The organism is Ferrimonas sp. YIN67, from assembly GCF_057219095.1.
Map to the genome: position 1 here is coordinate 1 of NZ_JBXVVJ010000001.1, position 115,343 is coordinate 115,343.

A 115,343-nucleotide genomic window follows, 5' to 3' on the forward strand; every position below is an offset into this window, starting at 1 on the left:
GATAGCTGATAGCTGATAGCTGATAGCTGATAGCTGATAGCTGATAGCTGATAGCTGATAGCTGATAGCTGATAGCTGATAGCTGATAGCTGATAGCCAAAAAAAACGGACGCCGAAGCGTCCGTTTTTTAATGGGTACAAGGAGAGCCTTAGTCGGCGATCTTGGCCCAGGAGTCCCGCAGGCCCACAGTGCGGTTAAACACAGGGCGCTCCTCGGTGGAGTCCTTAGGATCGGCACAGAAGTAACCGGTACGCTCAAACTGGTAGGCCTTTTCCCCCTCGGCATTGGCCAGGGAGGGCTCCACCACCGCGTTCTCGATAACCACCAGAGAGTCGGGATTCAGGGTCTCTTCCAGCTCACCCACATTTGGGTTAGGCACGTTAAACAGACGGTCGTACAAACGAACCTCTGCCTTCACGGCGCGGGAGGCCGATACCCACTGGATCACGCCCTTGGGCTTGACGCCATCGGCGGGATCCACACCCAGGCTGTCCAGATCGACGGAGCAGTAGATGGCGGTAACTTTACCGTCCGCATCCTTCTCGACTCGCTCGGCCATCACCACGTAGGCGTTACGCAGGCGCACCTTCTTGCCCAGCACCAGGCGCTTGAACTTCTTGTTCGCCTCTTCGCGGAAATCATCGGCTTCGATGTAGATCTCACGGGAGAACGGCAGTTCACGGTTGCCCATGGACTCATCGGATGGATGGTTCGGTGCGGTGAGGATCTCCACCTTGTCTTCCGGGTAGTTCTCCAACACCAGCTTAACCGGATCCAGCACGGCCATGGCGCGGGGGGCATTCTGGTTCAGATCTTCACGGATACAGGCTTCCAGCATCCCCATCTCGACGGTGTTTTCCATCTTGGTCACGCCGATCCGCTTACAGAACTCGACGATGGAGCCCGGCGTGTAACCGCGGCGACGCAGACCGGAGATGGTCGGCATGCGCGGATCGTCCCAACCGGAGACGTGACCGTCCACCACCAGCTGCTGCAGCTTACGCTTGGACATCATGGTGTATTCCAGATTCAAGCGGCTGAATTCGTACTGACGCGGCTGGCAATCGATGGTGATATTTTCCAGCACCCAGTCGTACAGACGGCGGTTGTCCATAAACTCCAGGGTACACAGAGAGTGAGTGATCCCCTCCAGCGCATCACTGATACAGTGGGTAAAGTCGTACATCGGGTAGATGCACCACTTATCACCGGTCTGGTGGTGATGGGCAAACTTGATGCGGTAGATCACCGGATCGCGCATCACCATAAAGGAGGACGCCATGTCGATCTTGGCGCGCAGACAGGCCTTGCCCTCTTGGATCTCGCCGTTTTTCATCTGCTCGAACAGCGCCAGGCTCTCGGCGATGGGGCGATCCCGGTAGGGGCTGTTTTTGCCCGGCTCCTTCAGGGTGCCACGGTATTCACGGATCTCATCCGGGCTGAGTTCATCAACGTAGGCCAGGCCCTTGTTGATCAGTTCAATGGCATAGCCGTGCAGCTTGTCGAAATAGTTGGAGGAGTAGCAGATCTCACCATCCCACTGGAAACCCAGCCAATGGACATCACGCTTGATGGATTCCACGTACTCGATGTCTTCTTTCACCGGGTTGGTATCGTCAAAGCGCAGGTTGCACTTACCCTGGTAGTCGTGGGCAATGCCAAAGTTCAGACAGATGGATTTGGCGTGACCGATGTGCAGGTAGCCGTTCGGCTCCGGTGGGAACCGGGTATGAACGCTGGTGTGCTTACCGGAAGCCAGATCCCCGTCAATGATGTTACGAATAAAGTTGCTGGGACGTACTTCGGTGTCCGGCTGGCTCATGCGCATCCTCCGATGGGAAACTTTCAAATGCAAAACGGCTATATTCCTACAAGTCGGGGGATCCCGCAACCGCTGGACCCCCCGTTTTTAAGGCGTTTGCGCCGGATCGTGAACTCTTGCTCAGTTCTTCGCCAGCGCACCCGGCAAGCGGTGCGCGATCCCCTTGTGACAATCGATACAGGTCACGCCTTCCTCCTCGAGAGCCTCATGGTACTGGGCCGCCATCTTCGACTGGGCCGCCGGATCCACCCGCTGACTGTTGTGGCAACTGCGGCACTCACGAGAGTCCGTTTTTTCCATCACTTTCCACACCCGTTGTGCCAGCTCAAGGCGATGGATTTCCAGGTCGTCCCGAGTTTCGTATTTGCCCATCAGTTGGGTGGTGACATGGGACACGGCGCTGGTCCCCTTGACCCATACCTTGGCGAAAAAGGATTTGGGAATATGGCAATCGTGGCAGGTGACCACCACGCCAGTACGACTGTTGAAATGGGCCGACTCATTGTGCCACTCCTCCTCCACCCATTGAGAGGGTGAGTTATGGCATGCGGTGCAGAATTCGTCGGTACTGGTCAATGTCATGGAGGTTTCAAACCCTACCCAGGCCAGGATCCCAAGGCCAATGGCCAACAGGCCGCCCAATGGGATCCCTAAACGCCACCAGGCTCCGGGAACCCGCCACATTCCGTTATTATTCTTGCTCATGCTCACTCCTTATTCGCAGCAGGTTGGGCCTGAGGCTTGTTATGGGCCAAATACTTATGGCAGTCGATACAGGTCCGCTCCATCTGCTCCATGCGAGAGTGCATGTTGGAAGCCATCTTGCTCTGTTTATTCGGATCCATCCGCTCCACCTTATGGCAACTGCGGCACTCGCGGGAATCATTGCTGCGCATATCGCTCCAAACACTCTCCACCATCTCATGCCGCGCCGCTTCAAACTTTTCCCGAGTATTGAAGTCACCCTTAACTGTGTAGAACACCTCTTTCATCGCCGTGATCTTGCGCCACATCTTGGGCACAAAGGCCTTGGCAACGTGACAATCGGCACAGGTTACCGTGACTCCGGAGGCCGTATTATAGTGGGTGTGCTCAGGCCACTCCTCGGCGGCAAATTTTGACGGCCCATGACACTGGACACAAAAGGCATCGGAGCTGGTTTCATGGATCACCACATTAAACCCCACGGTGCCCAGAATACCCGCCACAAATAACAGCAACCCCCCGATGGGGATCCCCAGTCGCCAACGAGCGCTCGGCCGTTGCCACAGCCGACGCCATCCATTTTGCTCATTGTTCATATTGCTCACCTATCCTACCGCAGTGTCAGCAAGGCCCGTTTCGTTTCACCTTGTCCATAAACGAAAAAAGCAGCCTATCAGGCTGCCTTTGTTAACTAACTTAGTCGTTTCCGATTCTGGATACCAGCCCTACGACTGGATCACCACGGGAATATCACCCACCCCGCGTCGACGCTGCCGACTGGCATAACGCAGCGCCAGTACCAGCAAGGCAAAGACCAGCAGCACCAGCAGCACCATGGGGACACCGGCGACCCCGTAGGCGGCGAGTTGGTAGAAACTCACGGCCGTGCCATACGCCAGGGCAAAGGTCCAGAATGCGGCAAACCCGGCCCAACGACTGCCCAGCTCACCGGAGATCGCCCCCAGCACCGCCGCACAAGGGGTATAGAGCAGGATAAACAGCAGGTAGGCCATGGCTGCAGCCTGGCTGGAGAACGCCTTTTCCAGGTTACCCAGGCTCGAAGTTTCAAAGCCATGCTCTTCACCCAGGGTATCAATGTCTTGCAGATCGCCGATGTTGACACCGAGGGGATCGGCCAGATCAATGCCAAGCATCGCCTCAGGGACAGTCACCAGGGCCTCGATAAAACGCTCGCCAAGGCTCCACTGATCATCGCCCCCCTCATCGCCGCCATACAGGCTGCTCAAGGTGCCAACCACGGCCTCCTTGGCAAAGATCCCGGTAATGATCCCCACGGTGGCCGGCCAGTTATCCTGTTCAATACCCATGGGCTTAAACACAGGTGTCAGGGTCTGTGCCGCGACCGACAACAGGGAGTTATCCGTATCTTCGTTGCCGATGGAGCCGTCGGTTCCCAGGGTGTTGACGAAGCTGAGCAGGGTCACCACCACCACGATCACCTTACCGGCCCCCAGGACAAACTGACGGGTACGCATCCAGGTTCGGGTCAGCAACATATTAAGAGTTGGGATCTCATAATCCGGCAGTTCCATCACTGAGTGGCCGCTTTGCCCCGGCAGCAGAGTCCAGCGCAACACCAGCCCGGTCAATACCGCAGCGAAGATCCCGATCAGGTAGAGAACAAATACCAGGTTCTGCCCGTTGTCCTGGAAAAACGCGGCGGCAAACAGGGCATACACGGGTAACCGTGCCCCGCAGGACATAAAGGGGGCCATCATCGCCGTCATGATCCGCTGGCGACGGAACTCCAAGGTACGGGTCGCGGTTACTGCAGGCACATTACAGCCAAAACCGACGATCAAGGGGACAAACGCCTTGCCCGGCAATCCCAACTTGTTCATGGCGCCCTCCACCACAAAGGCGGCGCGAGCCAGGTAACCGGAGGTTTCCAGCAATCCCAAAGCGAAGAAGAGGAAGGCGACCACAGGAATAAAGGTGGCAACGGTCTGGATCCCCATCCCCAATCCATTGGCCAGCAGACCCACCAGCCAGTCAGGGAAGCCTGCCGACTCATAGAGCTGTGCCGCACCATCGACAAAGAGGGTGCCCGCCATGATATCGAAGAAGTCGATAAAGGCGGCCCCCATATGGATGGCAAACAGGAAAGTGAGATACATCATCGCAAAGAAGATGGGGATCCCGGCAATGGGGTGCAAGACCCAGCGATCCAGCCTTTCGGTCAAGGAGGGTACATCCCGGTGCGGCAGCACGCCATGGCTAAGCCACTGCTCAATGATCTGGTGTCGATGAGCCGAGATCCCTTGCAACAGCTCCGGTTGAGTCTTGACCCGCTGGCGCAGTGCAACCAGAGGGGTCTCCTCTCCGAGGATCAGATCACTGCCATAATCCAGACGCAGAGGGGCGATCTCGGCATGAGCCTCGCTATTCGCCAACGCGGCCAGCTTCTCCAATCCTTCACCACTGCGGGCACAGATCGGCAGAACCGGACACCCCAACTGCTTGGCCAAGCTCTGTAGATCCAGCGGGGACGCCTGCTTCTGTGCCACATCCCACTTGTTGAGCAGCACCACCATAGGCACGCCCAGTTCCCGCAGTTGTACTGTCAGGTACAGGTGCCGCTCCAACTGGGTCGCATCCACCACATTGAGAACCAGATCGTAGCCTTTCTCCATCAGGTAGCGATGGGCAATGGCTTCATCCTCGGGCCCGGACTGGCCCGTCAGATCATACAGACCAGGAAGATCGGTCAACACCGTTTGAAACTGGTCAAGATTAGCGGCTTTCTGACTGGCGCCGACCGTGACACCAGCCCAGTTACCGACTTTGGCATTGCCGCCACTCAGGCGGTTAAACAGGGTGGACTTACCCGAATTTGGGTTGCCCACCAGCACAAGATTCAACGGCTTGGTCATCATTGAGCTTCAACTTGAATGGTACGGGCGAGAGAGGGTGTCAGACAGAACTGGCTGCCCTTGAGCTTCAGGTGCAAAGAACGACCCAAAGGCGCACGGCGAACGACCTCCACCTGCGCACCGGGCACAAAACCCAGGGCGCTGAGCTTGGTCACCAAGGCTGATTCCAGCCCCTCGGTTTGTATCGATAACACGCTCACTCTGGTGTTATTTGCGGTCTCGGCCAGTGTCATCTGCCACTTCCTTAAATGCTAATCGCTCTCATTTAGACTGAGTATATCCTTACTCTCGAGAAAAATGCATGACCCCGATCGACTTTTCCGGCGATAAAAACACAAAAAAAAACGCCTCCGCAGTGCGGAGGCGTTTCTCAACGAAAACGAACTTACTTCGCCTTGTCGTGGGCAATCTTACCAGCGTGACAGTCGATGCAGGTACGACCCATGTCATCCATGCGCTTGTGCATGTTGGCGGCCATACGGGACTGCTTTTCGTAGTCGAACTTCTCTACGATGTGGCAGCTACGACAGGTCTTGGAATCGGTGGCACGCATGTGCTCAACGGTACGCTCCTGCATCAGTTTCTTGTGGCCGGCATAATCTTCAGGGGTGTTGTAGTCACCCTTCAGCTGCCAGAACACCTCTTCCATGGCGGTGATCTTACGCCACATCTTCGGCAGGAACTCTTTTGGCACGTGACAGTCTTTACACTGAACGTCCATGCCAGAGCGGCTCATGCCGTGAGCACTGGTCTGGAACTCTTCGGCAGCGTAGCTTGGCACGTGACAGTTCACACAGAAAGCTTCGGAGCTGGTGGCATCCATCACTACGTTGAAACCGGCAGTACCAACCACACCGGCCGCCAGGAACAGGAAAGCACCAAAAGGGATGCCCAGCAGCCATTTGGCTTTAGGAGCTTTCCACAGCTTCGCCCAGCCGCTCATATTTTCGTTACGATCTTGCATCTCATATCCCCTACATGGATTTGAAACCACGCTTTTCACATTGCGCGATTTCCAAATTTAGCTGGCGCAGATTGTACTGACCTCACTGGCTCAAATTGATGATTAGAGTCACGTTTTCGCTCTAACGAAGAAACCTTTTGCGCCTCTTTCTTGTCGCCCCGTTTTTCTGACGGACCATTAAGATCCCACCTTCCTCCCCATGCGGGACACAGCTCACAAACCACCAGAAGACCAGGTGAAAGAAATTCACTTGGAAGAACCCGCCATTGAATGTTGCTCAAAAGAGATCGACTGCTAACCTTGTGATAACACCTGCAGAAGTCACTCTACATCTCAGGTGGATAACCAAAAAAATACTGGCTGCAAAGGATGCAGGGAATGTGTGAGCAAACAACGACCTCATTGCGCCTCGTCGCGATGCTGATGCTGGCGCTTGTGTGCCTCGGTATCAGTCCGGTCATCCACGCCGCTTGGGACGAGATGCCGCAAGAGGAATATCTCTCCATCGTCACCGACAAATTCGAAAATGGCAGCTATTCGGCCAAAGGCGCCGATAACTGTCTGATGTGTCATCGCCGCAGTGACAAGGTGATGGCGCTGTTCGACGGTGTTCATGGCCGCACCGGCAATGATGCCAGTCCCATGTCTCCCAAACAGCTTCAGTGTGAGGCCTGCCACGGCCCCCAGGGCAACCATAACCGTGGGGGACGCGAACCCATGCTCACCTTCGGCCCGGACGCAAAGCTGCCTGCCGAGGCGCAAAACAGCGTCTGCATGAGCTGTCACCAGGGCGATGCCCGTTTGGCTTGGCACGGCAGTACCCACGACGTCGAATCCGTGGCCTGCAGCAGTTGCCACAACGTGCACGTCGCACACGATCCCAGCAAGGACAGCCGGGTCGCCGACGACAATTGCTTGGGCTGTCATCAACAACAAAAAGCCCAGATCCACCAACGCAGTAGCCACCCGATCCGAACCGGACAACTTCACTGTACCGATTGCCATAACCCCCATGGCAGCCTGAACCCAGCCATGCTCAGCCAGGTCAGCGTCAACGACAACTGCTACGCCTGCCACGCCGACAAGCGGGGCCCCTTCCTCTGGGAGCACGCCCCCGTGGCGGAGGATTGCAGCAGCTGTCACAGCCCCCATGGCAGCGTCAATGAAGCCATGTTGACCCAGAGGCAACCCCTGCTGTGTCAGAGCTGTCACGCCAGTGTCCACAGCGGCACACCCATCTTCCAATCAGGTCAGGATCCCTTTGGTGCCGGACGCAGTTGCCTCAACTGCCACAACATGGTGCACGGTTCCAACCATCCATCCGGCAAGCTATTGCAACGTTAGGAGCGCACGATGAAACTCAAGTTTCCAAAACTGATCAGCGCTCTGGCCATCGCCCTGGCAGGACCGACAGTGGCCATGGACTTTTCGCTGAATCGAGCCAACACCCAGGGCGTCAAGTGGGAAGCGTGGGAGTGTAAGAACTGCCAACCCACCCAGGGACTGGACGGCAGTTTCAGCGTTGGCATGGTCAATACCGAGCTTGATGATCCCCATGCCGCCAATGCCCTGGGTACAGATCAAGACGGCCTGTCTGTCCAACTGGGGGCCGATCTCACCCACTGGGACGATCAGGATACCCAATGGCAGCTCAGCGCGCAGGATCTCGGCCTGGATGTGGCGACCCTGCTGGCCAGCGCCAACCGGGCCGGTGATTACCGGGCGGCCCTGCACTACCGGGCACTGGCCCGCTGGGACGCCCTGGCCCGCACGCCCTTCCGGGCCAATGGCAATCGCTTTACGCTACCGGATAATTGGGAACGTGGCGCAACCACAGCACAGATGCCCCAACTGGACGCCTCCCTGCAAGGCGTCAGTCTGAAGATCAAACGCCAGCACCTGGGGCTGGAGCTCGACAAGCATTTTGATCGCATTCGTACCTACGCCGGATTGAGCCAGCAAGATCGGCGGGGCCGAAAACGCTCATCCAGCAACCTGTTGACCAACTCGGTCGCACTCACCGAGCGGGTGGAGGATCGTACCTTGGGGATCGAAGCCGGGCTGACCGCCCATGGTGGCCCCTGGCAGGTCGCCTTTGGTTACCAGGGCAGTCGCTATCGAAATGATGCCGCTGCCTTATATTGGCAAAACCCCTATACCCCGACCTTCGGCAGCGCCTTCGAAGCCCAGCAATCCACCGCCCCGGATAATGACGCCCACCAGTTCCATGGCCAGGCCAACTGGTCTGAGGGGATCCACTCGGTCACAGGACAACTGGTCTGGGGCAGGCATTCACAGGATGCCCAACTGCTGCCCGCGACCATCAACGGCCCCTCCCCACAACTGCCCGGCACCGATGCCGATCTCAAGCTCGATAAGATCGATGCCGATCTACGCTATCGCGTCCGCTTGGGCCAAAAAGCCTCCCTGGCACTGAGCTATGACTACCAGGACAGGGACTATCGCACCCCGCTGCGAGAGTATCCTCAAGTCGTCACCGACAGCTTCAACGCTGGCAAACGCCTGCCCTACTACCCGGATAAGACCCAACAAGGCCTCGGTGCCAAGTTCAACTACCGCTTCACACCAGGCTTCAGCACGGAACTGGGCTACCGCTACAGCAACGAAGAGTGGGACAACCAGCGGATCGAGAGCGCCGACACACACCGAACCTGGGCCAAGCTTCGCATCCATCGCTGGCAGCCCCTGCAGATCTGGTTGGAAGTCGCCGCAGAGCAACGGGATGGTGACACACCCCGTCCTGCGGTCGATCCCAACGGCACCAGCGACGAAGCGCTACGCCAATATCACCTGGCGGACCGTGACAGGAACGACGTCAAGCTCGTTCTCCAATACCAGCCACTGGATCGCCTGAGCCTCAGTGCCACCCTTGATGGTTTCGAGGAAGACTACGACAGCAGCCAGGTTGGCCTGGATGAGGTTGAGCGCTACGGCTTCGATCTTCATGCCGCCTGGAGCGACGAAGACTATCACCTCTATACCTTCTACAACGATTACCACACCAAGACCCGACAAAGCGGCAGCAACCTCGCCTCCCGCTGGCAGGCCCTGCAGGACGATGATGCTCAAGGGTTTGGCCTCGGGGGCGAGTACTCCGGCCTCTTCGATGCCCTGACCCTGGGCCTGGATCTGGTGTATGCAGACAGTGACGGCCTGACCCAGCTGCAACAGGGAGTCACCGGTCGTTACGGTGACAATCGCAGTCGCCGTACCACGGTCGATCTCTTTGCCCGTTACCGGTTGAACGAACAGTCGGCACTGGAGCTGGATCTGCTGATGCAGAAATACGATGACCGGGACTACCTCAATTCGGGGCTTGCGGCGGACAGCATCAGCAATGTGCTGCTGTTTCCCGATCTGTCCCACGACTACAGCGATTACCGGCTGGGTGTGAGCTACCGACATGACTTCTAAGCGGCCAGCACACAGGCTTTGCCCCCGTCCAGGCAGGAGACCAGCATTATGAAGCGAGAAATGATCATGAACAGGAAAGGATGCATCAGACTGATGGCCCTGCTGGCCATCGCAAGCCTGGCTGGCTGTGGTGACAATGGCCGAGATGGTGGTGAGGGCGGGCCCGGCCCGGATGCTCCCCCCCCGGCGCAGGAGGTCAATGAGCTCAAGATCACCATCAATCGCGGGGCCATCAATGCCGATGGCCAAGCCGAGCTGGAATTTCTGGTGGTCAATGAGAATGGCGAAGGGGTGATCGGCCTGCAAAGCGCCACGGTCCTGGCGGCCCAGCTCTTTCCTGCAGGTTTTACCGGCGCGGGCAACAGCACTGAATGGCATTTCCTGAAAAGCGAAACCTACAGAGTCGATGGTGACACCCAGGGGGAGTGGACCGATCTGAAGAACGGCTTCTACACCTATGTCAGCGACTTTAGCGTCAAAGAGGATGACGCCTACTCCGCCGAGCTGCCCCAGCGCCTGGTAGTAAAGCTCGGGGGCGACAGCCTGCCGGGCGCCAGCACGACACTTCCCGTGGCCAACGCCTTCGTGGATTTCCAGCCCCAGGGCGGTGATCCCGCCTTTACCCGTCAAATGGTCGACGGCGAAGCCTGCGAAACCTGCCATATCTCCATTGCCAGTATCAAACACCGAGGCAGCTATACCGAGCTGGAGACCTGTGCCACCTGTCACAACGACAACCGAGTCAAACCGGAAAATATCCTGACCACGCTTGCCCACCAGAAACACCTCGAGAGCGGACTCGACACCTTCGTCAACTGCGAAACCTGCCATGTATCGAAAGACCCGGATGCGCCGCTGGCCAATGTCGACAACTGGACACTGAATCCCAGTATCGAAGCCTGCGGTGCCTGCCACGACGCCATCGACTTCCCCTCGGGCCAGGGCCACCCGGCCCAGGCCGACAACAGCAATTGCGCCGCCTGCCACAACCCGGATTGGACTCGGCAAGCGCACCTCCAAGGAGTCGCCAATACAGCCGCCGTGGTGGAGCAACTCACCTTCTCGGCCCAGTCCGTGGTCAATGACGACGATACCGTGACCATCGCCCTCACCTTCCAAGATCAAGGCAGTGATGTGGATGCTAACGCCATCGCAGCCAGCATCGATCTGGCCGAGTTCGTCTCCAACGTCGGGCCAAACTTCCCCGTTCTCAGCTATTTCACCAAGGACTCGGGCACCTTGCATAGCGCCGACATTCCCGCAGCCATTGTCGACGGCAAACTCAGCTACACCACCAAGGTCCTGCCCTTTGATGTGGGCGATGCCGACACGGCCCTGACCCTGGTGGGGGTGCGCGTCTGTGCCGACAGCGGGGTACTGACCCAGTGTGATGCAGCTGCCGACAAGATCGCGCTCAACGCCTTTACCGCCTTTGTGGCCAAAGAGGGTGAAGTGGCCCGACGTCACAGCGACTCCCTGGACAACGCCAACTGCCTCGGCTGCCACGGCGAAACCTTCCAACTGCATAACGGCGAGCATCACGCCGGATTTGTCCTCAATGACAATATCCAGGTGGGCGACTGTGCTTCCTGCCATACCCCCCAGGGCACCTATGCCCCCACCAATATGGGGGCCATCGAGCTCAAGCTGCATCTGGTCCATGGGCCGCAGCCGGTTGTCACCGACTGTGCTCAGTGCCACACCAGCTTCAACCTGGCTGCCTTTGCCAACAAAGGGGCACTCAATACCGGCGTCTATGATACCGGCGCTGTCGATGGCGAGGGTGAGCCCATCACTGAAGCGGCCTACAGCACCCCACGCGCCGCCACCTGTACCTCATGCCACAGCGAGCTGAACAAGGATCTGGGCAACATCACCCTGGCGGCGCACATGGAGCAGTGGGGCGGTGCCGTCCTCAACGCTGAGCGGGCCACGGCAGATGCGGCCGCCCCGGCAGAGACCTGCTTCACCTGCCACCAGCCCGGGTTGAACAACCACTCGGTGGTCTTTAATGACTAAATCCGGTCAGGATGGCGACTCTGCATGGCTATACGCCCGCGAGTCGTCATCTTCCACCGCCAGGAACAGCGCAACAGGGAGCCGAAGGCCATGATCTTTTCGGTGAAACAACAGAGCAATCTCATTAACCAACAAACGCAGCGGGACGGTCCCATGAAGACTCTCACTCAACACAAGGCATGGCGCACCCTGCTTCTGGCAGGGACTGCCACGCTTGCACTCACCGCCTGTGGTGACGGCGACGACGGCAGAGACGGCGCCGACGGCCCTCCAGGGGAGGTCAACATCAACATCAGTGCCGCCCGCGCCCTGGTGGCCGAGATCACCCAGGTCACTATCGACGAGGGTGGCAAGGTGATGGTCGACTTCGATCTCACCGACGCCAACGGCGTCGCCATCGCCGGACTGGATGCCGAAGATTCGGTGGATCGCCTCGGCATGGGGATCGCCAAACTGGCTACACTCACCAAGCGTGAACGCCCCCTCCCGGGCGAGGGCGGGGCCTCATTAAATACGTTCCAGAGAGGAACGAAATCTCTCCAATGGACCAGCTACATCAATGAGTTGGTCGAGCCCGGCACCGTCGGCGGCGATCCCGACGAGTTCCCCGAGGGCTGGGATGACAACCAAAGCCCGCAGATCCAGGCCAATATCGAGCGCAGTTGTGGCAGTGCCTGTGTCGAAGCCACCGGCAACGGCAGCTATCGCTACACCTTTGAAAAGGCCCTGGGCGATTACCCCCAGGTCGAGGGGTTGGATACCAGCTTCGATGCCACCCAGACCCATAGGGTGACCATGGAGCTGCGGCGAGTACGGGGCGACGTAAAGGAAGCCCTGGTTAACACCTATTACGACTTTATCCCCGCCACCGGTGCCGCCGCCACGGCAGATGAAACCCGCCAACTCGTCGTACTGGAGCAGGCGTGCCTGCGCTGTCACAGCAGCGACTACGACAACGACGACGCCCACCCCCTGATCCTCCACGGCGGTGCCCGCTTCGAGCTGGAAAACTGCTCGGTCTGCCACACCAGCTACTCGGGCGATCCGGAGACCGGTGCCACCATCGACTTCGGCTCCATGCTCCACCAGATCCACAAGGCCGAGTACTTTATGATCGGCCATAACGGTAACCCCCAGGATTACCGCGAACTGACCTTCCCCGCCAACGGCAACGACTGTGGCGTCTGTCACCTCGAAGGCGACGACGCCCCGGCCCAGGCCAATCATTGGAACTTCCACCGCCAGGAAGCCTGTTTAAGCTGCCACGAGAAGTTCGCTCCCGATGACTGGGATGGCACGGCCAGAGATCTGTTCCACCGCGACAGTTTTACGCCCTTTGCCGAAGGCAACTGCGCCGGCTGTCACGCCGATGACAGCAATCCCATGGGCTCAGCCATCTATCATTCCGCCAAGGCCCTAGCAACCGCCAACAGTCGGGAAGCATACGCCTACGAACTGGGCAATGGCACCTACGACGCCATAGCCGGCACGCTGAGCTTCACCTTTGATTGGGCCGCCGACTCGGCACCTGAGACCGACCCCAACGTCAGTGCTTTCTGGGTGACAGCCGCCGCCTTTGATGGCACCGAATACAGTCTGGGTGGCGCTCGGGCTGACAGTGGCAGTCCCTTTGGCCGCAACCGCTCGCGCATCGCCTTTGATCTGACCACCGCCAACCAGGAAGGCAGTCAGGTGATCTCGCAAAGTACCGAGTCCGTGGTGCGCTATACCGTCTCGGGGATCGATCCCACCTTCCAGGATCTGCTTGCACAAACCGGCCAGGGCTTCCTCAGTGGCAAGCTGTTTGTCTGCGCCGATGCGGCCGTGGTCGACATGGATACTTCGGCACTGGTACCGACCGCCTGTGACAATGCGGAAACTCGAGTGATTGAAGCGATTGTCGCCGGCAACCAGGCCAGCTTCTCGGCCGATGGCAGCGGCATCGATCTTCGCCGTATGGTGGCCATGGAAACGGGCTGTGTGAACTGCCACGCTGAGCAGCCAGATTTCTCTGCGTCTCATACGGGTACACGAGGAGACGAGAGCTATCCGCCCAACAGCGATTGCGGGGCCTGTCATTCGGGTTCACCCAATACCGCAGTAAGCCTGACTGACGGCAGTTGCGTGGCATGCCACAACCCCCACGGTTCGGCCCACGCCAACAAACCGTTTGAGCGGGGCTTTGAGTTTAAGGTGATGATCCACCAGATCCATGCCGGAACCCGTTCCGAGCGCCGCAACACGGATCTGGCGATCACCTATCCGGACAGCCCGACCAACTGCTTGACCTGTCATGCCGAGGGACTGCCGAACCTCTCAGCACTCGCCGCTGTGCCGGCCTTTATGGCCAGTGACGGCGAGTTCAGCCCCACGGTCGCGGCCTGTGCCAGCTGTCACGCCACCACGGAAGCGGGCAACCCGGCTGCCGTGGCGCACTTTAGGCAAAACGGCGGTGTCTATGCCGGCACCGAAGGGCAGTACACCGGCGGTGAATCCTGCGCCACCTGCCACGCCGCCGGTCGCAGCGTCGGATACGATGTCGCCCACGGTCTCGACTGATCCCACCTTAAACTCACAAAGGGCTCCTTCGGGAGCCCTTTTTCTCACCTCCCCACGCCTGACCAAGTCTCCGGCGACTTATTTTCATCCCTTAAAACACCACTCAACTACCGCAACCTTTCAGCCAAACCGACCCACCAAAACCAATAAAAACCACATTCACAAAACAACCCAACCAAAGCGTTAACGAGATCGCATTTATTTCCCAAACCCCATCCTAAACTATTCACGAAACTGAACATTTACAGTTTCAGTAGATGAAATTGACATCACTTCTCATTTGCAGGGAATAGAGATGACGAACAAAAATAAATACTGGAAACTACTGGCGTCTGCCGCCGTGGTTTCCATCGCACTGACAGGGTGCGGCGACAATGGTAAAGACGGCGCCGATGGGGAAGATGGTTCCTCCGGCATCATCGGAACCCCCATCGACAAAGCCAGCAGCATTGATATCGAGATCAGCAACGCCACTGTCGACAAGGGCGTACTGGCTATCGACTTCGCTTTGAGTGATGCTCTAGGTATTGCGGTAACCGGGTTAACCAAAGACCACGACCTGCGTTTTGGCATTGCTCAACTCAAGCACGTTATCGAAGCTGGCGAAGCCAATGACGGCTCAAACGATATCGATTACGGCTACCAGTGGGTCGCTTACCTGAACAAACTGGTCAACCAAAACCCCGACTGGATCCCTGATGGCGAAGAGCACATCGCGCCAGTAGAGAGTTTTCTTCAGGCCCAGGTCGAAAAAGCATCCGCTTGCGATGACTGTCTAACCGACAATGGTGACGGAACCTACAGCTATCGCTATCAGGTTAATCTGACTGAAGTGACCGAGCCTCTTGCCGTAGCCTATGACGCAGATCTGACTCACCGCGTCACCATTGAACTGGAACAGCCCGACTTTGCAGCCAATGCTCATTACAACTGGCAGCCAAGCAGCGGCCTGACCGAAGGGATCACCTCCCGGGATGTTGTAAGCATTGAGGCCTGTTACGCCTGTCACCAGCCCGACAGCCTTGAGTTCCATGGCGGACGGCGTGTTGATCTGGAAAACTGTGCCTCCTGTCATACCCAAACCTCCGGCGACCCAGAAACCGGGAACTTGGTGGATTGGACCTACATGATCCACGCCATCCACAAAGGTGGCGAACGTCACAGCACCAGCGCCGAGTCAGAAAGTGGCACTGTTGAAGCGCCTTACAAGGTGATCGGCTACGGCGGCGGCGTCCATAACTACGGCAAGGTTATGTACCCGCAAAAGCCAATGGCAAATTGCTCAGCCTGCCACGTTGACAGTGGTGCAGACAACGCGCCAGCCGATGCGGGCCTGTGGCTAGCGGACAAGAACCAGTTCGCCTGTAAAGGCTGTCATACCGATGTGCCTCATGGCTCCAAACCGGGCGAAACCTATGACAACTGTACTTCTTGCCATAAATTCGAAGGCTATGCCCGCGGCGCTGCAGAAGCTCACCGTGATGCCACCGAAGCCTACCGTCTGGCAGAGCAGTACAGCGTCAAATTCAGCAACGTCGCCGTCACCGCCGATGTTTTGGGTGATGTTCTGAGTTTTGATCTTCAGATCTTGGACGCAGCAGGTACTCCGGTTGAAAAAGATCGGATCTACAAGAAAGGCTATTCCAAGCCCTATGTAGTGGTCTCCTGGAATATCGAACAGGATTACCCTGCCTACGTCGACGGCACTAAGTACAGCGATCGTCGCCAGGACATCATGGTTCACGCCTATGACGATGCCAGCAAAACCTTCACCGTAACCGCTGATAGCATTACTCTGCCAGCAGATCTCAACGGCAAGACCATGGAGCTGTTGCCGGTCATCAAGACCTGTTTCAGCCAAGGTGGTTACGGTCGCCCTGAGATCGTCCCCATGAGCTGCTACGATGAGGCCGATCCAAGCATCAATAACCCAGCTGCATACCCAGCCTATATTCAGGATGAGCCTTACCGCTTCGTCTGGAATGACGGTGTCGATGCCGATGCAAAGGTTGCCGTTCGTCGCGCCATCGTCGATGCGCAGAAGTGTCACGACTGCCACGGCGCCGAGTTCTACCACGATTCCAATGGTGTCAACTGTCAGTCCTGTCACACCAGTGACAAGAGCGTGAAGGACTACAACGCAAACGATCCTGATGCAACAGAGCCCAGCTATGGCGGCACCAGCTTTGCCTGGAAAGGCCATAAGGCGGCCGGTCACTACCTCAAGTACGCTGGCGTGAAATCCGGAACTGTGATGAAGACCGACTGTTTGACCTGTCACACCAGTGACGGCTTCACCCTGGGCCGCTCGCCGGACCGCGTCTGGCAGTACCCCACCAGCAAAACCGACGGCACCCCAGTGTTTGTCTCCTCCGATGCTGGCGCCTGCTTAAGCTGTCACATGGGACACCTGAGTGAAGCGGCTATCAACCATATGAAGACCTATGGTGCCGTGCTCGATGGTGCAAATCAGACGGATGTTCAAACTAACGCCGCTGAAAGTTGTGCCACCTGTCATAAACCAGAGCAGATCCTGTCTTTGCATGGGAACTAAGCCAACCGGCAATCAATAACCTACCAAAGGGCGAGAAGTTCTCGCCCTTTTTCATCAACATCCCGTTTTTGTGACCCCCATCACCCGCCACCCCTGCAACAACCCAACAACCAAACCGGAACAGCCTCACCACCTCCCCCCCTCACCCCGATCACGAGCGTCGAATTTTTGGCAAGTCAGAATTCCATTTTCTGCTTTTTAATCAGTCCCTGTTGCGACTTTTTGACTGACCATCCATACCCAAACTGCCTGAACCCCATTTGCCTGCAACAGTCCGATCACAATCCGTCTTGACCACAGCCGTTATCAGGATCACGTTCCCTCACTCCCCCCTTAAATAGACTCTGCGAAGCCCATGAATTCCCATGGGTAATGAAAGAATTCTTTTCAATTTGCAGGGAAAAGAGATGATCGCAAATAACAAAAACTGGAAACTGCTGGCTGCGGCCGGTGCGGTTTCCGCCATGCTGGTCGGTTGTTCCGACGGCAAAGATGGCGCCGATGGTGCCGATGGTGCCCCTGGTCCAGTTGGCATTCACTTCAACGATGCCAAATCCATCAACGCCACAATCCAGCACGCTACCATCAGCGAAGCGGGCGTCGTTGCCATCGACTTCGCATTGGAAGACGCGCGCGGCGTGGCCATCCACAGCCTGGAGACCGTCGACGTTAACGCGCTGGGTATGGGGATTGCCAAGCTGGTACCGGTTGAAAGCGGTATCGGTGAGCTGAAAACCCCTAAATGGGTCAGCTACATCAATGGCCTCAAAGAAGAAAACCCAGCACACGTTCCACCAGGCTACGAAGACAAAGCCGGTACTCAGATTCAAGCAAACATCTACAGTGCCTGTAAAACTGACTGTGTAACCGTCCGTGACAACGGCGAGTACACCTTCACCTTCGAAACGGCACTGGCAGACTTCGACCAGATTGAAGGCCTGGACACCAGTTACGATGCCACCCTGACTCACCGAGTGACCATGGAACTGGTTCGCGCTCGCGGTGACGTAAAAGAGGCTCTGGTCAACGAGCACTACGACTTCATTCCTGAGCTGGATCGTGCTGCCTACGCAGACGAGACCCGCAACACCGTCGATCTGGAAGCCTCCTGCCTGCGTTGTCACAACGATGAATATGACCACGCCTGGGCACCGAAACTGGCGTTCCACGGTGGCAAACGCACCGACTTCGAGAACTGTGTTGTTTGTCACACCGACTACTCCGCAGACCCGGAAACCGGCGCCACCATCGAAATGGGCGCCATGCTGCACGACATCCATAAAGGCAAGTACTTTATGGTTGGCTACGGCGGCACCGTTTACGACTACTCCAACGTAACCTACCCGACTGACTGGAAGAAGTGTTCTACCTGTCACATCGAAGGTGTCGATGCACCGGCCCAGGCCGATGCCTTTAACAGCACTGCAGGTTCTACCTGCCACAGCTGTCACGCCCGCACCGACGAGCAAAAGGCGATGAGCCCGAAAGACCTGTTCCACGGTCGTGATGAAGACGGTAACCGCTTCTTCCCACGCGGCTGGGCGCAAAGCTGTGACGGCTGTCACGTTCGCAACGAAGGCGATCTGGGTGCCAACCAGTTCCACATGAGCAAGTGGACCTCAAAAGATACCGCTGCATCCGCGATTAAGATCGAACTGGCAGAAGGTCAGTTTGTGCGCCAAAGCGTAAACGGTGAAGAGAGCAATACTCTTGTATTTGGTGTTCGCCTGACTGACAACACCTCCGGTGAAGTCTTTGCTGCTCCAGCCCACCTGATTAACAGCATCAAGTCTCTGCCAGTACGCGCTATCGGTAATGGCGCCACTGATTTTAACTTTGATGTAAACGGCAACACAGATTACACCTCTCGCTACAACAGCGTATTGCTTGACTTGGTAGCTCAGGGGGCAGATCTGGTGATCATTGAAGGCGAGAACGGCTTCTTCAACTACCATGTTGACGCCTCTAACTTCAAAGTGACTAACATGGGTACCATTACCGCCTCTGCGGAGATCTGTGCTGCCCGCGGCGAAGGTGTCGTACCTTGCAACGCCGAAATGGAGTTTGAGCTGGTGACTGCCACTGCAAAAGCCAAGAGCGTTGCCTTCTCTGAGTTCAATGACGGCAAAGCTCGCCGCGTTGTGGCTTCTCAAGAGTCCTGCGTAGCCTGTCATGATGCTCAGATGGATCTGTCCGCCAGCGATCCGCTGAACAAACGTTCAGTACACTCAAACAAAGCAGATAAAGGTGCAAACTGTGCCGCCTGTCACGATCGTAGCCACTTGGCTGACGATTTCACCGACGGCTCCTGCGTAAGCTGCCACAACAGCAGCAACGCAAACTACCACAGCAGCTACAATCGTACCCTGAACAACAACCTGGACTACAAGGTGATGGTTCACACCCTGCACGCTTCCAAGCGTAACGAGTGGATCGGTGCGAAAGAAGACGGCTCTCCTGACAACATGTACAAGCGCAGCGATGAGATCCGTCGCATCACCTTTACCGAGCATTATGGTAACTGTGCCGTTTGTCACGACCAGGGCCAGCTGAAGATGACCGAACTGGGCAGCCAGAAAGCCGTCATCGCCCGCGTAGCCAATGATGATGCAACCAAGGTTGAGTACTCCCCAACTGCGGCCGCCTGTGGCGCTTGTCACACCAAGAACGAAGCCGCTTACAAGGGTCACGTTGAATCCAACGGCGGTGTATTCGGCGCTCCGGTTGGTACCTACGACGGCTCCGAGTCCTGTGCCACCTGTCACGCTGAGGGTAAATCCTACGGCGTGGACAAAGTTCACCCTGTTCGTTACTAAGACGAATTATTGAATCTCAAAGCGGCCTTTTAAGGCCGCTTTTTCTTTGACACTTACCCCATAAGCGTCTACGCATTTGCTGGCGGAATATCGCTCATTTTGGGATAAGTGCAAAAAGCGGAGATCTGAGTTGTAAAGCCCGATAAATGGCTGACCTAAATCACGGTTTCCCTTGACCTAAGTTGCTATAAAACACTGTGACCGCCCAACTTTCTGCCGCAACCGATGTCGGTGGAAATTAACGCGGTTCGGCACACCTTTAGTGCCCCATATTCTTTTGCAGGGAATAGATGATGACTATCCAAAAACAATTCTGGCGCCTGGGCGCCATTGCAGCGGTTGTGGCCACCGGCCTGACTGGCTGTAGCGACGGTAAAGACGGTAAGCCTGGCAATCCCGGCGTAACCCCTCCGGTCGCCGATGAGATCAACGAGCTGAGCCTCAAGGTTGAGAGCATCGTTAACCAAGGTGATACCACCACCGTCACCGTACTGGCCACCAACGAAAACGACGAAGTGGTCGTGGGCCTGCAGGGCTTCACCGCCCGCCGCACCCAGCTCTACCCTGTGGGTGAGCGTGGTGTTGGCGAGCGTGCCGGTTGGGAGAGCATCAATAAATCTGATGCCGTGATTACCGACGAGAAAAACGGCTACTACCAGGTTGAGTTTAACAACGACAAAGTCAACCCACACCTGACTCAGAAAGTGGGTCTGGTTGTGGTTCCCGGCACCCTGATCGACGGCGAAACCGTGGTGCCCTACACCGAAGTCTTCGACACCTTCGCTGCCGATGGCTCTGCCGCGCGTTTCGACAAGAACATGGTCGATCCGGCCAGCTGTCACGCCTGTCACAGCGATGCCGAGTCCATCTACCACGGGAACGACCGTGGTGCCGACTTCCAAACCTGTACCATGTGTCACGATGACGAGGGGACTCAGACCCGTGATCTGACCCTGATCGTACACAATAAACATGTTCTGTCCGGCTTCGATACAGCGTTCAAGGACTGCACCACCTGTCACTTCGAGACCGATGCCGAAGGTTATGGTGAGTGGGGCAACTGGATGAGCGTTCCCACCGTGGAAAGCTGTTCCGTCTGTCACAACGACGGCTTCGAAGGCAGCAAGCCTAAGCCAATCGTTAACCGCCACATGACTGAGTATGACAACAGCCAGTGTGTGGCCTGTCATACCGCCGAAGGCACCAATACGGTCATGGGCACCTTCGAAGCCCACATGGGTGGTCTCAATCAGATCTCCGCCCTGCAGGACAGCATCGAGTTTAACGTTGTCTCCGCCCGTTACACCAAAGCCGACAATGGACTGGAGACTCCAGCGACTGTCGAATTGGCCGTCGAAGTGAAACGCGACGGTGTCGCAGTTGACGTGGCTAACGCTGACTACTTCGGCTACAAAAACTACCTGGGTAACCTGACCCCAACCTTCAACATGAACCTGGGTGCCAACATCGATGCTGACGCCACTCCAGGCTCTGTTTCTGCCAACCTTATGGGTGGCGAGTTGGTTGATGGTGTGATGCACCTGACCGTGGCCAACGCAAACCTGGCTCTGACCGACGGTGAGATCACCACACTGCACGTTTACCCATCCGTGTGCACCCGTGGCCGCGAAATCGTCAAGTGTGAAGGTGACGTAGAGATCCAGTACCTGCGCAGCATCACAGCGCAATTTGATGCCGATGGGCTGGTTGAGGAGGGTCGCCGTGAGGTGGTTTCCACCGAAACCTGCATGAGCTGTCACGGCGATCGTAACGAAGCCTACCACTACGGTATGGCCTACGACCAAGGCTGTCAGACCTGTCACAACCCGAACCAGGGTCGTGGTGACAGCAAGTCTGCGGACGGTGCTTTCGATAAGAACATCGCCAACTCCATCGTTAACAGCTCTGACTACAAGTTGCTGGTGCACTCCCTGCACAGCAATGTCCGTGCCCGCGCCTATGCCGACAACAAGAACGTCGATACCTACCCGCAAAGCACTGCGGGCTGTACCGCCTGTCACGATGGTGCCACTTTCGGCATCAATCAGATCGCCGAGTCCAAGCCAGTGAAGGTCAACCTGGGTAAACGTGGTGCTGACGATGCCGATGTCGTTTACGTGTCTCCGATCGCCGCGACCTGTGCATCCTGTCACGCCGGTCAGTATGAAGAAACCGACCGCAGCGGCAACGTGACTTGGGAGAACATCGGCAATCTGGATCCTGCTGCAGCCATCCTGCACATGGAACATAATGGTGCCACTTTCGACGCTGGCAACCCAGACCTGGTTCCGTTGGAGTCCTGCTCCACCTGTCACGCTTTGGACAAGCTGATCACCAGCCACTCCGTCAAGCTGTAAAGAAGGCGTGAGCCCGACCCCGTCGGGCTCACCTTAACCTTTTCTTGATTAAGGAATTCAACACCATGCAAGCAAAAAAGCTGATCGCCACCCTACTGGGTAGTGCAGCGCTGCTGCTGGGTACTGCCACCGCCGGCACCTGGGACGCTATGCCTCAGGCCGAGATGGAGCAGATCCTCGACACCAAGTTCGCCGAAGGGAACTACTCCCGCCAAGGCGCCGATGGCTGTCTGATGTGTCACCGTCGCAGCGAGACCGTAATGGCCCTGTTTGACGGTGTCCACGGTCGTGCCGACCAGTCCAAGTCGCCGATGGCGGGCCTGCAATGTGAAGCCTGTCACGGCCCACAAGGTACCCACCGCAACAAGTCCGAGCCGATGATCACCTTCGGTGGCGACACCCCGCTGTCTGCCGAGAAGCAGAACAGTGTGTGTCTCTCCTGTCACCAGGGCGAAGAGCGCATGGCCTGGCATAACGCCACCCACAACCTGGAAGAAGTGGCCTGTGCCGACTGTCACCAGGTACACGTGGCCCAGGATCCCATCCTGGACAAGGCCACCGAAGTGGAGACCTGCACCAGCTGTCACACTCAGCAGAAGATGGACATGAACAAGCGTTCTACCCATCCGATGCAGTGGGGTGAGATGACCTGTAGCTCCTGCCACAACCCGCACGGCACCATGAGCGAAGCGGATCTGGTGAGCTTCAGCGTTAACGACACCTGTTACGCCTGTCACGCCGAAAAACGCGGTCCGTTCCTGTGGGAACACCAGCCGGTAACCGAAAACTGTGCCAGCTGCCACAACCCGCACGGCTCAGTGAACGACGCCATGCTGGACTACCGCGCACCGCAACTGTGTCTGGACTGCCACCAGGGTCACACCGCTGACCGTGACGGCAACTCCATCTATACCGGTGGCCAGAGCTGCTTGAACTGCCACAACCAAGTGCACGGGTCTAACCACCCAGACGTGCGACTTGGCAGCAAGCTGATGCGCTAAGGAGCGGCAAGATGAAAACTCGTTTGAACCTCATCACCCTGGCCCTGGCCAGCTTCTCCGGCGCCGCCATGGCCAACTACGGCCTGGCCAACGCCAATCTGGAGAAGGTGGACACCGCCAAGTGGGAATGTAAGCGCTGTGAGCCAGTGAACGGCACCCATGGCACCGTTGGTGTTTCTGCCGGTTTGGTCGAGACCAGCGATAACCACGCCGCCAATGCTCTGGGCGACACCGACGGCTTCGCCGGTGCGCTGGATGCGGACATTCGCTACCGCCGTGAAGATGGCCACAAGCTGGACATCGACGCGCGTCAACTGGGTAGCGAAAACGGCAGCCTGAGCCTGGCAGCTGGCAAGGCCGGCAGTGCTGTGGTGGCCTTTAACTACGGCACCCAGACCCGCTGGGACGTGAACGGCGCCATCAGCCCGTTCGCCCTGGAGGGCAACACCCTGGTCAAACCGGCTACCGACGTTGAACACGATCTGAAGGTGAAGCGCGAGCAGTACGGCTTTGCCCTGGATCTGGGTGGCGAGCTGTGGCAGACCTACGCCAACTTCCAGCGTGAAGACAGAACCGGCAAGCGTCGCGCCTCCCTGTACCGCATGGATGGTCAGGCAGCGAACTTCGCCGCCGACATCGACAGCACCACGGATCGCTGGGAAGCCGGCGCCAAGCTGACGGGCAAGAACTGGCACACGGGTGTGGCCTACATCGCCTCCAAGTACGGCAACAACCTGGCCGACAGCTACCAGTACAATGGTCTGTCCAACGCCTACAGCACCGCGCCAAGCAACGAAGCCTACCATGTGGTGGCCAACGGTCAGTACAGCCTGAGCCGTACCCACTTCGCGGGCCGCTTCGTGACCGGCAAGATGACCCAGGATCAGGGCATGACCCAGATCGGTGGCCTCAATCCAGCGATCAGTGGCTTCGACGGTGAAGTGAAAACCACCGACGCCAGCTTCCGGGTGGCCTCCACTCTGGCCCGTGGCCTGCGCGTCACCGCCAGCTACGACTACAGTGATCGCGACAACAACTCCACCGTGTTTACCGGCAACAGCATCGCCATCGATGCCCTGTCCGGTGACGTGACCGAGTACGCGCGCTACGACATCACCCGCAACACCGCCAAACTGGGTGCCAGCTACCGCATCGCCCAGGGCTACCGTCTCGACGGTGGCTATGAGTACAAGCAGGTGGAGCGTAGCGATCTGGAGCGGGAAGAGACCAACGACCACGCCGTTTGGGGTCGTCTGCGTGTGACCGCACTGGATAACCTGGATCTGGGCCTGAAGGCCGGCTTCAGCAGCCGCGATGGCTCCAAGTTTGAGGCCGCTCGCGCGACCTCCAGCGAAGACAATGCCCTTCTGCGTCGCTACCACCTGGCGGACCGTGACCGTACCGAAGCCGAGCTTCGCATCCGTCACACCCCGATGGACAGCCTGTCCCTGACGGCGACCCTGCGTTACGCCAACGACGACTACAGCGATACCGAGTTTGGTCTGCTGGAAGCCGACGACTATGGCTACGACGTGAACGCCAACTGGATCGCTTCCGACAAGCTGAACCTGCACGCCTTCATTGGCCAGCAGTGGATCGAGTCTGAGCAGCGCAACCAGTTTGCCGCCAATACCAGCTTCGACCGTGTGGAAGACAGCTTCCTCAACGCAGGTTTCGGCGCGGCCTACACCGGGCTGTTCGTGGATGCACTGACCGTAGGCGGTGACTACCTGTACGCGGACTCCGAAAGCGAGACCAGCGTCACCATCGCCACTGCAGGCCAGTACGGCGACTACTTCTCCACCAGCCATAGCTTCAACCTCTACGGTGACTATGCCCTGTCCGAGAAGATGGGTCTGCGCATGGACTACCGCTACGAGCGTTACCAGGACAGCGATTTTGCCAATGTGGATCACATCCAAAACGGCTCTGTCGTCAACCTGTACACTCTGGGTAACCTGAACCACAACTACAACGCCCACCTGGTGATGCTGACCTTCAGCTACGCCCTGTAAGCGTTTATTTGTGAGAACAACGCCCCGGCGCGAAAGCGCCGGGGCGTTTTTTTATCCTTTGGAATGCCACGTCCCTCCCCCTACTGCGTAGGGTGTCCCCCACCTCGTAGGGTATCCCCTCCTCGTAGGGTGAGTTGAGCGCAGCGAAGCTCACCAAGCCGCAGCAATCTCGCCACCTCGTAGGGTATCCCCACCTCGTAGGGTGAGTTGAGCGCAGCGCAGCGAAGCTCACCAAGCCGCAGCAATCTCGCCACCTCGTAGGGTATCCCCACCTCGTAGGATGAGTTGAGCGCAGCGCAGCTCACCATGACCCATTCCCTACCAAAGAAGATACCGGACGCCACGCCCACAGCCGCTTCGCTCCCCACCTCGTAGGATGAGTTGAGCGCAGCGAAGCTCACCAGACCCGTTTCCCTCAAAGGCCGAATACAGGACGCTAGGCTCACAGACGACAGAATACAGGCAGAGCAAGAACCGCGCGCCGGGCTCCCTGCTCCCTGCTCCCTGCTCCCTGCTCCCTGTTCCCAGCTCCCTGCTCCCTGCTCCCTGCTCCCTGCTCCCCCCTGTTCCCCGTTCCCTGCTTTTCCCTGTTCCCTGCTCCTTCCTGCTCCCTGCTCCCTGCTCCCTGTTCCCTGCTCCCTGCATCCTGCCGCCGACTCCGGGGGAAAAGGGTTAAAATCACCCATCACTTCACCCCCAACACAGGCGTTATTTCGCTACACTGGTCGGCCAACATGACAATAAGAAACCTGTATGTTTAGCCGAGTCCTGACGCCCGAACTGTCCCTGGAATTGATCCACCCCAGCCATGCGAGCCAATTGGCCGAAGTGGTCTCAGCCGATCGCGACTACCTGGCCCAGTGGCTGGCCTGGCCGCCCCACTGCCGCACCGAATCCCAGTTTCAGGGCTTTGTCCGCCAGTCCCTGCTGGACTATGCCGAAGGTCGCGCCATGGTCTGTGTCCTGCTTCATCGAGGGGCGTTGGTCGGCTGCGTCAGCTTTAACGACATTAACCACAAACTCGGGGTCGCCAAGATCGGCTATTGGCTGGCCAGCGCGGCGCAAGGTCAGGGCCTGATCACCCAGGCGGTACAGCACCTGATCGACATCGCCTTCACCGAGTTAAAGTTGGAGAAAGTCCAGATCCAGGCCGCCACCGGGAACGGTCCGAGCCAGGCCGTGTGTGAACGCCTGGGAATGAAACTCGAAGGGGTGATCACCCGAGCAGAAGATCTCAACGGCAAGGTGGTCGATCACTGCATCTATGGCTGTTACCGGCCCCGTCCATAATCGCAAAACATCACATTCATTAAGTTCCTTTTCCTAAATTGACAGCCAGTTAGTCTTGATTGGGGAATAATGCTCTAAAGCGGCCACGTGCGCTGCTCGAAACAAAACCTATGGATACAGAAGTATGAAGAAGTGGATTACCACCAGCACCCTGGCCCTCCTGTTGACGGCCTGTTCAACAACCAACGCTCCTGAGCCGAATTCGGCCTCAGCCCAAACGGATGCGCAGATCATCCAGGAGCTGACCCATGATGCTTACCGTTACTGGCAGTTGATCCGCAACGACAACGGCAGCTACAACGATGGCTATAAGCTAAAGGGCAATACCCAGCGTGGCTCCATCGCCAACGCCGGCATGGGTCTGGTCTCACTGACCATCGGCCACGCATTGGGCTATGAGCCTCAGGCCGAGCAGCTCGCGGAAACGACCCTGGCCATGCTGGCTGGCAAAGATCCCAATTTTTCGGTTCCGCGAAATGAGAAAGGGACCTTCATCCATTTCTTCAACACCAAAACCGGTGAAGCGCAAGGGGATGACTGGAGCCCCATCGACAGCGCCATCATGCTCAGCGGCGCCATGTTCGTAAAGCGCTACTGGAGTGAGAACCCACGCATTGGCGCCTTGGCCGATGAACTCTTTGAGACCACGGATCTGACCGACTTTATCGCCGACGTGGAGCGTGGTCAGCTGTTCCTGGCTCAGTACCAGGACGGCAGCTTTAAGGAAAATCGCACCAAGGCGTTCAACGAGTACATGATCGTTGCCTCCATCGCCCGGGCACAATCCCTGGCGAAGGGCGAAGGCGAAGATGCCAAGGCCCAGCGTTACTGGAACAAGTGGTACGCCACCACCGAAAACGTGTCAAAGCCAACCTATCAGGGGATCGAGGTACTGGGCGTCAACCAGAAATGGTTTATTTCCAAGTTCAACTACCTGTTCAACAACTACCTGGTTCACGAATTCTCCAGCGATCCGACCTACCAGCACTACATCCGCAATGCCGCCAAGGCGGACTTCACCTGGTGGCAGGATCAAGGCGTCGAAGGCCGTAATGAATACGAGTGGGGCAGTGGTGCCGGTGCCTGTCCGCGGGGCTACTGTGTGGATCGCATGACGCTTCCGGATCAGCCAGGCAAAAATCCCTTCCAGATCATTTCTCCCCATATCATGTCTGGCTTCATGCCCTACTCCGACCGTGCCCGAGATGACCTGTTGGCCCTCTACAAGGATCCCCGCAAGTTGGCCCACTACCGACTCGAAGATGGCAGCCTGGCCCTGTGGCGATACAGCTACGCACAGCCAGAATGGCGAGCCACCACGATTCAGGCCGTCGACAACTCCACCATGCTGTTTGGCTTGGCAGGCTTGGAAGAGAACCTGGGCATGACCTTCTTCACTACCTATAACGATTACTACAACGAGCAAAAGCCGAGCTACAGCCGCTAACCCCCGCAACAAGAGCCCACAACCTGTGTTGTGGGCTTTTTTCCGAACGGATTTCTGGAGAAGAATAAACCATGAAAGTACACGCACTCGGCGCCCTAGTGTTAGGCCTGGCTTTAACCGGCTGTGCCACCCCGTCCCTGACCAACCATGGCTACCCAATCGATCCGGCCAGCGCCCACCTGAGCGACAGCGAGATCCTCGCCGAGCAGTTTCGCAACAACTACCGCTACTGGCAGCTGATCCGCAAGGACAACGGACTCTACCAGGATGCCTACCGCTTCAACGGACCGGCGGATCGGGGCTCCATCGCCAACGTCGGCATGGGCCTGATCGCCCTGACCATCGGCGCTGAAATGGGTTGGGAGCCCGATGCCGAAGCCCTGGCACTGCAAACGCTTAAAGTCATGGCGGGCAAGGATCCAAACATCTTTGTACCCCGCACGGATTCAGGCACCTACATCCACTTCTTCGACACCCTAACCGGCAAGACCATCGGCGATGACTGGAGCCCCATCGATTCCGCCATCATGATCTCCGGTGCCCTGTTTGCCAAAAACTACTGGCCAGACAATGCCGAGATTGGGGCTTTGGCGGACGAGATCTACCAATCCACCGATATGATCCAGTTTATCGCCGACGCCAAGGGCGGTTGGATCTGGCTGGCGACCCATGAAGACGGCAGCTTCAAACAACACCGCACCAAGGCGTTCAACGAATACATGATCGTCGCCAACCTGGCCTATCAGCAGGCACTGGACAAAGGCTATGGTCCGAACCACAAGGCCATCAAGTTCTGGAACAAGTGGTATGCCAACACTGACGCAATCGCCAAGGCCAACTACAACGGCATCGACGTGTTGTCCGAGGGACGCAACCACTTCGTTTCCATGTTTAATTTTCAGTTCAACAATTTCCTGGTCCACCACTTTTCCAACTCCGAGGAGTACCAAGCCGCCATCACCCAGGCCGCTAAGGCCGACTACGCCTGGTGGCAGGACAGAGACTGGGGACAACGCAGCTACGAGTGGGGCAGCGGTGCCGGTGCCTGTCAGCGCGGTTATTGTGTCGATCGCGTCACCTTGGAAGGCAGACCTACGAAAAATGACTTTCAGGTGGTGACGCCACATATCGTTGCCGGCTTTATGCCCTATGTGGAGCATGCCCGAGACGATCTGCTCGCCATGTACCGGGATGAGCGCCAACTGGCCAAATATGAGTTGTCCGATGGCAGCCAGGTGTTGTGGCGCTACAGCCTGAAAGACACCGACTGGCGGGCCAGCCGGATCCAGGCCGTGGACTACTCCTCCATGCTGTTTGGCCTGGCCGCACTCGACGAGCACCTGGGCATGGCGTTTTTCAACACCTACAACAACTACTTCGCCAAGACGCCGGCCCAGTACGTAAAGCGCTAAATGCTAGGTTCTAGGTTCTAGGTTCTAAGTTCTAGCAAGAGCAGGTGCTAGGAAGAGCAGGTGCTCGGTGCTCGGTGCTAGAACCTAGGCTCTTCCCTAGAACCTAGGCTCTTCCCTAGGACCCAGGCTTCGCCCCAGAACCCAGGCGCTTCCCTAGAACCCAGGCTTCCCTAGAACCCAGGCTTCTCCCCGGAACCCAGGCTTCTCCCCGGAACCCAGGCGCTTCCCTGGAGCCCAGGCTCTTCCCCAGAGCCTGGGCTCTTTCCCGGCCTTTCCCTACTTACGCGCCAGTTTGTGATGGGCACGGGAGAAATGGCCCGCGCTCAGGGCGCCGATGATCGACAGTTCACCCGCCAAACATAGGGTCGCCGCCACCTCGGCCAGTGCCTTGGCATGGCCGCTTCCCGCCAGCCCCATCAGATCCAGGCAGGCTTGCGCCGCCGGTAAGCCTGTCCCGCCTCCGACGGTGCCGATCATCAGGTTGGGCAGGGTCACCGAGGCATAGAGACTGCCATCCTGGCGCTGCTCCAGCCGGGTGATCCCCACGGCAGATTCCGCCACACAGGCCGCATCCTGCCCCGTGGCAATATAGAGGGCCGCAAGGCCATTCGCATAGTGGCCATGCACACCGATGGAGCCGCTCATCACGCCCCCAATCGCCGACAACTGACCATAAGCCACCATGGACTCCACACTGGTGTGCAAGCGCTGTTTGACCAGTTGTGCCGGGATCAACACCTCGGTGGACACCTTTTTACCGCGGACATTGCGCAGGCTTTGTGCCGTGGCCTTCTTATCACCGGAAAGGTTCGCCTCGACAAAGGCATGGACCGGGGCCACCGGACTGTGCTCGCGGATGTACTGGAACACGGCGTTCGTGGCGATGGTCACCATATTCTGACCCGAAGCGTCGCCGGTCTGATACTCAAACACCAGGTAGACGTTGTTGGCCTCCATGTTTACGCTGATCTCCGTCAGCTTGCCATGGCGCGTGGTGGACTCGGCGATCGCCTTGAACTGCTCATACTGAGTGCTTACCCAGGCGACAAACTGCCCCGCTTCCACCAGGGAGTGGAAAATAAAACCCGGGGTTCGCAACACCGCCTCGCTCAAAAGCCGGGTATTTGCCCCACCCGCTTCGGTGATCAGCCCCGCTCCCCGGTTGTAGGAGGCCACCAGGGCCGCCTCTGTGGTGGCCAACGGCAGGTAAAAGTCTCCGTTGGCGTGGCCTCCCTTGACCCGCATTGGTCCCACCAATCCCAGGGGCAATTTCATGGTACCGATGAAATTTTCAATGTTATTGGCATAGAGGGACATCTCCGCTTCACTTTGCGGATCCAGCAGTCGAGCCTGTGCCTCTGGCGCATCCAGCACCTGCCAGCGTTTGGCAACCTGGCGGGGATTCAAAAATGGATTGCGACTCTGGACAGGTCGCTGCGGCGCCTGTGAACACGCGTCGACCGGATCGACAAAACGGGCACCGGGCCAATTCAGATTCAGCTTGGGCATCGGATCCTCACAAAGGGATGAACATCATTTCGGCGCACGATTGTACCGGTTTTTTGCGACGCAGAGTGTTTTGCTTTGCTGCCAGCTTGTGTAGAGAAAACACTCTAACCGCCCCTGGGCAGTAACAGCTCACCGGCTAGCGTGGGAAGAGGAGACAAATAGGAGGAGAGAAAAAAGCGCCGGAAGAGTTTCCGACGCGGTCTGAATGCTTGGCTAACTAGAGTCCTAGCAAGACTTTGAGGGCTTCGGGATCGTCCAGATGCTGCACGGTCGCATAGGCGCCGTTATCAAACTGCATCAGGCTCACCTTGCCATCCTCGAAGGGGAACGCGGCAGTGGCGGCGCCCTGCCTATCCATCAGGGTGAGGAAGGATTGTTTCTGCATCTTGGGTAGGGCAAACATCCGGGTGATCAAGGCCGGCATAATGCTGGTATCGGCGATATAGACGATACCGGCCTCAGCCAAGGTGTCCTGCTTAATGCCCGCCAGGGCACTGCTGGCCACATCGGAGCCCGCCTTGTCCCGGGTAAAGACCAGATAGTTCAGATCACCGGGAACCGCATGGGCTTGGCCATGTTGATCGTCCAACGTCAGGTACGGCAGTGCCTGTCCCACCTCAAGCGCGGCCAGTGGCGCCGACAACGCCAATGCCAGCCCAACCAACGGGCCCAATACTTTCTTGTTCATTTACTCAGCCCTGCAATACGCCATCGGCAACAAAGGGATTGGCCCGGCGCTCATCACCAAAGGTCGCCCCCGGACCGTGTCCCGGAACAAACTCCACATCATTGCCCAGGGGCCAGAGTTTGGTGGTGATGGAGCGGATCAGATCCTGATGGTTGGACATGGGAAAATCCGTGCGCCCGATGGAGCCATGAAACAGGACGTCACCAACGAAGGCGCGCTTGTCACCTCGGTGAAAGAACACCACATGGCCCGGCGTATGGCCCGGGGTATGGATCACCTCAATCTGCTCCTGGCCCAGGGTGAGCACATCGCCCTCTTCCAGGAAGCGGCTCGGGGTAAAGGTGGCCAGCATGGGGAAGCCGAACATCTGGGATTGATTGCCCAGGGTATCCAACCAGAAGTTATCGGCCTTGTGGGGACCGATGATCTCGATGGCCAACTGATCAGCCAGGGCCTTGGCCCCTCCGACGTGATCGATATGGCCGTGGGTCAACCAGATCTGCTCGATCTTAACCCCAAGTTCGGCGGCCGCGGCCAGGATCCGATCAATATCCCCACCGGGATCGATCACAGCGGCGCTGCGGGTTTGCTCGCACCATACCAGGGAGCAATTTTGCTGGAAGGGTGTCACCGGAACAATATGATGTTTCATCGTGCTGCTCGTTCAAATTCACTGGCCGCAGGATAGCAAAAACCTGCGCCGGGAACACGACCTATGCACTCAAGCCTTAATCTCACCCATGCAAGGCCAGGGTGTCGCCGATCTTGGGGACCGTGACATCCAGCCCGAGCCGCTGCCGGATCTGATCCCGGAGTACGGCCTGGGCCTCCGGCTCACCATGGACCAGCATCACCTTGGGCTGACCCGGCACCCTGGCCAACCAGGCCAACAGCTGCGCCTGATCAGCATGGGCCGAGAATCCGCCCAGGGTATGGATCGCCGCGCGTACCGCAAACGTCTGGCCAAACAGGCGGATCCGCTTCTCCCCCTCCACCAGCCTACGTCCCAGGGTGCCACGGGCCTGAAAACCGGTGAAGAGGATCTGGGTCTTGTCGTGCCAGATCCTGTGCTTGAAGTGGTGCACGATGCGGCCGCCGTTGCACATGCCGCTGCCCGCAATGATGATCAGCCCCTGGTTGATCTGGTTGAGCGCCATGGAGTCTTCCGCCCGCTCGGTCAGGTGCAGACAGGGTAAAAACGCTTCCAGCGTCATGCTGTCCTTGGCATCCATCAATGCCAGATCCTCGGGATCCAGCAGTTCCAGCCACTGGTCATAGATCCGGGTCACCTCGATGGCCATGGGGCTGTCCAGCACCACGTGCCAGCCCTGAAGCTTTCCTTGATGATAGAAGCGCCCCAGTTGAAACAGGATCTCCTGGGTCCGCCCGACGGCGAAGGCCGGTACCAACACCACTCCCCCCTTTGCCTGGGCCAGCACCATCTCCAGTTCGGCGAGGGTATCTGTGTAGCTGCGATGCAGCCGATCCCCGTAGGTGCTCTCCATCATGACGAAGTCAGAGGGTGGCACGGAGACCGGATCGCGCATCAGCGGAGACTCGGTATTGCCCAGATCGCCGGAAAAGAGCAGAGTCTGCTTTCCTTCCTCCCCCTCGAACGTCAGGTGCACCATGGCCGCGCCGAGGATATGACCCGCATCGAGCAGGCGCAGGGTGACACCGGGTAACACCTGGGTCGGCTTGTCGTAATCCACCACCACGCAGGCTTCCAATACCGCCAGCACCTCCTCCATGCCGTAAACCGGCGCCTGCTCCTTCTGCCCCTTGCGCTTGCGCACCAGGTTGTCGCGCTCCAGATCCCTCAGGTAGAGATTGCAGGCATCCTTGAGCATCACCGCCAGCAGGTTACGGGTCGCCCCGGTGCAGAAGATTGGCCCCTGGTAACCCCGTCGCATAAGCAGGGGCAGCGCTCCGGAATGGTCCAGGTGGGCGTGGGAGAGGATCACCCCTTGCAACTGCCGCGGCTTAAAACGAAAGGCATCCCGACGCAGTCTCTTACTCAGCTCATGCCCCTGATGCATGCCGCAATCGAGCAGCAACTGGGCTCCGTCGAACTCAAGCAGGTGGCGTGAACCGGTCACTTCACCGGCCGCCCCATGGCAGTTGAGGGTCAACATGGCACACTCCTGGCGAACGAAGAACACTGCATAGAGTGTGACACGAAAACGCCCGATGCGAGGTCGCATCGGGCGTGAATTGACCCGGACTTGGGCTAAATCAATGATGGCCCCGACGGGCCAGGGCTCACTCGGCTAAAAACGCCGATTCATCTTGCAACCGAGCTCGGTGGAAATCGGCCAGGCGGTGGGCGGCGAGATTCAGGCGTCCCTTCAGTACGGGCTGCCACTGTTCTTGATAAGCCTCGCGCTGCGTCTTGCTGTCAATGGGGCCATTGAGCACAGGTCCATAGATCGCCTCGGCATACTGACTGGACTCCTTGGCCAACTGGACGATGGGCAGATAACGACGACTCTGCTCTGCAGGCGCCTCACTGGCGGCGATCTCCGCAACCGCCTCATCCATGCTCATGCCCATGCGGTAGGACACGGTCCAGCCCGCCAGGGTATCAAACAGCGAGTGCAGGTTACGGGCACAACCGCCGGCTATGGGATCGCGCTGGAAACAGGTGGCATTGCCCCCCAGATCCCCCGCCGGGTAGTCGTCATTGATCCAGGCGATGGAGTGCATCGGCTGAGTCGCATCAAACACGAAATGGGTGAGGTAAGCGTTGACGATCGCCCGCTCCAGCCCCTCGACCTGAGGCAGTGCCGCCTTAAAGGCAGGCAGTACCGTGGTGACGTTCGGTACCCGGACGCTGGAGTCAGTCAACTCACTCTGGCCGGGCTGGTAACCATGGTTGATGTAGTGGCCCATGCTGCCCGCCTTCTCCGGCAGTGCCGCAATGCTCTCGGGCAGGGTCAAGCCAAAGTGGGCAAAGGTATCCGGCAGCTCGGTTCGCCGCCACAGATCCGGCAGAATGCTGGTCCGGGCAAAGGCAGATGCTTCATAGCGATTGAGAAACTCCAGCAACTCCTCATCCTCGATCCGGTCAAGCAGCGCCTGGGCTTCCGCTTCATAGGTATCCTGGACGGCCGAGGGCAGCATGCGGAAACTGTGTTCGGCACCAATAACGTGGGCATCAAAGTTAAAAGCATTGGCGGGGGCTGTCAGACACAGACCAACAACCAGTGGGGCAAATAGGGTAGGTAGGGCTTTCATCGTTTTCATCAGTCTAGTGAGTTTTGCTCGCAGCGCAGTGTACTGATGAGACCCAATAGGACAAGAAAAAGCGGCGAAGTCTGAGACTTCGCCGCCTTGTTTGTGACCTTACACCAACTTAGAACTCGTAGCTCACATCCAGGCCAAAGCTCCGTGGGTCGCCCCAGGTGTAGCCACGGTATGCGCCGAAGTTGGCGCCGTGAACGATGTGATCCTCATCGGTCAGGTTGCGCCCCCAAGCCGAGAACTTGAGCATGCCACCCAGTGCCTTGATGTCATACAGGCTGACTCTGGCATTGAGCAGGGTGTAATCATCGGCTTTAAGCAAAGGATCGGCGGCCGAGAAGCCCTGCTCCCCCTGGTACAAGGCATCGAGACGGGCGTTAAGGTAACCAAAGCTACCCAGCTCCCACTCATAAGCCACTCCCAATGCGCCGGTATTACGATCCTCGCCATCGGCCTGGGCATCGTTGTTACTGGTGGTCATATAGCCGTAGGAGCCGTTAATAAACAGGCTGGCGATCGGGTTGGCCATCCATTCGACTTCCACCCCTTTGGTCTCGGACTCCCCTGAGTTGGTCGCAATCCGGATCCCATCTACAAAGTCGGTCACCTGCAGATTGCTGTTGTCGTTAAAGAACGCCGCCACGTTGAACTGCAGTCGGTCCTCAAACCACATGGACTTCAGTCCCAGCTCGTAGGAATCGGTATCCTCCGGATCTGCCGCCATCAAGGCCGGGGCATGATCAGCCTGACCGCCCAACAGCGCTCCGAAACGGCTGACGGTACCTGGGTTAAAGATCCCCGCAGCATAGCCCTGAGCATACTTGGCGTAGACACCCAGATCGCGGCTGAATTGGTAATCCACAATGGCGGTAACGGTCAGTTTGTCCCAGTCCTTCTCCGCGCTCATGTCGGCATCCAACTGAGGATCCCAGGCCGACACCAGGGTCAGCTCCTTGGTGTCCTTGGAGTAACGCAACCCACCGGTCAGGCCCAACTTGTCCGTCAGCTGATAGTTCAATTGGGCATAAGCGGCCTGAGCCTCGCTCTTAGTTTTGTAGAACACGCCCCAGTCCTGGGCGAGAATGTTGGCGCCATTGGGGAACTGGCCCGCTGGTACGCCGCCCAGTCCCAGGATGTAATCCAGAGTTTGACCATCGAGATTCAACATCATCTCCCAAGGGTTGTTCTCCTGGCCTTCCTCTTCGAAGTAGTAGAGACCCGCCACATAGTTGAGCTTGCTATCGAAGGCCGCCCCCAGCAGCTGGAACTCCTGAGACCATTGATCCTGCTTCTTCTGGTTGACGGTCTTAAAGATCGGCACCAGCTCAGGTGCACCAAACTCGGGACCGTTGGCACCAAAACCCACCATGGGGCTGGCATAGTAGGCGCCGCCATCGGTGTTCAGCCCTTCGCTCACATCGGACTTATAGGCACGGTAGCCGGTGATGGACTTGAAGGTCACGGCGTCGTTGATGTCCCAGTTCAGGGTCAAGTTGTGGCCATAAATGTCGACAAACTCGCGACCTTGGTTGGCCAGGGTGAAATCTTCTTTGCGTTTATTGCCCTCGGCCAGGGCCGCCATCTGAACAAAGGGGTTGCCGCCATATACGGGCCCACCCAATACACCGATAAACAATGGCGTTTGCGGGTTAGTCACCCCGGACTCAACGGTGGCGATCTGCAGCGGCGGCGAAACCGCTTCCCCATCGGTGTAGTCAAAGGCGTAATCGATGATCACGTTATCACTGACGTCATAGCGCAGGGCCGCCCGGAAGGCATCCGCTCGCTCAGAGCCCAGATCAGCCCCGGTCGAACCGGTAAAGTGGTTATCGGCCCAGCCTTCGCGATCCTTGTACATGTAGGTGAACTTTGCCGAAAGGTTGCCCAGCATCGGCGTATCGATGGAGGTGATGGACTTTTTCTCACCGAAGCTGCCTACGGTAAATTGCTGCTTGAGGGCAAACTCACCTAACGGCTTCTTGGTCTCCAGGGTAACCGCACCGCCCGTGGTGTTCTTGCCCCACAAGGTGCCCTGAGGGCCCCGCATGATCTCGATCCGCTCCAGATCGACAATGTCGAACACGGCCCCGGCATTTCGCGCCATATAGACACCGTCCAGATACACCCCGACTTTGGGATCCACCGCCAGCGAAGGCTCTGCGGTAGAGTTACCACGAATGTTCATGGCGATGTTAAAGGCACTGCCCAGGGTTGGCTTCATCACCACGTTGGGGGCATAGGCACCGGCATCCGCCACATTTTCAATGCCCAGATCCTGGATCAGGGTTTCATCGAACGCGGAGACCGCGACCGGGGTCTCCTGCAAAGGTTTGGCAGTACGCTGGGACGTCACTTCGATCCGCTCAATCCCTGCCTTCCTCTCTTGCTCTTCCGCCGCATTCACCGACGCCGTGGACAGGACGGAAAGTACCGCCACCGCCAATGTGGTTAACCGTGGGAACGTCTTTGAGTCTTGTACTTCCATTACTGCCATGCTCTGCCTCTCCTGCTATCGTTTTTGACTCCGGCGCTCGCTCTGGGAAGGAGCGGCAAGCCGAATGCCCGTCACTGCTTTGGATGATGTTCGTGACTTGGGACCAAGGTAAACAGGGGCTAAAAAAGCAACATCACTCATTTGGACTAAGCAAATGAGTCTTGCGAAAGTAATTTTTAAGCGGCTGTTTTATAGATGTTTTTTTCTGTACCGAAATACAAAAAAATTTCTTTAGACTAAAGTCTAGCTCCCGCCTGAACGATTTACGGTCTCTCTGAACTGCCGGATCCGCGATCCTCTCAGACCCACCCACCTCTCCCTGCTATGAAGCCGCACTCCCTAAGGCGTAATATTTCCTGCAAAGCGCCCAAACACATCAAAAAAGCGGGAAGCCTAGCTCCCCGCTTTATTAACCCATGGCTGGAAAATCTAGAACTCGTAGGTCAGATCGACACCATAGGTCCGAGGCTCGCCCCAGTTATATCCCTGGTATACGGCAAACTGGGCACCATAGACCCGGTACTCCTCATCCGCCAGGTTACGTCCCCAGGCCGCCAGCTTGACCCGCCCGCCCAAGGCCCGCACGTCGGACAGGGTCAAGCGGGCATTCACCAGGCTATAGGAGTCTTCCATTAGCGGCGTGGCACTGGTTTCGAAGTTAAAGTACTGATCACCCAAGTAACTGTAATCAACCCGGGCATTAAGGTTGCCCAAACGACCGAGTTGCCAGTCGTAACCTATCCCCAGCGAAGCCGATTCGTTTGGCTGAAAATCAAAGTCACTGGAGTCATTCTTGGTCTTGTAGTAGCCATAGCTGCCATGAATAAACAGGCCAGCCAGCGGATTGGCCACCAACTCCACCTCGACGCCCTTGGACGATGAGCTGCCGGAGTTGAGCATCAGGCGCACATTGTCACGGAACTCGGTCACCTGCAGGTTGGAGTTGTCGTTATAGAAGGCGGCCACGTTCACCTGCAGGCGATCGTCCGCCCACATGGACTTCATCCCCAGTTCGTAGGAGTCGGTACGCTCAGGATCGGCCGGAACCAGGGTGCCGGCGAAAACCCCCTCGGCATTACCCTGCAGGAAGGCACCCAGATCCTTGGTACCCGGGTTAAACACCCCGGCGGCATACCCCTCGGCATACTTAAGGTAGAAGTTGAGGTCATCGCTGGGCATGTAATCGACGATAAAGGTGGTGGTCACCTCACTCCAATCTTCCTTCCCCGACAGGTTCGTCGGCAACAGGGGATCGCTATCGAGCAGGGTCAACTCCTTCTCGTCATAGCTGTAACGTACCCCGGCGGTCAGGCCCCACTGCTGGGTAAGCTGGTAATTCAACTGGGCATAAGCCGCTGCCGCATCGCTCTTGATGCGGTAGAAGTTGCCCCAGGTGTCCACCGACAGGAAGACCGGAAAGGGCGTCCCTGCTGGCACCCCATACATGGCGGCCAACTGCTCCGTGGCCGGCACCGTTTGCCCCGTGGGAATGGTGATGGCCCAGGGGTTGTTCTCACTGCCCTCTTCGCTGAAATAGTACAGGCCCGCCACGTAGTTGAGCTTGCCCTGCAGCGCCGCGCCCACCAGTTGGAACTCCTGGGACCATTGATCCTGCTCTTTTTGTCCGACCGAGACAAACGCCGGAATGGGATTGCCCATCAGGCCAACGTAGGCGCCGCCGTCCGTATCGGTACCACCGAGACGCTCCGAGTCGTAACTTCGGTAGGAAGAGATGGAACGCAGGGTCACGGCGGGCGAGAGATCCCAGGCAATATTGAGGCTATGTCCCTGGATCTCAAGATCTTCACGCCCCTCGCTGTCCAAGGCGATGCGATCGGGCCGCTTGGCGCCTCCGGCTGTGGTTTGCGCCATCTGGTAGAAAGGATTGCCAAAGTCGTGTGGGTTCATGTTGCCCACCAACAGATCGCTCATTCTTGTGTAGATCCCAAAGGGGATCTGGCCCAAGGTAGGGATCACATTCTCCGCCTGCATCGGCGAAGCAACCCCCCAGCCATCGGTCATGTCGAACGCGTAATCAATGAGGACATTGTCGCCCAGTTCATAGCGCAGGGCGACGCGCAAGGCATCGATATCCTCCGCCCCCAACTCCTTTTCTGCCGCATTGGGAAAGGTGTTGGTGGCCCAACCGTCCCACTGCTTCTTCATATAGGTGAGCTTGGCAGAAAGGTCTCCTAACATCGGCGTATCCACCGAGGTCACCGACTGGAACCGGCCGAAGTTACCAAAAGTCAGTTGCTGCTTGAAGGCAAACTCTCCCAGCGGCTTTTGGGTGGTCATGGAGACCGCTCCCCCTGTGGTGTTGCGTCCCCACAGGGTCCCCTGGGGACCACGCATGATCTCCATCCGCTCCAGATCGACAATGTCGAACACCGCACCTGCACTGCGGGCCAGATAGACACCATCCAGATACATGCCGACTTTAGGATCGATCGCCAGAGAAGGTTCAGAAGTGGAATTACCACGGATATTCATCGCCACATTAAACGAACTGCCAAAGGTCCGTTTAAGCACGACGTTTGGCGCATAAGCACTGGCATCGGTCAGATCTTCGATGCCCAGGGCTTCAATGGCCGTATCATCGAAGGCCGATACGGCTACCGGGGTTTCCTGCAGTGGTTTTTCTCGCCTTTGGGAAGTCACGGTGATCCGCTCGATCCCCGCACTCCTGGCCCGTGTTTCCTCGGCCTGAACACTTCCTGGTACCGCACTGAAGGCGGCGGCAACCGCCAGCGCCAAGGAACTGTACCGTCCCAAAATCGAATGGAATCGCACCGACTGTTTTGTCATCACCCTCTCCCTGATATGGCTTTGTATGGATCTGTTTATTGCCTGGCCCCACAAGAGGTCGCTCAAGCATTCGGCTAACTCCACCGACAAATAATGGCTTTCAAGTCACATTGAACTGCATTTTTTTATTGTTCGGAACAACAATAAAGAACTGAACTTAAGCTAAGGAGGGGGCACAGAAGCAACATCGTCCATTCGGACTAGTTGCTCGAGCGCTCCCAGAGCAAGGGATTAAAACCATGTATTTAAAGGGATTTATCTTGTCGTTTTTCCTGCTGCTCCACCATGCAATGAGCAAGAAGCACAACCTAGTCCCCAAAATGGACAGTTCCGGCAGCAGCCCCTTATAGGGCGAGGTCTGCCAAGATCGTGAATAACACCCTTGAACAGCCCTTCGATGCAAAAAGCCTTCATCGCAGACTTGCGGGGATCTCATTGGCAAATGTGTTCCTGGCTTGCTTGTTCAAGCCAGTGCGGGGAGCAAGTCGGATCCGCTGTCATTGGTGCCCCGCCGCTTTATCGCCAACTTGACGGTGCCTGACTGACGCCCAGTGGTGCAAGGTTGAGCCCCCGGAGGCCAGAGGAACCAGCGAAGGTCGGGGTAAGCACCTGAGGTTTAAATGCCTGGGCGGGATCTCCTAGACGGGCCTTTTACGAAACAGGGGCTGCGCAGCCATCAAACCGATTCAGGCCGGGAGCGCTGCTGCACAAGGTGGGAACAGGGATAAGCACCCAATGGACGCCGTGGGGCGCCAGGGCTGGGCCCACAGTCAAGAAGAGCCCTGGTTGGCCGTTCACCCGCATCCATGCTGTCGCGGCAGTGATGATTCGTTGCAAGGGATCCCGAGTCGGCCCTTATAAATATTACTTAGGGTAATTTTTACTGATACTCTCTGTGCTGTATTACCCCTCTCGAGTAACCCCACTCATACCGGCACTACTGGAAACAGAGAGTCTCAGGTAAAGGAGATCCAGCCGGAGACCCACGCATTGGGAACCACAGACGCCATGAAAATAAAGAATACCGCCTACGGCGAAGAGGTGCTGGAGCGGATCCGCATCAGTTGGCATGAGTACAAGAAAGCCCATCACACCACCCAAGCCGAGGCGGCAAACAAGTTGGGGATGAAGCAGTCAGCCTTTTCCCAGTACTTGAGGGGTAACATTGCGCTCAACACCGACTTTATCGCCCGTTTTGCCCAACTCGTCGGAAAACCCATGGCCTACTTCCACCACCACCTCGATATGGCTGGGGAGGAGTGGTATAGCCAGGATGCCACCATTTTCACAGCCGAAGTCCGCCAGACTCTCTCTTTAGGGACTGTGTCGCCGCGCTATGTGATCATGCCAAGAATGACCACGGTCAGTGGCTACATTACCGTGGAGATCGACAACCATAACACCCGTTATCGGAAAGGCACTGTGGTATTTTTCACCCCGAAGGAGCCACTGCATGAAACCGATGAGGTTGGTGTTTTTGATCAAGAAGGGACCATCCTCGCCATCGGGGAACTGGACTATTCCGAGGGCCAATGGCAAGTCCGGGCTTTTTACAACGGGATCCCCACCCGCATTGCCATCAGCCATGAGCACCGGCTAATGCGCCTGGAGGGATGCGTGCTACCCGGCGCTTCAGGGAAGCGCACCTTCTGCCCATAAGAATCGGATCCAGCCTGCTTTCATACGTCCACGGCTGTTCATCAAGCCCTCCGCTTAACGCTCTCACGGTAACGATCGGGGAATTAGCATAGCCTGTCCAGACTCACCTTCTTCACCGCCTGGATAGCCGTTCGGATCTCGGCGTAACGCTCTCCGTTGAGGCCATAGTAGAGGCACAGACGCTGAGCAAAGGGTTTGAGTACCTCCACGGGGGAGAGTGCCACCAGGGTCCCGGCTTGCACATGGGGTTCGGCCACGGCGTGGGGCAGGATCCCCCACCCTCCCTGACGGATCATGGCGATCATCATAGCCTGATCTGCCACCCAGTGGCAGCGATCCGACAGGCGCAGATCGGCAATACCTCCGGCCTGGGGATCGGCCGTCATATATTGGCGCTCACGACGCAGTGCGGCCTGGGTCAAGGGCTCTTGAGTGGCCAATTGGCTCAGTGGCATCGCATAGGCTCCGAGGGGGAGCCCTCCCAAGTTTACCGATTGGATCTCAGAGGCGGTCATGGCCCGGTTATGCGCCGCCATGATCGCCAATTCGGCTTTTGCCTCGGTTAACTGCCGGTACGCCTCATCTCGATTGGCACTGCGCCAGTTCAGCGCCAGGATCGGATTGCTGCTCAAGATCGCCGCCTCGATCTGGGCCAGGTAATCCATCGGCAACAGGGGATCGTAGAGCAAGGTGAGTTCGGTCAGTTCGCTACCGAGCAGCGACTGCGCCAGCCATTGAAAATCCCCCGCCTGCTTACTCAGGTGCAGTGCCCGCGGATAGAGGAAGTGGGCGTTTTCCGTCGGTTTAACACGCTTTCCCGTCACCTCGAAGAGCCGTTGGCCGATCAGATCCTCCATGGCACCGACGTGTTCCCGTACCGTACTGCGCTCTTTATTCAAGGCCCGTCCGGCGGCGCTGTAGGACTGACATTCGTACACGTGTCGAAAGCAATGGATCTGTTCCAGGGTGATCATAGCCACTCCAATGTAGGGGTATCCCGCACATTATGCATGTGTTTGTTGATATTTTCTTGCGTAGATTCGGCAGCAGTTCGTAAAGCAAATGCATTGACCAATTAGGATAAGGGAACAACAAACAATGAAAACACAGCGATTTCCCCGCCGTTTGACCGCCACTATGGTTGCGGGACTGCTGAGCTTGTCAGCCTATGCGAACCCAGCTCTTGAGCAGGTCGAGCTCGACACTCCTCATCTGCTAGCCGTGTATAAGGACATTCATGCCAACCCGGAGTTGGGTTTTATGGAGTATCGCACCGCGGGGATCGTTGCTAAGGAACTCGAAGCACTGGGTTTTGAGGTCAAAACGGAAATTGGCGTAACCGGGGTGGTGGGGGTCCTGCGTAACGGCGAAGGCCCGACCGTGATGTACCGCGCCGATATGGACGCCAATGCGGTCGAAGAGGTGACCGGCTTGCCGTACGCCAGCCAGGTAAAGGTAAAGAACCTGGACGGGATCGAGACCCACGTCTCTCACATGTGCGGTCACGACGCCCACACCACCTGGATGATCGGCATGGCCCGCGCCATGGCGGCGAACAAGGCCAACTGGTCCGGCACCCTGGTCGTGCTGGCTCAGCCCGCTGAGGAGCCCATCGAAGGGGCGTTGTCCATGGTCAATGACGGCCTCTACACCACTCACGGCGTGCCTAAGCCGGACTATTTCCTGGCACTGCACACCATCCCGCTGCCAACCGGCACCGTGGTGGCGTCGCCAGGCCGGATCAGCACAGGCTCTGAGCATATTGATATCACCTTCCACGGTGTCGGCGGCCATGGCTCAACCCCGCAGGAAACCAAGGATCCCGTATTGATGGCGGGCCAAGCGATCACCCAGTTGCAAACCGTGGTGTCGCGCTTCACCGATCCGGCGGAAACCGCCGTGCTGACCATAGGCGCGGTGAACGCCGGGGTCGATAACAATGTGATCCCGGAAGAGGCGACCCTGAAGCTGAAGTTGCACTTCTCCACCCCTGAGGTCCAGAAGGTGATGGTGGAGGGGATCAAACGGATCTCCGACAGCATCGCCCTGGCCAACGGCGTCGATGAAGACAAGATGCCGACCTACACCCACAAGGGTTATGCCGCCGCCGTGGTCAACGATGACGCCCTGACCAAAGAGATCCAAGACTCCCTGCGTGATGCCTCTTTCGTCGACACCGTCGTGCCACAGTTTGCGATGGCGGGTTCAGAGGATGCCACCACCCTGGTGGAGCAGATCCCAGGGGTGAAGATCGCCTACGTCAAGGTGGGCACCGCAGAGCCTGGGTTGGTGGCTGCTGCCCGTGCCAAGGGGCAGTTTGTTCCCTTCGTACCCCACAATGGGGATTACCAGGTCGATCTGAATGCCATCAAGAAGGGCACCAAGGTGGCTACGACCCTGGTGATGGACCGACTGGGTAAGCAGAAATAGTCAGACACCACCAATGCCAAGCTGAGGGCCTTTTTAGGCCCTTTCTCCACCTTGCTCACAGAATGCGCCGGTGGCGCATTAGGGCAAACGAATGGCGCACAAGGGAAAGCCGCAATCCCCACCTCTGGTAGCATGACTATCTGAAAGATGTGCACATAAGCCAGTGATTGTATTGGCAAATAATGAAGTTGGGACATGTGTGACCAGAAGGTTGCAATTTACACCCTGCCCGTTACAAAGGAAATGATAGTGAAACGATTGCTGATCCTGGCCGCCCTGTTCGGCCCCCTGTCCCTGGCCCAGGCCGAAGAAACCAAAGAAGAAGCGCTGATCGATCCCTCCGATCTGACCCGGGTTTACACCCAGGCTGCGGTCTTTGTTACTTCTGACGCTAACCTTCGCACCTCCGCCATGGCGACCGGTGCCTGGAGTGATGACATCCAGTTCGCCGGCTTTGTCGAAGCCTACTGGGGCGATCGCCGGAATGAAGATGAATTTGGCATGGACTACCTCAATGGCCGCGCCCAGTACTTCCAGGTACACGCCATTGATAATGGCCTGATGCCTCGGATCGGCTTTAGCACCGACTTTATGCACTACAGCAACGTTGGCGCAGATGACAGCAAGATCGCGGCGTTCGGTGCCATCGGTTTGATCAACCCTAAATACACCGGCGGCAAGCTGATGGTGTTCCCGAACCTGGCCTATGCCACAGGTTCCATGTTTGGTGAAGACGTGGATGGCTACGCCGCCAACCTGTATGCCACCCTGCCTATCGGCGGCCAAGGTGCCTTTATTCAGTTTTCCCCTGAGTTCTTGAGTCTGTCTGGCGATACCCTGAATATCGACACCATGACCTATAACGGTTTTATCAGTGCGCCGATCAACCAAAGTCGCACCCAGTGGCTGATGACCAAGGTGTCACACACGAACCAAACGGTTAACGGACTCGGCGACGAAGGCGATCTGGTCGTCGAAGTCGGCTACAAGTGGTTCTTCTAAACCGGGCTTAACCCCGCAAAGACGATAACAAAAGGTGGCCTGGCCACCTTTTTTCTTTACCCTGTTCCCCATGGAAAAACACTCTCTTCGCGACATTGGCGCCGAACAGGACTATCGAGTCCACCCCGGCTGGGCCCGCCTGCTTAGCTTGGGCGAAACGGTGCAGGATATTCGACACCTGCGGGAGTACCTGTTTGCTCTGCCGGAGCAACGCAGGGATCTGCCCGCCTTACTGAATGATACTCATCCAGTAAGTCCGCTCACCTTTGACAGTTACAGCCTGGCCCTGTGGACCGCACCGTCTTTATTGCAGGCCCTGAAACTGGTGGCCCGCTTCAGCGCTGTGCTCAGCATTCCCTTCCGCCTGCAGCTGCACGAATCGGGCAGTGGAGACGCCGAGCTGTGGGTCTTTGATCACCTGGAAGAGCGCGCCAATACCCCAGTGTCCGTCGTCGGAACCACCCTCTACCTGGCCACCCTGATCCGTCTACTACACGGAGCAAGTGGCTGTGTCCCCCTGCTGGCGATCGGAAACTGGCCCTACGAACCCCATATGCGATCGATGGCCGAGCAGGCGCTGAACTGCCGGATCCAAACCGGCAGCCCACTGCGCAAGTTGTGCTTTCGCCGCGATCAGCTTGAGCGGCCCTTGCCCCATAGCAACGATGCCATCCATGGTAACAGCAAGAACCTGTTGCGGGAGCAATTGGCTTTGTTGGAACGGCACAACATGGTGGTCAAGGTACAGGTGGCACTGGCGAACCTGGACGATCTCAATGGTGTGGACTCGGCGACTATCGCTCATCAGCTAAGGATCAGCACTCGTACCCTTAACCGACGTCTATCGGCCCAAAGCACCAGCTTTCGCGCCCTGTTCGATGAGTTCCGGTTAGAGCGTGCCATGGCACTGCTGTCCCTCGGGCAGGCTAACCTGACCGACATCGCCTATCGATTGGGCTTTGCCGATCTCAGCAGCTTTTCCCGTGCCTTTAAACGATGGACTGGACATAGCCCCTCAGGACTCATGAGAGCAGGGAAGCAAAATTGAGGAAAAACTGCTCTTACGGACTCAGGCATACCTGCACAGCGCTTGCCTTGTCTGTACCAAGTCAATTTAATCCCCTAAAAACCTATCCGTGTGAGCCAGACTCAGTTACTTAAACATGAATCAGTAGAATGTTAAACGTAAACAAGTCGCACACTCACCAAACCATCAGACAGATTTCACGGCCACTATTGAAAACGTAAATGTCGCGAGATGATTAGCCAGGTGTTAAATTAAGGAATCACAATTTTCTTTGATTTCTTGATTAAAAACCAAGGCCTTTGGCTTTTTCCCGTTACAAGAATGGCATTTAAAATACGAGCAACAGTTCCATTAACCCATCCGTTGCCGTTACTTCTCTTCTAATATCCAGCCACAGAAAATTGGATTTTCATAACAAGTGCCTTCGACCTATAGGTTGGCCCACGAGCCGACCAAAAACACCGCCACAGAAGAGACAAGTACCATTAATATCAAAGGTATATAAGGGAAGGCGATTCCATCACAGGTGCGCAACGAAAACTTTAGGCACAAGTCAAATCACGTCCATCACCCGCAGCAACATGCTCGCAGCAAAATAAACCCAACCCTACACTTATACATCATGCATTAACAAACCCTTTCCATTAAACGAGGCTTTTATTTGGGAAGGCGCAAATAGGCTAGACCAGTTCAAACTTTTCAACCTTATCTATTGAGAACATTCTGGAGTTCGGTCACTAATGGTTTCCCCTCCATATAAAGCTCCCGTCAAATGCCCCTGTTAACTATGGCAAACAAGGGTGAGCGTGTGACTTTAAAGAGTGGATAGAGATCATAAAAAAGTGTCTTTACGGACCACTGAAATTAAATCAGGAGAGACCAATGGTAACGCGCAGACGATTTATTCAGGGCACCTCAGTGGGACTGGCCGCCATGGCACTGCCGTCCTGGGCGGGCTCCAGCACCCCCAAAACCCCCATCGACGCTTTCATCGATTATGACGCCGCTGGCCTGGCAAACCTGGTTCGCACCAAGCAGGTTTCCGCAAAAGAGCTGATTCAAGCCACGATTGGCCGCATCGAAGCCCTGGATGGCCCGATCAACGCGGTAACGACCCGAACCTTCGAACAGGCCCTCGAAGCGGCGGAAAACGTGGATCTTGACGCGCCACTGGCGGGTGTGCCTTTCCTCTTGAAAGACAATGTCAATATGGCAAACGTTCGTACCAGTAATGGTTCCGCTGTATTTCAGAACAACGTGCCGACCGAAAACGCGCCGATGGTGGATGCCCATCAAGCCGCTGGCCTGATCCCCTTGGGCAAGACCAACATGCCGGAAGTGGGCCTGATCCCTTCCACCGAGAGCAAGTTTCTCGGGGCCTGTCGCAATCCCTGGGATCTGGAGCACTCAGTGGGGGGCTCCAGTGGGGGGTCTGCCGCCGCAGTAGCGGCAGGGATCTTGCCGCTCGCTCATGCCTCGGACGGTGGCGGCTCTATTCGCATTCCGGCCTCCTGTGCCGGCCTGTTTGGCCTGAAGCCGAGTCGGATGCGAATGCTGGCAGGCTCATCGGATCAAGCCGAGCATATGGTGGATGGCTGCATCAGTCGCAGCGTTCGTGACAGTGCCCTGCTGTTTGCGATGACCCAAAACCGAACGGCGGGTGCGCCGCTTAAGCCCCTCGATGTGGTGACCGGGCCAAGCAAACGACGCCTGAAGATCGGCTTGTGTGTGCCTAACTATTTTGGCCATATGCCCCATCAGGATGTACGAAACGCCATCGAAGCGACCGCAAAACTCTGTGAGTCTCTGGGCCATACCGTGATGGAAGTCGCGTTGCCATTCAGTGGTGCTGAATTCGAGGAAAACTTCCATGCGATTTTCGCCGAGAAGACTTCCCAACTGGTGGCGGCCGTCTCAGCCATGAGTGGCAAACCGGCGGCGGAGTCCGGATTGCTCGAGCGCTTTACCACGGACTTCGAACTGGCTGGCCGCTCTATTGGCAGTGATGGTGCAGCAAAAGGCCACCAGTATATGGCGAAACTGGACGGCACCGTGGCGCAATGGATGCAGTCCTTTGATCTGTTGCTAACGCCGGTACTGGGCACTCCACCACCAAAGTTGGGCCACCTTTACGATCCGAGCCTCGACTATGAAACCATGGCTCGCCGCGTGTTTGATTATTTGCCGTACACCCCGGTACAAAACGCCCTGGGTTTGCCGGCGATGTCGGTACCGCTGGGCATGAGCCGCACCGGGTTGCCGATCGGCAGTCACTTTGTCGCTAAGATGGGGGATGAACAGACCCTGTTTGAGCTGGCCTATGAACTGGAGCTGGCTCAGCCTTGGGCGCACAGGTGGGCACCGCATTCGGCGAAGATGTTGGGGGCTTGATTCTTCCCATTCCCTCCTAGGGGGATACCCTTCGAACCCATGCCAGTCAGTCCCCTGACTGGCATTTTTTGTACGCCAGCTTTGCTGGTGCAAGGCCCGACATTATCGAGCCACAACAAAGCCAGAATAACGAGGTCCAACACAGGACGTCATGCCGGGCCTCGTTGCTTTAGATCTTCGCGGCCGAACTTGCCGCTGTCGTTCAATCCTTAGACTGCTGCGCTCGAACCGGCATCCCAGGATAGCGACCACTCACCACTTCGCCATTCTCGACCACGGCAACACCGTTAACAATGACATGCTGAAAGCCGACCGAGGGCAGGCTGTTAAAGCCCGTTGGGTAATCGGCGGTGCCATTGACGGTAGCGGGATCAAACAGGGTGATGTCAGCATAAGCCCCCTCCTGCAGACGGCCGCGCAGCGCCATCTCCGGCGCCACTGGCTCCAAGAAACGCGCGGGCAACAAGCTGGTCTTGGCCAGGATCTGAGGCAGACTGAGCTTACCACCGTCGAGGGCCATACGCAGGTAACTGCCGTAGGTGCCTGCACCACGTGGATGCCCCAGGCCTTCGCCGTAGGCGGTCTCTTCCGGCAGCAGTTGACCTTTGTCGTCCGAGAACACCATGCCGTCACTGCCGATGATCACGCTCGGGTGCTCCAATGCCACCATCATATCCGGGCGTTTGATGTGATTCATGATGAACATGCCAAAGGGCTGTTCACTGCGATAGCGGTTAAAGCTCTCTTCGGTCAGGGTTTCGCCGGTCTCAACCCAGTTGAGATCGCCGTAATCCATGTCCATCCGCTGCTGCCAGCCTGGGCTCAGGATCTCAGTACCGATAAAGGTGGAACCGTGCTCATAGGGGAACATCTCGCCGACAATGTTGGCCCCATTGGCGTTGGCTTCATCGATAAGATCCAGGACAAACTTAGTATCGGCCAGGGCATTGGTCGGCACATGGTGCAGCAACAAGGGGACATCATAGCTGGTGGACAGGGCAATCATCTCCTGCAGTCCCAGTACCCCGGAAGGTTGGAACAAGCTGATGTAGCGCGCATGGGCGGTAATAAAGCTGTCGTGATCGGCGGCCACTTTGGCAGCTCGAGCCATCGCCTCACTGCTTTCATCCTTGTAATAACCCGCCATGATCCCAACCCCGAGGCCACCGGCCTTGAGGCCTTCGGCGATCAGGGTATCGATCTTATCCAACTCCTCATCCGTTGCCTGACGTCCTGCCCACTGGTTTCCGGTGGCGGCGGCTTTATGCAGCATCCCCGTCAACATGCCCGGACCTTCAGGGTCGATGCCGTCCATCACCCAGGCCCGTGCCATGGCGTGACCGACCGAGGTGCCATAGTTGGACAGAGAGCGGCCGGCCTTGTAGTCGTAGTATTTGTCGATGGGCATAGAGCCGGCTTCCAGATCCATCTGGGTGGTTTTGCCGTCGAGGGCACCGATCCGGATGCTGTAGGGATCTTGGCCATGGACATGCAGATCGATAAAGCCTGGTGCGGCAATCAGGCCCTGAGCATCGATCTCCTGAGTGCCCCGAAGTGGTTCATCGGTAATAATGGCAATACGGTCGCCCATAACCCCGATATTGCCGATCCTATCCATCTGGGTTTCCGGATCGATAATACGGGCAGCATTGATCACGACATCATACTGAGTCTGGGCGGCTTGAAGCCCCCCTGAAAATACCATCAGAATACTGAGACCGAGACCGGTCAGTTTAGGTGCTGAGAAATGCATGGATCCTCCTGTGTGATAGACCGTCTGGCAGCAAGGCTAGCCAAGCCGGTGCAAACAATGGTGGCTTGATGGGTTACCGTTGAACGTCGAAAAGCAGCCGGCCTCGCTTTGCTGACGCTAACCTCTAAGCGAAACCCGAATAGCCCAGACAATAGGAAAGTCTCACAGCAAATAGAACCAGATTATTAGCAACTTGAGATGCTGATTCACTTTATTAGTCATGGTAATTTTCCCACCCCTTCCCTCCTTCGTTGAGTCAACAAGAGATAAGCTTAACCATTTGTTTATTAATGATTTTAATCCGAGTGCTCGCCACGGCGTCACATTAGGGCCTCGAATATCTGGTGCTTTCCATCATTCCCTAACCGGTGAAACCTAGCCTCCCTCCTTTCCGCTCTCATCGTGAAATGTTCAATCATCGGATCCCAGCGAAACCCGGGCAAGGGGCCGGACAATAGCAACACCACGTCTCTGCCCCCTGCAGAGAGTGCCGACCATTCAATACAGAAAAACACAAGTTGTTACATCCGAATGCAAATTCCAACATTTTGGCTAACTTCTTCGACGTCCAACGGGTTATGCTGATCAAGCTCTTCATCGATTAAGGCTATGTCATCTTGGATGGAATTCAGGGAGATCGTGGATGAATAACAACCTGATCGCGTGTAACCGCTTTGGCTTAGGCCCCAAGCCCGGAGAGTTATCACGCATAAAAGAGATCGGGCCCCAGCACTGGCTCGAACAACAGTTGAATGAAACGCCCCCCCTGCTTGATCTGGCGCCATTGGAGGCATTATTGGCCGCTCCAAGCCGCACGAAAGATCCTGAACAACGCAAACAAAGAAAGAGATTGGAACGAAACGAGTATCACCGCCAAATTCACTTTCGCCACCAGCAGGCCTTAACTACCGACGCCCCCCTGCTGGAGCGGCTCAGTCATTTCTGGAGCAACCACTTCGCGGTTTCTGTGGACAAACGGGCTGTCTTTATCCATGCCGGCGCCATGGAACAGGAGGCGATCCGGCCCCACCTGACCGGGCGCTTCATCGATATGCTCATTGCCGTCGCCCACCATCCCGCCATGCTGCTCTATCTGGACAATGTGCAATCCGTTGGCCCCGACTCGCCCACGGGCCAAAAACGCAATAAGGGGCTGAACGAAAACCTGGCACGAGAAATTCTCGAACTGCACACCCTGGGTGTCAACGGCCCCTACGACCAGGCAGATGTAGAAGGCCTGGCTGCCATGCTCACCGGCTGGGGACTGCACCGGGACACGAGCCCTGAGGGTCTTTCTCCGCCCCGCTTTATTTTCAGGAAGCAGACCCACCAGCCCGGCGACAAATCCCTTCTGGGTAAAAATTACCCGGAGAAAGGCGAACAGGAAGCCAAACAGGCTCTGACTGATCTCGCTCGGCATCCCGCCACCGCTCAGTTTCTCGCCACCAAACTCGCCAGACACTTCATCGCTGATCAACCCGCTCCGGAGCTTGTCGCCAGCCTGAGTCAAGCCTACCTGGACCACGACACCAGCCTCAAGGCGATGGTCACCGCCCTGATCCAACATTCGGAAAGTTGGAAACCACGACGACGAAAGTGGCGCACGCCGATCCAATACATCTATGCCACGGGACGGGCCATTGGTATCGAAAAAAGCAAAGAGATAGAACACCTGGCACGACAACTTGCACAGCCAACCTACGAACCGGGCTCGCCAGCGGGTTGGCCCGATACTGCCCAGGAGTGGCGCTCCCCCTCTGCCCTGGTAGGGCGGGCGGAAGTCGCACAGCTGATCGCCCAGCGGATCCGCTGGCAACCCGAATCCTTGGCCGCAGATCTGGGCCTGTCACCGGAATGGCCTCCTGGTCGTATCAGCAAGGTCGATCAACGCTACCTACTGCTGATGCATCCACAGGTTCTGGAGGTGTAACCATGACCACCACACTCGAACGTCGCCATTTTCTCAAAGGCGGTGCCAGCTTGTTGGCCCTGTCAGCCCTGCCACTCCAAGTCTGGGGCGCCGGTGAACGCCAGCAGCGCTTTATCTGGATCACCCTGCGTGGTGGCTGGGATGCCCTCTCCGTTGTCGCCCCCCTGGCCGATCCGACACTGAAGGCCTTACGGCCAAATCTCGTTCCGGCACTGCTTAAAGACAAACCAACGCCCCTGCGCGATGGTTTTGCACTGCACCCTGCCCTGCCTTCGGTTGCCAATTTGGTCAAAAAACGGCAGGCATGTGCCCACCTGGCCATCGCAACCAATTACCGCCAACGTTCCCATTTCGATGGCCAGGCCTTCCTGGAGAGCGGATCGGTACTGGGTCGACAGGGTTGGTTGAACAGTGTGGCGGGGCAACTCTCCGTCAAGGCCGAGGCGGTCGGTCCCAGGGTTCCCTTGATCGCTCGGGGCAGCGCACCTGTGACTCACCAACTGCACAATAAACTACAGACCCCGGGAGAGCAGCGCCTGGCAATTCTTCGCGAGTGGTATAAGGACGAACCACGTCTCTCCGGGCTGCTCCAACAGGCCCAGGCTCTGCCCGAACAGCAGCCCGGCAAGATGGCCGCCCAGGCCAAAGCGCTGGGTAGGGCTATGGCCAAACCCTCAGGGCCGGTTCTGGCAGCATTTGAACTGTCGGGTTGGGATAGCCACTCCAATCAACACAGCCTGCTGACCCGTCGCCTGCTCCAACTCGATGAAGTGATCAGCAGCCTGATCGAAGGCTTGGGCGAGCGCTGGCCCGATACCCAGATCTGGATCGCCTCGGAGTTTGGCCGCACGGTCAAAGAGAATGGCACCAAGGGAACGGATCACGGCACCGGCGGGCTCGCCCTGCAACTGAGCGGCGCAGGCCGGTTACCTCCCATTGCGGGGCAGTGGCCTGGCCTGGATAAAAATGCCCTGTTTGAGGGGCGGGATCTGATGCCAACCCGGGATCTCCATCAAGTCGTCCAGGCCGCACTGGAAAAGCAGTTCTCCCAGCCCCTGCCACTGCTGAGCTAACGTCACTCCATTAGTCAAAACCTCTCAGAGCAGTAAGCGGGCCGAATGGCCCGCTTACTGCTCTGTCTGAATGGACAAACAACCCACCCTAGTGCCGAAGGGGAGGGGGAATTCGCTGTTGCGGCTAAAAGTTTCTGAAAAGAAAGCCAAAACTCGATGCCCCACCAGGTATCTTCGCCGACTTCGAGGACGATGCCTGCAGGTAATCGCTACGCAGTGCGAAGACACGAGTGGCGAAAAAAGACAGAAATCCGTATCGAGCATCGCCGCAGGGAGGCAAACGGGGAGTCAGAGCGGGGCGCGCAGCCGGGACGAGTCCCCTTTGGTTGCTGTCGCCAACGCGACAAGGATGCTGGTGGCTAAGTCTATGAACAGATTAAGGTAGTTCAGTGCAACAGTTATCTGGTACACAGCCTGAAAAAAGGGCCAGTGCACCCTACGCCAATACGCCAAAGAGCGGTCCCCCTCCCCTTCGGCATAGGCAAACTCGGCATCCACCGCCTGATAGGGGCATTCAATAACCTGAGTGGTTTCAATAAGACAAACCGGCGCCCCGTCCCAGTTGGTGATCAGGGTCAAACGCCCCACTTGGGGCAAGGGGGTATCGGCCAGAACATAGAGGGCTTTTAGGCTGCTGGTTGCGGTTTTTACACCGCGACGAACCAGTTCCGCCAGGGCATTGGCACTGTCTTCATCATCGCAAAAGTGCTCAATATGCGGCTCAGCACTCACCGGTTCCTGGGGCAAACCGTCCACATAGGCTTGCCAGAACTGCTCAACACTCGGGATCATTCGGTCACTCCTTGACGCCGTTAGAGGTCAAGAGAATAACTCCAAAGTCTTGGAATAAAGGGAAAAATTTAAAATCCGAGATAAAACTAATACTCTGGTGACCTTACGAACCCTAAAAAAGGCTGTCTAACGTGAAACGCAAACACCTCTCCTGGCTACTCCTGCCCCTCCTGCTCTCAGGCTGTGGCGACAACACGGGCAAGGTCAGCCTGGGCTGGTTCACCATGAAAGACGTGGTGATCCGCGACTTTGCCGATCCCCAGATCCCCGGTGTCACTTGCCACATCGCCTCGGTGGAGGCCAACCTCTCCCTGGCGGATCCCTCCAACTCCAGCATCGCCTGCCGCCAGACCGGGGAGATCTTCCCCCGGGATATCGCCGGGATCGATCACAGCCAAAACGGCGAACTGGTGTTTAAACAGAGCAAGAGCATCCTCTTTAAGTCCCTCAAGGTGCGCCGCATCTATGATGCCAACAACCAGACCCTGCTCTACCTCTCCTACTCCACCAAGGAGACCGAGGGCAGTCATAAGCACTCACTCAGTACGGTAGCGCTTTGGGGCACCCAGGCCTACTCGGCACAGAGTCGCGACTAAACGCACTGACACTCACCCTATTCGCCTCCATGCGAAATCACCTAAGGAAACCCTATGTCAATGGCCAAGGAGTACAGGCCTCCCGCTCTTTCCCAACTCGCCCTCTATGCCCTGATGGGCAGCCTGACGGCCCTCTCCCTCAATATCCTGCTGCCCGCTTACGACGTGCTGGCCAACCAGTTCCAGCTCCAGGATCCCACTGGGTTGCAGTACAGCGTATTGCTGTTTGTCTTTGGCATGTTTTTTGGGGAATTGATCTCCGGCTTTTTCGCCGACCGCCATGGACGACGCCTTACCCTGCTGTGGAGTCTGGGGTTGCTCTGCCTGGCCTCCCTGCTCTGCCTGCTGGCCGTGCACTATGAACAGCTGTTGCTGGGTCGACTGTTCCAGGGGTTCGGGGCGGCAGGCGTCAAGATCGCCGGACGCGCGCTGATCCGGGATCAGTACGTAGGCGTGGATATGGCGCGGCTCAGCTCCCTGCTCAACCTGGCCCTGCTGGCCGTGCCCTTTATCGGCCCCCTGTTAGGTCAATGGATCACCGAACAACTCCACTGGCGTGGGATCTTTGTGCTGATCTTCGCCCTAACCGCCCTGACCGCCCTCTGGATCTACCGCAGCCAACCGGAAACCCTGCCGCCGCAGCAGCGCAATACCCAGGGACTCAGGGCCATGCCCAGCTTGTTGAACCAGTTTGTTCGCCATCCCCAGGCCTGCCGCTACACCGTCGTCGCCGGACTGATGTTTGGCGTACAGCTAAGTTTCTCCTCCCTGGCCCCCCTGCTGTTTCAAGATCTTTACCGAGTGCAAGGCGCCTTCCCCCTGCTGTTTGGTGGGATCGCCTGCGCCTTTGGCCTGGCCCTGTTGCTCAACGCCATCTGGGTCCGGCGTCTGGGGATGCACACCCTGCTGTATGGCGCACTGCTGGGGTTGACCCTATTGGGCCTGCTCGGTGCCCTGCCACAGCTCAATCACTGGCTCAGCACCGAGCTGTGGGCCGGTTTCCTCTACCTCTGCCTGATGATGTTTGGGATCGGCCTGGTGTTTGGCAATATCATCGCCCTGATCATGGAGCCCCTCGGGGAAGCGGCGGGGATCGGCGGGGCCTTCAGTGCTGCCCTCTCCACCCTGGTGGCGCTGGCCCTCAGCACCCTGGTGGGCGAGCTCTATCATGCTCAGATCACGATCATCGCCCTTCCCCTGTGCGCTGCGGCCGCCCTCTCCGCCTACCTGGTGTGGCAGGCCCAGCACCGCACCGCGACCGCCTTTGGCTACTCACGCTCGCCCCAGAGGGCTCGGACACCACTTTCCGGCGACTAAGGGCAAAGGGGGATCACCGGGCGCTTTGACCTGACGAGATCCAGGCCATCAGGCGGGCAAAGGTGGTGCCTTGAACCAACAGGGAAAAGAGCACCACGGCAAACACCATGGCCTGTACCGTCCACCAACCGGGCAGGCTGATGGGCAGGGAAAGTACCAGGGCGACGGCGATCACGCCACGCAGCCCTCCCCAACCCAACAGCACAGGCCAGCCCGTCGGCAGGCCACGGCCAAGTCCCCGCAGCCCCGCCTGACAGATCGCGATGGCCACAAACCGGGCCAGCAGGGCTGCCCCGATGGCATAGAGCATCGCCAGGTAACGCTCGGCAAACATGTCGTAGGTGATCACCAAGCCCATCAGCACAAAGACCAGCAGGTTGAACAGCAGGGCCAGCCACTCCAGGGCGGGCCCGATGGCCGTCGTGGATGCGGTGTCTCTGGCCGTCGCCAGGCGGGCCCGACAACTCAGGGCGGCACAGACGACCGCCATGATCCCCGAGACATGGAATCCATGTTCGGCCAGGTAGAAGCTGCCAAAAGCCAATAGCAGGATCATGACCACCGAGGACTCCGGCCGCGCCAGCCAGGGGATCAACACAGCGACCAGTACACCAGCCACCACACCGATCAGCGCACCGCCGAAAAACACCTTGGCGAAATTCCAGAGTACCCCAAAGGCCTGGATCCCTTCGCTCTCCCCCTGGGCCAGCATCACCAACAAGCCGAACAGCACTACGGCGGTGGCGTCATTGAGCAGGCTCTCCCCTTCAAACAGGGTGGTCAGATCCTTGGGCGCCTTCAGCTCGGCCAACTTGGCCACCACGGCCACCGGATCGGTCGCCGCCAATATCGCCCCGGCAATCCAGGCCGTCAACCAGGGAAATCCGGTCTCGTGTCCCAGCAAACCATAGAGGAGCAGGGCGATCCCCCCGGCGGTGATCACTACCCCCAGGGTCGCCAGCAGGCCTGCGGGCAACAGCCAGCGACGCAACCGCTCCAGCTCCAGATGCCAGGCGGCCTGAAAGATAAGGATGGGCAGGAACAGGTAGAACACCAAAGGCTGAACATGATTGAAGCGCAGCGCAATATCCAGCCCCGTCAGGGTGATCAGGCCGCCACCGGCGATCCCCGCCAGCAGCGCAGCCAGGGTCACATCCAGACGCAGCAGGCGGTGTAATGCCAACCCCAGCACCGCCATCAGAACAAAGGAGAGGATGGGTCCCATCAGCTGTGCGATCATCATTCCTCCGGCTTCCCAGATCTGAGCCGCCCGACACCGAAGTCGCCCAATAGGATGACGGGGCGCTCAGCCCAGCGGCACCATCAGTGCCTGGGTGATTAAGTTACGTTTAGAGAAGTTATAGCCGCTGAGGTAGGCGGGGAGATCTTCTTTGCCCAGTAACTGAGGGACGATCTGATCCGGGGTCATCCCCTGGGCATGAAAGGCCTGGGCCCGTTCGCACAGGGCCAGGGTGCAGTCGAGCTTGTCTGCCATCGCCCGCTTGCCGTTATGCACTATGCCACGATGGGCACACAGCAGGGTGTCAAACTCCAGTGACAGCACCCGTTTCATACTCTCGATCAACTGGCCGAGGTTTTCATCGCTGCGCAGGTAGCGGATCGCCCGGGCGAGGTAGAGATCACCGGTAAACAGGATCCCCTGCTGTGGCAGATGAAAACAGTGCAGATCCTTGCTGTGGCCCGGGGTGTGGACGGGAAGCAGCTCCGTGCCGTCATCCAGCAAAAGGCGCTTGGGCAGGGGCTGGGTCCGTACCGGTACCGGGCGTCCCCAGACCAGACGCTGTAACAGGGGAGTGGCGTAACCCGTGGCCAGCTTGCCCAGCGCCTGAGCCGGGGCATAGGGCAACAGGCGGCAGTGGCGACTGATATTATGGGCATTGCCCATATGATCTTCATGGTGGTGAGTCAGCAACAGTTGACGTACGGGCGCTTCGTCGACAAAGGCCCGCACCGAAGACCATTGATTGACCGGACCGGCGTCGATCAGGGTGTCACCGACTCGGTAGACGATAAAGGTGGTGTTCATTCCATAGGCCAGGCGACCGACCCGGATCCCTAGGATCCTTCCGTGCTGAAAACGTTCTCTTATCGGCATGTTAAAGGGCTGAAGAGGCTTTAGGGGCTAGCCTAGCGCGATCGCTTCATCTTCGGGATCCCCCATATGGATGAGCCCCTCATGGGGCCGTCGGCACCCGATTGAGTCGGGCTTAACACCGCGGCAAGCAAAGGTTTTACCACCGCGTGTTACATACTTCTGCAGCCGTGGACTAGGCTAATGGTACTGCCGACTCAGACGATCAGGGAATGATGATGAAGAGCAAGCTGCGTTTCCTCCTGCCCACCTTTTTGCTGGCCACCCTGCTGATCCTTGCCCTGGCTTTCCTGGAGCGTCACTTCGAATTGATGCTTGAGTCCAATATGGAAAACAAGGTAACCCGCATCACCCGGCTCACCTCGGTCATGTTTAAACGTGAACTCCAAGACTCCCAGGCTTTTGATCCTAAGTTCTTTGCCGATGATGTGGGCTCCTCCCTCAACCTGAGGATCACCCTGATCGATGCCAACGGCCGCATCATCGCCGATTCCGACGTCAACCAAGCCGCCATCGGAGAGCTGGACAACCATAATGATCGCGCCGAGGTACAGGCAGCCAGAGCCGACGGGATTGGTAAAAACATGCGGATCAGCGAGTCACTGGGGACCGAGTTTCTCTATGTCGCCCTGCCAACACTCGTCACCCCCCCCAATGGTACTCAGCAACAATATGTGGTGCGGGTCGCCAGCCCCATGGCCTACCTGGAAAAACAGATGAACCAGTTGCGACTCTGGGGGATCTCGGCGGGCGCTGCTGGCTTACTCATGATCATCCTTCTGGTCATCCTATTCAATCGACTGATCGATAAACAGGCCGCCCAGTCCCGAGAGCAGCTAGAGGGCAAGGTCCAGGGGCGTACCCATGAACTCCTGATGATGCAACAACTCGGCGGACTGATGAGTGCCTGCACCAGTATCGAGTCGGCCTGCAAGGTGATAGAACCCATCTTTGCCCAGTTGCTGCCCAACAGCCGGGGCGCCATCGCCCTGCTCAAGGCCTCACGAAATCGACTGGACCTGGTCTCCTGCTGGGGCGGTGCCCAAACCAATGGCGACTGGTATGGTCGGGATGAGTGCTGGTCCCTGCTCAAGGGGCACACTCATCAAAGTCACGATAATCAGCTGACCATCCAGTGTCAGCACAGCCATCCCGAGATGACCGGCTGTGAACTCTGTATCCCTTTGCTGGCTCAGGGGGAGACTCTGGGTGTCATGCACCTGCAGTTCGAACAGGCCAGCGCCATGGCGGCGAGTCGTAGCCTGGCCGAATCCCTCTCTGAGCAGGTGGGCTTGGCCCTGGCCAACATCCTGCTGCGGGATAATCTGGCGCAACAGGCGATACGGGATCCGCTTACCGGATTGTTCAATCGACGCCATCTGCTGGAAGTGATGGAGGGGCACATCGCCCACGGAGTGCGTTATCAGCAAGCCCTGAGCCTGATCATGCTGGACATCGACCACTTCAAGCGTTTTAACGACACCTTTGGCCATGATGCGGGAGACTATGTCCTCAAACAGGTGTGTCAGGAACTCAAGGGAACCGCACGCACCTCGGACATTGTCTGTCGCTACGGTGGTGAAGAGCTGTGCCTGCTGTGCCCCAATACCGGCAGCCAGGATGCGGCGATCCTGGCCCACCGTCTGCTGAAACTGGTGAGCCTGCAGGAGCTGATCCACAATGGCCAGGCCCTGGGCAGGGTCACCCTCTCCGCCGGGATCAGCTGTTGCGAAGGTCATGAGGTGTCCACCGATGTCCTTATCAAACAAGCGGACGAAGCCCTCTACCGGGCCAAGGAGAAGGGTCGCAACCGTGTGGAGATGGCCACCGGCTTAACCGTCATCAGCCAACCACAGGCCACGGAGACACCGATCCCGGCACCGTTTCTGCGCAAGGAGTCCGACAAGGAGGTGGTTCAACAGCAAGACGGCACCCCGGCCTGAGCGGGCAGATCAGGAAGACCCAGCTCAGATCACCAGGGTCTTCTGAATGCTCATCTCCCGAATGGCGTACTTGACCCCTTCGCGCCCCACCCCGGAGGCCTTCACCCCGCCAAAGGGAAAGTGTTCGGCGCGAAAGCCCGGTCCATCGTTGGCGGCCAGTGTCCCAACCTCCAGCGCCTCAAACAGACGGCGGATCACCCGTAGATCATGGCAGAACACCCCCGCCTGCAGGCCGTAGGGGGTGTTGTTGATCCGCTCAATCAGCTCATTCAGGGTATCAAAGCGAGCCAGGGGGATCACAGGACCAAACAGCTCCTCGACCATCAATTCACAATCGTCGGTTACCCCCTGCAAAATGGTGGGCGCAATCACATTGCCCTCCCGGCTTCCGCCATGCAGCACAGTAGCCCCCGCCTCCACTGCCTGGGCGATCCCCGCCATCACACGATCCGCCGCCACCGAGTTGATCACCGGTCCCACAAAGGTCTCCTCCAGGGCCGGATCCCCCACCTTGAGCTCCCGGGTTTTGGCCAGCAGCAGATCGCGGAAGGCATCGTGGATCTCAGTGTGGAGGAACACCCGCTTGGCCGCGGTGCAGCGCTGCCCCGCAGTGGCAAAGCGCTGGTTGATCGCGGCATTGACCGCCGCCTCGATGTCGCCGTCGGGCATGACGATCAGCGGATCATTGCCCCCCAGCTCCAGCAAGAGTTTCTTGTAGCCGGCGGCGGCGGCGATCGCCTCGGCCGCGGCGGTGCCGCCGGTAAAGTTCACCGCATCGATATCCGGATGGGCGATCAGCGCGGCCATCTGGGGCAGATCAGGGATGCACAACTGCAGTGTGTCCTCGGGGATCCCCGCCTGGTAACACAGCTCGGTGAGCAGGCGGGCCGAGGCCGTATTGGCTGGTCCCGGCTTGAACAGCACGCAGTTGCCCGCCGCAAAGGCCGGACCGATCTTGTGCATGGCGATGTTGATGGGGAAATTAAAGGGGGTAATGGCCAGCACGGTCCCCAACGGCCGCCAGCACACCACGCCGATCTTGCCCCGGCTTGGCCCGTAGGCGTCCGAGTCCAGCGCTTCCCCCTGGATCTGCCGCGCCTCCTCGGCGCTGGCGATGGTGGTATTGATGGCCCGAACCAGCTCCACCCGGGCATCACTGAGGGTCTTACCTGTCTCCTGGGTGATCAGGGCAGCCAGTGTCTCGGCATGACGCTCCAGCAAGCCGGCCAGGGCGCGCAGAATATCGGCACGCTGATGCGCCACCAGGCTGCGCTGGGTCTTCTGGCCCTGTTTCAATCGGGCGATGACGGTCGCGATCGCTTCATCGCTGGCGTACTGGTACTCGCCGATCACCGCCTCATTGTAAGGGTTTTCCACCAGGTAACTTGTCGACATACCACACTCCTTGGTTAATCTGTTTTATGCCATTAAATCCATGAGCTGAAATCCGATGCGCAGGCCCGCCAGCAGCAGCGCCAGCTTCATCAAGCGGATAAAGAGTTCCAGGTTGATGCGATCCAGCACTCTCAATCCCGCCCAGTTGCCCGCCACCGCCGCCAGGGCAAAGAGGGCAATCAGCATCCAGTGTTCGCTGAACGCGAAACCGAGAAACAGGAAGGCGGGGATCTTGGTCAGATGGGTGATCGCCTGCATCATCGATTTGTTGGCGACAATTTGCGCCTTGGTCATATCATCGCGAAGAAAAAACACCGACAGGAAGGGATCGATCGCACCGGCCAGGATCCCCAGGGCACCGGCACCGATCCCCACCCAGAAGAAGCCCGGTCGGGCGAGCTTGAAATGGGGCAAGCGCTTGGGCTTAAACAGGGTATATCCAATCAGGGAGAACAGGATCCACAGGGGGATCAGCTCACTGGCCAGTTGAGCCAGCAAACTGGTGGCCAGCACCGCCCCCAACACCGCTCCCAACGCGAAATAGCCGCACCTGGGCCAATCAATACTGTGGCGTAACCACCAGGTACGGTTCATATTGCTGATCAGCTGGACACTGCCGTGCAAGGCGATCAAGGGGCGGGTGGGGATCACCAGGCTCATGGCGGCAAACATCAATACCCCGCCGGCCGAGCCGGTCACCGAGCTCACCAGGGACGCGGCAAAGATGGCCCCCATCAGTAACAGCACCACTTCACTCTTTAGCGCCACCAACTCCATGTCACGCCCTCAACTTTCCCCGGACTCGGTTTATGGGCCAAGCCTAATGGGTCAACGCCTGTGGGGGTAGTGCCAGCCTGGCGCCATACTTGGGGCCAGGCGCAAACATACCGACCGTTCGTTCAATGTTTTTATTGAACGAACGGTCGGTATGTCCTAAACTTCGCGCCGTTGAAGATGGAGATCCCTATGAACCTGAAAACCCAGGCCGCCGAGCAGACCCGCCAAAAGATCCTCGATACCTCGATTGAGATCCTCGGTAACGAAGGCTTTACCGCCCTGACGGTGGGCAAACTCAGCAAACAGGCCGAGATCAGCAAGGGGGCGCTGTATCATCATTTCGCCAGCCTGGAGGCGCTACACCTGACCGTGTTGGAAGAGCTGATCGAGCGCTACTGCTCCATCCGCCGATTTGACGACTGCCAGAGCCTGCACGCCATGTTCGAGCGTACCGGGGAAACTATCTTCAACCTGTTAGAGCAGCGACCGGTGATCGCCCGAGCCATGCATGCCTTCCATGCCCAAGCCGTGTTTCAACCCAAGGCGCAATCCGCCGTAATGGCCATGTGGGAGCGCAACATGGATCAGTATCACGAACTGGCGGCCCGCATCGCCCCCCAGTTGGACGCCGAGCGACTCGACGACGCCATTCAGATCACCGATACCTATATCGGCGGCATGATCAGCAACTGGTTCATCCAGCAAAATCCAAACCAGCTGAAGAGAAACTGGCAGCAGTTTTCCCGAATGTTGCTGCAAGATCTGGAGAGTGAGCGCCCGTGAACGACTCCCTGTGCCCTGAGCGGCGCGGCATGATCCTATGGGTCTTGGCGCCCCTGCCCTACCTGAAGATCCTGCTGCTCTGCTACGCACTGGTGTTTGCCAGCGTTTGGCTCGAAAGCGACTTGGGGATCTCCCTGTTTCGCATGCCGTCTTTACTCGACGGGCCGTTACAACCCGGCATAAATACCCTAGAAACGGGACTGGACAGAGTGACCCAGTACGTACTCAGCGATCTCCTGGGCCTGATGGCCCCGTCCTTCGAGGATGACGTGACTTCCCCCTAACCGGAGCCCGAACCACGCCAAACCTTAACGCTTAAACCGTCGTCCCGACACCACACCGGTACGGCAACCCAATCCCTTTAGTCAACATTCAGGATAACCTGACGATGAAGTTCCCCTCCTATTCCCACGCCATCAAGCCATTGGCCCTAGGCACCATCGCCTTGGCCATGCTCGGTGGCTGTTCCCAGCCGCCTGCCGAACCGATCGAGTCCATCCGACCCGTTGCACTGTTCACCATTGGCGCCAGTGACATGGCCCAGTTGCGCAGCTTCCCGGCCCGGATCGAAGCCCGAGAAGAGACTCAGCTGTCGTTCCGGGTTCACGGAGAATTGATGGAGTTGTCCGTCTTGGCGGGTCAACAGGTTGAGGAAGGGCAGCTGTTGGCCCGTCTGGATGATCGTGACTACCAGAACGAAGTTGCCGCCCGCCAGGCCGACTTCGATCTGGCCGATGCGGATTTTCGCCGCATGAAGACTCTGCGCGACCAACAGGTGGTGTCCCAGGCCGAGTTCGACAATGGCCAGGCACGACTCAGTGCCGCCCGGGTCGCCCTGCAGATGGCCAAAGACCGTCTGGCCGACACTCGCCTCAAAGCCCCTTACAGCGGTCGTATCGCCCAGCGTCTGGTGCAAAACCATCAGGCCATCCAGGCGATGCAGCCGGTGCTGCAGATGCAGGACAGCCACAACCTGGATGTGATCATCCAGGTGCCGGAAACCCTGCTGAGCCAGATCCGGGAAGACCAGATCGATTACAACTACCAGCCGCTGGTGAACTTTGCCGCCGCACCACAACAGCAATTCCCGGTCAGCTTCAAAGAGCTGGCGACCCAGATCACCCCGGGCTCCCAGTCCTTCGAGGTGCGTTTTGCCCTGACCAATCCAGAGCAGCTGACCGTCCTGCCCGGCATGGCTGCCAACCTGACGCTGGACCTGGATCGGCTGCAACCTGAGCTGGCCGGCCCACAGCGCCTGCTGGTGCCGGTAACGGCGGTCCTGAAAGACGATGCCAGCGGCGCGGATCAGATCTGGGTCTACCGGGAGGGTCAGGTTGAGCCTGTGACCGTCACGGTCGGCGAGATCACCCAGGATGGCATCAAGATCGAAGCCGAGCTGCGCGCTGGCGATCAGATCGTGGCCGCCGGCGTCAGCCAGCTGCGTCCGGGCATGCGCGTCAAGCCGCTGGAACGTGAGCGAGGGATCTGAGCGTGAAGATCACCGAATACAGCCTGCGCAACAAAGTCATCAGCTGGACCCTGGTATTCCTGCTGGTGGTGGGCGGCATCGTTTCCTTCAACGGCCTGGGCCAGCTGGAGTTCCCGGAATTCCCCATCCCTCAGGCGATGGTCAACACCGCCTACCCGGGCGCCTCGCCCCAGCAGGTGGAGGAGGAGATCACCCTGCCCCTGGAGCGGGCGCTGCAGCGGATGGAGCAGATCAAACATGTGATCACCATCTCCAGCCCCGGCCTGTCACAGATCATGGTGGAGCTGACGGACGATTATGGCGCCGATGACCAACCGCAGATCTGGGATGAACTGCGCCGCAAGATCGGCGACGCCCAAAGTCAGTTGCCACCCGGCGCCTACCCCTCTGAAGTGAACGATGACTTCAGCGATGTTTACGGCATTTTGTACAACATCACCGGCCCGGACTTTAGCTACCGCGAGCTGGAAGACTACGCCAAGGTGCTGCACCGAGAGCTGAGTCTGGTCAAAGGCGTCAAAAACGTCTCCATCGCCGGTACCGTACAGGAGCAGGTGATCATCGAGATCGCCCAGGATAAGCTGGCCGCACTGGGGATCGATCCCGGCTGGATCTATGGCCTGATCCAAAACCAAAACCAGGTCTCTAACGCGGGCAATATGCTGATCCAGGGTCAATCCGTGCGGATTCACCCCACAGGTGAGTTCCAGGATGTGCAAGAGCTGGCCCGTCTGGTGGTGAGCCTGCCGGGCAGCAGCGAGCTGATCTACCTGGGGGACATTGCCGACATCCGTACCGCCTTTGAGGAAACGCCGTTTAACCTGTATCGCAGTAATAGCGAGAAAGCCCTGTCCTTAGGTATCTCCTTTGCCAAGGGCGAAAACGTGGTGGCTGTCGGTGCCGCCATTGATGCCCGTCTGGCTGAACTGGAAAACATCCGGCCGCTGGGCATGGAATTGCTGAAGGTGTACGACCAGCCCCAGATGGTTGAGGGCTCCGTCTCCGAATTTCTGCTGAGCCTGGCGATGGCCATCGCCATCGTTATCGTCGTCTTATTGCTGACCATGGGGCTGCGCTCCGGCTTGCTGATGGGCGGCATTTTGCTGCTGACCATCCTCGGCACCTTTATCGGCATGAAGATCCTCGACGTCGAGCTGGAGCTGATCTCCCTCGGTGCCCTGATCATCGCCTTAGGGATGCTGGTGGACAACGCCATCGTGGTCACCGAGGGGGTATTGGTGGGCCTCAAGCGGGGCCAGACCCGCCTCCAGGCGATCAAAACCGTGGTTGATCAGCAAGCGATGCCACTGTTGGGCGCCACCGTGATCGCCATTTTGGCCTTCGCCCCCATCGGCCTGTCCCAGGACGCCACCGGCGACTTTATGGGCTCCCTGTTCAAGGTGCTGCTGATCTCCCTGTTCCTCAGCTGGGTGCTGGCGATCACCCTGATCCCCTTCTTCTGTAACCTGATCTTCAAAGAGCAGCCGGCCGGAGACACGGATGACAGCGATCCCTACAAAGGCCTGCTGTTCACCCTCTACCGTGCCCTCCTGAACAAGGCACTCAAGCACCGGATGATCGCCCTGAGCCTCATCATCGCGTCCCTGTTTGGCGCCCTGGTGGGTATGAGTCAGGTGAAGGATCAATTCTTCCCGCCCTCCAATACCCCACTGTTCTTTGTCGATGTGTGGATGCGCGAAGGCACCGACATTCGCCAAAACGAAGCCAACATGAAGAGCCTGGAGCAACAGGTGCTGGGGTTTGAAGAGGTGCACAATGTCACCTCGGTGATGGGTATGGGCGCACAACGCTTCACCCTGACCTATGCCCCGGAGATGGCCTACTCCAGCTACGCCCAGATGATCGTCGAAACCGACAGCCTGGCCACCATCGAGCGTATCTTGCCGCAGATCCGCGAGCGCCTGAATGCCACCCATCCGGAATTTGACTACAAGTTCAAGTTGATGGAGAACGGACCGGCCCCCGCCGCGCGGATCGAAGCCCGCTTCTATGGCCCGGATCCCCAGGTACTGCGCCAGTTGGGCGCGCAGGCCGTTGCAGCGATTGAGCAGGTGCCCGGCGCGGTGGATATCCGCAACAACTGGCGCGAGCCGACGCCCATCGTCCGTCCTCAGCTGGATGAAAACGCGGCACGCCGCAGCGGCATTTCCAAGCAGGCGCTGGATCAGGCCCTGCTGGTCAACTTCAACGGCATGCCCGTGGGTCTGTACCGCGACGGCAGCTACCTGATGCCGATCATCGCCCGTGCACCGGACGCCCAGCGTCTCAATGCCGACAGCCTCAATGATCTGCAGGTGTGGAGTCAGGAGCGCAGCGCCTATGTGCCGATCAGCCAGGCGGTCAACGGCTTTGTCACCGAGATGGAAGATCCCATCATCATGCGCCGCAACAACAAGCGGGTGCTGACGGTGCTGGCCGACGTCGCCCCCTTCGCCGACGACACGCCGGAGTCGATGCGCCGAAAACTGGCCGCCAGCGTCGAAGCCATCGAGCTGCCAACCGGCTACAGCTTCGAGTGGGGCGGCGAGTTTGAGATGGCGGCGGAAGCCAACGAATCGGTTATGGCCACCGTGCCCATGGGCTACCTGGCGATGTTCCTGATCACCATGCTGCTGTTTGGCACCCTGCGTCAGCCCCTGGCGATCTGGACCACGGTGCCACTGTCGCTGATCGGCATCGCCGCCGGCCTGCTGCTGTTGGATCTGCCCTTCACCTTTACCGCCCTGCTCGGCCTGCTCAGCCTGTCCGGCATGGTAGTGAAAAACGGCATCGTGCTGGTGGAGCAGATCAACATCGAAGCCGCCAGGGAGAACAACCCGATCCAAACCGCCATCATCGATGCGGCGGTCAGCCGGGTTCGCCCCGTCTCCATGGCAGCCCTGACCACCATGCTGGGGATGATCCCCCTGGTCGCCGACGCCTTCTTCCAGTCCATGGCGGTCACCATCATCTTCGGTCTGGGCTTCGCCACCGTGCTAACCCTGATCGTGCTGCCGGTAGTCTACTCGCTGATGCACAGGATCCGCTTTGATCGGGGCGGCTACGCCGCCTAAGCCCGACGCATCCTCCCGCCAGAGGGTGACTCTGGCCCCATGAAAAAAGCCCGGAGCAAACGCTCCGGGCTTTTCGTAGATAACATCAGCAGCGCCGCTGCCCGCTAAGACTCAAGGCTTAGGGGCACCCAAGCACTACTTCTTACGGTTGGCTTCCCGCTCCTGCATCTTCTGCCAGATCTCGTCGTGCTTGGGGCGATAGCCCTCAAACGGGCCGATGTGGGTGCCCCAGCCAAAGCGCGGCGCTTCGTTATCGGCACGCCAGGCTTCGAATGCCGCCTTCAGACGGGCCAGCTCTTGCGGATGCTCTTTGCTCAGATCGTTCTGCTCAGCGATATCATCACTGATCCGGTACAGACCGCTAAAGGGCACCGCGCGGCGCTCACCCTGCACCGGACGCACACGGGTCTCCAGGTACTTCCAGTCCCGATCGCGCACCGCAAAGTGGGTGATGTTGTCCCAAAACAGGTAGCGATCGTCCAGCTGCTTCTGCGCACCTGTGAGGTACGGGATCAGATCCACCCCTTCCAGTCCCCACTCTGCCTTAGGCTCAGTGGCGGCATGCAGCATGGTGGCGGTCAAGTCGATGCCGTTGACCGGCTCGTCCAGTACCTGACCGGCCGGAATGACGCCGGTCCATTGGGCGATGGTCGGCACTCGAATGCCGCCCTCTGTGGTGGTGCCCTTGTGACCGAACAGCGGCGCGTTGCCGGAGTACTTGGGTGCCCCGGCACCGCCGTTGTCACTGGTGAAGATGATGAGGGTCTCCTCCATCAACTCTTCCTCTTCCAGCTTATCCAGCAGCAGGCCGATGTTCTTGTCCATGTTGTACACCATGGCCACGGCGATACGGCGATCCTCATTCTCGATGTGGGCGAACTTGGCCAAATCTTCCTCGGTCGCCATCATGGGATCGTGCGGCGCGTTGTAGGAGAGCATCAGGAAGAAAGGGTCTTCTTTGTTGGCCTCGATGAAACGCAGCGACTCCTGGCCGAACGCATCGGTCAGGTACTCGTCAAAGTTTGGCACCCGCTTACCGTCTTCACGATGAATGGCGTACCAGGACTCCACCTGATCATTCTTGTTACCGACCCAGTAGTCCACCGCGCCGTCATTAAAGCCGTAGAAGGTCTGGAATCCGCGGTTATAAGGCCAGTAATCAGCGTCGTCGCCGTCATGGTACTTGCCGATCAGGCCGGTCATGTAACCGGCGTCGGACAGGTAGTCGGCGATGGTATCCATCTCCAGCGGCAGACCCCGAGGCATGCCGGGCTCACGCACCCGTGGACCCACGTTGTCGTGATAACCAAAACGCTGCTGGTAGCGCCCGGTGACCAGGGCCGCACGGGAGGGACCGCACACCATGTTCATGGCGTAGGCGGCCGACAGGGCCGCACCGCCTTCGGCCAGGCGATCCAGGTTGGGGGTCACGATGTCCGGCTCACCCTGGGGGTTGTAACCCACATCGCCATAGCCCAGATCATCCGCCAGGATAAAGATGATATTGGGCTGTTTCGCTGCCAAGCCCGCAGCAAAGCCGGCACCCAGCAGGGCCGCACTGGTGCCAAGAAGTTTTGGAAACCTCATGAAGAAATTACTCTTTGTCGTTGTCATTAGTGGTCGACGGTGTGTGAAACACTGATGCTGCACCAAATAAATGGGAGATCCACCGCCCAGCGGCAGTGTAGACAACTGCCTGTGCATGCCAAAAGCGCCTTTACCCAATCTTACTGCTCCCTGGCCCCACATTTGGCCAGCCACTGGCACTAACCAAACCAACACAGGCATTTTAGGGTGACGCCATGGGACAAACTCCGCACAGGAAGCAATGCAATGGCGAATATGGATTATCACTGGCTGCCCTTCACCGAAAACAGGGCGTTTAAGGCAGATCCCCAACTGGTGGTCAAAGCACAAGGGATCCACTACTGGGACGACAAGGGCAATGCCATCCTGGATGGTTCATCCGGCCTCTTTACCACGCCCTGCGGCCATGGCCGTCCTGAGATCACCGAGGCGGTGAGCCGGCAATTGGCCACCCTGGATTTCACCCCACACTTTCTGCGGGCCAACCCGGCCTCCTTTGAGCTGGCCGAACAGCTGGCAACACTGACCCCGCCGGGACTGGATCGGATCTTCTTCGCCAACTCCGGCTCCGAATCCGTGGAAACGGCCATTAAGATCGTCTACGCCTACTGGCACGCCAAGGGTCAGGGGGGGCGTCAGCGGCTGATCTCACGGGAGCGAGCCTACCACGGCGTCAACCTGGGCGGCGTCGCCCTCTCGGGTATGGTGAAAAACCGGGAGATCTTCGGCGACAATGGACCGGCCGTTGCCCATATGCGCCACACCTGGGCACCGGAGCAGCGCTTTGAGGGGGGTCAACCGCAAAACGGTGTCGAACTGGCGGACGATCTGCTGCGCATGGTGCAAACCTACGGCGCAGGCAGCATCGGTGCCTGCTTCGTCGAGCCCATTGCCGGCTCTACCGGCGTGCTGGTCCCTCCCCAGGGCTACCTGCAGCGGCTGCGTCAGATCTGCGATGACCACGGGATCCTGCTGGTGTTTGACGAAGTGATCACCGCCTTTGGCCGAACGGGAAAAGCCTTTGCTGCCGACAGCTTCGATGTTGTCCCCGACATCATCACCATGGCCAAGGCGCTGACCAACGGCGCCCAGCCCATGGGAGCCGTGGCGGTGAAGACCGAGATCTACGACACCATCATAGATGCGGCGCCCGGGGGCGGGCCGGAACTGTTCCACGGCTACACCTACTCCGCCCACCCGGCCGCGACGGCGGCGGCGCTGGCCACCCTCAAGATCTACCGACAGGAGGGCCTGTTCGAGCGTGCCCAGTCCCTGGCCCCACTGTTTCAGGAGGCGATGATGAGCCTGAAGGATCTGGATATCGTCACCGACGTGCGCGGTTACGGCCTGCTCGCCGGCTTCGATATTGCCCCGGATCTGCAACCGGGCAAGCGGGGCTTTTTGCTGCAACGGGACCTGTTCAACGCCGGGTTGCACATCAAGACCACCGGAGATGCCGGGATCGTCGCTCCCGCCTTTGTGGTCAAGCCCGAGGAGATCGATCAGATGGTATCGCTCATCCGTGACACCCTCAAACGCTACTAAAGCCTCAGTACAGAGCACCGAGCGTCACCCTAAGGCGCTCGATCCTCAATCCACAAGGCCCCCCGCCGTAGGTTGCCGTTGAGCGCAGCGAAGCTCAACATCCGCAGGCCCTCTGGCCCCCCCCACCGTAGGTTGTAGTTGAGCGCAGCGAAGCTCAACATCCGCAGGCCCTCTGGCCCCCCCCACCGTAGGTTGTAGTTGAGCGCAGCGAAGCTCAACATCCGCAGGCCCTCAAGTTGAGCCTCGCTTTGGCTCGACATCAACCTACGCACCCAAGGTCCGGCTCCGAGCGTAGGTTGCCGTTGAGCGCCAGCGAAGCGCAACATCGGCAGGCCCCTGAAGGGTTAATTCCCCCTTGCTCCGAAGAAAGCTCATAGGTGTTATGCGCCGGCTCTCAACTCCATGGGCACGAACCGGATCCCTTTAATGGCTTGCTCATCGCCAGTGGCGATAAATCCGTACTTCCTGTAGAAACCAACCGCGTTAATGGAAGCTTTCAGTCGAATGGTGCTGGCTTCAACACGCATCTTGACGGCATCCAGCAAGCTTTTCCCGATACCAAGCCCCTGGTATTCAGTCCTGACATAAAGCTGTGCGATATAGTTGCCTTCGCGCCATGCAACATAGCCAAGGATCTCCGAACCCATCCTTGCCTTAAGAGAGCGGTAGATCTCTTTATCCGCTACGGCGGCGATATCCTCCTTCCTCGTCGCACGCATCGTAAATTTTCCCTCCTCATTCAAGTGAGGGATGACCTGAGCTTCATTCGTTCTGTCACCAAGCTCGATGATCACCTCAATATCCGCCGACGTGATCTCTTCTATCACCAGTTCCATCGAGTTCTCTCATTGGTGAATAACGCCCTGCTAAGGGGTGAACAACGCAATACAAAAGCCGCCGCAAACCACCTTAATCACTAAACTCAACGCATAGTAAAAATGCCACGCGTTGCGAATCCCTCTTGAGCAGTTTGTTATGCCTCTGACTTACAGTAAACATCTGGATGCCAGATTTGCATTAGTATCTCTGGATTTTCAATAGGTTGGAAACCGTATTGCGCGTACAAACCATGTGCATCTCTTGTTGCTAATACTACACGCCTTAAACCTTGAAGATCCGGATGAGACACTATGCTTTCAACGAGCCACTTACTCAAACCTTTGCCTCGATGATTTTCTACTATGAATACATCAGCAAGGTAAGCAAACGTCGCCTTATCTGTTATCAGGCGAGCAAAGCCTACTTGAGAATCATGGCTGTCATAGACACCAAAGCAAAAGGAATTTGAAATGGCTTTTTCTAGGGTATGCTTCGGTATTCCTGACGCCCAGTAACTTCCTGAAATGAAATCATAAATCACCTCAAAGTCGAGGTGTTTTTTATCTGTGCTGATTCTGTATCCTTGCACCATTTTTCCTCCTTGAGGCATAACGCCAGTAACAGCGGGCCGGCCGTAGGCCGGTCCGACGAGTGAAACGAGCATCCTGATTACTCTTGTTATACAGGTGCAACTACCCGGCGCTTAGCTTCAACGAATGCCTTCATAAGCTCATCAAAATCTTCTCTAGAATTCGATGAGTCTATCGTTGCTTTTTTACCGCTGGACTTTTCAATTACTAATTCAAATTTTTTCTTTCTGTAGTAGCCGATGAAATAACCAATCACAAGCACTACTACAAACATAATGTCAACTAGGATTTTAAATCCAGCCTGCCCTAGAACAACTAGTGCTAACCAGTGGAATGACAACATGTATGCACCAGTTATCATTAACGAAAAAAACACTCCATTCTTAATATAATCGTTTTTAGTTGACTCCAATACATTTAACCCAGAAACCTTATCAAGGTTTTCAGTATATCCATGATAAGTAAATTCCTTACTCGAAAGAGAGTATTTCCCTTTATGATATAACTTTACTTCCGACATATCCGTCCTTGCTCTGTATAACGTCCGCCTCAACTGCCAGAGGCCAGATTGCAGGCGCTTGTTATGTGTTGAATTTATCGCAAATTTCAGATGCTTGCTCTGAAGAAAACTCGCCATCAGTTATTAATTCTTTTTTGAGTTCTTCTAAAGTGTCGGCCTCTATCGATATTTTTGTTCCAACAGGTGTTGGCGGAATAATCAAAGTATCTGAGCCATCACTTTCTACTACTCCATCATCTTCCGATTTTGTTGTCGTAGAAACTTTATAACCGCCGTCAAAGTATTCTTCACCGACGACATCTCGATTATCAATTGATTCCCTAAAGATTTCTGTCCAGTTTTTGCTCATTTCATTCTCCTTTATATTTCACATAACAGTATATTACTCCGACCTTGCAAGGTTGCGTTACCTTGCAGGGTCGCGATAACACCCTGCGCTACAGTCTGTTTAATGGGACTAATTTCCTTCTGAATCAAGCTCATGTCAACCGGAGAGATGGGGTGCGACTGGGGGAAAGGAGGCCCGATGATGGGATCTGAACTCAAAGGGGCTGAATGACCAGAACGGGTCCGAATCTGCTCTTTCCTGTTCCCTGCTCTTCCTAGCACCTGGCAGCGAAACGCTAACTCTCCTGCAACGCCCGGGCTTTTGCGATCGCCGGAGCCTCCCAACGCAGCTGTTGCCGGATCAGCAGGGCCAACAGCTCGATCCCCGGCTCTATCTGTGAGGCTTCTATGTCACCCAGACCCAACCGCAGCGTATGCCGAGCCTCACCCTGGGGATCGGCGAAGAAGCTGGGGCCGCCAGTCTCGATAAACAGACCATGCTCCAGGGCGCTACTTTGCAGCTGTTCAGCGTCCAGAGCCGGGGGGCATGTCAGCCAGATCGCACTGGCACCGTCCGCACTGGTGGCGGTGCAGTCGGGCAGGTATTGCTGCAGCGCCGCCAACGCCAACTGCCGACGCTCGGCATAGATCCGCACCAGACGGCCAACAAAGGTATCGTGATAGCCCTGGGCCAGGAACAGCGCCAGGGCCCGCTGATTATTGGCCGGCGGATGACGCAGCATCAGTCGCCGCAGCGCCCTGGCCTCGTGGATCAGCTCGGGCCGGGCCACCATAAAGCCCAGCCTCAGTCCGGAGGCGAGGGTCTTGGAGAAACTGCCGATGTAGATCACCCGTCCGTCCGGATCGGCACTTTTCATGGCTGGCAGCGGCAGATGGCCTCCCCCCATGTCCGCCTCATAATCATCTTCGATGATCAGGCTTCGCGCTGCTCCCCCAAGCAGTTGTCGCCGACGGGACTCGCTGAGGATCACCGTCGTAGGGCTTTGATGACTGGGCGTCAGATAGAGGAGATCGCATCCCTGGCTCGCCGCCCCGGGCACCATCCCCTCGCCATCCAGCGGCAACGGCACGATCTGCGCACCACTGAGGGCAAACTGGTTCACCGCATCCCGGTAACCGGGACACTCCATCCCAACGCGAACCCCCGGCCCCGCCAGCAAACGGGAGAGCAGGTAGAGGGAGTGCTGAGTGCCCAGGGTGATCAGCAGCTCCGCATCACCGCAGCGGATCCCCCGTTTAGGCAGGACCCGCTGGCGCAACTGGGCCAGCAGCATGGGATCGTCCTCGTCCACCTGATCGGCAAACCACTCCCGGCTCATGGGGCCGGAGGAAGCCGCCCGAATGCAGCTGCGCCACTGCTCCACCGGAAACAGGTTTTGACTCAGCTGTCCGTAGATAAAACGGTAACGGCAGTCACGCCAGGCTTTGGGCTTATTGCGATTGAGCTGCTCACTCGGGCGGATCTGCAGCCGCTGCCGCCACTCTATCCCCGCCTTGCCCTGCTCTGGCCCCTGGGCCGGTTCTAGGCTGTCCTGTTTAAGCTGTGGATTGACGAAGTAGCCCCGTCGAGGCTTGACGATCAACAGGCCTTCATCCTGCAGGCGTTCGTACACCAGGACCACGGTATTACGGGAGATCCCCAGCTGCTTCGCCATGGCCCGGGCGCCAGGCAGCTCCGCCCCCGGCAGCAGGTGGCGGTCGAAGATCAGTGCGACCAGCATCTGCTGTAACCGCGACTGAAGCCCCTGGGTCGGATCCTGGGGCAGGACAAATAGATGCGTCTTCATACCCTGTTTGTTTATCAGGCCGCCGCCCTCGACTCAATGGCAAACCCGGCCAAACCCGTGGCAAAAGCGGCCACAAAAAACGTTTATCAAGCAACAATTTAGTGCACCAAGCACCATGCTGGTGCAAGGGCGTTTTTTCCTTTACAAGGCGGTTTTTCGCCCCATATTGAAAGTGACAAGGGAAGTCGAAACCGGGTAAGGACAGAGAATGATGACGGGATCCATCCACACAAAACTGGGCCTGCTATTGAGTGCCTTCGGCCTTAGTCCAACGGGCCAGGCCGCCACGTTTGATCAACAGGTTGAGGCCCTGGTGGCCCCCTGGGCCCAGGCACTGACCGAGATTGTGTTCTACGCCGTTCCACTGTTGGGTCAGTCGGTTCCCTTGATCGTGATCTGGCTTGCGATGGCGGCCCTGTTCTTTACCTTTTACCTGGGATTTATCAACCTGCGTGGCTTTCTTACGGCGATCCGACTGGTCAAGGGGGACTTTAGCCCCAAGCAGAAAAAGTCCGACACCCAAGGGGAGATCTCCCACTTCCAGGCACTGGCCACGGCCGTCTCCGGTACCGTGGGGATCGGCAACATAGGTGGCGTTGCCGTCGCCATCACCCTCGGCGGACCCGGTGCCGCATTCTGGTTGGTGGTCGCAGGCTTTCTCTCCATGTCCACCAAGCTGGTGGAGTGCACCCTGGGGGTCAAATACCGCAAGATCCACGCCGATGGCTCGGTATCCGGGGGACCCATGTATTACCTGGAGCAGGCGCTGGCCAAGCGGGGCTGGCACCGACTGGGCAAGGGCCTGGGCGGTTTCTACGCCCTGGCGTTGGTGATCGGCTGCCTGGGGATCGGCAACATGTTCCAATCCAACCAGGCCTATATGCAGTTTCTGCTGATCAGCGGTGGCGACACCAGCTGGTTCGCTGGCAAGGGTTGGCTGTTTGGCCTGATCCTCGCCGCTGGGGTCGCTCTGGTGATCATCGGGGGGATCCGCTCCATCGCCCGGATCACGGCGAAGATTGTGCCCTTTATGGCGGTGCTCTATATCCTCTGCGCGGTGATGATCCTGATCTTCAGCTATGAGCAGCTGCCCGCTGCCTTCGCCCTGATCTGGCACAACGCCTTTACCCTGGACAGTGCCACCGGCGGGCTGATCGGTGCCATGATTGTCGGCTTCCAACGTGCCCTGTTCTCCAACGAAGCCGGCATTGGTTCCGCCTCCATCGCCCACTCGGCGGTGCAAACCGAACAACCCGCCTCAGAGGGGCTGGTGGCCCTGCTTGAGCCCTTTATCGATACCGTGGTGATCTGCACACTCAGTGCCCTGGTGATCATCGCCACCGCCTACCCGGCCGGCCTGATGGAGAGTGGCCTGGAAGGGATCGAGCTGACCTCAGCCGCCTTCGCTCATCATGTCAGTTGGGCCCCCTACCCCCTGGCCCTTGCCGCCATGCTGTTTGCCTTTTCCACCACCCTCTCCTGGTCCTATTACGGCCTCAAGGGCTGGACCTATCTCTTCGGTCACGGTGCCGCCATCCAGCTGCTGTTTAAAGGGATCTTCTGTGGCTTTATCGCCCTGGGGTGCATGGTACAGCTCAAGGCGGTACTGGATTTCTCCGACGCCATGGTCTTCCTGATCGCCATCCCCAATATCCTCGGCCTCTACCTGCTGGCCCCCGAAGTCAAGCGGGAGGTGGAGAGCTACCTAGTGCAGCTTAAGCAGCGTTCGAGCGCTCAGAGCCCCAATACCGAGGTATTGAGCCAAGGCTGACACAGTCGCCCCGCCCTATCAGTAAACCAAGCTGTCTAGCTCGTCACTGGGACAGTAAAAAACCGGTCAGCGAAGCTGACCGGTTTTTGTTTTCCTCGGCAAGTCGAGTAACCGCCAGTGCGCCACGTTGCAATCCTTCCAGATCGCCACAAGAGGCAATCGGACGAGCAAGACAACGACGCCCGCAGGTTGCGCTACACCAACCGGTGACGCGACGACCCTGTGACCCAATAAAGTAATAATGAGGATTGCAGACAACCCTTATCGGCCACCCTGTCATAAGAAAGGCCGCCCTCCTGGGGCGGCCTTAGTCATGGCAAAACGGCCCTATGGCAACATGGTGCCCACGCCCCAATGAGGTGCTTTAGAAAGCGATATTAGTGCGCAGACCCATCAACCAGACATTCTCCTGGATGCTCAACGCAGAGGTGACGTACTGGAGATCGGCGGTGAGGGAAAGCCAAGGGGTCGCTTTGTACAGGTAATACGCCTCGAAGCCCTGCTCATTCTCCAACGTGATACCCAAAGGCAGCGCCTCAATGGCGTCTTGCAGATCATTGGAAAGGTTGTAGTAATAATAACCTAAGCCCCAGCTATCCTGTGGCCGATTGGTAAACAGAGCACTCCCCCCCAGGCCCCCGGAGACGGTACCGCTGAGGATATTGGGATTGCCATCTGCGATGGCCCCACGAAGATACAAGCCCCAGGCAGAGCGGGGATCCCTGGGATCTTCCACCAGGTTATGGGTCAGTTGCACACGAAGGTTGTATTTGTTTTTCGCGGTACGGGAAAAAACCAAGCCTGGATCTTCAGGATCTAAAGAGCTGAAATCATCACCCTCTTCGGTACTGTAGGTTCCGCTCACGCCGAAAGTAGAGACACGATCAAACAGCTTGAAAACATGCGTACCCGAGAGGGTAAAGTTGACGCCATCTTCAAAGGCACCACTGAGACCGAGATCCTCGGTATAGCGATCACGCGGATCGTAGAGGATTGCCGTCCAGTTGATATTTTCCGTCTTAAACTGGGCGGCTGCCCCCAGGAAGGCAGGCGGTGTTACTCCACTTGGCGGCGCAACAAACGCGATATTCATAAAGCCATGACGGCTGCCTCCCCCGTAAAACGGCGCATGACGCAGCATCTCAAAGGCATCAATCTTACCCACCATAACGGCGGCATCACTGCCAAAACGATGGGCATAATAAAATGCGGAGATAAATGGATCTTCGCTACTGCCATAATGAGCAGAGTTAGGCACAGACAGGTTGATAAACCCCAGTTCATTCGGATTTCCGTCCCGGTAGACCATCTGAGTATGAAAACTGCCACCTTGCCACAAGCCGAGTTTTTCCGTATCCAGGCCAACAAACAGATCAACACGATGACCGAACTCGCCATCTTTTTTGTCAGTGCCGGACAGCGCGGCCTGATAGGTGTTGGTGTACTCCCCGGAAATGCTCAGACCCTTATCCGCCAGAGTCGTACGGTGACCGCCCCAATCCCCAGTCAGGGTTGAGCGAGACAGAATACCCTCACCGGCCAAGACTGATGTCGGCAACAAACACAGGGCCAGCACCCAGGAACCTTTCATTTTCATAACAACAAACCTGAATCGACGGAAATCGCCGACATTAACAAGAATCAAAATAATGGAGTGCAGAACCGTCTAACTCTTGAGTACCAGCTCATGACTGCTCATGCCGCGATTCACATCCTTCGACGTCAGTCGAAAGCGCTCAAAGATAAGAAACCGAGCTGCCAGGCAAGAAAACAAGCCAATGATCCGGCAGGAACAGCCGCGACCCGTCGCTGACGTGCGTGCCGGCCGAAGACTATGCGAACCTTTTTCTTTTTTCGCTCTGTTTTTAACCGAACATGCACACTGAGTGCTTGGCCGGCCATTCAGTTTGGGTTCAGAGAAGGGACAGGTTTGAGAGATCTTGAACCGGCCCGTCCTCTTGTTACTCATCCAAGAGCACGCTCGTTGATACACGTGATCCAATCCGGGTGGTGCCTCCACCGTCCCACGGGCGACAAGATGGGACAGGAGATCCCTCGGCTGACGGCCCTTGTGCTGTGTCCAGGCATGGCTGACTTCGCTGACTGAGCGCACAAGCACGAAAATGGATGCCCCCATAGGATGGACGAGCAAAGGCGGACCACCTTATTCCATATCAAACGGAACGAGACTCTGTCACAGGCCTAACACCCTGGGAGGCGGCGGGCTCAATATGCACTGGCATTGGTTGCGCCTTGCACTGTCCCGGCAAGCCGAAACCATCCAACCCTTGTCGTCGCGGCTCGGACAGATCCTCAAACAAAAAACCGGTCAGCGAAGCTGACCGGTTTTTCTGTTTTGCAGGAACACTCGGGTTACAGGCTACGCGCCACTTCGTAACCGTCCCAGATCGCCGCCATAATGGTGCGGGCCTGTTGGCTGTCGCCAATGTTGAACACCTCATCGGCATCCAGTTCATTGGCCAGTTCATTGAACAAACCGTTCTCGGCTTGGTAGCCCATCGCCAGGATCACATGATCCACATTCAGCTCAGAGAGCGCCTCGGCATCATCTGCCGGACGCACGGTGATCCCGGTATCGGTAATGGTGTTGAGGAAAGTGCCGGTTTTCACATCCACCTTTTCTGCCACCAACAGCTCTTTAAGCATCTGATAGTTAGCGAAGCAGGTGCCGTGAGGCCCACCAATGATGTCATCGGCCCCCTCGATCAGGGTCACGCTTTTCCCTTTTTGCGCCAACCACAAAGCGGTTTCCGCGCCCACCAGGCCGCCGCCGACCACCACGGCGGTTTCACCTGTGATCAGAGCCGGATCCATCAGGACATCTTCTGCCACGCTAACGTGAGCCTTATCCTGGCCCTTGAGCCAGGTAGGGGCTATCGGCCGAGAACCTGTGGCAAAAATCACACTGTCGGCCTGCTCAGATCGCAGCACCTCCAGGTTTGCCTCGGTATTCATACGCACCTCGACCCCTTTGCGCTCCAGCTCACCCTCGAACCAGGTGATCAGCACCTTGTCATCGTGCTTGAACGGCGCCTGACTGCCGGGGATCACATTCCCCCCAAGGGAAGCGGATCTTTCCATCAGGACCACATTGTGGCCACGTTCGGCGGAGATCCGGGCCACTTCCATACCGGCAACACCACCGCCGACCACGACAACCTTCTTTGCCTTCACCGCCGGGGTGAGGCGGTACTCGGCCTCACGGCCACAGGCGGGGTTCACTGCACAGCTGATGTTACCCACTTCAGCCATGCGGCCGAGGCAGCCCAGGTGACAAGAGAGACAGGGGCGTACTTCGTTGAAGCGGCCACGACGGATCTTGTTTACCACGTCCGGATCAGCCAGCAGCGGGCGCCCCATGGCGATCCCATCGGCGATCCCCCGGTTCACGGCCTCGGCAGCCATGTCCGGATCTTCCATCCGACCGGCCATCAAAACAGGGATATCAACGACTTCAGACACAGCCTGACAGTGAGGGCGATACATACCCGGCTCGAAGTAGTTCGGCGGATGGTTCCAGTACCAGGAGTCGTAAGCGCCGGCATCAACGTTCAATGCATCAAAACCAGCATCTTGCAGATATTTGGCGGCTTTCAGGCCCTCCTCCATGTCACGGCCCACCTCTTCGGCGTTTTCGCCTGGCAGGATCCCCTGACCAAAGCCCTTCATATGGCTCTTGACGGAGTAACGCAGGCTCACCGGGAAGTGCTTGCCACACACCGCCTTGATCCCTTGAACAATCTCTACCGCAAAACGGTACCGGTTTTCGAAGCTGCCGCCGTACTGATCGGTCCGCTGGTTGAAAAACTCCAAGGCGAACTGGTCCAGTAGGTACCCTTCGTGAACCGCGTGGATCTCAACCCCGTCAAAACCGGACTTCTGGGCGATCACCGCACTTTCGATGAACTTACGAATAAAGTACTGCACCTCTTCGGTGGTCATTTCGCGGTGCGTGATCTCCGGATTGAAACGGTTCGGCGCTTGGGACGGTGCGATGGACTTCTCCTCCGGAGAGAAACCCGGCACACAGGAGCGGCCCCAACCTGCGGTCAACTGACAAAAGATCTTGGTACCGTATGCGTGAACGCGCTCGGTCATCTCCTTGGCACTGCGGATGTAGGCGGTGGGATGATAAGAGGGGCAAGGCAGAGATGGCATGGGGAACTGCTCCAGTTCATTCTCGACCATATTCACGCCAGTGACGATCAGGCCAACACCACCGCGAGCACGCGCCGCGTAGTATTCGATGCCACGGGCGTTATAGGCCCCATCAGAGTCCACACAGCCCAGGGTGCCCATAGGCGCCATGGAATAACGGTTCTTTAGCGTCAGTGAGCCGATCTGCATCGGTTCAAACAATACGCGGTGCGACTGCTTCAACATTGCTTTACTCCAGAAAGAGGGTTCGCCTGGCTTAGACGAAGATTCTGAAACCATTAAACCAGTCCCTCAGTGGAATACGCTTTGCCTAACGCGCCAACCGTATAGACGCCTGCGCCACTGTGCACTTCTGTGAAACATCCCAGCTTACCCCGAATTTTCTGCGCCGGTGGGCAAAACCTGAGGTATCCGAGGCGCAATTTCTTACCCTGTGTCGCTTTAAAGTTTGCCCGAAACGGCAAAAGCAGAACATTCTAAGAGTCCCGTCATCTCGGTCGACAAGCGAGCCCCAAAGCCCGATAGGGATCCTGGCACAGACGGTTCGATACTCCCCTTTCTAGGATGCAACCAGACTTGATGACTCGCCGACGCTTTAACACCCCAATCAGTTAGGCAACAATGAAGGGGCATCTGGGATCTCAGGTAAAGCAGCGAACCCGGTCGCCCAGGGCATAGAGGGAGAGGGATGCACCTCGGATCCAGGGACGTATACGACCATCAGGGCAAAAACGCCCCAGAGGGGCGTTTTTAACGGTTGGCTTAAAAAAGCATCCATGTATGCCGAGGGGACAGATTTGACGTTTGAAGCCCCTTGAATGGCGATAGGTCAGCCCGTCAACACTGGCAAAGCCCGCCTCATGCGTTCAACACTCGGGGCGAGCACACCGGATCACAACAACAGCCGGGTTTTGCTCTATATCAATCAACAGCCCGAGCTATCGACTAAATTGCACATCTGAAACTCAAGCTGTATGACTTCCCATTATCACGCACTGCGTACGCGCGGGACTCATTACCGACATATTCAAATGTTTTCTGATCCGTGAGATTTTTTGCGTTAAATGATAACGACATCTGCTTGGTGAAGTCGTAACTTAACGTCAGATCCAACTGGTCATAAGCATCGATAAAGAGTGCCTCTTTAGAAAATGTGATCTTACTAAAGTACTCACTTCGATAGTTCCAGGCCAACCGGGCACCAAACCCACCATGTTCAAAATACACCGTTGCATTGGCCGTATCTTTAGACAGGCCCGGCAGCGACATATATTCACCCGTGCTCTCATTGATCAACTGAGTGTCGCTGTCGTTATAGGTATAATTAACAGCGGTACCAAAACCATTCCAGGGCGATGGCAGCATATGAAACGCCTGCTGAAAACTCACCTCTACGCCGGAAACTGACGCATCATCACCATTGATTGGCTGAGTGATGGCGACGGCCTGCTCCAGACCATCATTTATGTTGACGCCGGGGATCGTACCATCAAAGGTGGCGGGAACGATAAATGAGTCGATATCCTTATAAAAGAAGCCAGCCGATAGCAGTCCTTCACTGTCGAAATACCACTCAGCGCTTAAATCAAACTGATTGGCACGGTAGGGATCAAGACCAGGATTGCCCAACTTGTACTCTTCGTCAGGCCTGATCTCGCGAAAAATGGGTGCGATATCCGCGTGAGTGGGTCGAGACATCACCGACGCCGCGGCGGCGCGAACAATCAACTCCGGATTAAGGCTAAATGCGACATTCAGGCTGGGCAGCAGATCATAGTAATCCGTTTCCACAACGACGGGGGTCGTCTCACCGCTCTTCTTGATCCTATGGGAGTAGGAGGTCACATCGGTTTTGACATAGCGAACGCCGGCGTTACCCCGAGTCGGAATGCCAAACAGGTCGGTATCGAAATTGGCCTGAACATAGGCAGCACCGATTGATTCTTCTATCTGATAGCTGTGATCTTTCCTCTCCTCCTGCTCAACCAGATGACCAAACTCCTTATCGATCTTGTCAAAATCTGGGATATACCAGGCATCCACCGGGGCATTCACCAGCATGCCATCGATCACTTGGTAGTGGCTGTAATCCGACAGAACAATCTGCGAGCCGCCATTGAAGTCCTTCACTTTATCTCGAATATTATCTTTCAAGTTAATATTGGACTTCTCATTGACATTGTAACGGACACCAAACTCAACAGAGCGTAGGAATCCTCCATAGATCTCCCTGGAGAGATCGAGCTGAGCGTATTTCTGGGTATCTTCAACTTCCCAGCTGTTGTAATTCAGTTGCTCAAGGGCCTGGTTTTCCGGTGACATCGCGGCCAGATCATCCGGATCGGTGGGAAGAATGACCTCTGGACGGTAACTGCCGTTAGCCAGATAGTAGCCTAAATTATTAACATGGCTACTGAAGATCGGGTTGATGTCGTCTCGACTACCATTGGCTTTGCTATAGCCAACTTGGGGGGTAAAAGTCCATAACGCACCAAGATTAAACACAGCTGAAAGGTTAACCGCTAGTGTGTCGTCTTCATAAAATCGTTTGAAACCAGTCTGCTCAAAATTGTAACCCTTGTTTTTTTCCGCTTCTTTAGGATTAAAACTGGCGATCTGGGAAATCACGTTGTCACCATCGATAACGATACTGTCGGGATCCACGATCAGACGGTCAATATCTCGAAAGTCCACATCCCAGTTACTGGATAAATAGTCTCTCTCTTGTTTGCTGTAAAACACACCAAAGTTGACATCAATCGTATCCTTTGGGATCCATTGCAACTTTATATCAGCATTGATACGTTCACGCTGATCGGTTCGGTAGCTTGAACGAATGTCTTCGATGCGATAAACCGGGTTCAAAGCGTTCCCTTCGTCATCAAACTCCGTGACATAGGGGGCCTTCTCCTGCAAAGACCAGCCACGACTGCCGAATGCATTGGTTTGAGTAGTACGATCAAAATAGCTCAGTGTTGTCGCAATACCAAAGCGTTCCTCGTCACTCACATGGTTGAGAAAAACGTTAATACCGCCACCAAACTCGTCGGCATTGTTATTGTAATCAGTGTTCACCGACACATTAGCCTTATTACCAACCTCTATCGGCTTACGGGACTTCAGGTTAACCACGCCACCAATAGAGCCTTCGACCATGCTGGCAGTCGGGCTTTTAAAGACCTCGATACCACCTACCATTTCACTGGCAATATTGTTAAGGTTAAAGCTCCGGCTACTGGATTGTCCTGATGATATCGAGGAGCTGTTACCGTTAGCCATTGTCTGTCCGTTTAAGGTCACCTGGCTAAGGCTCGGATCCATTCCACGAATACTAACAAACTCCCCTTCGCCGTCTGCACGGGACATGGAGATACCCACGACGCGGGATAAGGTTTCTGCAATATTATTATCTGGCAACTTGCCGATATCCTCGGCAGAAACACCATCGAGCACTTGATCGGCGAAGCGTTTTGCGTTCATGGAGCGCTTCAGGCTTCCCCGTGTACCCACCACCTTAATGACTTCAATCTTATCCTCGGCTTGCACTTCGTTTATCGATACCTCGGGCTTGCCCTTTGTCTCAAGAGACTCCTCGGCATGCACGCCTGTATTCAGTGCCATTAAAACACTTAAGCACAGCAAACTTTTATTCTGCCCGTTAATCATTGCATTCCCCGCATGTCATTACTAACAGATGCATCCTGCAACACTGACATCTTACTTTAATGTAGTGATGCTTTTAATATTGTCAGCGCTTCAACTGATTGCAGCATACACAAATTTACACATATGAAAAACCCAATCACTCACAGAATCACAACATTAAATTTACCCTGACACAACTTGCGACACAAGATTAAAGATCAATTTTTGCAATAAATCCCAGACTCATGGGGATATGTTAAAATCCAATAATTTCAACATCTTAGCCTTGAGCCGACAACCGCTTGTCGATTTTGGTCTGACGGTAACGATACATATTGCGACAAAATAATGTCGCATATTCCCAATCATCCCGTACATATGATTCTGCACCGATGAAACGCAGAGGTGGACAGCGCCTGACAACCTCAAGAAGGGGTCAAAGACTTTATCCAACCCACTTTTTATGGGGACGATAGCATTGATGGACATTTTCCACTGGCAATAACCCGCCAGGGGGGAGGGGGGATTAAGAGCGAAGTCAGCGCCGAGACGATAGAGGAGTAAAGTCCGACAGATAGGCGATGCCCATCATCATAGCTACAAGTACAACCGACGCATTACCAAATTTGCAAATCGAAATTATTTTCAAGGAAGGATTAACGACCAGAATACGAATTGTCTATTAAGATAATAACCTCGCCAACCTTAAACATCCGATAGCATGTTCTGGCCAGATGACGGGGTGCAAGATGGTAACGTAAAGGAGGGAGAAGTGCCGACTCAGCATGACACTAAGTGGAATTCCTATCAATGCCAATCAGCATTAATCATTCGTTGAGTGAGTGATCGACAACTTTTCCTGCAAAAACCTCTTTATCAGCAAGTAAAAGGCCAACAATGCTTATGCAATATTGGCCAAGAAACTGCCCATCGGTGAATGTAAGCTATGCCCTTGAGTAAGGCGGGGAGATCAAGTCGGCGTCAAGAGTATATAACTGCCCAAACTAGGCACTTAAGCCAATCACTCAACCTGAGACCAAAAAGACTCATGGTTCATTGCTACGACGCGTTATCTTTGAGGCGATGTAGACCCTCGGAATTGGCTCTCAACTTCCCTGCCAACTGAGCCATGACTTCTTTGTACTCAGGAAGGTTTGCAATGTTCCTGGTTTCCCCAGGATCGTTATCAAGATCATACAGATCCACATAGGCGACCTGGCCCTTGCTGGTAAGCCATTCCGTATACCGGAAACGCTGGGTACGCATGGAGTAACCAAATGCCCCTTTACGCTTGTACTGACTGATGGCGATCCCACCGTCCTGCGCCTGTTCATCATTCACCAGGGTCACAAGGTTATCACCCTGCAAACCGCTCAGGCGGGTCAAACCGGCTATATGATTCAGAGTGGGAAAGATATCCAGTAGTTCCACCGGCCTATCATAAGTTTTTGCCGGCAGGCCTGGCGCCTTAATGATCAAAGGCACATGGTTGGCTTGTTCCATCGTCGTATGTTTGCCCCACATACCGTGATCGCCAAGGTGAAAACCGTGATCACCCCATAAAACCACTATGGTATTGTCAGCTTTACCGCTGCGCTCCAACTCGGCCAGCAACTCGCCAACGAGATGGTCGATAAAACTGACCGCCGCATAGTAACCGTGGATCAATTCCCTTTGGTGCGCTTGGGAGAATGCCCCCTGGGGATAGGGCATTAGCGCTCCAGATCCCTCGGGGGTCGGCTTATATCCCCGGATCTCACTGTTATGATGAAGGAGATATTCTTTGTTGGACTGCGAAGGGGCCGCCTGAAAAGGCTCAAGAGGCAGACTCTGCCTGTCATACAGGTCAAAGAACGACTTTGGGGCAACAAAGGGCAGGTGCGGCTTCTTATAACCTACCGCTAGGAAAAATGGCGTTTCATCATCCGCCATTGACCTTAAAAGTTCTATCCCGCGATTATTGATCCCCCCATCCACAAAGCGATCAGGATCAGCATCGACAGACTCCACCGCCAGACGCGCCTTACCTTTGACCCCAGCTGTCGGTGCCTGATAGGCGATGCTCCAGGAGTGGGGGTCGTCTTCATCCCGACTGGTCACATTTCGGGGATCAAACACCTTGCCCGCGGCCGCCGTATGATAGCCGTTCAGTTTAAAATACTGGGGCAAGGTGATCACGTCAGGATTGATATCCCGGATCTTGGTGCTTAAGTCCAAAACACCATTGGATTCGGGACGCAGCCCGGTCATCACACTCATACGTGACGGTCCGCAAACCGGGTACTGGGTGTAGGCTTTCGCAAACACCGTCGCTTCCGAGGCCAGTCTGTCGATGTTCGGCGTGTGGATATGAGTATTGCCATAGCTGCCCAAAACGGGTTTCAGATCATCAACGGCAATAAACAAGACATTGGGTTGCTGGACAACCTGCTCAGCATAACAGCTGCCCGCCATAATCAACGCACTGCTTGCAATGGCTGTCTTAACTAATTGAACCTTCATCTCAAACCCCAAACACCATAAGATAGAAAAATGTTACTTTCTCTTGGACCCGTTCTCTAGCGAGAAATTGTTTAAAACTGCACTAGGACTCGAACGGCCGAAATAGCTGTTGTTAGCTGTTCAACAAACAGGTCTGGCCGTTCAATATCAAAAAGTCACAGCAAACCTAATACAAAGAACAAACGAATAAGACGCGCTTACTTAAGCTCATCAATATGCTGCTGTAACTTCCGGTGCAAGCTATTGACCACCTCGCCGTACTCGGCGCGTTCAGCCACATTGATCAACTCATCCGGATCCTTGTGATGATCGTAAAGCATTCGTGCAGTGACCTCGCCACTCTTATTGCGCCACTCCGTGTAGTAATACTGATCGGTACGAATGCTGTCGGCGTTTTTCCACCTGGGATAGACGGCGTCCTTACCCAGTGCTTCCGGCTCCTTAAGCTGTTTGACAAAGCTTTGCCCCTGCAGATGCGGCGGAGTGTCAAGCTGAGCCAGTTCAACGAGGCTAGGATAGATATCAATGGATTCAATCAGGGCGTCAGAGTGCCGATCACCCGCGATCCAGGGGACCTTAACGATGATGGGGATCTGATTGGCCACGTTAAACGAGGAATGTTTCGCCCATAGCCCATGTTCGCCCAGGCTCCAGCCGTGATCCCCCCACAGTACCACTATGGTGTCGTCATCAAGCTCCAGCTGCGCTAACTTGGCCAGGATCTTACCGACCAGCGCGTCGGAGTAACTGGTCGACGCAAAATAGCCATGGATCAGCTCCCGGGCGGTCTCATCGGGCATGGGAGCACCGTTCTGCGGCATATTAAGATAACTGCGCAACTCCCCCCAGTTGTGCCGGGCCTGTGCCGGCGCATCGACCGCCATCTCGGGGTTTGCCGCCAACTCAATGGTCGAGCTGTCGTACATCTGCCAATATTTTTCAGGGGCATTAAAGGGAAGGTGGGGTTTCTTTAAGCCGACGGCAAGAAAGAAGGGGGTGTCGAGCTCTGCCAGCCTGGTCAGTTCATCCATGGCTCGATGGGCAATTCGGCCGTTGTGATAAGTGCCGTCGTCAACGTCCGCGGACTCATATGCCGGCCCTTTGCCGCCCGACTGTTCGAAGGCACGCTGAGCGGCTTCACTCTGGTAATCCCCCCGTATCTTGAGCGTCTCTTTTCGTGAACGTTTCCCTGTCTGCTTGGCCTCATCCGGGTGCCACGGCAGTTCGCTCCAGCTGTCCAGGCTGTCATCATGGTTATTAAACACCTTGCCTAAACTCAAGGTGTGGTAGCCATGATCCTTAAAATGATGGGGCAGTGAAACCATGCCGGGCGCATCCTCATCCGCACTGTTAAAGGCGACGAAGCGTTCACTGGTGGGCCACAGACCGGTTAACATACTGGCTCGAGACGCTCCGCACACAGGGACACTGCTATAGGCTCGAGTGAATGCCACCCCTTGCTCCGCCAGAGCATCCATATGGGGTGTTAAGGCCACATTCCTGGCATAAGGGCCATACTGCACACGCAGATCATCGATCAGCAGGAACAGTACATTGGGTCTATCGACCACGGGTTGCCGCACGTCACTGTCGTTTGTTGCCAATGCTGGCAGGCAGGCCACGCTGTTTGCCAGCAACCCCGCCACGATATGTTTGAGTCTCATATTGATTCACCACCCCTTCAATTTCCTACGATTCACACCGAGTTATTAACGGCTCACGGCTTAAGTGAGCCGTCTTATCTCAACCCTTGTTTTTCTTATTTTTCTTATCCTTTTTCTCTTTCTTCTTATCTTTGCTGACAGTGTGGGCCTTGATGTCGCTCTTCCAGCTATTCAGCCTCTCCAGCATTTGGTGGGCCTTATCCGGATAGACACTGGCCAGATTGTGCTGTTCACCTATGTCCTCCTTGATGTTGTACAGCTCAACCCTGCCCTCACCCCACCAATCGATGATCTTCCAGTCGCCATCGATCATGGCTGAAGCATTGGTATCGCCGGTTTGACTGGGCCTGGCCGCCGGGGAGTGCCAGAACATGGGGGCGCGCTGATAATCCTCTCCCTCCAGCGCCTTGAGATAACTGAAGCCATCACGGTGATCCTCAGGAGCAAGATCCAGTCCCGCCAACTCAAGAATGGTGGGATAGTGATCCGTCCCGGTTACCTGGACCTCGCTGGTTGAACCGGCAGGGATCTTACCGGGCCATTTGACAATAAGGGGAACCCGCGTTCCGCCGTCGTAGACCCACCCCTTGCCATGACGGTAAGGCGCATTACTGGTTGCCAGTTGCCGCTTGGAGCTGAGACCACGGCTCGATAGACCACCATGATCTGAGGTCAGGATGATGATGGTGTCATCGTCAAGATCCAACTCCTCCAGTTTGTCCTGGAGTCGGCCGACACTCTTGTCGACGCTCTCGACCATCGCCGCGTAATCCGGGTTGTTTTGGATGGTTTTACGCACCCCGGTGGTATCGACCACCACATCCCCATCGCTGGCGGGGCCTCCGTCTGGAATATTGAGCCTGTGCATCTTCTGCTCATATTTGCTGACCAGCTCAGGCTGTCCCTCGATCGGCGTGTGCACGGCATAATGGGCCAGCACCAGAAGAAACGGCTCATCCCTGTTCTGCTCCAGGAAGGTCAGCGCTTCGTCGGTAAGACGATCCGTCAGGTACTCCCCCTCCTCGCCGGTCACCTCGGGGAATCCCTTGTGGTGCCCGGCATGGGCCGCCTTGGTCTCCTTGGTGTAAGGGAAAAAGTAACTTGGCGGCGCGCCCCAGTGACCCGCCATGATGCTGGTATCAAACCCCTGCATCTCGGGCCCGCCGTCGGCTTGGCCCAGGTGCCACTTGCCGATGTAGCCGGTTTGGTAGCCAGCGGATTTTAGATGCTCGGCAAAGGTCACCGCTGGTAGCGGCAGATGGTGTTTACCGTGAGTGGGACCGTTAGGCACCCCGTAGCGGGTCGGATAGCTGCCGCTGAAGATCGCGGCGCGAGATGGCACGCATCGGGCATGGGCGACATAGGCATTGTTAAAACGCATGCCCTGGGCAGCGAGTGCGTCGATGCTGGGGGTTTCGTAAAAGGTACTGCCGTAAGCCGCGATATCCTGGCGGCCGAAGTCATCGACTAATACCATCAGGATATTACTCGGCTTGTTCGGACGTTCTTTCTGATTGAGCGCCACGTCGACGCTATTTTGAACAGCCGCTGAGAATGCAGAGGCCGACAAGCCGTAAAGCACTGCGGCACTGATCACTTTCGCTTTGGGGTTCATCATATCTCCCTCACTCTTCCCGCCAGTTCCCACGCACCCTTTGTAACGGTTTCGGCGGACACATTATCCGGCAGGAAAAAACTAAGATTAAGCTCGTACTCAAGTTGGGCATAAAGCCACCGGCTTCCGGAGTGAAGCGGGTGGCTTAGGCCAATGGGATTAACGGTAATGGATCATGATGGACTCGTCGCCAATCGCCAGCTTGAATTCGCCGGGTTCAACAACCCTGTTCAGTTCCGTGTCGACAAAACTCAATTCCTCGGGCGAGACAGTAAAGCTGACACGCTTACTCTCCCCCTTGGCCAGATCGATCTTCTTAAAGCCTTTCAGCCGTTTTACCGCAGGACTGACGGATGCGTAGATGTCGCTGACATACAGCTCGACGCTGTGTTTGCCATCCCTTGGCCCGGTATTTTTGACCGTCACGGATACGGTGATCTGCTCACCTTCGCTGATGGTCTTATCACTCACCTTGATGTTTGAGTATTCAAACGTGGTGTAGCTCAAACCATGACCAAAGGGCCACTGGGGCTTATAGCCGTTGTAGGTCATTACCGCCGGTGACAGCTGCTGAACATTCGTCAGGTAGACACGATCATAGGTCGAGAAGTCCCCGGTATACTGGGGATAGCTATAAGGCAGGCGCCCATTGGGGTTGTAGTCACCGAACACCACATCGGCAATCGCCTGCGCCCCCATGCTTCCAGGGATGTAGCTTTGCAGTATCCCCTTACTCGCGGGAACGATATCTTTGATGATGCGAGGACGGCCTTCGGCCAGCACAAGGATAACCGGCTTGCCCGTGAGAATGGCCGCCTTGGCAAGCATCATCTGATCCTTCGCCAGGTTGAGATCATCCAGGGCACCGGGCGACTCCGCGTAGGCATTTTCACCCAGGGCCAGAACAATGTAGTCTGCCTGCTGCGCTTTGGCGGCCAATCCCTCGAGGTCGTAATGAGCCATATTGTCAAAGCCGGAGAAGCTGTGGGCGATCACTCGATCATCACCGATCTTCTGCTTGAACGCTTCAAGTATCGTCAGGTTCTCGTCGGGGTAATTGGCCTCCACATCACCCTGCCAGGAGTAGGACCAACTGCCGTTGAGGGGCGCGTGGCTATGCCCGGCCGGCCCGGCCACCAGCACCTTGGCGCTCTTGGGCAGGGGCAGGACGTTATCGGCATTCTTCAACAGGGTGATGGACTCACGGGCAGACTCCAGCGCCAGCGCCGTGTACTCGGGCTTACCGAAGTTATCTGCCGCTTCAGGCTCATGGTAGGGGTTGTCAAACAGACCCAGCTTATACTTGAGCTTGAGGATGATCTCGACGGACTGATCGATCCGCTCTTCCGAGATCTCACCGGCTTTGACCAGATCAACCAGGTGCTCGTAGAAGGAGAAGTCCTTAGGCACCATGCTCATGTCGATCCCGGCCTCGACCGCCATCTTGACCGCCTCACGGGGCGTTTCAGCAACCTTATGCCGAGTGTGGAGGCGGATCACATCCTCCCAGTCGGTAACCACCAGTCCTTCAAAGCCCAACTCGCCACGCAGCACATCGGTCAACAGATGCTTGCTGGCATGGATCGGAACGCCATTGACCGACGCGGAGTTGATCATGATCGAGGAGGAACCGGCATCCACTGCGGCTTTGAATTGCGGCAGGTGCTTCTCCCAGAGAACAATATCGGGAATGTATGCCGGCGTTCTGTCTTTACCATTGGCGGGATCGGAGTAGCCGATGAAATGCTTCATGGTCGAGGCCACCGCCGTGGGGGTCTCTAAGCCATCCTCCTCATAGCCTTGAATCGTGCCGACACCAAACTCCGTGGTGATATGGGTATCCTCACCATAGGTTTCGGAAAAGCGCGACCAGATCGGGTTAACCCCTAGATCAAGCACAGGATCAAAGTTCCAGCGCACGCCGGTGGCACGCAGCTCCTTGGCCGTTGCCTTAGCCGTCAGTTTGGCCAGCTCAACATTTCGAGTCGCGCCCAGACCGATGTTGTGGGGAAACAGGGTGGAGCCCTTGGTGTACGTCACACCGTGAATGGCATCGACCCCATAGATCACCGGAATGTTATTCGGTGTTTTCAGGGCCTCATCCTGTATCTCGGTGATCAGGCCATTCCACTGCTCCACCGTCAAAGCCGTAGCCGTAGAATTTAGGATCGAGCCCACTTTATATTCGTGTATTGCCTTACGAAGCTTATCTTTGTTTATATTTAGCTCATTACCTTTTTCGCGACTGCCTCGGTCAAGAATAACACCCAGAGTGATCTGCGTCATTTGCCCAACTTTTTCCTCGATCGTCATAGCATCGAGAAGGTGTTCAACTTTAAGATCAATTTCTTGGTCATCATGCTGGACAGGTTTGCCATAAGCTAACTGACCTAACATCGACACGGTAATTGCCATTAGAAAAGTTCTTTTTATCATACGTTGACTCCGTCACTAATGTCGCCAGTTATCGTCCTACTGGCTCGCTCTCTTAGACGCCTTCAGAATACTCACAGCATTTATCATGTCAACGCAGCCAAATTGACCAAATAAGTGAATCATTAACACCTGTATCAAGCTGTATTAATTGCATCAAAACTCACGTAAGCAAGGTGTATCAGGCAAAGACAAACATGGTCTCAAAAAGATAATTCAGTGGTTCTCAAAGTACACTTCAAACACTCTAAATCTCCCGTCGCCGTATCTTATAGGAGGTATCCTTTGGTGCCGTGCCCTGCACCTCATCGTGAAACACGATATTGCTGCTGGAACAACAAGCATTGGCAGTGTAACTGTCGTTTAATCCAACTCCTTTTGCGTGTTCACAGATGTATCAAAAAGCGGGCAAGAGAGCATCGGTTTGTACACTCAGGTAAATGGCGCAACCGTCAGAAGAACACGTAAATTGTCGCAAAATGCATTAAAAAATATTTTAAAAACTTTCCGGTAATACGGCAGCGGATCCCGGCGTTCAATCTCATGTTCGAGGAGATGGCCTGCCTGCTCCCGGTTCGATGCCTGCGCCTCGGACTCGAGTGCAGCGCATCTTCCTGGCAGGCGTGGTACGGGCCGCTCCCCCCGGAGGGAAGGCGCAGGGCAATCAAGGTGAGTTCGGCAGACACCGCCGGCTGCTGCCGTACCCGCAACTGTGTCCGCAATGGTCGAGCTTCAGCGCCCCGTCGACTGAGCAGCCCCGATCACCGGATCAGCTCACCAATCACCGGCTGGCTGGCCCGGTGGGCGCTGTGCTTTGGGCTCCCCAACGGGCCAAAAGAGTGGCTGCCCAAGGGTCGGATCATCGGCCAAACCGTGAGCCTGGCTGTTCGGCCCGGCTAACCGCTCCACTCCGGTTCACGGATTCGACCCTTCACCAGGCTCATGGCAAGGAAGCCGGCGTTGCCACCGGCGACTGAATCATGTCGTAGAGCCAGGGAGCAAGCCCCTTGCCCGCCACGCGTTCGCGATCCGGGCAGGGAAAATCGAAAGTAGGTAGTTTATTCAGAAAGCGCTCCTGACGGTGCAATATTCATACAGGCGAATTAAAACAACAAGAGGGATAAAGGGGATCTGCCTCATCTGAGCATTTTGTCGTACAAGTTTAAGGTTGCGACACTCTGATACAAAATTTTATTGATACGCATAACACGTTGGATATAGTGAAGGCACGGTGTATTAACACAAGGCTGTAACGTGACCCATATACTTATCGTTGATGACAACCCAGACATTCGAAATCCCCTGAAACGTTACCTGACCGAGCACGGCATGCGGGTAAGCTGTGCCGACGGTGGGGTAATGATGCGTGAAACGTTGGAAAACAGTGCCATCGATCTGATCCTCCTCGATATCATGATGCCGGGCGAGGATGGCTTGTCACTCTGCCGTTTCGTTCAGGACAACCTGAAATTGCCGGTGATCTTACTCACTGCGTTAAGCGAGGATGCAGACCGTGTGGTTGGCCTGGAAATGGGCGCCGACGACTATGTCAGCAAGCCGTTCAACCCAAGATTGCTGCTGGCAAAGATCAAAGCGGTACTGCGTCGTACCCAAAGTCTGCCCGTTCAGCCTCAAAAGGTTGAATCGGATTATCTGGCGTTTGGAGATTGGAAGCTCGACCTGAATCAACAGGAACTGGTCGACAAGCTTGGTGTCGCTGTAGCACTTAGTGCGGCAGAGTTCCGCTTGTTAAAGGCATTTTTGTTAAGGCCGAAAACCACACTGAACCGGGATCAACTGCTTGATCTCACCCACGGCCGTGAAGCAAAAGCATTCGATCGAAGTATCGATAATCTGATCAGCCGATTAAGGCGTAAAGTGGAACACAATGCCAGTGCCCCCAAGCTGATCAAAACCGTATGGGGCGGGGGTTACATGCTGGCGGCCGAGGTGTCTCATCAATGAGCTGGTTTAGCCCCAGACGCCTCGCGGGCCAGTTAATCCTGGTGTTGTTGACCAGTATGGTCTTATCTCAGACATTTACCCTGCTCTTCTATTTGTCTGAGACTGATTACATCACTGAGCGTATCGAGGACTTGCAACTCATAGAACGCGCTGCACTGACCGCCAATACGCTCGACGAGATCCCGGCAGAGACCCATCCACGGATATTAAGTGCGATGAGTCTATATCGAGTTAAGCTGACATTAAAACGAAAACCAAGCATACCTCAACCGCTCCTGATTGATAGCCAGGGAGATAAAACCGAGTCACTGATAAAATTACTAAACCGCCCCTATAAAGAAGTATATGTATATCAATACAGCCAACCAAAGAATCGCCTGACAACAACGATAGAGCACTACTTTTCTGGCCTTTTCACAACGAACGAGGCTTCATTAACAGGTCCGAAAAGGGAGCTGCTTCTATCCGCATCTATCCTGCTTGACAATGGTCGTTGGCTGAATATGGACGTCTATGATCGCAACCCCTTTCCGTTATGGGCAAGATCGTCCATCGCCTCACTGGTCATCATGTCCGTCATCTTAATCGTCATCGTCGCAGTCAGTGTTGCTCGTATCACCAAGCCTTTAAAAGAGCTCACCTCCCAGGCGCAACGACTCGGGGTGGGTGAAACCGTTGAACCGATCTCAGAACGAGGTCCTGATGACATAAAGTATACGATCTCTGCATTCAACACCATGCAGCACCGATTGCAAAATATTCTGACTCATCGAACTCGCTCGCTTGCGGCCATGTCTCACGACTTAAGAACACCTTTAACATCAATGCGCTTGCATGCAGAGTTTATTGACGATGATGAAACCCAATCAAAGATCCTAGAAAAACTTGATGAGATGGAACAGATCGCAAACGCGACTCTGTCATTTGCCAAACAGGACTGCATGTCTGAAATTAGCAAAACGGTTGACTTAACCTCATTGATTGAAAGTCTCTGCATGGATCTGTCCGATATTGGCATGTGCGTAGACTTTAAGATCTGCGATAAAATTAATTACACCTGCCGTCCAATCGCACTGAAGCGAGCATTAAGCAATTTGATTGAAAATGGCGTCAAATATGGAAGGTCGGTTGTTGTTTCGGTGACAGAGTTGAAGAATGACCTAAAGATCGTGATCTCGGATCAGGGCAATGGCATTCCAGAGTCGGAGCATCAGCGCCTGTTTGAACCTTTTGAAAGACTCGACGACTCAAGGAGCCAGGAGCTGGGCGGACTGGGGCTGGGGATGACCATCGCGTTGACCGTGATACGAGGACATGGCGGGGATATTAAGCTGAAAAATCGGGCGAAGGAAGGATTGGATGTGATGGTGTTTCTGCCAAAACAGTAGTCATCACAAGTGACTATTTACCTTATCAAACCGTTTAATTTCCCGGAGTTCTGAAGAGCTTCCAATAACGAAAGTCACAATGAAATATTAAAAAGACTGGGGGGATCCCTCTCGGTCGCTTACTGGCATCCAACCCCTGAGTCAAACTGTCGATTTGGCACAGGTGTTCACCCTATGAAAAATTAAAAGGTGCCATGGTGCACGCCATTGGAACAAGAGAATAGAATGAATAGCATTGTAAAAATGATAAGCCTGTGCAGCCTGTTATTGCCCTTCACCACTCTGGCTCAGCCCATTGATTATAGCGGTAAGGACATCTCCGGTATTGAGGCTCTGCTCGAGCAGGTGCAAAAGAGCAGAGAACCTTGGCGTGTCGCCGCGTATGAGCGGATCGAAAAGTACCGCAAAGGTGAGCTGAATATCACCGTGTATGATCGTGATGGCGCTCCCCTGCCGGGTGCCTCGGTGAGCATAGATCTGACTAACCACGCATTCGAGTTTGGCGGTGTCATCAACGCGAAAGCCTTTACCGGCAATATGAAAGGGGTCAACCCCTTAGACTATCAAAAGAGCATTCCTGAATTCTTCAATAAGTTGGGACTGGAAAATGCGCTGAAGTACAAATTTAAAGAGCGACTGGCGCCAATGGCCGAGGAGGTTTTATTTTGGGCAAAACAGCATGATATTCCGGTGCGTGGCCATACCTTGATGTGGCCGGGCTGGAAACATATGCCTCAGGAAAGTTACCAGTACAAGGATGGGCAGGATCTCGAAGGCCTCAAAGCGTTTACCTTTAATCAGATACGTGAATACGCCGAACGATGGGATGTTGTCGAGTGGGATCTGTTTAATGAGACCCGTGCAAACAGAGACATACAGAACCTCCTGGGTGATGATATCGTTGTATCCTGGTATCAGTTGGCCAAAAACAGCTTGTATAACAAAGAAGCCAAGTTGATGCTCAATGACTATCAGGTGATATCGGCCACCAAAGGGAATGAGCAGAACATCGCGCTTTATCAAAATGAGGTGGACTACTTCCTCGCCAATGGCGTCAGTATCGATGGCCTGGGCTTTCAAAGTCGGTTCAAAGAGGACATCCCCGGCGAAGAGATCATTCGCCGTTTAAATGAATTCAACCAGTATCAGCTGCCTATCTACGCCACCGAGTTTGAGGTGCGCTCAACCAAGCAGTTTACCGCCGATGAGGACAAACGTGCCGAGATCACCGAGCGGGTTATGACCGCTTACTTCAGCCATCCGAGCGTCGAGATGTTCATGGCCTGGACCCTGTACAGCCCCCAAGGTGATTGGGGCCTGGTTAATGCCGATGGCACCCTGAAAAAGAATGGCAAGGTATGGCTTAACCTGATCAAACAAAGGTGGCATACGTCGGAGTCCGGCAACACCGATCACAATGGCGCCATCGTCTTCACCGGTTTTAAGGGGGAGTATCAACTGCAGATCACGCATGGCGATCTCAGCAAGCGGGTCACCGTTAACCTGGATGACAGCGATGCGTACCGGATAACCCTTCAGTAACTTGAGACGAGTGACAAAGACAGTAAGCGTCCGGCCCCCGCCAGCCCAAGCAGAGCATGGCAATAAGGGGTCCGGCCTTTGCCCTTGCAGCCGATAGAAAGGGGCACACTGCCCGCCTCCCTATCGAAGCACCCACTGGCCAAATGAACGGATAGGGAGGTGGGAGAGTCAGACCACTCCCACAAGCGAATGCCCCCTTTGCACCAGTGGCCAACCGAGTTCAACGGAGTTCAACCGGAGCCAATTGATGGAAGTTCAAGCCTTCCTATCTCACCTATGCCCTGCAGACCATGCCCGGCTAAGTCCAAACAGAAAACCACCGCCGCTTGGGCAGGTAGGAGCCAGAAACGACTGTCGCCATTTGTATCAAGCCACAGGCCAAAAACAGCAAAGCCTGAGCCAAACGATGCAGGCAGCCTCACCATAAAACGCCACAAAGGAACCAAACAACCAGCCGATCAAACCAAAAAGACCCAAAAGCCAGATGATCCCACCACCTCATGTCGGACAGGCTATCGCCTATTACGACTTGATATGCATCCCTGCCATGGCTTTAACACTTTTAATAAACTTTGTAATTGCGGGGCCACTTTTCGCCTGTTAAATTTTTTATAAGAGCATATATAAATTAATTACATAAGCAGGACGTTAGATATGTTATCTAAAAATAGCTCTGGTCTTCTCACACTTACGATGGTCTCCTTGTGTCTTGGCGCAAATATTCCAACCGAGGCTCAGGCCGCAGACAAGTCAGTCAATAAAAAACAGAAAAATATCATCTACATTTTGACTGACGACCAAAGGTACGATGAAGTCGGCTTCCTTAATGCCAAGCTTGATACGCCCAATATGGACAAGCTGGCTTCGCAAGGCGTTCACTTTAAAAACGCTTTCGTGACAACCGCCCTATGTTCACCGAGCAGAGCCACCATTCTTACCGGCCAGTATATGCACAATCACGGTGTGGTGGACAATAACAATCCGGCCAGAGAAGAGACGGTCTACTTCCCTTCCTACTTGCAGGAAGTCGGATATGAAACCAGCTTTTTCGGCAAATGGCATATGGGTGAACATGGTGATTCACCCCAGCCAGGCTTTGATCATTGGCTCAGCTTTGCCGGTCAGGGCCACTACTACCCAGTAAAATATAAAAATGGAGAGATCAACAAGATCAATATTAATGGCGTCAGGGTGCCACAAAAAGGCTATATCACCGATGAGCTGACCGATTACGCGATCGACTGGCTCGACCATCGTAACAAGGATAAGCCCTTCTTCCTCTACCTGTCGCACAAGGCCGTACACTCGAACTTTTCTCCCGCACCACGGCACCAGGACCAGTACAGTGACATGGTCATTGAGGCCCCGGCAAGCCAGGCCGATACCGCAGAGAACTATGAAGGCAAGCCGATGTGGGTGAAGAATCAACGTAATAGCTGGCACGGCGTCGACTTCCCCTACCACAGCGACCTGGATGTCCAGGAATACAAGCGTCAATATCACCGAGCTTTATCGGCCGTGGATGACAGCCTTGGCCGAGTACTTCAGTGGCTGGAGGAGAACAACCTTGAAGATGACACCGTCATCATGCTGATGGGCGACAATGGCTTTATGTTTGGCGAACATGGCTTGATCGACAAGCGCAATGCTTACGAGGAGTCGATGCGCGTGCCTCTGATCGCCTATGCACCTGGCTACTTCGAGCCCGGCAGTGTGGTGGAGGAGATGGTTGCCAACCTGGATATCGCGCCGACCATGCTCGAGATCGCGGGCGCAGAACGTCCGCCCCAGTTCGAAGGAGATAGCTTCCTGCCCCTGGCACAGGGTGGCAAAGTGGACGCCTGGCGTGAAGACTTCCTCTACGAGTATTACTGGGAATTTAATTACCCCTCCACTCCCACCACATTTGCGCTGCGCACCGACAACTATAAGCTGATCCAATATCATGGTGTTTGGGATACCGAGGAGTTATACGATATTAAAAATGATCCCAAGGAGATGCATAACCTGATTGATGATCCTCAACATCAGGATCGAATTGCGCAAATGCGACACGCCCTGTTCAACCGCCTGCTGAACAAACGCGGTGAGAGCGTGATCCCTTATACCGAGAAATACACTCCCGGTGCCGTTTATCGTGAACGTGACCGCTCAGAAACCGCGGACTTCCCATCCCACTGGCTGAAAAAAGACGGGGATAAGGGACTGCGTGACTTTCTTAAGGTCAAGCCGGTAACCGGGCACTGAGCAGATAAATTCAATCAGGTTTAACCCGTCACAAAAATAAACGTTGTCACTGCCCACCCCAAATACAATTCCCGGGCAGTGACAACTGACATCTTAACTGTAAAGTTCGGTGGTTTAGTAACATGTTAAAATTACCCGCACTGCAACTTTTTCTGTTATTCACGACCGGTGGTGGGCTCATGGCGAGCGATGCCACTGCCCAGGAAACGCGCCCCAACATACTCCTGCTTGTCGCCGAAGATATGAGTGCTCACCTGGGGGCTTTTGGCGATGAGGTGGCACGCACCCCCTTTCTCGACCAGCTCGCCGAGTCCAGCGTACGTTACCCCAATACCTTTACCACCGCAGGCGTCTCCGCCCCCAGCCGTGCCGCACTGATCACCGGGGTACACCAGATCACCCTCGGCGCACAACATATGCGCACCAGCAGTTTCAAGCCCAAGGGCTACCTCAGCGTGCCCCCTGCCGAGGTTAAGGCCTTTCCCGAACTGTTGCGCCATGAAGGCTACTGTACCTATGTATCAAGCAAACTGGATTACCAGTTCAGTGGCGTAGCCGCAGGCACCGGCCCCTTCACCGTTTGGGATCACCAGGGTAAGGACCCCGACTGGCACCATTGCAACCCGGCCCAACCCTTTTTTGGCATGTACCACCTGAAACTCACCCACGAAAGCCAGCTGTTCCCCAAGAATGTCGCGCTGAACAAGCGCAAGGGGATTGTAGAGGATTGGGTTAAACCTCAGCAGGTCCAGGTTCCGCCCTACTATCCCGATACCCAGGTAGTTCGAAACGACCTGGCCCAGCTTTACAACAACATCCATGCCATGGACAGCGAGGTGGGAGAGCTGCTTAACCGATTGAAACAAGAAGGTTTGGCAGAAAATACCATAGTGATCTGGACCACCGACCATGGTGACGGCCTGCCCAGGGCAAAGCGGGAACTGTACGACAGCGGGATCAGGGTGCCCTTGATGGTGCACTGGCCGCAGCGTTACCGGCCGCAAAACCTGAAGCCCGGGAGTGTCGACCCCCAGTTGATCAGTTTCATCGATCTTGCGCCTTCCATCCTTGCCATGGCGGGCGCCGGGACCCCGCAATACATACAGGGAGAACCCAGATTGGCGGACCCCAGTGTTGAGAAGCGGCAATATGTCTATGCGGCGAAAGACCGTCTGGATGAGCAGCGGTTTCACGAACGGGCAGTACGGGATCACAGGTTCAAATACATAAGAAACTACCTGCCTGGCAAACCTGGAGGCACCAAGCTCCAATTCAGAGAACAGTTGGGCTTGATGTCGGAACTGTGGAAGGGGCTGGCCTCAGGCACACTTGATCCAGCTCAGGCGGCCTGGTTTCAGCCCCGTTTTCCGGAAGAGCTTTATGATCTCGAGGCCGATCCCTTCGAGCTGCATAACCTGGCCCAGGATCCCGACTATGGCGAGCAATTGGGCAGAATGCGTGACGCGCTGTCTCAGTGGCAGAGCAGGGTCGCCGATCCCGGCGATATCAGTGAGCAGCAGATGGCCGACCGGTTCTGGCCCAAAGGCAAGCAACCTGTCACCCCCTCTCCGTCGATAACCCTCGATAAGGCCGGTCTTATCACCATGGAGTCCGATGTGACAGACGCATCCCTAGGTTTTCGCATCAATGACGGCCACTGGCAGATCTATCAGCAACCCATCTCCCTCAAACCGGGCGATACCCTGACGGCCAAAGCCGTACGTTACGGCTGGCAGGAAAGTCCGGAAAGCCATTTTCACTTTTAAAACGATAATCAAACCCGAAGAAGGTAACCGTGACAATGACCCAACCTTGTTACCCTAAAATCAGAGCCAGGCTGCTCTCTCTGGCGGTTCTCTCGCTCTCGGTACTGAACAGCGCCGAGGCGTCGAGTGCCCTGAAGCCCGTTGATATCCACAGCAATGAAATCGAAATTCTGGGGGCGAACTATGTCTATCACGAAGCGGACATGGTGAGTGTCAGCCGTCATGATAAAGCGACCTTGGCGCTTGCCAAATCACAAACGGGCTTTAATTCCGACAAAGCACAAACCACCTCGGGTGTTGTCGTCCGGTTTGCCACCGACAGCAACCTCATACAATTGGATTTCGAAGCGCTTCCTGGATTCAACCGGGGCTCGGAGTTTGCCCTGTATGAGAACGGTCAGTTCAGTGAGCACTTTAAATTCAATGCAAAACAGACGGCGATCGCCCTTAAGCTGGAGTCTCGCCACAAGGAGAGTCACTCCGTATATGAGGTGACACTGCCGAGCTTTAGCAATATCGCTTTGACCGGTCTCCAGATCGAGTCCGCCAGCGAACTGGCCCCCTTAGCCCCCAGCAAGAAACCTAGCTATGTCGCACTGGGGGATTCCATTACCCATGGTGTGGGTCAAGGCTCCGCCAGCCATTTAACCTACCCCTTTATCTTGAGTCGCCACCTGGACACCGAACTGTTTAATCTTGCCGTCGGTGGTTCGCAAATCTCGCTGCCAACCGCAAGGATGCTCAAAGAGTTCGACGACGTTGAATTGATCACCCTGCTGATTGGTTATAACGACTGGAATGCGCCCAATGCCGATCTGGAGACATTTGCCCAGCGCTATCGCGAGTTCATTGCCGAGGTTCGCAGGCACCAGCCAAACGCAAAGTTCTTCTGTATCACCCCCCTGTACACCAACAGGACCGAGGCAAAATTCACTCAAGTCCCCCTGGACTCCTACCGGGAAAAGATCACCTCACTCGTTCATGAGTTGCAAGAGGCGGGTGACAACAAGCTTTTTCTGATCCAGGGAGACACCATCACCTCGGCAAAAAATTTGCGCCCCGACATGCCAAAGGACCCGGTTCACCTTGGCATCGATGGCGCCAACGCCCTTGCAAACGCACTCTCCGAATTGATCGCCCCGGCACTCAGCAAGACACAAGAATAACGCCGGATTTCATTCATCACTAAAAACATCGTTCCCTACAAGACGGCCACTCTGCGCTGCCCGTCGATAAGGAGATAATCATGTTCCCTAAACGTACACTCCATCCACCCGGTTTGTTGGCCTGCCTGACAGCCCTGTCGCTTACCCTGCCCGCCACGGTTGGGGCCGAGCTCCCCGACCGGCCGCTCAATGGTCCTCAGCTGACCCAGGCCCTGGGGATGGGCATTCTCTACAACGTCAAAATCGGTGCCGAAGCCGGCAATCCATACCAGTACCTGACGGCCCACGGTGATGCCATCGAGGCGGCGGGTTTTGACAGTGTTCGTCTGGTGATCACCCTGGACAGTTTTGTTTCGGCTTCCGATAACAACCATGAACTGTCAGGGAGCTTCCTCACCGAGCTCACCGGCATCATCGATGACCTGCTCGGTCGCAACAGCGACACCATGACGGTGGTGCTCTCCCCCAAAGGGATCGCTTCGGCCGGCGAACTTGAGCTGGCCCAGCAAACCGAGTGGTGGCGCCAGTTGGCACTGGCGTTTAAGGATCACAGCCATCGCCTTGTCTTCAACCTTATCGACGACCCCAAGATCAAATTGCCCTCCGATGGCCCGGAGGTGATCGGGTTCGACACTGCCCAGCAGGTTCAGGATCTCTACAGCGCACTGACAACAGAGATCAGGGAAACCAATCCCACCCGCTACCTTGGCTACTCCCAGCTGTACCGTAAAAAAGGGGACGGCCCGGGCGCGACCGATTTCCACACCTTTGAGCTTCCCAACGGTGCCGCACCTTACGCTATTTTAGATAGCCGTTTAATCGGCGGAACGGATCAACTCAATGTCGACAAGCGAGCAGGAAAGCTGCGCTCAGCCTGGGAGTATCGAGAATTCAGTGGCATTCCCGTTTGGTCGGGGGCATGGAACATGGGCACAGAAGATAACCCGGCAACGGCGGATGTCACCGAAACCTTTGACTTGGAGATGGGTCAGCAGCTTGTCGACCGGTTTATCGCACTGGGCGTACCGGGAGCCTACTCGCGATTTGCCAATGGCCTGGACGGGATCTACAGCATCGAGAGTTCCTCCTGGAGTCAGGAAGCCATCAAGCAGATGGTGACATCGGCCGCGGATATCCGCTGGCAGAAAAATCAGATCCACCCCACCTACAGCTTCCAGGCTACCGATGACGCCTGGATCAACCTGAAGGATGATACGGCCAACAAGGGGTCGACCAACGATTTTCAGATCAGGAAAGGCTTTAAGGATTCCTATATCAAATTTGATGTCAGGCGCCTTCCCGAAGGGACGATCAACAAGGCGACACTGCGCCTCTATGTCACCGCGTCTGACGGCACTGCGACGATCGACGTGTATAAAAGTGCCGTCAACGCCTGGGGCGAGTCGACCCTTACCGCGGGTAACGCCGATAAGGGCTACCTGGACAATCCACCTGTAGGTTTCTTTGATGTCACCGACAGTTCCGCCAACAGCTTTATCGACGTCGATGTCACCAGCGCAGTGGAAGGCAATTCAGCACTGACCTTTGTGCTGACAACCACCTTTGACGGTCCCCTGGTAAAGTTCTCTTCGACGGAAAAAGGCTACACCAACAAGCCTGAACTGATCATCGATGTGGAAGCGGCGCCCAATCACCCGCCCAGCCTCAGTGCCGCGATCGATAAAGGCAGCGTCCTGGTGGATGCACCTTACAACGGCAGCCTGATCTTCGATGCCGAAGATCTCGATAACGACCCCCTGCTCTATGAGATCCTCAACGGTCCGACCTGGTTGAATGTCACCCACGAAGGCGAGCTGTTCGGCACGCCAGGAGCAAGCAATCTGGGTCTTAACAGCTTTACCGTTCAGGTTTCCGACGGCAAAGGTACACCCGCCCAAGGCACCCTGAGTGTCACCGTGATTGAGCCCCCTGTGGAGAATGTCGCCCCCACTTTCGTCAGTGATCAGTTCAGCAAGGCATCCGCCACCACGGGGGAACCCTATACCGCCGATCTCGCCGGTGACGCCACGGATCTCAATGGGGATCCCATCACCTTTAGCAAGGTTAGCGGCCCCGCCTGGCTCGCCCTCTCCGCCGATGGCACACTCTCCGGCACACCAAGTGTCGCAGACGTGGGGGACAACAGCTTTACGATCCAGGTCCAGGATCCGAATGGCGCTTCAGCAACCGCAGCGTTGCAGATCACCGTGCAGTTGGCCTTTGTCGACAGCGACGGCGATGGCGTCGCCGATCATCTCGACGCCTTTCCCAACGATCCGAATGAAACCATGGACTCTGACGGAGATGGTGTCGGCGATAACGCCGATGCCTTCCCCCACGATCCAACTGAAACCCACGACTCCGACGGCGACGGCATCGGCGATAACGCCGATGCCTTCCCCCACGATCCAACTGAAACCCACGACTCCGACGGCGATGGCGTCGGCGATAACAGCGATCTCTTCCCCCTAGATCCCACGGAGAGCGGCGACAATGATGGAGACGGGATCGGTGATAATGCCGATCTCGACGATGACAATGACGGCCTGCTCGACACCCAGGAGCTTGAGATCGGCACGGATCCCAGGGTCGCCGACACGGATGGTGACGGGCTCAGCGATGGCGAGGAGTATCGCATCGGCTCCGATCCTCTCAACCCGGATACGGACGGCGACGGCATCATCGACAGTGAGGATGCTTACCCAACCGATCCAACCAGAAGCCTGGATGAAGAAACCTTTGATAAACCCACCAATGGGGGGGGAGTGGGCCTTGTCATTCTTCCGCTGTTAGCCGGTTTCTCCTCGCTCCGACGGCGCCAGCGCCCCTAGCACTGAGCGATGAGTCAATGATAAGCCACGCTCACCGTGGCTTATTTTTTATCCCTGGGTACGAGCCGCTCAGCCTGCAACCGGCATGGAAAGCGCGGTTCCCACCCCCAAAATAACATTCACTCCTGGGAATGCATCATGTTGAACATCCGCAACACTCTCATTCCGCATGGGCGCCGTGCCTTTGCCCTGCTGTTTCTGCTGCTCAGTCTCAGCGTCAACGCTACGCCGGTGGACCCCCCCCTGAGCGGTCAGGAGATCACCACGGCTCTGGGAATAGGGATATTATTTGAGCCGCAACTGGGAGAGGGTCCGGATGAACGCCTCTCCGATCCCTATGAGCTTGTTTATGGCGATGCCATTGAGGATGCGGGGTTTGACAGCGTTCGGCTTCGGATCGGCATGAAGAACTTCCTCGACTCGTCGGGCCCAGCCCCCGACTACACGCTGTCGCCGAAGTTCATGGGCGAGCTGAAATTTATGGTCGACGATCTGCTATCGAGAAAGAATAACGAGATGGTGGTTCTGATCTCCCCAAACGGCTTGGAGGATGGCACACAGGCGTCTCTTGAGAAACAGGTGGCCTGGTGGGGACAGATCGCCGAAACCTTTAAAAGTCATAGTCATCGATTGATCTTCAACTTACTCAATGAACCCCGTGCTACTTCCGGTGCCGGCGAGTTTAATCACTACGACGAAATTCAAGAGCTCTATGTCGCCTTCACCAATAAGATCCGAATCACCAATCCAACACGTTACCTTGTTTACTATCAGCTCTATAAGAGCTTCGATGGACCCGGTGAGACCGATTTTCACACCTATCCCCTGCCCGAAGGCGCAGCCCCCTATGCGATCCTGGATACCCACATATTGGGAGACATCGATAGCGAGGGGGAAGCCAAGCGGATGGGCAAATTGCGGGCGGCATGGGAGTACCGAGAGATCCACAATATCCCGGTTTGGTCCGGTGCCTGGCAGATGGGCGCTCATGACATAGGGTATGATCTGGCCATGGGGGAACGTGTGCGTGACGAGTTTGTTGCACGGGGTATTCCGGGAACCTATCTCATGTTCAATGGGGGGGAAACCTCCATCTATGATCCCGTCGGCCGCGATCACGACAATGACGGCATCTACTATGAGTGGACCCGGCCTGAAATTCGGGATCTGGTCACCAGTACCGGTGAGATCATCTGGCAGCGCAACACGCCACAAACCACCATCGCCACGCGGGCGCAGGATGACGCCTATACCAGCGCCGTGGCGCCCGATACCATCAACGGAGAAACCGCAGAGTTACCGGTCAACAAGGCTAAAGCAGCCTATCTCAAGTTCCCTGTCCAGCGACTTGCTACAGACGCCATCGTCGACAAAGTCATACTGCGATTGTTTGTTACCTTCGTTCAGGGACCGGCCCACATTTCGGTACATAGAGCTGAACACTCAAACTGGCGTGAAGCCGATCTGTCGTTCAACCGGGCGCCGCCACTTGGGGAGGTCCTCACAAGCTTTAACGTCACCAGCAATGATATCGGTACCTGGCTGGATATCGATGTCACGGGTGCCCTGACCGCAAACGGTGCGGTCACCCTGGTGCTCACCTCCAGTGACAACAACCTTGTGAAATTTCACTCACGAGACAAGGACTTCGCCAGCAATCCCGACCTGATTGTAATGACCACTCAGGCCGACAACATTCCGCCGTCATTCGACAGCAATATCATTATGGGGCCAAACGCCACGACGGATACGCCATACACTGCGAACCTGGCCAACGATGCCAGTGATCCAAATGGCGATAACTTGCTCTTTCAAAGAGTAAGTGGCCCGTTCTGGCTTACCATTGCACCACAAGGAACGATCTCCGGGACACCGGGCAGCGGCGATCTTGGTGAAAACCGTTTCCAAGTGAGCGTAAGCGACGAACACGGCGCTTCGGCATCCGCCACGTTAAAGATCAACGTTCTCCCAGCCATTGTGGATCGCGACGGTGACGGCGTTAGTGATCCTGACGATGCCTTCCCTGATGATCCGACCGAAAACACTGATACAGATGGTGATGGCGTTGGCGATAACAGCGACGCTTTCCCCGACGACCCTCAGGAGACACGCGACTCCGATAACGATGGCGTCGGTGATAACACCGATCTCGATGATGACAATGATGGCCTGCTCGACACACAGGAGCTTGAGATCGGCACGGATCCCAGGGTGGCGGACACGGATGGTGACGGGATCAGCGACGGTGAGGAATATCGTAATGGCTCCGACCCCCTCAGCCAGGATACCGATGGAGACGGGATCAGCGATAGCGAGGATGCTTACCCAACTGATCCAAGCAGAGGCCTTGATGCATCTACCCCAGATAAAGCAACCAATAGTGGTGGCTTAGGTTTCATGCTGCTCGTACTGCTTTCGGCTTTCTCCTCATCAAGAAGAGCTTTTTCAAAGAGAGTTGAGCTTTGAATTAATGATAAGCCTAGACCTCTTAGCTTATTTCTTATCAATGAGTACCAATGCCTTAGCCTGCAATCTGCAAGGAAAGTAGCTTAGCGTCACCTCATGAGATTCACTTTTTGGGAATGTATTATGTTGATCATCAGTAACTCTGCCATTCATCGTGCGCTTCACTCATTTGCTTGCCTATTTCTGCTGCTCATCCATAACGCCACCGCACGTCCTGTGGATGAGCCTCTGACCGGTCAGGAGATCACCAGTGCACTGGGAATGGGGATCATGTTCGAGCCCTGGCTGGGTCAGGGGCCGGACGAACCGCTGTCGGATCGCTACGAAGTGATCTACGGCGACGAGATTGAGGCTGCCGGCTTTGACAGCGTTCGCCTGCGCATCGATATGGATCACTTTCTCGCCTCCTCCGGCGAGGCGCCCCACTACACCCTGTCCCGCGAGTTTATCGAGGATCTGCAGTTTGCCGTCGATGATCTGCTGGCCAGAAACAATCATCAAATGGTCGTACTTATTTCACCCAAGGGACTGGAGGATGGCACACGGGAGTCCCTTGAGAAACAGGTGGCCTGGTGGGGACAGATCGCCGACACCTTTCAGAACTATACCCACAGATTGATCTTCAACCTGCTCAATGAACCCAGGGCCACCAGTGCCTCGGGGGAGTTTGAAAGTTATGACCAGATCCAACAGCTCTACGTCGATCTGACCGCCAGGATCCGGGAAAACAACCCGACCCGCTACATTGTGTACTATCAGCTGTACAAAACCTTTGATGGCCCTGGTGAAACCGATTTTCATACCTATCCTCTCCCCCCCGAAGCTGCGCCCTATGCCATTATCGATACCCATGTCTTGGGCAATATCGATAGTGAGGGAGAGGCCAAGCGAATGGGGAAGCTGCGGGCGGCGTGGGAGTATCGGGCGCTCCACAATATCCCGGTCTGGTCCGGGGCCTGGCAGATGGGTTCCCATGAGATTGGCCATGATCTGGCGATGGGCCAGCGGATCCTCGACGAGTTTGTCGCGCGAGGCATTCCCGGGATCTATCTCATGTTTAACGGCGGCGCCACCTCCATCTATGACAGTGCCAAACTGGATCGGGACCAAGATGGTGTTCGGTACGAATGGACTAAACCTGAGGTCCGAGATCTGGTTACCAGTGCCGGACCGATAGTGTGGGACAGGGACACCATACCGACAGAGATTGCAACCCGGGCACAGGATGACGCCTATACCAACATCAACTTTCCCAGCACAGTCAAGGGCACCACGGCGGAGTTGTCCGTCAATAAGCTAAAAAGCGCCTACCTGAAATTCCCGGTGCAGCGCCTGCCGCCGGAAAGTCGGGTCAAGCGGGTCGTTCTCCAACTCCTGATCACTTCGGTTCAGGGGCCTGCCCGGATCTTTGTCCACAGGGCGGACCATTCGAACTGGAGCGAGTCCGATCTCTCCTTTGACCACGCTCCTACCTATGGCGAGGCGATCACCAGTTTTGATATCACCCCGGAGGATCTCGACCGTTGGCTGGAGATCGACGTCACGGGCGTACTGGACTCAAACGGCGAGATCACCCTGGTGCTCACCTCCAGTGACAACAACCTTATTAAGTTTCACTCCCGGGATGGCGATTTTTCCAGTAATCCCGATCTCATCATCACCACCAAGCCAAACGGCAACCAGGTGCCCGCCTTTCGAAGCCAGAGCATCACCCAAAGGGACGCCAAAACCCAAACGCCTTACCAGGCCGACCTGTCCCAGGATGCCTTGGATCCCGACGGCGATCCTCTGCACTTTCACAAGATCGCCGGGCCGGACTGGCTGACCCTTGAGACCGACGGCACGCTTCATGGCACCCCAGGTGCCGGGGATCTAGGGGAAAACCGGTTCGAGATCGGCGTCAGCGATCCCTATGACGGATCGGCCACCACCAGCCTGACCATAGAGGTGTTGGCACAGTTCATCGACAGCGACGGGGACGGCACGGAGGATGAGCACGACAGCTTCCCCGACGATCCGACCGAAAGCCGTGACAGCGACGGCGACGGGGTCGGCGACAACGGCGATCTCTTCCCTCTCGATAGCACAGAAACCGGCGACAATGACGCCGATGGTATTGGTGACAATGCCGATCTCGATGATGACAATGATGGCCTCCCGGACTCGGAAGAGATCACATTCGGGACCGATCCCAAGGTGGCCGACACCGATGGCGATGGTGTCAACGATGGCCAGGACGCCTATCCCAATGATCCCAACCGGACTCGTGACGAGGCCAAGATGAACAAGGCAGCCGATAGCGGTAGCCTGGGCTCAGGGCTCATTCTCTGGCTTGGACTGCTTGGCTTTGGAAGAAAGGGAAGTTCTCATCCATAAGGTATAGCCAGAAGGGTAATGCCCCCCAGGGGGCGACAAAGCGCTCGAGGAGAGACAGGGCAGCGTCTCAACACCTCCCTATTCTCGACAAGCCACCTCGACAAGCCATTGGGCTTCAGGCACAAAAAACGCCGCAAAGGCGGCGTTTTTTGTTCAAACCGACAGGGCTGTCGTGGCTCAGTCCATCAGCATACGGGCACGGAAGTTGCGCCCCTTGATCTTGCCACGCTCCATCGCGGTCAGCGCCTTGCCCGCGACTTTGCGATGCACCGCCACATAGGCACGGAAGTCCGTCACCTGGATCTTGCCCAGTTGATCGCCCTTGATGCTGCCATCTCGGGTCAGGGCACCGACAATATCACCGGGACGCAATTTCTGCTTCTTGCCGCCGTCGATCTCAATGGTCATCATGTTGGGGCGCATCGGTGGGTTGTTCAACACCGAGCGGTTTGGCAGGGGTGAACCCGAGATCTGAATACCCAGATAATCTTCCAGACGGTTCACCTTGGCCGCCTCCTTGGCACTGAACAGGGAGAAGGCATTTCCCTGACTGCCGGCACGGCCGGTCCGACCGACACGGTGCACATGCACTTCCGTATCGTGTGCGATGTGGTAGTTAAATACCGCATCCAGGCTGTCGATATCCAGGCCACGGGCCGCCACGTCGGTGGCCACCAGAATGGAGGCACTCTTGTTGGCAAAACGGGTCAACATCAGATCACGATCGCGCTGATCCAGATCACCATGCAGCGCCAGCACATTAAAACCAAAGCCTTTCAGCGCCCGGGCGATCTCCTTCACCTCTTTTTTGGTGTTGGCGAAGATCACGCTGGACTCCGGCTGATATTGCAGCAACAACAGATGCAGTGCCGGAATGCGCGCCTCGTTGTCCTCCACCTCGAAAAAGTGCTGGTGGATATCGCTGCTGATCTTGGTCGCCGCGGCCTTCACCATCACGGGACGCAACATAAAGCTGTCGGCCACCTGCTGGATCTCATCGGGGAAGGTGGCGCTAAACAGCAGGGTTTGGCGGTACTCCGGCAGTCGCGCCACAATGTAGTCCAGCTCTGCCTGAAACCCCATCTCCAACATGCGATCCGCTTCGTCCAGCACCAGGGTGTTGACCTGTGACAGATCCAGAGTCTCACGGCTCAGGTGATCCTGCACCCGTCCCGGCGTACCCACCACAACGTGCGCACCGTGCTCCAAGGATGCCGCCTGCGGCCCAAGCGGCGTGCCACCGCACAGGGTCACCACCTTCACATTGGGAATGCCTCGGGCCAATCGACGCAACTCGGTCGCGACCTGATCCGCCAGCTCTCGGGTCGGGCACAGCACCAAAGACTGAACACCGAAACAACGCACATTGAGCCGGTTGAGCAGCCCCAAACCAAAGGCGGCAGTTTTCCCTGAGCCGGTCTTGGCCTGGCCCACCACATCGGCGCTCGCCAGGATGGCCGGCAGCGCCTCCTGCTGGATCGGCGTCATCTGGTGATACCCCAGCGTCTCAAGATTGGACAGCAGTTCAGGTTTCAACTCAAGGTTAGAAAAGGCAGTGTCGCTCAAGGTGTTCTTCCTATATCGGTGACATGGCGCTCTGAAAGGCAACGCCGGGAATTGGCCTCCAGTCCCCTCTCGGCCAGATCCCCCAAAAAAATCAGGCGCGGAGTGTACCACAGCCCTGCACTCAGTCCCGGTTCTATCGCACAAAATGGCGAACAAAAAACAACCACCCGGCCACCATCAGAGGAGAAAAACGCCCCTGACCCCACCAGATTGCTCACTACGCCCACCGGCCCGCCCCACCAATGACATCGTCCAGAAGATAGCCTTGCTTCGTCTTGTCCACCGGGGAGATAGGGGTGCCAGGATCACGAATGCCTGTAACCCTATCTAAAGTAGTGTAAATCTGCAGCCAACCAGCCAATCCCATAAGAACCATCATGCTATAAGTTCCGCCTTCGACCTGTTTCTGTCCACGCTCCCTGCCCCAAGAATGAAAGGGGCAAGAGTGAAGAAACCGGCCAGCCTGTTACCCAACGGCATGGCGTTGCCCGAGACAGTCTGACCGTCGCCGATAACGTGAAAGTAAAACCCATTTTCTGGACCAAGCATGACTAACCATACACAAAAAACTGCACTGCCTACCTCTGTACGCAGGCTGCGCATGCCAACATTGACCACTGGGTTGGCCCTCATGATGGCGGCCAGTGCCCCTGCCTTCGCCGCCAACAACAGTGACGTCCGGCTGACCGACTGGCGCTACAGCGGCGAAAATGCCCAACAGGTTGCCGCAGCCCAGGTAGCTGGCCTGTACGCCGTCGCCGATGATGCCGCCCAGCGCATTGAGATCCGCGACGTCGATCAGCGTGGCCTGATGGCGCTCTCCTACGACGTGATCAAGCAGACGGTCCCCAACGCCGACCTCACCTATGGCCTGTGTGGCATGACCTTCACCCCATCCGGCCGCTTCCTCTACATGGCGGTGTGCACCAGCGGTGATGCCGATGACGTGATCGTTGCCCTGAACACCAACACCAAGCGCCTGGGTGTACTGGACGAGGTGAAGTTGACCGCCGAGAAGGGTGCCCGGGTTGGCATGACCTTCTACAAGGACATCCTGTTTATCGGCAGCGACGAGGGGATCTACCAGTATCACGCCCATCGCAACGCCGTGATGGAAGGCAGCGCCTTCGGTCAGCGTCGCCTGATCCCGGCCGACAGTCGTGTCTCCGGCCTGGCGGTCGATCTGCTCAACCAGCGGATCTTTGCCACCACGCAAACCGGTCTTTACCGCATCGGCCCTAAGGGCAACGCCCTGGTTCAGATCGCCGATGCCAAGAACCTGACCGCCCTGACCATGGGCCGCGTCTATGGCAGCGAGGCCGAGGGCGGCCTGTTTATGCTGCAAAACGACGGTAAGAAGGCTCAGATCTTGACCTTGGGTCGTGACAAGCTGCGGAAAAACGGCAAGTTAAAGCCGACCCTCTACACCAAGGGTCTGTCCAAAGAGCTGTCCGACATCGCCGCCACCGCCGACGGTGCCATGTTGCTGGCGCAAAATACCGTCAAGCGCATGACCAGCGGCAAGGACGATCGCCTTGACTATCACGCCTGGCTGCAGGATGAACTGGACAGCTACCTGACCGCCATCAAGAGTCTGGTGGTGGATGGCGAGATCGCCGGCACCAACACCCTCAACGACAAGCAGGGCGAATTGATCCGTCAGATCTCCGGCCACCCGGGTAAGCCCAACAACACCCCCATCGCCGACAACGTCGGTTGGGCACTGTACTTGCTGATGGCCATCGATCAGGTCAAGCAAGATCCGGACATCGAGAAGATCGTCGAGCTGCTCATTCAAACCCATGCGGGACTGCATCCGGACGGTCATGGCGGCGTGCGTACCGTCGACGGCCACTTCGTCCGTGTCTACGCCAGCGACGGCCTGCCCAATCCCGGCGTCAACAGCAAAGGGGATGTGAACTCACAGCCCCAGGTCTACGTCTCCATGAAGTACCTGCCGGCCGCCATCAAGGCCGCCGAGATGTACCCGGAGAATGAGAACCTCAAGCAGTACGCCGAGTACCTGCGTCAGCTGGTTCAGCGCTCCTCCGACACCATCCGTGCCGAACAGCGGATCACCTGGACCAATGATGATCATGGTCCACTGGAGATCAACAACCTGATGGCCAACGAAACCTGGATCTTCGGCGACATCGGCGCCGCCCAGGATCCCTACGCCACCACGGACTACGCCACCTACAGCTACGACCGGTCCAGCTTCAAGACCGACAACTGGCTGCTGGGTGAGCCTGTGATCATGGCCTCCCACGCCGCCTTCATCGTTAACGGTGCCACCCTGATCCTCAACCACCACTTCGATGGCGAAGGCTGGGGCGAGCAGAACCGCAACTACTTCGGTGCCACCATGGCAGCGACCGATGAGATGGGTGCCCCCTACTTCGGCGGCTTCTCCGCCGGTAACCACCCGCGCACCTGCTTCAAGCCGAAGAGCTGTGCCAGCTACTACAACGAAGGGCCGTCGGATCACCCCAACAACATCCTGCACTTCCCTGCGGTACTGGGCTTTGGTCAGCATGGCTTCACCTCCCCCATGGTCGGTGGCTACATGGCCTACCGCGATGGTCGACGCCAGTTGATGACCAACGCCAGCGGTGGTAAGCCCATCCCTCTGCTGACCCGCTGGTCCATGGACAACCATAACTGGACCATGAACTCCGTGGGGATCGCCGACTTCTGGTACGGCGGCATCGGCCTGGTGGAAACCATCAAGCCGGGCACCATCGCCAAGTTCCGCGGCGACTTCTACCGCCCCTACGTCAAGGAAGAGAACGGCCAGTTGCTGTACTCCAACATGACCCCGCGCCGCGTGATCGGCATCGACAAGGGCGGCAAGCGCACCGACTACGGTTTCCAGATGGCACCGTTCACCCTGCCTAAGCTGCACGCCGACTACCAGGTGATCGACGCCAATGGCGACTGGATCGAACTGGAAGATCTGGTGAACCAACTCGATGGCAAGCCGATGCGTTTCACCAACCCGCACTTCGAACGCGGCCTGGATAACTGGACCGTTAACGGAAAAGCCAAAGTCGTCGACAGCATCAGTGGCAAAGCCGTTGCCCTGTCCGCCGGTGCCAGCGTCAGCCAGGCGCTGGATCTGACCCTGGACTTCGATAACACCCGCTTTATCGTTTACACCATGGGCCAAGGTAAAGGCGAAGGTCAGCTGCGTCTGCGCTGGTCTAAAGATGGCAACCTGGCCAACGCCGTGGGCGATGTCCAGAGCCTGGCCATCGGCAAAGAAGCCGCCATGGAACTCAAGACCGCCAAACCGGCCGGTGCCAACTTCCTGCACATCGAGTACGTCGGTGACAAGGGCGAAGTGCGCTTTGAGAACCTGGCCGTCACCCGTCGTGGTGCCGACGCCGGTTTGCCTAACGGTGATTTCAGCCAGGGTCAGCGCCACTGGAAACTGGGGAGTGGTGCT

At 56.6% G+C, this 115,343-nt stretch carries 72 protein-coding genes (1 of these 72 running past the window's edge); 38 read left to right on the plus strand and 34 right to left on the minus strand.

Features of this window, described 5'->3' with window-relative positions; genetic code table 11:
• Positions 1-149: 149 nt before the first annotated feature.
• The 6 genes from glnS to AC2D8U_RS00030 form a co-directional block, all read right to left on the minus strand.
• On the minus strand, positions 150-1,823 hold the full coding sequence (glnS, locus tag AC2D8U_RS00005; protein WP_484616977.1) for a glutamine--tRNA ligase: 1,674 nt from the start codon (positions 1,821-1,823) through the stop codon (positions 150-152).
• 120 nt (positions 1,824-1,943) lie between these two features.
• Complete coding sequence (locus AC2D8U_RS00010) at positions 1,944-2,528, minus strand: NapC/NirT family cytochrome c (RefSeq protein ID WP_484616978.1); 585 nt, start codon at positions 2,526-2,528, stop codon at positions 1,944-1,946.
• Positions 2,529-2,530: 2 nt separating this feature from the next.
• Positions 2,531-3,124, minus strand: coding sequence for a NapC/NirT family cytochrome c (locus tag AC2D8U_RS00015; protein WP_484616979.1), 594 nt, complete (start codon positions 3,122-3,124; stop codon positions 2,531-2,533).
• A 129-nt stretch (positions 3,125-3,253) separates the two neighbouring features.
• Complete coding sequence (gene feoB, locus AC2D8U_RS00020) at positions 3,254-5,422, minus strand: ferrous iron transport protein B (protein ID WP_484616980.1); 2,169 nt, start codon at positions 5,420-5,422, stop codon at positions 3,254-3,256.
• Entirely contained in the window at positions 5,422-5,655 is a 234-nt protein-coding gene (locus AC2D8U_RS00025; protein ID WP_484616981.1) for a FeoA family protein, read from the minus strand. Before AC2D8U_RS00025 ends, feoB begins: the two co-directional genes overlap by 1 nt.
• Before the next feature lie 152 nt (positions 5,656-5,807).
• Positions 5,808-6,386: a NapC/NirT family cytochrome c gene (locus AC2D8U_RS00030; RefSeq protein ID WP_484616982.1), complete on the minus strand. Its 579-nt coding sequence runs from the start codon at positions 6,384-6,386 to the stop codon at positions 5,808-5,810.
• A 378-nt stretch (positions 6,387-6,764) separates the two neighbouring features.
• Between AC2D8U_RS00030 and AC2D8U_RS00035 the strand changes: the two genes are divergently transcribed.
• From AC2D8U_RS00035 to AC2D8U_RS00090, 12 genes are all read left to right on the plus strand, one after another.
• Positions 6,765-7,730 carry a DmsE family decaheme c-type cytochrome gene (locus AC2D8U_RS00035; RefSeq protein ID WP_484616983.1) on the plus strand — a complete coding sequence of 322 codons (966 nt, stop codon included), beginning with the start codon at positions 6,765-6,767 and terminating at the stop codon, positions 7,728-7,730.
• A 9-nt stretch (positions 7,731-7,739) separates the two neighbouring features.
• Entirely contained in the window at positions 7,740-9,821 is a 2,082-nt protein-coding gene (locus tag AC2D8U_RS00040; protein WP_484616984.1) for an MtrB/PioB family decaheme-associated outer membrane protein, read from the plus strand.
• Between the two features lie 66 nt (positions 9,822-9,887).
• Entirely contained in the window at positions 9,888-11,840 is a 1,953-nt protein-coding gene (locus AC2D8U_RS00045) for an OmcA/MtrC family decaheme c-type cytochrome (protein WP_484616985.1), read from the plus strand.
• A gap of 153 nt (positions 11,841-11,993) precedes the next feature.
• A complete protein-coding gene (locus tag AC2D8U_RS00050) occupies positions 11,994-14,399 on the plus strand; it encodes an OmcA/MtrC family decaheme c-type cytochrome (RefSeq protein ID WP_484616986.1) in 2,406 nt (801 codons plus the stop codon).
• Between the two features lie 295 nt (positions 14,400-14,694).
• On the plus strand, positions 14,695-16,953 hold the full coding sequence (locus AC2D8U_RS00055) for an OmcA/MtrC family decaheme c-type cytochrome (RefSeq protein WP_484616987.1): 2,259 nt from the start codon (positions 14,695-14,697) through the stop codon (positions 16,951-16,953).
• A 407-nt stretch (positions 16,954-17,360) separates the two neighbouring features.
• Positions 17,361-19,769, plus strand: a complete 2,409-nt coding sequence (locus tag AC2D8U_RS00060; RefSeq protein WP_484616988.1) for an OmcA/MtrC family decaheme c-type cytochrome — start codon at positions 17,361-17,363, stop codon at positions 19,767-19,769.
• 293 nt (positions 19,770-20,062) lie between these two features.
• Complete coding sequence (locus AC2D8U_RS00065) at positions 20,063-22,126, plus strand: multiheme c-type cytochrome (protein ID WP_484616989.1); 2,064 nt, start codon at positions 20,063-20,065, stop codon at positions 22,124-22,126.
• Positions 22,127-22,191: 65 nt separating this feature from the next.
• Positions 22,192-23,127: a DmsE family decaheme c-type cytochrome gene (locus AC2D8U_RS00070; protein ID WP_484616990.1), complete on the plus strand. Its 936-nt coding sequence runs from the start codon at positions 22,192-22,194 to the stop codon at positions 23,125-23,127.
• Positions 23,128-23,138: 11 nt separating this feature from the next.
• Positions 23,139-25,142: an MtrB/PioB family decaheme-associated outer membrane protein gene (locus AC2D8U_RS00075; protein ID WP_484616991.1), complete on the plus strand. Its 2,004-nt coding sequence runs from the start codon at positions 23,139-23,141 to the stop codon at positions 25,140-25,142.
• A 753-nt stretch (positions 25,143-25,895) separates the two neighbouring features.
• Positions 25,896-26,432 carry a GNAT family N-acetyltransferase gene (locus AC2D8U_RS00080; RefSeq protein ID WP_484616992.1) on the plus strand — a complete coding sequence of 179 codons (537 nt, stop codon included), beginning with the start codon at positions 25,896-25,898 and terminating at the stop codon, positions 26,430-26,432.
• 124 nt (positions 26,433-26,556) lie between these two features.
• Positions 26,557-27,879 (plus strand): hypothetical protein, encoded by a 1,323-nt coding sequence (locus AC2D8U_RS00085; RefSeq protein ID WP_484616993.1) that lies wholly within the window; start codon positions 26,557-26,559, stop codon positions 27,877-27,879.
• 71 nt (positions 27,880-27,950) lie between these two features.
• A complete protein-coding gene (locus tag AC2D8U_RS00090) occupies positions 27,951-29,291 on the plus strand; it encodes a hypothetical protein (RefSeq protein ID WP_484616994.1) in 1,341 nt (446 codons plus the stop codon).
• 276 nt (positions 29,292-29,567) lie between these two features.
• On the opposite strand, the gene AC2D8U_RS00095 is transcribed toward AC2D8U_RS00090, so the two are convergent.
• The 7 genes from AC2D8U_RS00095 to AC2D8U_RS00125 all read right to left on the minus strand — a co-directional run bounded on the left by AC2D8U_RS00095 (position 29,568) and on the right by AC2D8U_RS00125 (position 40,033).
• The gene (locus AC2D8U_RS00095) at positions 29,568-30,800 is read right to left on the minus strand and encodes a hydroxymethylglutaryl-CoA reductase (RefSeq protein WP_484616995.1); all 1,233 of its coding nucleotides are present in this window, start codon (positions 30,798-30,800) and stop codon (positions 29,568-29,570) included.
• Positions 30,801-31,017: 217 nt separating this feature from the next.
• A complete protein-coding gene (locus tag AC2D8U_RS00100; protein WP_484616996.1) occupies positions 31,018-31,488 on the minus strand; it encodes a hypothetical protein in 471 nt (156 codons plus the stop codon).
• Positions 31,489-31,492: 4 nt separating this feature from the next.
• Complete coding sequence (locus tag AC2D8U_RS00105; RefSeq protein WP_484616997.1) at positions 31,493-32,140, minus strand: MBL fold metallo-hydrolase; 648 nt, start codon at positions 32,138-32,140, stop codon at positions 31,493-31,495.
• A gap of 82 nt (positions 32,141-32,222) precedes the next feature.
• Complete coding sequence (locus tag AC2D8U_RS00110) at positions 32,223-33,623, minus strand: MBL fold metallo-hydrolase RNA specificity domain-containing protein (protein WP_484616998.1); 1,401 nt, start codon at positions 33,621-33,623, stop codon at positions 32,223-32,225.
• A 127-nt stretch (positions 33,624-33,750) separates the two neighbouring features.
• On the minus strand, positions 33,751-34,725 hold the full coding sequence (locus AC2D8U_RS00115; protein WP_484616999.1) for a S1/P1 nuclease: 975 nt from the start codon (positions 34,723-34,725) through the stop codon (positions 33,751-33,753).
• Between the two features lie 118 nt (positions 34,726-34,843).
• Positions 34,844-37,225, minus strand: a complete 2,382-nt coding sequence (locus tag AC2D8U_RS00120; RefSeq protein WP_484617000.1) for a TonB-dependent receptor — start codon at positions 37,223-37,225, stop codon at positions 34,844-34,846.
• Between the two features lie 429 nt (positions 37,226-37,654).
• Positions 37,655-40,033, minus strand: coding sequence for a TonB-dependent receptor (locus AC2D8U_RS00125; protein ID WP_484617001.1), 2,379 nt, complete (start codon positions 40,031-40,033; stop codon positions 37,655-37,657).
• 1,008 nt (positions 40,034-41,041) lie between these two features.
• On the opposite strand from AC2D8U_RS00125, the gene AC2D8U_RS00130 reads away from it, so the two are divergent.
• The gene (locus AC2D8U_RS00130) at positions 41,042-41,692 is read left to right on the plus strand and encodes a helix-turn-helix domain-containing protein (protein WP_484617002.1); all 651 of its coding nucleotides are present in this window, start codon (positions 41,042-41,044) and stop codon (positions 41,690-41,692) included.
• A gap of 83 nt (positions 41,693-41,775) precedes the next feature.
• Here AC2D8U_RS00130 and AC2D8U_RS00135 read toward each other — a convergent pair whose 3' ends face one another.
• Positions 41,776-42,666, minus strand: a complete 891-nt coding sequence (locus AC2D8U_RS00135; RefSeq protein ID WP_484617003.1) for a LysR family transcriptional regulator — start codon at positions 42,664-42,666, stop codon at positions 41,776-41,778.
• 124 nt (positions 42,667-42,790) lie between these two features.
• On the opposite strand from AC2D8U_RS00135, the gene AC2D8U_RS00140 reads away from it, so the two are divergent.
• From AC2D8U_RS00140 to AC2D8U_RS00155, 4 genes are all read left to right on the plus strand, one after another.
• Positions 42,791-44,122: an amidohydrolase gene (locus tag AC2D8U_RS00140; protein WP_484617004.1), complete on the plus strand. Its 1,332-nt coding sequence runs from the start codon at positions 42,791-42,793 to the stop codon at positions 44,120-44,122.
• Between the two features lie 249 nt (positions 44,123-44,371).
• The gene (locus AC2D8U_RS00145) at positions 44,372-45,124 is read left to right on the plus strand and encodes a hypothetical protein (RefSeq protein ID WP_484617005.1); all 753 of its coding nucleotides are present in this window, start codon (positions 44,372-44,374) and stop codon (positions 45,122-45,124) included.
• A 34-nt stretch (positions 45,125-45,158) separates the two neighbouring features.
• On the plus strand, positions 45,159-46,172 hold the full coding sequence (locus AC2D8U_RS00150; protein WP_484617006.1) for a helix-turn-helix transcriptional regulator: 1,014 nt from the start codon (positions 45,159-45,161) through the stop codon (positions 46,170-46,172).
• Positions 46,173-47,033: 861 nt separating this feature from the next.
• Entirely contained in the window at positions 47,034-48,542 is a 1,509-nt protein-coding gene (locus tag AC2D8U_RS00155; RefSeq protein WP_484617007.1) for an amidase, read from the plus strand.
• A gap of 202 nt (positions 48,543-48,744) precedes the next feature.
• Here AC2D8U_RS00155 and AC2D8U_RS00160 read toward each other — a convergent pair whose 3' ends face one another.
• On the minus strand, positions 48,745-50,295 hold the full coding sequence (locus tag AC2D8U_RS00160) for an amidohydrolase family protein (RefSeq protein WP_484617008.1): 1,551 nt from the start codon (positions 50,293-50,295) through the stop codon (positions 48,745-48,747).
• 643 nt (positions 50,296-50,938) lie between these two features.
• On the opposite strand from AC2D8U_RS00160, the gene AC2D8U_RS00165 reads away from it, so the two are divergent.
• Together AC2D8U_RS00165 and AC2D8U_RS00170 are read left to right on the plus strand one after the other, a co-directional pair.
• Positions 50,939-52,225 carry a DUF1800 domain-containing protein gene (locus AC2D8U_RS00165; protein WP_484617009.1) on the plus strand — a complete coding sequence of 429 codons (1,287 nt, stop codon included), beginning with the start codon at positions 50,939-50,941 and terminating at the stop codon, positions 52,223-52,225.
• Between the two features lie 2 nt (positions 52,226-52,227).
• Positions 52,228-53,298: a DUF1501 domain-containing protein gene (locus AC2D8U_RS00170; protein ID WP_484617010.1), complete on the plus strand. Its 1,071-nt coding sequence runs from the start codon at positions 52,228-52,230 to the stop codon at positions 53,296-53,298.
• A gap of 288 nt (positions 53,299-53,586) precedes the next feature.
• Here the strand turns inward: AC2D8U_RS00170 and AC2D8U_RS00175 are convergent, their stop codons facing one another.
• A complete protein-coding gene (locus tag AC2D8U_RS00175; protein WP_484617011.1) occupies positions 53,587-54,090 on the minus strand; it encodes an ASCH domain-containing protein in 504 nt (167 codons plus the stop codon).
• Positions 54,091-54,221: 131 nt separating this feature from the next.
• Between AC2D8U_RS00175 and AC2D8U_RS00180 the strand changes: the two genes are divergently transcribed.
• On the plus strand, positions 54,222-54,686 hold the full coding sequence (locus AC2D8U_RS00180; RefSeq protein WP_484617012.1) for a CreA family protein: 465 nt from the start codon (positions 54,222-54,224) through the stop codon (positions 54,684-54,686).
• Between the two features lie 60 nt (positions 54,687-54,746).
• Positions 54,747-56,003: an MFS transporter gene (locus AC2D8U_RS00185; RefSeq protein WP_484617013.1), complete on the plus strand. Its 1,257-nt coding sequence runs from the start codon at positions 54,747-54,749 to the stop codon at positions 56,001-56,003.
• Between the two features lie 13 nt (positions 56,004-56,016).
• On the opposite strand, the gene AC2D8U_RS00190 is transcribed toward AC2D8U_RS00185, so the two are convergent.
• Together AC2D8U_RS00190 and AC2D8U_RS00195 are read right to left on the minus strand one after the other, a co-directional pair.
• Positions 56,017-57,246: a cation:proton antiporter gene (locus tag AC2D8U_RS00190; RefSeq protein WP_484617014.1), complete on the minus strand. Its 1,230-nt coding sequence runs from the start codon at positions 57,244-57,246 to the stop codon at positions 56,017-56,019.
• Between the two features lie 63 nt (positions 57,247-57,309).
• A complete protein-coding gene (locus AC2D8U_RS00195; RefSeq protein WP_484617015.1) occupies positions 57,310-58,119 on the minus strand; it encodes an MBL fold metallo-hydrolase in 810 nt (269 codons plus the stop codon).
• Positions 58,120-58,334: 215 nt separating this feature from the next.
• On the opposite strand from AC2D8U_RS00195, the gene AC2D8U_RS00200 reads away from it, so the two are divergent.
• On the plus strand, positions 58,335-60,059 hold the full coding sequence (locus AC2D8U_RS00200; protein ID WP_484617016.1) for a sensor domain-containing diguanylate cyclase: 1,725 nt from the start codon (positions 58,335-58,337) through the stop codon (positions 60,057-60,059).
• 24 nt (positions 60,060-60,083) lie between these two features.
• Here AC2D8U_RS00200 and safD read toward each other — a convergent pair whose 3' ends face one another.
• Together safD and AC2D8U_RS00210 are read right to left on the minus strand one after the other, a co-directional pair.
• Entirely contained in the window at positions 60,084-61,454 is a 1,371-nt protein-coding gene (gene safD, locus AC2D8U_RS00205; RefSeq protein WP_484617017.1) for a sulfoacetaldehyde dehydrogenase SafD, read from the minus strand.
• A gap of 24 nt (positions 61,455-61,478) precedes the next feature.
• Positions 61,479-62,231, minus strand: coding sequence for a sulfite exporter TauE/SafE family protein (locus tag AC2D8U_RS00210; protein WP_484617018.1), 753 nt, complete (start codon positions 62,229-62,231; stop codon positions 61,479-61,481).
• A 189-nt stretch (positions 62,232-62,420) separates the two neighbouring features.
• Here AC2D8U_RS00210 and AC2D8U_RS00215 point away from each other — a divergent pair, with 189 nt between their 5' ends.
• From AC2D8U_RS00215 to AC2D8U_RS00230, 4 genes are all read left to right on the plus strand, one after another.
• Positions 62,421-63,014, plus strand: a complete 594-nt coding sequence (locus AC2D8U_RS00215) for a TetR/AcrR family transcriptional regulator (RefSeq protein ID WP_484617019.1) — start codon at positions 62,421-62,423, stop codon at positions 63,012-63,014.
• Positions 63,011-63,298 carry a hypothetical protein gene (locus AC2D8U_RS00220; protein WP_484617020.1) on the plus strand — a complete coding sequence of 96 codons (288 nt, stop codon included), beginning with the start codon at positions 63,011-63,013 and terminating at the stop codon, positions 63,296-63,298. Before AC2D8U_RS00215 ends, AC2D8U_RS00220 begins: the two co-directional genes overlap by 4 nt.
• 104 nt (positions 63,299-63,402) lie before the next feature.
• Complete coding sequence (locus AC2D8U_RS00225; protein ID WP_484617021.1) at positions 63,403-64,503, plus strand: efflux RND transporter periplasmic adaptor subunit; 1,101 nt, start codon at positions 63,403-63,405, stop codon at positions 64,501-64,503.
• Between the two features lie 2 nt (positions 64,504-64,505).
• The gene (locus AC2D8U_RS00230) at positions 64,506-67,577 is read left to right on the plus strand and encodes an efflux RND transporter permease subunit (protein WP_484617022.1); all 3,072 of its coding nucleotides are present in this window, start codon (positions 64,506-64,508) and stop codon (positions 67,575-67,577) included.
• 135 nt (positions 67,578-67,712) lie between these two features.
• On the opposite strand, the gene AC2D8U_RS00235 is transcribed toward AC2D8U_RS00230, so the two are convergent.
• On the minus strand, positions 67,713-69,164 hold the full coding sequence (locus AC2D8U_RS00235) for a sulfatase-like hydrolase/transferase (protein WP_484617023.1): 1,452 nt from the start codon (positions 69,162-69,164) through the stop codon (positions 67,713-67,715).
• A 246-nt stretch (positions 69,165-69,410) separates the two neighbouring features.
• Here AC2D8U_RS00235 and aptA point away from each other — a divergent pair, with 246 nt between their 5' ends.
• A complete protein-coding gene (aptA, locus tag AC2D8U_RS00240) occupies positions 69,411-70,709 on the plus strand; it encodes an omega-aminotransferase AptA (RefSeq protein ID WP_484617024.1) in 1,299 nt (432 codons plus the stop codon).
• Between the two features lie 380 nt (positions 70,710-71,089).
• Here aptA and AC2D8U_RS00245 read toward each other — a convergent pair whose 3' ends face one another.
• The 5 genes from AC2D8U_RS00245 to AC2D8U_RS00265 form a co-directional block, all read right to left on the minus strand.
• Positions 71,090-71,545 (minus strand): GNAT family N-acetyltransferase, encoded by a 456-nt coding sequence (locus AC2D8U_RS00245; RefSeq protein WP_484617025.1) that lies wholly within the window; start codon positions 71,543-71,545, stop codon positions 71,090-71,092.
• 137 nt (positions 71,546-71,682) lie between these two features.
• A complete protein-coding gene (locus AC2D8U_RS00250; RefSeq protein WP_263574536.1) occupies positions 71,683-72,120 on the minus strand; it encodes a GNAT family N-acetyltransferase in 438 nt (145 codons plus the stop codon).
• A gap of 86 nt (positions 72,121-72,206) precedes the next feature.
• Positions 72,207-72,638 carry a hypothetical protein gene (locus AC2D8U_RS00255; protein WP_484617026.1) on the minus strand — a complete coding sequence of 144 codons (432 nt, stop codon included), beginning with the start codon at positions 72,636-72,638 and terminating at the stop codon, positions 72,207-72,209.
• 61 nt (positions 72,639-72,699) lie between these two features.
• Entirely contained in the window at positions 72,700-72,987 is a 288-nt protein-coding gene (locus AC2D8U_RS00260; protein WP_484617027.1) for a hypothetical protein, read from the minus strand.
• A 274-nt stretch (positions 72,988-73,261) separates the two neighbouring features.
• Entirely contained in the window at positions 73,262-74,773 is a 1,512-nt protein-coding gene (locus AC2D8U_RS00265) for an aminotransferase-like domain-containing protein (protein ID WP_484617028.1), read from the minus strand.
• Positions 74,774-74,981: 208 nt separating this feature from the next.
• On the opposite strand from AC2D8U_RS00265, the gene AC2D8U_RS00270 reads away from it, so the two are divergent.
• Positions 74,982-76,544 (plus strand): alanine/glycine:cation symporter family protein, encoded by a 1,563-nt coding sequence (locus AC2D8U_RS00270; protein WP_484617029.1) that lies wholly within the window; start codon positions 74,982-74,984, stop codon positions 76,542-76,544.
• Between the two features lie 364 nt (positions 76,545-76,908).
• On the opposite strand, the gene AC2D8U_RS00275 is transcribed toward AC2D8U_RS00270, so the two are convergent.
• The 7 genes from AC2D8U_RS00275 to AC2D8U_RS00305 form a co-directional block, all read right to left on the minus strand.
• Positions 76,909-78,141 (minus strand): carbohydrate porin, encoded by a 1,233-nt coding sequence (locus AC2D8U_RS00275; protein WP_484617030.1) that lies wholly within the window; start codon positions 78,139-78,141, stop codon positions 76,909-76,911.
• A 776-nt stretch (positions 78,142-78,917) separates the two neighbouring features.
• Positions 78,918-80,948, minus strand: coding sequence for an oxidoreductase (locus AC2D8U_RS00280; RefSeq protein ID WP_484617031.1), 2,031 nt, complete (start codon positions 80,946-80,948; stop codon positions 78,918-78,920).
• Between the two features lie 720 nt (positions 80,949-81,668).
• Complete coding sequence (locus tag AC2D8U_RS00285; RefSeq protein WP_484617032.1) at positions 81,669-84,344, minus strand: TonB-dependent receptor; 2,676 nt, start codon at positions 84,342-84,344, stop codon at positions 81,669-81,671.
• Between the two features lie 1,083 nt (positions 84,345-85,427).
• Positions 85,428-86,870 (minus strand): sulfatase, encoded by a 1,443-nt coding sequence (locus tag AC2D8U_RS00290; RefSeq protein WP_484617033.1) that lies wholly within the window; start codon positions 86,868-86,870, stop codon positions 85,428-85,430.
• Positions 86,871-87,067: 197 nt separating this feature from the next.
• Entirely contained in the window at positions 87,068-88,534 is a 1,467-nt protein-coding gene (locus AC2D8U_RS00295; protein WP_484617034.1) for a sulfatase, read from the minus strand.
• Between the two features lie 79 nt (positions 88,535-88,613).
• Entirely contained in the window at positions 88,614-90,152 is a 1,539-nt protein-coding gene (locus AC2D8U_RS00300; protein ID WP_484617035.1) for a sulfatase, read from the minus strand.
• A gap of 156 nt (positions 90,153-90,308) precedes the next feature.
• Positions 90,309-92,585 carry a glycoside hydrolase family 3 N-terminal domain-containing protein gene (locus AC2D8U_RS00305; protein ID WP_484617036.1) on the minus strand — a complete coding sequence of 759 codons (2,277 nt, stop codon included), beginning with the start codon at positions 92,583-92,585 and terminating at the stop codon, positions 90,309-90,311.
• Between the two features lie 1,251 nt (positions 92,586-93,836).
• Here AC2D8U_RS00305 and AC2D8U_RS00310 point away from each other — a divergent pair.
• From AC2D8U_RS00310 to AC2D8U_RS00350, 9 genes are all read left to right on the plus strand, one after another.
• Positions 93,837-94,547, plus strand: coding sequence for a response regulator (locus AC2D8U_RS00310; protein WP_484617037.1), 711 nt, complete (start codon positions 93,837-93,839; stop codon positions 94,545-94,547).
• On the plus strand, positions 94,544-95,935 hold the full coding sequence (locus AC2D8U_RS00315) for an ATP-binding protein (protein WP_484617038.1): 1,392 nt from the start codon (positions 94,544-94,546) through the stop codon (positions 95,933-95,935). Before AC2D8U_RS00310 ends, AC2D8U_RS00315 begins: the two co-directional genes overlap by 4 nt.
• Positions 95,936-96,160: 225 nt before the next feature.
• A complete protein-coding gene (locus AC2D8U_RS00320) occupies positions 96,161-97,477 on the plus strand; it encodes an endo-1,4-beta-xylanase (RefSeq protein WP_484617039.1) in 1,317 nt (438 codons plus the stop codon).
• A gap of 654 nt (positions 97,478-98,131) precedes the next feature.
• Positions 98,132-99,724: a sulfatase family protein gene (locus AC2D8U_RS00325; RefSeq protein ID WP_484617040.1), complete on the plus strand. Its 1,593-nt coding sequence runs from the start codon at positions 98,132-98,134 to the stop codon at positions 99,722-99,724.
• A 179-nt stretch (positions 99,725-99,903) separates the two neighbouring features.
• Positions 99,904-101,490, plus strand: a complete 1,587-nt coding sequence (locus tag AC2D8U_RS00330; RefSeq protein WP_484617041.1) for a sulfatase family protein — start codon at positions 99,904-99,906, stop codon at positions 101,488-101,490.
• Between the two features lie 35 nt (positions 101,491-101,525).
• A complete protein-coding gene (locus AC2D8U_RS00335) occupies positions 101,526-102,656 on the plus strand; it encodes an SGNH/GDSL hydrolase family protein (protein WP_484617042.1) in 1,131 nt (376 codons plus the stop codon).
• A gap of 80 nt (positions 102,657-102,736) precedes the next feature.
• The gene (locus tag AC2D8U_RS00340; protein ID WP_484617043.1) at positions 102,737-105,487 is read left to right on the plus strand and encodes a CBM96 family carbohydrate-binding protein; all 2,751 of its coding nucleotides are present in this window, start codon (positions 102,737-102,739) and stop codon (positions 105,485-105,487) included.
• A 138-nt stretch (positions 105,488-105,625) separates the two neighbouring features.
• Positions 105,626-107,953, plus strand: coding sequence for a cellulase family glycosylhydrolase (locus tag AC2D8U_RS00345; protein ID WP_484617044.1), 2,328 nt, complete (start codon positions 105,626-105,628; stop codon positions 107,951-107,953).
• A gap of 123 nt (positions 107,954-108,076) precedes the next feature.
• Entirely contained in the window at positions 108,077-110,329 is a 2,253-nt protein-coding gene (locus AC2D8U_RS00350; RefSeq protein WP_484617045.1) for a DNRLRE domain-containing protein, read from the plus strand.
• Between the two features lie 177 nt (positions 110,330-110,506).
• Here AC2D8U_RS00350 and dbpA read toward each other — a convergent pair whose 3' ends face one another.
• A complete protein-coding gene (dbpA, locus tag AC2D8U_RS00355; protein ID WP_484617046.1) occupies positions 110,507-111,895 on the minus strand; it encodes an ATP-dependent RNA helicase DbpA in 1,389 nt (462 codons plus the stop codon).
• Between the two features lie 601 nt (positions 111,896-112,496).
• On the opposite strand from dbpA, the gene AC2D8U_RS00360 reads away from it, so the two are divergent.
• Positions 112,497-115,343, plus strand: the 5' portion of a protein-coding gene (locus AC2D8U_RS00360; protein WP_484617047.1) for a hypothetical protein. Its footprint extends 480 nt past the window's final position; the window shows 2,847 of its 3,327 coding nt (coding positions 1-2,847); it begins with the start codon at positions 112,497-112,499; the stop codon falls past the right edge of the window.

Bases quoted from the DNA above. Each gene is read 5' to 3' on its own strand.
- glnS (WP_484616977.1), bottom strand. From the start codon at position 1,823: ATGAGCCAGCCGGACACCGAAGTACGTCCCAGCAACTTTATTCGTAAC.
- AC2D8U_RS00010 (WP_484616978.1), bottom strand. From the start codon at position 2,528: ATGAGCAAGAATAATAACGGAATGTGGCGGGTTCCCGGAGCCTGGTGG.
- AC2D8U_RS00015 (WP_484616979.1), bottom strand. From the start codon at position 3,124: ATGAACAATGAGCAAAATGGATGGCGTCGGCTGTGGCAACGGCCGAGC.
- feoB (WP_484616980.1), bottom strand. From the start codon at position 5,422: ATGACCAAGCCGTTGAATCTTGTGCTGGTGGGCAACCCAAATTCGGGT.
- AC2D8U_RS00025 (WP_484616981.1), bottom strand. From the start codon at position 5,655: ATGACACTGGCCGAGACCGCAAATAACACCAGAGTGAGCGTGTTATCG.
- AC2D8U_RS00030 (WP_484616982.1), bottom strand. From the start codon at position 6,386: ATGCAAGATCGTAACGAAAATATGAGCGGCTGGGCGAAGCTGTGGAAA.
- AC2D8U_RS00035 (WP_484616983.1), top strand. From the start codon at position 6,765: ATGTGTGAGCAAACAACGACCTCATTGCGCCTCGTCGCGATGCTGATG.
- AC2D8U_RS00040 (WP_484616984.1), top strand. From the start codon at position 7,740: ATGAAACTCAAGTTTCCAAAACTGATCAGCGCTCTGGCCATCGCCCTG.
- AC2D8U_RS00045 (WP_484616985.1), top strand. From the start codon at position 9,888: ATGAACAGGAAAGGATGCATCAGACTGATGGCCCTGCTGGCCATCGCA.
- AC2D8U_RS00050 (WP_484616986.1), top strand. From the start codon at position 11,994: ATGAAGACTCTCACTCAACACAAGGCATGGCGCACCCTGCTTCTGGCA.
- AC2D8U_RS00055 (WP_484616987.1), top strand. From the start codon at position 14,695: ATGACGAACAAAAATAAATACTGGAAACTACTGGCGTCTGCCGCCGTG.
- AC2D8U_RS00060 (WP_484616988.1), top strand. From the start codon at position 17,361: ATGATCGCAAATAACAAAAACTGGAAACTGCTGGCTGCGGCCGGTGCG.
- AC2D8U_RS00065 (WP_484616989.1), top strand. From the start codon at position 20,063: ATGACTATCCAAAAACAATTCTGGCGCCTGGGCGCCATTGCAGCGGTT.
- AC2D8U_RS00070 (WP_484616990.1), top strand. From the start codon at position 22,192: ATGCAAGCAAAAAAGCTGATCGCCACCCTACTGGGTAGTGCAGCGCTG.
- AC2D8U_RS00075 (WP_484616991.1), top strand. From the start codon at position 23,139: ATGAAAACTCGTTTGAACCTCATCACCCTGGCCCTGGCCAGCTTCTCC.
- AC2D8U_RS00080 (WP_484616992.1), top strand. From the start codon at position 25,896: ATGTTTAGCCGAGTCCTGACGCCCGAACTGTCCCTGGAATTGATCCAC.
- AC2D8U_RS00085 (WP_484616993.1), top strand. From the start codon at position 26,557: ATGAAGAAGTGGATTACCACCAGCACCCTGGCCCTCCTGTTGACGGCC.
- AC2D8U_RS00090 (WP_484616994.1), top strand. From the start codon at position 27,951: ATGAAAGTACACGCACTCGGCGCCCTAGTGTTAGGCCTGGCTTTAACC.
- AC2D8U_RS00095 (WP_484616995.1), bottom strand. From the start codon at position 30,800: ATGCCCAAGCTGAATCTGAATTGGCCCGGTGCCCGTTTTGTCGATCCG.
- AC2D8U_RS00100 (WP_484616996.1), bottom strand. From the start codon at position 31,488: ATGAACAAGAAAGTATTGGGCCCGTTGGTTGGGCTGGCATTGGCGTTG.
- AC2D8U_RS00105 (WP_484616997.1), bottom strand. From the start codon at position 32,140: ATGAAACATCATATTGTTCCGGTGACACCCTTCCAGCAAAATTGCTCC.
- AC2D8U_RS00110 (WP_484616998.1), bottom strand. From the start codon at position 33,623: ATGTTGACCCTCAACTGCCATGGGGCGGCCGGTGAAGTGACCGGTTCA.
- AC2D8U_RS00115 (WP_484616999.1), bottom strand. From the start codon at position 34,725: ATGAAAGCCCTACCTACCCTATTTGCCCCACTGGTTGTTGGTCTGTGT.
- AC2D8U_RS00120 (WP_484617000.1), bottom strand. From the start codon at position 37,225: ATGGCAGTAATGGAAGTACAAGACTCAAAGACGTTCCCACGGTTAACC.
- AC2D8U_RS00125 (WP_484617001.1), bottom strand. From the start codon at position 40,033: ATGACAAAACAGTCGGTGCGATTCCATTCGATTTTGGGACGGTACAGT.
- AC2D8U_RS00130 (WP_484617002.1), top strand. From the start codon at position 41,042: ATGAAAATAAAGAATACCGCCTACGGCGAAGAGGTGCTGGAGCGGATC.
- AC2D8U_RS00135 (WP_484617003.1), bottom strand. From the start codon at position 42,666: ATGATCACCCTGGAACAGATCCATTGCTTTCGACACGTGTACGAATGT.
- AC2D8U_RS00140 (WP_484617004.1), top strand. From the start codon at position 42,791: ATGAAAACACAGCGATTTCCCCGCCGTTTGACCGCCACTATGGTTGCG.
- AC2D8U_RS00155 (WP_484617007.1), top strand. From the start codon at position 47,034: ATGGTAACGCGCAGACGATTTATTCAGGGCACCTCAGTGGGACTGGCC.
- AC2D8U_RS00160 (WP_484617008.1), bottom strand. From the start codon at position 50,295: ATGCATTTCTCAGCACCTAAACTGACCGGTCTCGGTCTCAGTATTCTG.
- AC2D8U_RS00165 (WP_484617009.1), top strand. From the start codon at position 50,939: ATGAATAACAACCTGATCGCGTGTAACCGCTTTGGCTTAGGCCCCAAG.
- AC2D8U_RS00170 (WP_484617010.1), top strand. From the start codon at position 52,228: ATGACCACCACACTCGAACGTCGCCATTTTCTCAAAGGCGGTGCCAGC.
- AC2D8U_RS00175 (WP_484617011.1), bottom strand. From the start codon at position 54,090: ATGATCCCGAGTGTTGAGCAGTTCTGGCAAGCCTATGTGGACGGTTTG.
- AC2D8U_RS00185 (WP_484617013.1), top strand. From the start codon at position 54,747: ATGGCCAAGGAGTACAGGCCTCCCGCTCTTTCCCAACTCGCCCTCTAT.
- AC2D8U_RS00190 (WP_484617014.1), bottom strand. From the start codon at position 57,246: ATGATGATCGCACAGCTGATGGGACCCATCCTCTCCTTTGTTCTGATG.
- AC2D8U_RS00195 (WP_484617015.1), bottom strand. From the start codon at position 58,119: ATGCCGATAAGAGAACGTTTTCAGCACGGAAGGATCCTAGGGATCCGG.
- AC2D8U_RS00200 (WP_484617016.1), top strand. From the start codon at position 58,335: ATGAAGAGCAAGCTGCGTTTCCTCCTGCCCACCTTTTTGCTGGCCACC.
- safD (WP_484617017.1), bottom strand. From the start codon at position 61,454: ATGTCGACAAGTTACCTGGTGGAAAACCCTTACAATGAGGCGGTGATC.
- AC2D8U_RS00210 (WP_484617018.1), bottom strand. From the start codon at position 62,231: ATGGAGTTGGTGGCGCTAAAGAGTGAAGTGGTGCTGTTACTGATGGGG.
- AC2D8U_RS00215 (WP_484617019.1), top strand. From the start codon at position 62,421: ATGAACCTGAAAACCCAGGCCGCCGAGCAGACCCGCCAAAAGATCCTC.
- AC2D8U_RS00225 (WP_484617021.1), top strand. From the start codon at position 63,403: ATGAAGTTCCCCTCCTATTCCCACGCCATCAAGCCATTGGCCCTAGGC.
- AC2D8U_RS00235 (WP_484617023.1), bottom strand. From the start codon at position 69,164: ATGAGGTTTCCAAAACTTCTTGGCACCAGTGCGGCCCTGCTGGGTGCC.
- aptA (WP_484617024.1), top strand. From the start codon at position 69,411: ATGGCGAATATGGATTATCACTGGCTGCCCTTCACCGAAAACAGGGCG.
- AC2D8U_RS00245 (WP_484617025.1), bottom strand. From the start codon at position 71,545: ATGGAACTGGTGATAGAAGAGATCACGTCGGCGGATATTGAGGTGATC.
- AC2D8U_RS00250 (WP_263574536.1), bottom strand. From the start codon at position 72,120: ATGGTGCAAGGATACAGAATCAGCACAGATAAAAAACACCTCGACTTT.
- AC2D8U_RS00255 (WP_484617026.1), bottom strand. From the start codon at position 72,638: ATGTCGGAAGTAAAGTTATATCATAAAGGGAAATACTCTCTTTCGAGT.
- AC2D8U_RS00260 (WP_484617027.1), bottom strand. From the start codon at position 72,987: ATGAGCAAAAACTGGACAGAAATCTTTAGGGAATCAATTGATAATCGA.
- AC2D8U_RS00265 (WP_484617028.1), bottom strand. From the start codon at position 74,773: ATGAAGACGCATCTATTTGTCCTGCCCCAGGATCCGACCCAGGGGCTT.
- AC2D8U_RS00270 (WP_484617029.1), top strand. From the start codon at position 74,982: ATGATGACGGGATCCATCCACACAAAACTGGGCCTGCTATTGAGTGCC.
- AC2D8U_RS00275 (WP_484617030.1), bottom strand. From the start codon at position 78,141: ATGAAAATGAAAGGTTCCTGGGTGCTGGCCCTGTGTTTGTTGCCGACA.
- AC2D8U_RS00280 (WP_484617031.1), bottom strand. From the start codon at position 80,948: ATGTTGAAGCAGTCGCACCGCGTATTGTTTGAACCGATGCAGATCGGC.
- AC2D8U_RS00285 (WP_484617032.1), bottom strand. From the start codon at position 84,344: ATGGCACTGAATACAGGCGTGCATGCCGAGGAGTCTCTTGAGACAAAG.
- AC2D8U_RS00290 (WP_484617033.1), bottom strand. From the start codon at position 86,870: ATGAAGGTTCAATTAGTTAAGACAGCCATTGCAAGCAGTGCGTTGATT.
- AC2D8U_RS00295 (WP_484617034.1), bottom strand. From the start codon at position 88,534: ATGAGACTCAAACATATCGTGGCGGGGTTGCTGGCAAACAGCGTGGCC.
- AC2D8U_RS00300 (WP_484617035.1), bottom strand. From the start codon at position 90,152: ATGATGAACCCCAAAGCGAAAGTGATCAGTGCCGCAGTGCTTTACGGC.
- AC2D8U_RS00305 (WP_484617036.1), bottom strand. From the start codon at position 92,585: ATGATAAAAAGAACTTTTCTAATGGCAATTACCGTGTCGATGTTAGGT.
- AC2D8U_RS00315 (WP_484617038.1), top strand. From the start codon at position 94,544: ATGAGCTGGTTTAGCCCCAGACGCCTCGCGGGCCAGTTAATCCTGGTG.
- AC2D8U_RS00320 (WP_484617039.1), top strand. From the start codon at position 96,161: ATGAATAGCATTGTAAAAATGATAAGCCTGTGCAGCCTGTTATTGCCC.
- AC2D8U_RS00325 (WP_484617040.1), top strand. From the start codon at position 98,132: ATGTTATCTAAAAATAGCTCTGGTCTTCTCACACTTACGATGGTCTCC.
- AC2D8U_RS00330 (WP_484617041.1), top strand. From the start codon at position 99,904: ATGGCGAGCGATGCCACTGCCCAGGAAACGCGCCCCAACATACTCCTG.
- AC2D8U_RS00335 (WP_484617042.1), top strand. From the start codon at position 101,526: ATGACCCAACCTTGTTACCCTAAAATCAGAGCCAGGCTGCTCTCTCTG.
- AC2D8U_RS00340 (WP_484617043.1), top strand. From the start codon at position 102,737: ATGTTCCCTAAACGTACACTCCATCCACCCGGTTTGTTGGCCTGCCTG.
- AC2D8U_RS00345 (WP_484617044.1), top strand. From the start codon at position 105,626: ATGTTGAACATCCGCAACACTCTCATTCCGCATGGGCGCCGTGCCTTT.
- AC2D8U_RS00350 (WP_484617045.1), top strand. From the start codon at position 108,077: ATGTTGATCATCAGTAACTCTGCCATTCATCGTGCGCTTCACTCATTT.